The organism is Streptomyces sp. NBC_01551, from assembly GCF_026339935.1.
GTDB lineage: Bacteria > Actinomycetota > Actinomycetes > Streptomycetales > Streptomycetaceae > Streptomyces.
On record NZ_JAPEPX010000001.1, the window covers coordinates 4,113,523 to 4,226,932 of the forward strand.

Consider the following 113,410-nt stretch of genomic DNA (forward strand, 5'->3'; position numbering starts at 1 on the left):
GCGACCGCGCGGCGCCGCTTCACCCCGGCGATCGGCCACGGCCGGCACGTCGAGGTGTTCAGCTCGATGCCGGTCACCGTCCACGGCGGCATGACCCTGCGGGTCAACGACTTCTCCTGGACCCGCGCCCGGTTCGGCCCGCCCCGCCTGACCAAGGGCACCGACCTGGTCGGCACCTCCCTCGTGGAGACCGGCGTCGTGGAGCCGGCCCGCTACCTCGAAGCGGTCCGCACCCTGACCCGGACCCACGGCGCCACCCGCTACTTCGCGCACCGCCGGGAGTCCGCCGAGAAGCTCCGGGCGCTGAGCGAGGCGACGGGGCTGGAGATCGTCCGCCCGGATCTGCCGCTGGAACTGATCGCCCGGCGCGGCCCGGTCGGTCGTACGATCGTCAGCTTTCCGTCTACGGTCGTACACACGCTGCCGTACGCGCTGACCGGCACCGGGGTGACCGTCGCCGTATGCGACATCGACCCCGGCTGGCTCACGGGGACGGCTTCGCCGCGCGCCCGCAGCTTCCTGGCCGGAGTCACCGACACCGCCCGTGATGTGCGCAGACTCCCCGCCCAGGCGGCTCCGGCGGCCGGATGAGCGCGCGAGTTTACCCCCGGGTGCATCCGGTCATGCGTCCAGAGGCCGGGTTTCTTTCCCCTAACGGCATGAACTTTTCGTGATCTCCAGCCAGTTGGCGGGTAGGTGCGCCTACCCTTCAACGGGTGAACCAGTTGATGTCCCGCGAGTCCCAGACCGCCCTGCCCGGCAAGCCCGACCGGCCCGAGCTGCCCGGCAAGCTTCCGGACCACCTGCGTGCCGAACTGATCGCCTTCCGCCGGGACTTGCACATGCACCCCGAGCTAGGACACCAGGAGTTCCGCACCACGGCGGCGATCAAGGCACGGCTTGAGAAAGCCGGCCTGCGCCCACGGGTGCTGAAGTCCGGAACCGGCCTCGTCTGTGACGTCGGCACCTGGGACGGCGTCCGGCCGATTCTGGCCATGCGCGCGGACATCGACGCCCTGCCCATCCCGGACGCCAAGACCCACGTCGCCTACCGCTCGACCTTCCCGGACCGCGCCCACGCCTGCGGCCACGACGTGCACACCGCGATCGTGCTCGGCGCCGGCCTGGTGCTCGCCGAGCTCGACCGGCAGGGGCTGCTGCCCCGCGCGGTGCGGCTGCTGTTCCAGCCCGCCGAGGAGGTGCTCCCGGGCGGCGCCAGCGAGGCCATCGACTCCGGGGTGCTCGACGGCGTCGGCAAGATCATCGCCGTGCACTGCGACCCCCGGGTCGACGCCGGCCGGATCGGACTGCGCCCGGGGGCGATCACCTCGGCCTGCGACCGGCTGGAGGTCACCCTCGACGGCCCCGGCGGTCACACCGCCCGCCCGCACCTGACCACCGACCTGGTGACGGCGGCGGCCCGGGTGGCCCTGGACGTACCGGCCGTGCTGGCCCGCCGGATGGACGCCCGCTCGGGCATGTCCATCACCTGGGGCCGGATCGAGGCGGGGCACGCCTGCAACGTGATCCCCATGCACGCGGAGCTCTCCGGAACCGTGCGCTGCCTGGACATCAACGCCTGGCACGACGCCCCCGACCAGATCCACGCGGCCATCGACGAGATCGCCACCCTGCACGGGGCCAAGTCGGAGATCACCTACGTGCGCGGGGTTCCGCCCGTCGTCAACGACCCGGTGATCACCGAACTGCTCCGGGAGTCGATGGCGGCCCGGCTCGGCGCGGAGTCGGTCGAGGACACCGAGCAGAGCCTGGGCGGCGAGGACTTCTCCTGGTACCTGGAGCATGTCCCGGGAGCCATGGCCCGGCTGGGGGTGCGCAAGCCCGGCGACAGCACCAAGCACGACCTGCACCGCGGGGACTTCGACGTGGACGAGTCCGCGATCGGCGTCGGGGTGGAGTTCTTCACGGCCGCCGCGCTCCTCGACGGGCGGCGCTCCGGGCCGGTCAGGTGACGTCGGGGCAAGATTCCCTACAACATCCGCAGGTCTGCCGGTAGACGTGTCCAGCCCTTGGTACACAAGGGCTGGGCGCAAACGCAGTTACCGATCGGTCACTGTCCGGTTCGCGACGATCCGATAACGACTCATGAACGGGCCTTTAACTGACATCTACGCGCGTTACGATCGCCGCGAAACCAGCGCCGGTCGTGGCGCTTCGGTCAGGTTTTGAAGGAGCCTCCCCTTGCGCCGGATCACCAGGATCGCCACCGTGGGCATCGCGTCCGCGGCGCTGGCCCTCTCGGCCACCGCCTGTGGCGGAAAGAAGTCGTCCGACTCCTCCGCGTCCTCGTCGGAGTCGTCGTCGGGCAGCAAGTCCGCAGCCATCGCGTATGACATCGGCGGCCGCGGCGACCAGTCCTTCAACGACGCCGCGTTCGCGGGTCTGGAGAAGGCCGAGAAGGACCTGAAGATCAAGGGTGCCGAGGCCGAGCCCACCGAGGGCGAGAGCGAGGCCGACAAGGTCCAGCGCCTCACCGAGCTCGCGCGCAAGGGCAACAACCCGGTCATCGGTGTTGGCTTCGCGTACGCGCCCGCCATCAAGAAGGTCGCCGCGAAGTTCCCGAACACCACGTTCGGCCTCATCGACGACACCTCGGTGACGGACAAGAACATCGCCAACCTGGTGTTCAACGAGGAGCAGGGCTCCTACCTGGCCGGCGTCGCCGCCGCCAAGGCGTCCAAGTCCGGCAAGGTCGGCTTCATCGGCGGTGTCGAGGTTCCGCTGATCAAGAAGTTCGAGGCGGGCTTCACCCAGGGCGTCAAGGACACCAACCCGAACGCCGAAGTGCTGTCGGCCTACCTGACGCAGCCGCCGGACTTCTCCGGTTTCGCCAAGCCCGACCTCGGCAAGGCCACCGCCCAGGGCCAGCTGGCCAAGGGTGCCGACGTGATCTACGCCGCCGCCGGTCTCGCCGGTTCCGGTGCGATCGAGGCCACCGCCAACGCCGGCAAGTGGGCGATCGGTGTCGACTCCGACCAGTACAACCAGGCCGGTCTGGTCAAGTACAAGGACAAGATCCTGACCTCGGTCACCAAGGACGTCCAGGACGCGGTCTACAACCTGATCAAGTCGGTCGAGGACGGCAAGCCGCAGACCGGTGAGATCCGCTACGGCCTCGACAAGGACGGCGTCGGCCTGGCCGACTCCAACCCCGCGTACAAGCAGATGACCGACGTCACCGCCGCGGTCGAGAAGGCCAAGGCCGACATCATCGCCAAGAAGATCAACGTCAAGATCGCCCCGTAAGGCAGTCCCTGACGTGAAGTAACGGTCTCGGGGTCCGGGAACGCGGTCTCCACCGCTTCCGGGCCCCGAACCGCGTCCGTGAAACCTGTGATCTACCTGGTCACAAGTTTTCACTTTCGACAGTGCTACGCGCGTAGAGGCATCGTGGACGCGATACCTTCTCTCCCCGCCCTGTCCCCCTGCCACAAGGCTCTTTCCAGCTCCTTCCGCGCCAAGGAGAGTGCGTCATCAACGCGTCCAGCCCCCCCGCCGTAGAACTGCACGGCATCACCAAGCGTTTCCCTGGCGTCGTCGCCAACAAGGACATCGCCATCACCGTCCGCAAGGGCACGGTCCACGCCCTCATCGGTGAGAACGGTGCCGGCAAGTCGACCCTGATGAAGATCCTCTACGGCATGCAGAAGCCGGACGAGGGCACCATCGCCATCGACGGGGAGCAGGTCAGCTTCTCCAGCCCCGGCGAGGCCATCGCCCGCGGCATCGGCATGGTCCACCAGCACTTCATGCTGGCCGACAACCTCACCGTCCTGGAGAACGTGGTTCTCGGCGGCGAGAAGCTGTACGGCATCGGCGCCAAGGCCCGTAAGAAGATCATGGAGATCTCGGATGCGTACGGCCTCGGCGTACGCCCCGACGCCCTGGTCGAGGACCTCGGTGTCGCCGACCGCCAGCGTGTGGAGATCCTCAAGGTCCTCTACCGCGGCGCCAAGATCCTCATCCTCGACGAGCCGACCGCCGTGCTCGTGCCGCAGGAAGTGGACGCGCTCTTCGACAACCTGCGCGAGCTCAAGGCCGAGGGCCTGACCGTCATCTTCATCTCGCACAAGCTGGGCGAGGTGCTGAAGGTCGCCGACGACATCACCGTCATCCGCCGCGGCACCACGGTCGGCACCGCCGACCCGAAGACCGCGACGACCAAGCAGCTCGCCGAGCTGATGGTCGGCAGCGAGCTGCCCTCGCCGGAGACCCGCGAGTCGACGGTCACCGACGTCCCGATGCTCAAGGTCAACGACCTGCGCCTGACCGCCACCGACCCGGACGGCGTCGTGCGCGAGGTGCTGGCCGGCATCGACCTCACCATCCACAAGGGTGAGGTGCTCGGCATCGCCGGCGTCGAGGGCAACGGCCAGACCGAGCTCATCGAGGCCCTCATGGGCATGAGCATCCCGGACGGCGGTGTCATCACCCTCGACGGGAACGACATCTCCACCACGCCGACGCGCAAGCGCCGCGAGGGCGGCATCGGCTACATCCCCGAGGACCGCCACCGCCACGGCCTGCTGCTGGAGTCCCCGCTCTGGGAGAACCGGATCCTCGGCCACGTGACCGAGCGGCCCAACTCCAAGCGCGGCATCCTCGACCCCAAGGCCGCCCGCAAGGACACCGAGCGGATCGTGCGCGAGTACGACGTCCGCACCCCGGGCATCGAGGTGACCGCGGCCTCCCTCTCCGGCGGCAACCAGCAGAAGCTGATCGTCGGCCGCGAGATGAGCCACGCCCCGAAGTTCCTCATCGCCGCCCACCCCACCCGCGGTGTGGACGTCGGTGCGCAGGCCCAGATCTGGGACGCCATCCGCGAGGCCCGTCGCGAGGGCCTGGCCGTGCTCCTGATCTCGGCCGACCTGGACGAGCTGATCGGCCTGTCCGACACCCTGCGCGTCATCTACCGCGGCCGCCTGGTCGCGGACGCCGACCCGGCGACCATCACGGCCGAGGAACTCGGCACCGCCATGACGGGTGCCGCCCACGGCCACCTGGAAGCCACCGACACCCCTTCCGCCGCTGCCAACGGTGACACGACGGAGGACGAGGCCCGATGAAGAAATTCGACAAGGACCGGCTGCTCCTCGCGGTCGCCGGCCCGGCGCTCGCTCTGGTCAGCGCCTTCGTACTGACCATGATCGTGCTGGCGGCCTCGGGCGTCGACCCGATCGACCCGCTGCGCGTCATGATCGACCAGGCGAGCTACGAGGACGTCCAGGTCCTCATCGTCAACCAGGCCGGCATCTACTACCTGGCAGCCCTGGCCGTCGCCATCGGCTTCCGGATGAACCTCTTCAACATCGGCGTCGACGGCCAGTACCGGCTCGCGGCGATGATCTCCGCCGTGGTCGGCGCCTCGGTCTCGCTGCCCGGTCCGCTGCACATCGTGCTGATCGTGCTTGTGGCCATGGCCACCGGTGCCTTCTGGGCCGGCATCGCCGGTGTCCTCAAGGCCAGGCGCGGTGTGAGCGAGGTCGTCTCCACGATCATGCTCAACGCCATCGCCACCGCCGTGATCGCCTGGCTGATCCTGCCGAAGAACCTCGGTGTCCAGCCCCCCGGCTCGAACAACCTGACCACCGGCGACATCCCGGAGTCCGGCTGGTTCCCGGCCCTGACCATCGGTGACGGCCTGGAGGTCTACGGCTTCACCTTCGTGGCGTTCGCCCTCGGCGTCGTCTACTGGTTCGTGCTCAACCGGACCCGCTTCGGCTTCGACCTGCGCGCCACCGGCGCCAGCGAGTCCGCCGCGCAGGCCTCCGGCGTGGACGCCAAGAAGATGATCATGACCTCCATGCTCATCTCGGGTGCCGTCGCCGGTCTGGCCGGCATGCCGCTGCTGCTCGGCGAGTCCCACACGTACAACCTGTCCTTCCCCGTGGGCATCGGCTTCACCGGCATCACCATCGCCCTGCTCGGCCGCAACAGCCCGGTCGGCATCTTCTTCGCCGCCTTCCTGATCGCCTTCATCGACAAGGCCTCCGCCGGTCTCGACACCGCCGGTTACGCCAAGGAGATCGGCACGATCATGCAGGGCCTGATCGTGATCGCGGTCGTCGTCAGCTACGAGCTCGTCCGCCGCTACGGCATCCGCCGCCAGCAGCAGAAGGTGGGCCAGGAACTGGCCGCCGGGCACGCCCTCAAGACCGACAACAAGGAGGTCGCGGCGTGAGCACCAGCACCGTTTCCGCGACGAGCGCCGCGCCCAAGAAGGGCGGCGGCCGACGCAAGCTCACCCTGCCCTGGATCCTGCTGATCATCGCGGGCGGCCTCGCCCTGATCTCGCTGGTCCGGGTCATCTCCGGCGCCGAGGACCTGACCTCCGCCGGCCAGATCTCCGGCGCCCTCCAGCTCGCCGTCCCGATCGGCCTCGCCGGCCTCGGCGGTCTGTGGGCCGAGCGCGCGGGCGTCGTCAACATCGGCCTCGAAGGCATGATGATCCTCGGCACCTGGTTCGGTGCCTGGGCCGGCTACCAGTGGGGCCCGTGGAGCGGTGTCCTCATGGGCATCATCGGCGGCGCCCTCGGCGGCCTGCTGCACGCGATCATCACGGTCACGTTCAACGTCAACCACATCGTCTCCGGTGTGGCGGTCAACATCCTGGCCGTCGGCTTCACCCAGTACCTGTCGAACTTCACCTTCGACGAGGCCCCGGGCGGCTCCTCCAAGCAGTCCCCCCGCATCGACCCCATCACGGAGATCACCATTCCGGGGTTGTCGGACGGGTTGGCCACGCTCCAGGGCAAGCACTGGTTCCTGGTCTCGGACATCGCCGGCGTGCTCGGCGGCCTGGTCACCAACCTCTCGCTGCTGACCGTCGTCGCCGTCCTGCTGGTCCCGGGCACCTGGTGGGTGCTGTGGCGGACCTCGTTCGGCCTGCGCCTGCGCTCCTGCGGTGAGAACCCGGTCGCCGCCGAGTCCCTCGGCGTCAACGTCTACAAGTACAAGTACATCGCCGTGGTCGTCTCCGGCGCGCTGGCCGGCCTCGGCGGCGCGTTCCTCGCGATCGTCTCCACCGGGATCTACCAGGAGGGCCAGACCGGCGGCCGCGGCTACATCGGTCTCGCCGCGATGATCTTCGGTAACTGGATGCCGGGCGGCACGGCCCTGGGCGCCGGCCTCTTCGGCTTCACCTACAGCCTCAAGCTGCGCGGCGGCGCCGAGAACGTCCACGCGATGCTGCTGCTCCTGGCGATCCTGCTCGTCGTGGCCTTCGGCTGGTACCTGTACAAGAAGAAGCACGTCCAGGCCGGCGTCGCCGCGCTCTGCTCGGCGGGCCTCTTCCTCTGGTACGCCCTGACCGACGCCGTCCCGAGCCAGTTCGTCGAGGCCGCTCCGTACGTCACGACGCTGCTGGTGCTCGCGCTGTCCGCACAACGCCTGCGGATGCCGAAGGCGGACGGCCTTCCGTACCGCAAGGGCCAGGGCAAGTGACGCCCGCTCCGACGGTGGACTGGGAAGAACTGCGTGCGGCCGCCCGGGACGTGATGTCCCGGGCGTACGCCCCGTACTCGGGCTTCCGGGTCGGCGTCGCGGCCCTCGTGGACGACGGCCGCGTCGTGACGGGATGCAACGTCGAGAACGCCAGCTACGGACTCAGCCTGTGCGCCGAGTGCGGTCTGGTGTCCTCCCTCCAGGCCACCGGCGGCGGCCGGCTGACGCACTTCACGTGCGTGGACGGCAAGGGCGAGAGCCTCGTGCCGTGCGGTCGCTGCCGCCAGCTGCTCTTCGAGTTCGGCGGACCGGAACTGCTGGTGGACACCCCCAAGGGGATCCTCCCGCTGGCCGAGATGCTGCCGCAGGCCTTCGGGCCGGACCACCTGAGATAGCCGTGCCGACGGCCCTTCGCCCTGCCGGGCGAAGGGCCGTCGTCTTCTCCGGAACCCCTCTGTTCAACACCCTCTCTATGCGCGTAGAAGGAAGCACCACATGGACGTCATCTCCGTCATCCGTACGAAGCGGGACCGCGGCGAGCTGAGCCCCGAGCAGATCGACTGGGTCATCGACGCGTACACGCGCGGTGTCGTCGCCGACGAGCAGATGTCGGCCCTGGCGATGGCCATCCTGCTGAACGGCATGAACCGGGCCGAGATCAAGCGCTGGACCGCCGCGATGATCGCGTCCGGCGAGCGGATGAACTTCGACTCCCTCTCCCGGCCGACCGCCGACAAGCACTCCACGGGCGGCGTCGGCGACAAGATCACCCTGCCCCTGGCCCCGCTGGTGGCGGCCTGCGGCGCGGCCGTCCCGCAGCTGTCGGGCCGCGGCCTCGGCCACACCGGCGGCACCCTGGACAAGCTGGAGTCCATCCCGGGCTGGCGCGCGCTGCTCTCCAACGAGGAGATGATGCGCGTCCTCGACACCACCGGCGCGGTCATCTGCGCGGCGGGCGACGGCCTCGCCCCGGCGGACAAGAAGCTGTACGCGCTGCGCGACGTGACGGGCACCGTCGAGGCCATCCCGCTGATCGCCTCCTCGATCATGTCGAAGAAGATCGCCGAGGGCACCGGCTCGCTCGTCCTGGACGTGAAGGTCGGCACCGGCGCGTTCATGAAGAACATCGAGGACGCGCGCGAACTCGCCTCGACGATGGTCGCCCTCGGCACCGACAGCGGCGTCAAGACGATCGCCCTGCTGACCGACATGTCCACCCCGCTCGGCCTGACGGCGGGCAACGCGCTGGAGATCCGCGAGTCCGTCGAGGTCCTCGCCGGCGGCGGCCCCTCCGACGTCGTCGAGCTGACCCTGGCGCTGGCGCGCGAGATGCTGGACGCGGCGGGCATCAAGGACGCCGACCCGGCCAAGGCGCTGGCCGACGGCTCCGCCATGGACGTCTGGCGCCGGATGATCGCGGCCCAGGGCGGCGACCCGGACGCGGCCCTGCCGGTGGCCCGCGAGCAGCACGTCGTCACCGCCCCCGAGTCGGGCGTGCTGACCCGCCTGGACGCGTACGGCGTGGGCGTCGGCGCCTGGCGCCTGGGCGCGGGCCGCGCGCGCAAGGAGGACCCGGTGCAGGCGGGCGCGGGCATCGAGCTGCACGCGAAGCCGGGCGACACCGTGACCGCGGGCCAGCCGCTGATGACCCTGCACACGGACACCCCGGAGAAGTTCGAGTACGCCCTGGCCTCCCTGGAGGGCACCTTCGACATCGCCCCGGCCGGCACGGCGTACTCCGCCACGCCGATCGTGCTGGACCGCATCGCGTAGTCCCGCACGCTCACCCGTGCGGCTGAACGGGACCGGTGGACGCCCGCCGGTCCCGTTCGCCATGCTGGGATCGGTGACGAACCGAATGAGGAGCACACCATGAGCGCACTCACCGTCCAGCATGAGCCCTACCGTGGCGACAGCTGGGACGCGCTTGTCCGTCTCTGGGAGGAGATGGACTGGCCGGAGGGCTGCAAGGTGGAGATCATCGAGGGGATCGTCACCGTGTCGCCTACGCCCGCAAGCAGTCACAGCCTCATCGCCGCGAAGGTGCAGCGGCAGCTCTATGCCGCCCTGCCGGACGATTGGGAAGTCCATCAGACCCTGAGCGTGGCGATTCCCTCCCGCAAGGGCATGTCCATCCCTGACCTCTTGGTCATCGCCGACGAGGTGCTCCCGGGGAGTCGGTATTACGTTCCCGCGGCTGCGGCTGAACTCGTCGTCGAGATCACTTCTCCGTCCAATGCCCCGCACGATCGCATCGCCAAGGCGGCCGGATACGCGCAGGCCGGTGTGCCGCTGTACCTCCTCATCGACGCCTGCGCGCCCGGTGGCCCCACGGTGACGCTGTACGGCGAGCCTTCCGAGGCTGTCTACCGGGTACTGCAGGCCGGGAAGTTCGGGGACACGTTCCGGCTTCCCGCACCGTTCGACATCGACCTCGACACGTCCGTGTTCCCGACGTCCGATTGATCGCCTGCCACCGATGAGTTCGGGCGGGCCCGGCAGTCACCCCTGCGTGGAGATCACCCGACTCGCGTTGCCCGGACCCAGCCCGACCACGCAGGACGCGGACCGGCTGTGCGCGCGCCTGTCCCGGCTGTACGAGGACGGCGCGCGGACGGTGGTGTGCGACGCGGCCGCCGTCACCGCCCCGGGCCTCGGCGCCGTCGAGGTGCTGGCCCGGCTGCGGTTCGCCGCGCGGGGGCGGCCGCTCCACGTCACCGGGGCCGGCCCCGCCCTACGCGCCCTGCTGGACCTCGTAGGACTCGTCGAGCTGCTCGGGGAGCCCGAAGAGGGGGAACCACCGCGCGGTGTCCAGGAAGGCGTTGAGCCCGACGATCTTGCCGTCTGAGATCTCCAGGACCTGTAGCGCCCACGGGGTGTGGCCCGACCCGGAGGCCGCCGGCCGGTACTGGCCGAAGGCGGGCAGGCCGTTCGCCGTCGTCGCGACCAGGCGGGAGCCCCGGCAGCCGAGGCCCTGGTTCAGGTGCCAGGCGGCGATGTCCGCGTGGCCCTGGAGCCACAGGTCGAACGGCGGCATCGACAGCACCGCGTCCTCGTGCAGCAAGGTGGTCAGCCGGGCGATGTCGTACGCCTCGAAGGCGGAGAGGTACTGCTCCAGCAGTTTCACCTGCTCCGCGTCCAGCGGGTCCGCGGCCTCGCTCTCGCGGACGCGGGTCGCCGACATCGTCGCCCGGGCCCGCTGGAGGGCGCTGTTCACCGACGCCACCGTGGTGTCCAGCAGCTGCGCGACCTCGTCCGCCTTCCACGCCAGCACCTCGCGCAGGATCAGCACCGCCCGCTGCTTCGCCGGCAGGTGCTGGAGCGCCGCCACGAAGGCCAGCCGGACGGATTCCCTCGCCAGCGCCATCTCCGCCGGATCGGCGGTCTGCGGGAGCACCCGGCCGTCCGGCACCGGCTCCAGCCAGGTCACCTCGGGCCGCTCGTTGAGAATGGCGGACGCCTGGTGCTGCGGGGCGCTGAGATCCATCGGGCGGGCCCGCTTGTTCCCCGCTTTCAGCAGGTCCAGGCAGACGTTGGTGGCGATCCGGTACAGCCACGACCGCAGCGAGGACCGGCCCTCGAACGAGGCGAAGCCGCGCCAGGCGCGCACGTACGTGTCCTGCACCGCGTCCTCCGCGTCGAAGGACGAGCCGAGCATCCGGTAGCAGTAACCCGTCAGCTCGACCCGGTACCGCTCCATCGCGGTGTCCAGGTCCGGCTCCGGGCTGGTCGCGAGGTCAGTCATGGTTCGTCCCCCAGGTCGGTCCCGATACCTCGGAAGCTACCGGAGGGGTCTGACAACCGCAGCCGCAGCGGCTCCCGAGCCGCCGACGACCCGGGCCGCCCGGGCCGCGTGCGACCCGTACAGGGTGATCGCGACGACGCCGACGACCGCGAGCAGCGCGATCCCGACCGTCGCCGCCCACCCGGAGGAGTGGTAGGCCAGTGCGCCCAGCGTGCCGCCCGCGCTGGAGCCCAGGTAGTACGCCGACTGGTAGAGCGCGGAGGCCTGCGCGCGGCCCGTCTTCGCGGTCCGGCTCACGGCGGCCGAGGCCACCGCGTGCCCGGCGAAGAAGCCCGCCGTGATCAGCACCAGGCCCGCCAGGATCGCGGCCAGCGAGTCCGCCAGCGAGAGCAGCAGCCCCAGCGCGGTCGTGGTCACCGCCAGGTACAGCGCGCCGCGCCGGCCCGCCCGCGCCACCAGCTTCCCGGCGGCCGCCGAGGAGACCGTACCGACGAGGTAGACCAGGAACACCGAGCCGACGACGCCCTGCCCGAGGGAGAACGGCTCGTCCACCAGCCGGTAGCCGATCACCGTGTACACGGCGCCGAACACGGTCATGAACAGCGCGCCGATCCCGTACAGCCGCAGCAGCAGCGGGTCCCGCAGGTGACCGGCGACGGTACGGCCCACCGCGCGCGGGTTCAGCGACGCCGGGCGGAAGAACCGCGCCCGGGGCAGCAGCACCCGGAACGCCACCGCGCAGGCCAGCGCCATCAGGCCGACCGCGAGCAGACCCGCCCGCCAGCCCCACAGCTGCGCCGCCCACCCGGTGACGATGCGGCCGCTCATGCCGCCGATGGAGTTGCCCGCCACGAACAGGCCGATCGCGCCCACCAGGGCCTTCGGCTTGACCTCCTCCGCCAGGTACGCCATCGCGGAAGCCGGGACGCCGGCGATCGCCGCGCCCTGGACGGCGCGCAGCGCGACCAGCCACTCCAGGTTCGGCGCGAGGGGGACGAGGAGGCCGACGCCGACCGCGATCACCATCGACCAGGTCATCATCCGGGTCCGGCCGAAGCGCTCGGACAGCGCGCTGAGCGGCAGGACGAACAGGGCGAGCGCGCCGGTGGCCGCGGACACCGTCCAGCTGGCCTGACCCGCCGTCACGCCGAAGCCGGCGGAGATCGCGGGCAGCAGGGCCTGGGTGGAGTAGAGGAGGGCGAAGGTCGCCAGCCCGGCGGCGAAGAGCGCGAGGCTCATCCGGCGGTAGCCGGGGCGGCCGGGGGAGTGGGGCTGCGGCGCGGGGGACGACGGGGTGGAGGCACCCGGGATGACGGGTGCCCCGGTATGAACGGGAGGCATGCCTTCGACGGTAGGCGTGTCCGTTTCATGCGTCCAATGCACAAAATCGCGATAATCAATGCACTGCTGCATCAGCCCAGGTCAGGACCGTGGATGTCGACGAACCGTTACGTAGAAGACATGGCTGTGACAACTTCGCTGGCCCCTCGGCTGGCGTATTTCGTCGCGGTCGCCCGGCACGAGCACGTCACGCGCGCCGCGCACGAGCTGGGCGTTCCGCAGTCCACGCTGTCGCGTGCGATGGTGCGGCTCGAACACGACCTGGGCGTCACGCTGTTCGCCCGCAAGGGCCGTACGGTCGCCCTCACCACGGCGGGCCGTACCTTCCTGGCCTCGGCCGAGCAGGCCCTGACGGAGATCGGCCGCGCGGCGGAATCGGTGCAGCAGGACGCGGATCCGGCGGCCGGGAAGGTGGCGTTCGGCTTCCTGCACACGCTGGGCTCCGAGACGGTACCCGGCCTGATCCGGGCCTTCCGCGCGGACCATCCGGGGATCCGGTTCTCCCTGGTCCAGAACTACGGCGAGGCGATGCTGGAGAAGCTGCGGGCGGGCGAACTGGACCTGTGCCTCACCTCGCCCCTCCCGGACGCCCCCGACCTGGTGGCCCGCCGCCTGGACGAGCAGCGGCTGCGCCTGGTCGTCCCGGACGACCACCGCCTGGCGGGCCGCAAACGCGTCCGCCTCGCGGAGGCGGCCGAGGAAACGTTCGTCACGCTGGAGGCGGGCTACGGCCTGCGGCGCATCACCGACGACCTGTGCGCGGAGGCGGGGTTCACCCCGCGCGTCGCCTTCGAGGGCGAGGAAGCGGAAACCCTGCGGGGCCTGGTCGCGGCGGGGTTGGGCGTGGCCCTCCTCCCACCACCCGCCGTGGCCCGGCCGGGCGTGGTCGAGCTGACGGTCACCGCCCCGCGCGCGGTCCGCGAGATCGGCGTCGCCTGGTTGGACGGCCACCCCGACACCCCGCCGGTCGCGGAATTCAAACGCTTCCTCCTCTCCCACCGAGGCCGCCTGATCCCCAACCTGGAGTCCCCGCTGTAGCCGACGCGGCCCCCGCCGCGCACGTCAGTCCCGGCCGGGGCCGATTCCGGCCTCGCCGGCGGGGCTGGTTTGCGCCGGCGGGGCTGGGCTTGGATCCGGCTGGTTCGGCGGTGCGGCCGGGTCGTGTGTGGCGAGGCCGCCGGGTCGGGGCGGGCCGTCACGGGGCGGGCGGGACCTCCGGCGGGGTCGGGAGCGAGGACAGCAAGAACCCGGCCTGGAAACGGGACTTGGCGCCCAGGGCTCGCATGATCTCCGCGATGTGACGCTGACACGTCCGCTCGGACATGCCCAGCCGCCGCGCGATCACCTTGTCCTCCAGCCCCTCCGACAGCAGCCGTACGATCGTCTGCCGCAGCTCGTCCGAGATCGACCGCGCCGCCTCCGGGCTCACCGTCGCCGGGAACGGCTCCGCGCCCACCCAGGACCGCTCGAACGCCGTCGTCATGAAGTGCACGACGTTCGGCTCCCGCACCACCAGCGCCGCCCCGCTCCGCTCCGGCACCGGCATCAGCCCGGTGTGCTCGTCGAAGATCAGCATCCGCATCAGCCCGTCGCCCAGCGTCCGCACCTGCGCGCCCAGCGCCGTCACCCGTTCCACGTACGCCGCCGTCGGCCGCGAGTACCGCGCGGTGTGCTGGTAGATCGTCCGCATCCGGACTCCCCGCGACAGCAGCGACTCGTCCCGCCCGATCGCCTCCTGCAGCGTCTCCAGCGGTCGCCCCCCGCCCGGCTGTGAGGTCAGCAGCTCCCGCTCGCACCCCGCCGACAGCTCCGCGATGAGCCCCCGTACCGCCCCCAGGTCCGTCATCAGCTCCAGGTGCCCCGAGCCGCTCAGCTCCCGCAGCGCCGCCCCCGCCTCGTACGCCGGGACCAGCGCCTCCAGCCGCCCGCGCAGCCGGTCCATCTCGTCGTGGGTCTCCCGTACGAGCAGCGCCAGCGGCGCCAGTGCCCGGGCCGCCGCCGCCCGGGGCGCGACCGCGCTCCACCGGTCCTGCCCGCCGTCGGGCGCCCGCTGGAGCAGGTGCGCGGCCGCCAGCTCGGTGATCGCGGCGCCCGCCCGCGCGCCGAGCGCCGCCGTGGCCTCCGCCGTGTGGAAGGCGTGCCGCTCCACCGCGTACGCGTACAGGCGCCGGGCCGCGGGGCTCAGGTCCCCGTACGTCCCGTCAATGCCGTCGGCATCAGCTGACATGTGCGTATTCGTCCCGGCCTATGGCTGTTTATAAACCCCTCGGGTTCCCGCAAGGCGGCAAGACGACGCCTGCCCGGACGCTATCGGCATATGCCGAACAGGCACAGTGGAGCCACGGCGTGAAGGGGGAGCGCGGTATGGGGCAGCGGACAGCCATCGAGGGGCGGGGGCCCGTGGCGGTCCTGCTGAGCCCACACCCCGCCGTCGTCGCGGCCGCCCGCCGAGCGGGTGCCCGCACCGTGGTGGTCGCGCCGGGTCCATCGGTGCCATCCGACCGTGAGGGGGCGGAGCGGCGGGTACGGACGGACTGGCGCGACCACCACCGACTGGTCGGCGCGGTCGGCCGGCTGGAGGCCGTCCGGGACGGACGCGCCGCCGTCTTCGGCTTCGACGCGGCGGGCGCACTGGCCGCCGCCCGCGCCAACGAGGAACTCGGCCTGCCCGGCACCCCGGCCGCCGCCGTCACCGCGCTCATGGACAAGGCCGCGCTGCGCGCCCGCTCCAACACCCTGCACGCCGCCCGGCCCGTGTCCTTCGCCCGCTGCGGCCGGGCCTCGCTGATCCCGTTCATCACCACGCTCATCGGCTACCCCTGTGTCATCAAACCCCGCGCGGGCAGCGACGGGGAAGGGGTGCGACTGGTCCGCGACGCCGCCGAGGGCGAGGCCGCCGCCCGCCACTACCCCGCCGTCACGGACCTGCTCGTCGAGGAGTACCTCGAAGGCCCCGAACTCGCCGTCGAAACCCTCTCGCGCGCCGGCCGCCACCACATCCTCGGCTGGTCCCGCCGCCTACCCGCCCCAGCCGCCCCCCTCGGCCCAACCCCCCACCCCGCCCCCGCCTACGGCCCGGCCCCCGCCTACGGCTTCGGCTCGGGCCCCGGCTACGGCTTCGGCTCGGGCCCCGGCTACGGTCCTGGCCCCGGCCCCGGCGACGGTCCCGGCGCTGGCTCCGGCTACGGCCCCGAGTACGGCTCTGGTTACCGCCCAGGCCCCGGCGGCGGCCCCGGGTGCCGTCCCGGCCCCGGTTCCGCATCCGGCCAAGGCGCCCCCGTCGACCTCGGCGCGGCCCGCGGGTACGAGGTGCCCGTCGCGCTGGATCACGCGACCGCCGCGGCCGTGCGGGCGCTCGTGCGCGGTGTCCTCGACCTCGTCGGGCACCGCGACGGCGCCTCCCACACCGAAGTCGTCCTCACCGCCCACGGCCCCCGCCTGATCGAGGCCCACGCCCGGCCCGGCCCCGAGGAGCTCACGCAGTTGCTCCGGCTCGCCCACGGCACGGACGTGCTCGGCCTCGCGCTCGCCGCCGGCCTCGGGCTGCCGGCCCGATTACGCCGCCCGCACGCCACATACGCCGCACTGCGCTACGTGGACTTCCCACCCGGCACCCGCGTCGAGCGGACCGGCCCCGCGCTGGCCGCCGCCCGCGCCGTGCCCGGCGTGGTCCGGGTCCGGCTGGCGGTCCCGCCGGGCGCGACCGTACGCCGGGCCCCGACCGGATCGCTGCACCACGCGCACGTCCTCGCCACCGCCCCGACCGCGCACTCCCTGACCCGCGTACTGGACCGGGCCGCGGTCCTGCTCGGGCAGCCGGGAGGCCTCACCCCCGATTCACGCGGGATTCACGTACCGCCGTCACCGTGGAGGGATGGCCCTCACTAGGCGCGAACTCCTGGCGACCGGCGCGACCGGCGCCGCCGCGGTCGCCACCCCGCACCTGTCCGCCCCCTCGCCGGACACCCGGATCCTGCGCGGCACGATCCCCCCGGGCGCCCCCGACTTCGTGGAGGTACCGCTCGACGTGCCCTGGGGCGTACGCGAGTTACGGGTGGGCTACACCTACGGCAGGCCCCCCGTACCGCCCGGCACCCCCGGCAACGCCCTCGACATCGGCATCTTCGACCAGCACGGCACCGCCCTCGGCGGCCGCGGCTTCCGCGGCTGGTCCGGCGGCGCCCGCACCGAGTTCTTCCTGCGCGCCGACGACGCGACCCCCGGCTACGTGCCCGGCCCGATCCGCCCCGGCCGCTGGCACGTGCTGCTCGGCCCGTACACCGTCGCCCCGCAAGGACTCCCGTACGAGATCACCGCCCGCTTCGCCTTCGGCGAGCCCGGCCCCACCCCCCGCCCCGCCTACCCGCCGCAGCGCGCCCGCGGCCGGGGCCGGGCCTGGTACCGGGGCGACTGCCACATCCACTCGGTGCACTCCGACGGGCGGCGCACCCCGGCCGAGACAGCGGACCTGGCCCGGGCGGCCGGCCTGGACTTCATCAACTCCTCCGACCACAACACCCACACCGCGCACGCTGCCTGGGCCGACGCGCTCTCCCCGGACCTGCTGATCCTGACCGGCGAGGAGATCACCACCCGTACCGGCCACGTCCTCGCCGTCGGCACCGACCCGGGCACCTTCGTCGACTGGCGCTACCGGGCGCGCGAGGGCCGCTTCGGCCGGTTCGCCCGTACGATCCGGGGCGCGGGCGGTCTGGTCGTCCCCGCCCACCCGCACGCCACCTGCATCGGCTGCGCCTGGAAGTTCGGCCTCGGCGAGGCCGACGCGGTGGAGGTGTGGAACGGCCCCTGGACCCCGGACGACGAGGTCTCCCTGGCCTCCTGGGACGCCACCCTGCGCGGCGCCGACGGCGAGCGGTGGCTGCCGGCCGTGGCGCACAGCGACTACCACCGCGACCCGGACCGCGTGGGCGGCCCGCAGACCGTCGTCCTCGCCGAGGACCTGACCCGGGACGCCGTCCTGGCCGGGATCCGGGCCGGCCGCGCCTACGCCGCCGAGTCCGCGCAGGTCACGGTCGCCTTCGAGGCCGTCGGCGGGCGCGGCGAGCACGCCGGGATCGGCGAGCGCCTGCGGGTCGCCCCGGACGCCGACGTGCTGGTCCGCCTCACGGTCACGGGCGCCCCCGACTGCGAGCTGCGCCTGATCACCGACCAGGGCCCGGCCGTCACCACCCCCGGCGGCGCTCCGGGCGCAGCCGTCCTGGAGTGGCACACCACCCCCGCCCGCTCGGCGTACGTACGGGCCGAGGTCCGCCGTCCCGCCGTCGCCCCGCCGCTCCCGGGGGCCATGGCGGCCTTCACGAACCCGGTCTGGCTGCCGGTGGCCTGACGAACGTCGGCCGCCTCGGCCGCGTCAGTCGCCTCAGCCGGACCCGGGCTTGGCGTAGTCGCCGTAGCCCGTCCAGTCCAGCACCACGCACGGCTCGTTGCCGACCACCCAGGCGTCGTGCCCCGGCGCGATCTGGATGAAGTCGCCGGGGCCCACCTGCGCCCGCTCCCCGCCCTCGTCCATGACGATCTCCATCCGGCCGCTCACCACGTACCCGGTGTGGGCGGCCTGACAGGTGTCCGTGCCGGCCAGGGGCTTGATGTGCAGGGTCCAGCGCCATCCCGGCTCGAAGACCGCGCGCCCCACCTGGCCGCCGTCGGTGTTGAGCAGGTCCAGACGGCCCGTGCCGGCCTCGAACGGACGGGTTTCGTCCGCCGCGTCGAAGTTCCGGCTCACCAGTGCGCCCATGCTGATCGCCTCCGGGAGAGCAGCGCCCCGAGTCCACTCCTCACTCTACGCGCGGACGGCCCGTCCGACAGGCCGGTTCAGCCCCGCAGCGACCGCCCGAACCCGGAGGCCAGCGGCATCCGCAGCCCCAGCGGCGGCGGCGCCGCGAGCGCGTCCGTGACCGGCCGCGAGAACCGGCCGGAGAACACCGCGCCCAGCACGAAATCCACCGACAGCGCCACCACTTCGGCCTGGTGCTCGCGCAGCCCGTGCCCGTCCGAGTGGACCTCGAAGCGGCACGTGGAACGATTCGCCTTCTTCGCCCGGGCCGCGAGCCGGAACGACGATTCCGGATCGCTGCGCGCGTCGTTGGTGCCGTGCACGATCAACACCTGCCGCCCCGCGAGCTGTTTCACCGGCTCGGTGGAGTCCGCCGGGGACGCGGGCCCTAAGCAAGGGGCGAGCGCCAGCACCGAGTTGACGGCACCGTGCCCCGCCGCCCGCAGCGCCGCCAGGCCCCCCGCGTCGTAGCCGGCCAGGCACACCGGCACGTCCCCGTACCGCCGCACCGCCTCGTCCGCCGCCCACCCCGCGTCGTCTTCGCGGGAGCCCGAGCCGTACACCACCTGGTGCGTGACCAGCCCTTCCGCCCCGCCCGCCCGGCCCAGCGCCCGCGCGAGCGGACGCAGTGGACCGGGGGAGAATCTTGAGGCCCCGGGGAGCAGGAGCACCACCCCGTTGACCGTGCTGTCCGTCGAGACCGAGCCGTTCGCGCCGGCCGCCCGCCCCAGGCGGGCCCCGCGCGCCGGCGGCGCATGCTGTGCCATGGCGGAACAGTCTCAGACCGACAGGTGTACGCCACCCCTCCGTACGGTCTCTGTTACGTATCGACCGTCGCCGTCAACCCGGTGCTCTACGCGCGTAGGAGTAGAGTGCCCGGATGACGAGCGACACCCCCAACCTGCCCACCCCGGATCAGATCCGCCGCTCCCCGAAGGTGCTCCTGCACGACCACCTCGACGGTGGACTGCGGCCCGGGACCATCATCGAGCTGGCCCAGGCCGCCGGCTACGAGAACCTGCCCGAGACGGATGCCGACAAGCTCGGCATCTGGTTCCGGGAAGCCGCCGACTCCGGCTCCCTCCCGCGCTATCTGGAGACGTTCGCGCACACCTGCGCCGTCATGCAGACGAAGGAGGCCCTCTTCCGGGTCGCCGCCGAGTGCGCCGAGGACCTGGCCGAGGACGGCGTCGTGTACGCCGAGATCCGCTACGCCCCCGAGCAGCACCTGGAAGCCGGACTCACCCTCGAAGAGGTCGTCGAGGCCGTGAACGACGGCTTCCGCGAGGGCGAGCGCCGCGCCAAGGCCAACGGCCACCGCATCCGCGTCGGCGCCCTGCTGACCGCGATGCGCCACGCCGCCCGCGCGCTGGAGATCGCCGAGCTGGCGAACCGCTACCGCGACAACGGCGTGGTCGGCTTCGACATCGCCGGCGCCGAGGCCGGGTTCCCTCCCACCCGCCACCTCGACGCTTTCGAGTACCTCAAGCGCGAGAACAACCACTTCACCATCCACGCGGGCGAGGCTTTCGGCCTGCCGTCGATCTGGCAGGCCCTGCAGTGGTGCGGCGCCGACCGCCTCGGTCACGGCGTGAAGATCATCGACGACATCGAGGTCGCCGCCGACGGCTCCGTGAAGCTGGGCCGCCTGGCCTCGTACGTACGGGACAAGCGCATCCCCCTGGAGATGTGCCCGACCTCGAACCTGCAGACCGCCGCGGCCGCCTCGTACGCCGAGCACCCGATCGGCCTGCTGCGCAAGCTGCACTTCCGGCTCACCGTCAACACGGACAACCGGCTGATGAGCGGCACCAGCATGAGCCGCGAGTTCGAGCACCTCGTCGACACCTTCGGCTACACGCTCGACGACATGCAGTGGTTCACGGTCAATGCGATGAAGTCCGCGTTCATTCCTTTCGATGAACGACTCGCCATGATCAACGACGTCATCAAGCCCGGTTACGCCGAGCTGAAGTCGGAATGGCTGTTCCGTCAGACCGCTTCCACCAGCGGTTCCGTCTCCGCCTAGGCCATGGCATGACGGACTGAAAGCGCCCGGGAGGGGCAATTCCCGGGCGCTTTCTCATATCAAAGGATGTTTGCGGGCCGGGGTTTGAAGTGACTAGTTTGCGGAGCCGCTCAATTCCCCGTCGCAAGGACGAACCTTCATGAAGAAGTCAGCTGCCAAGATCCTCGGTGCCGCCGCCCTCGGCGCCGCCTTCGCCGCCGTCGCCGCCGGTTCCGCCTCGGCCGCCCCCGCCGTCGGCCTCACCGACACGCTCGGCTCCGCCACCGGCGCGCTCCAGGGACTCACCAGCCAGCAGCAGGTGGGCGAAGAGGGTGCCCAGCAGTCGAGCGACCCCACCTCGCAGGTCACCGGCGTGGTGGGCTCGCTCACCAGCGGCCTGAACGGCCTGGGCGGCTGATCCGTACCGGATCAGCGCCGCGGACTTCGCGAGCGCCCCTGCCGCCCGCCGGAATCCGTACGCACGCACGCGTGGCGCACACCCCTTCGACCAGGTGTGCGCCACGTCGCGCCGTGTGCCACGATCACCACCAACTGCCCGCCGACGCACTGGGTATGAGGTCTCGGTCATGCGCATGAAGGCACGAGCGACCACGGTCGCGCTGCTCCCCGTCCTGCTGTTCGCAGCCGTGGGGTGCAGCAGCAAGGACACCCCCGCGACGGGCAAGGCCCCGGCCCCCGGCGGGTCCGCGGCCGCCTCCGGCGCGCCCGGCACGGGCGCCACCGCCGGCGCCGCCTCCGGGGCGCCGACCGCCCCGAAGAAGGGCTCGACGCCGCTGGAGCGGGCCTCCCTGGAGCAGGGCGACCTGCCCGGCTACCAGATCTCCTCGCAGGCCAACCCGAACGCCCCCCACGGACAGCCCCAGGCCGACAAGAAGGCCTGCCAGCCGCTCGCCGACGTCATGGGCGACAAGCCCGACCCGGCCGCGCGCGAGAGCGTCAACCGGGGCATCGGCTCTCAGCGGCAGGTCGGCCTCGCCGTCTCCGCCACCGTCAGCTCCTACTCCGAGAGCGACGCCAAGCGGCTCGTCGCCCGGCTGAAGGACGCGGTCGCCGCCTGCGGTACGGGCTTCTCCGCCACCATCCAGAAGCAGACCGGCAGCTACAAGGACGTCAAGGCGGCTCCGTACAAGACCGGCGGTGACGAGAGCGTCAGCTGGACCACGACCGCCGTCGCCAATGGCGCCTCGGCGCAGGTGCACCTGGTCGTGATCCGGCAGGGGAGCACCGTCGTACGGCTCACCGCCCTCAACGTGGCCGCCGCCGACCAGAAGGCACAGGTGCCGCGGGAAGTGGCGGACAAGCAGCTGGAGAAGGTCCGGCGCGCGGGTTGACCGCCCGTCGCCGCGGTTGTTCCGGACCGGACCGCCAGGCCGGTCCGGACTACCAGGCGGCGTTCGCGGCGGACTTCTCGTTCGGCAGCAGCACCCACAGCGCCAGGTAGATCAGGAACTGCGGGCCGGGCAGCAGGCAGGAGAGGACGAAGATGATCCGCATCGTCTTCGCCGACATTCCGAAACGCCGCGCGAGACCGGCGCAGACGCCGCCGATCATCCGTCCGTCACGGGGGCGGGCAATCGCGCTCATGGGGTTTCTCCTTCGTATCGGGATCGCTTTTCCGCGATGCCTCAATACTCGCGCGGTACCGCCGACAGAACGTCGGTCCACGGGCCGAGCCCGACCCTGGTAATTCTCGGGGTGGCCCCCTGAGACCGGCGGATCCTGGCCCGCAGTGCCGGTACGACGGCCACGTGCGCCAGCACCACCCCGGCGGTGCTCAGCAGCACCGAGTCGACGTCCACCACCCGGCCCGGGATCGCGCTCTGCAGCATCTCGATGCTGACGGAGAACAGCACGGCGGCGGCCGCCGTGCGGGCCAGCGAGGACCACGCGGCCAGCGGCGACGGCGCGAGCCGCCCGCCCACCAGCGGCAGCAACACCCCGAGCGGGGCGAGCAGCGCCAGGCCCTCGCCGATCCGCCGGGCCGCGCCCAGCGGGCCGTACGCCAGATCGGCCTTGATCCCCTCCAGCGGGGTCAGATTGGCGGCCGCCGCCCAGGGAACGTCCAGGGGCCGCAGGGTCAGCCAGCCGACGAGGAGGAGATGGGCGGCGAGGAGAACCCAGCCGGCGAGCCGGAGCCGGAACCGGATCGCCTGGGCGGTGGTGGCGGTGGCGGCGTTGCCGCCGTCCTCTAGACGCTGCACACCTGCGAGGACGCGCCCGGCGGTAGCGGCGGTTCCGGACGTACGGGTGGTGCTCACCACGTGCCCCGGCCCCTCGCGCTCCGGCTCAGCCCGCCACGAGGAGGACGACCAGCGCGACCGCGCCGATCACGGCGGGCGCGATGATCTCGTAGGCCCAGCGGACCTTCACGGAGCCCTGGGCCCCGGCCCGGGAGGCCCCGCGCTCGGCCAGCTCGCGCAGCTCGTCCACGACCTTGTCCGCGCCGGCCCGCCGCGGCTCGGCGGCCGTGCCCTCGGGCTGGTCGGCCCGCAGGCCCTTGCCGGTCAGGCCGCCGCGGCGGCTGAACTGCTGCCGGTTCGCCTTCTTGCGCTCCCGCAGGGAGACGGGGACGGACCAGAGCTGGAACTTCCGGCCCTCGGCGAGCACCTCGGCGGAGTAGCCCGCCCGTACGGCGTCGACCGAGGCCCACGGCAGCTCGATGGTGCGGAACGGGTTGCGGATCCGCAGCCGGTCGTCATTGGCGAAGACCGCGGCGCGCAGCGTGAACGCCACGATCAGCGGTACGGCGCACAGGGCGACGGCCAGCGCGATCCAGCGGGTGGTCCCCGTCCCCCGCACCACGGCGTCGCCGCACAGCCACGCGGCCAGCGCGATCAGCAGCACCCCGGTGACCACGGCCATGGGGGAGCGGTAGACCCGGTCGTCGTAGACCGGCTCGTCGGTGGGCTGCTGGCTGCTCATGGGGCCGATTGTGCCTCACGCACCCTCACCCCACGAGATCGGCATACAAGATGATGTTGTCCGGACGGTGACCCGCGGTGATCTCGCCGCCGCAGGTGATCACGCGGAGTTCCGGGCGGGTGGTGTCCCCGTAGACCTTGGCGGTGGGGAAGTCCGACTTGTCGACCTGCTCCAGCTCGCGCACCCGGAAGACGGCGGAGCTGCCGTCCGCGCGGGAGACGGTGATCTCGTCGCCGGTGTGGACCTTGGAGGCGTCCTTGAGTACGGCCGGGCCGCGCGCGGTGTCGAAGTGCCCGATCAGCACGGCGGGGCCGGTCTGGCCGCCGCCGCATCCGGTGAGGGCGACGAGGGCGAGCGGGGCGAGCACGGCGAGCGCGCGGACACGGGCGCGGACAGGGGCGCGGGGCATGGGGGAGCTCCTGAACGGGGACCGGCGGGCCGCCACGAGGGCGGCCCGCCGAAGGGTGGGAAAGGGGGTGTGGCCCGCCGGGCGTCAGCCGTTGACGCGGCGACGGCGCAGGGCGGCCCTGCCGAGCGCGGCGGCGATCGCGAAGAGGCCGGCGCCCGCCGCCAGGGTGGTGCCGTTGTCGGTGTCCGCGACGGTCTCGACCGGGAGCTCGGCGCCCGCCGCGACCGCGCCCTCGGGCACCACGGCCGTCTGGGTCTGGACCGGGGTCTGCGCCTGGGTCTGCGGTTTGGTCCCGGCCGGGGTGGTGGAGCCCGGCTTGCTGCCGCTCTCCTGCTCCGTGACCTTGTAGTTCAGCTTGCAGCCCTGGGGGAGCGCCGGGAAGGTGGTCCGCCCGAGCGGGGTGGCACCGCCCTGGGTCCTCCACTCGAAGACGGGCTTGGCGCCGCTCGGGTTCACGATGCGGGCGACGATGCCGTCCGACTTGTTCAGGGCGGGGAAGCCGCGGTCGAGGATCCGCCAGGCGGTGGCCTCCCCGGCCGTGCGCAGGGCGACCTTCGGGCCCTCGGGGGACATGTACAGCTCGGCGGTCGTGCCGGCGCCGATGTCCTGGATCTTGGACTCGGCCGAGCAGTTCTGCCCCGCCTTGCCCCGGGGCAGCGCGTACGACTTGGAGGCGCCGTTGATGGTGACGACGAGCACCGGGGCGGCCGTCTCCGCCTTGGTGAGCTTGAAGGAGGCGCCGTACGCCGAGTCGGTGGTCTGCCGGCGGTCGAGCACGGCCAGGACGCGGGACATGTAGGAGTCGCCCGGCTTCCACTGCGCACCGACGTAGCGGATCCAGGCCTCCGGGCCCTCGCTCTTGTTGCGCAGCACCGCGACCATGCCGTTGCCGATGTAGACGGCCTGTCCCGCGTAGCGGGCGGGGGCAGGGGCGGGGGAGGGGGCGGGGTTCGCCGCCGTGCCCTTCGGCAGCGGGAAGGACGTGGTGACGCCGCCCTCGAACACGGTGAGGACCGGCTCGGCCGTCTCCGCCTCGGTGAGGGTGAAGACCGTTCCCTGGGCCGCCTGCTTGGTGTGCTTGCGGTCGAGGGTCGCCAGCGCCTTCGGGCGGACCGTGCCGTCCTCGTTCGTGATGTGGATCTGGATCGAGGGCCCGCTGGTCGGCGAGTTGCTCATGTTCGCGATCAGGTGCTTGTTGATGGCGACCTTCTTGACCTGCGGCGCGGCCGCCTTCGTCGTCGAGGTCACTGCCTGCGGGGCGGGCGCGGCGAAGGCGGCGCCGGCGGCGGGCGCGAGCATCGCGCCGGCGAGGGCGGCGGTGACGATCGAGGTACGAAGGACGGTACGCATAACGACTCCTGAAGCGAGTGTGACGTAGGTGGAGGAGAGCCGCATGCCTCGTTGAGTCTGTTCGGCCGGAGCCGGGATCAGGTGTGGCGGGTTGCTGAAGAAGAATTTACGGATCCTGTGCGAGCGGACGATCTTCCTCCCGTCATCGCCGCGCAACAGCAAACGGCCGGGCCGATTCCGAATGGATTCGGGGGAGGGGGTGACAGGCCGCTACGCGCGTAGATATGCTCATGTGGTGACCATGCCCACCACCCTCCCCGCATTCGCTGACGTGACGACGTCCGACAGCGCACTGCGCCGCTTCCTCCACGGGCTTCCCGGCGTCGACGCCGTCGGCCTGGAGGCGCGCGCGGCCGCGCTCGGCACTCGCTCGATCAAGACCACGGCCAAGGCGTACGCCATCGACCTGGCCATCTCGATGATCGACCTGACGACGCTGGAAGGCGCGGACACCCCGGGCAAGGTCCGGGCACTCGCCGCCAAGGCCGTCAACCCCGATCCGACCGACCGTACGACGCCCATGACCGCCGCGGTCTGCGTCTACCCCGACATGGTGGCCACCGCCAAGGCGGCCCTGAACGGGGCGGACGTCAAGATCGCCTCCGTCGCCACCGCCTTCCCGGCGGGCCGCGCCGCCCTGCCGGTCAAGCTGGCCGACACCCGTGACGCCGTCGCCGCCGGCGCCGACGAGATCGACATGGTCATCGACCGTGGCGCCTTCCTCGCCGGCCGCTACCTCGACACGTACGAGCTGATCAAGGCCGTCAAGGAGGCGTGCGTCCGCCCCGACGGCACCGCCGCCCGCCTCAAGGTCATCTTCGAGACCGGCGAGCTGTCGACCTACGACAACATCCGCCGCGCCTCCTGGATCGGCATGCTCGCGGGCGCCGACTTCATCAAGACGTCCACGGGCAAGGTCGGGGTCAACGCCACCCCCGCCAACACCCTGCTGATGCTCGAAGCCGTCCGCGACTTCAAGGCGCAGACTGGAATCCAGATCGGTGTGAAGCCGGCCGGCGGGATCCGGACCACCAAGGACGCGATCAAGTTCCTGGTCCTGGTCAACGAGACCGTGGGCGAGGACTGGCTGACCAACCACTGGTTCCGTTTCGGCGCCTCCAGCCTGCTCAACGACCTGCTGATGCAGCGCCAGAAGCTGAGCACCGGCCGTTACTCCGGTCCCGACTACGTGACGGTGGACTGATCACCATGGCATCTGTATTCGAGTACGCACCCGCCCCCGAGTCGCGGTCCGTCGTGGACATCGCGCCCTCCTACGGGCTGTTCATCGACGGCGAGTTCACCGACGCCGCCGACGGCAAGGTCTTCAAGACCGTCTCGCCGTCGTCCGAGGAGGTCCTCGCCGAGGTCGCCCAGGCCGGTGCCGCCGACGTCGACCGCGCCGTCAAGGCCGCCCGCAAGGCCTTCGAGAAGTGGTCCGCGCTGCCCGGCTCCGAGCGCGCCAAGTACCTCTTCCGCATCGCCCGGATCATCCAGGAGCGCAGCCGCGAGCTCGCAGTCCTGGAGACCCTGGACAACGGCAAGCCGATCAAGGAGACCCGCGACGCGGACCTCCCGCTGGTCGCCGCGCACTTCTTCTACTACGCGGGCTGGGCCGACAAGCTCGACCACGCCGGCTACGGCGCGAACCCGCGCCCGCTGGGCGTGGCCGGCCAGGTCATCCCGTGGAACTTCCCGCTGCTGATGCTCGCGTGGAAGATCGCCCCGGCGCTCGCCACCGGCAACACGGTCGTCCTGAAGCCCGCCGAGACCACCCCGCTCTCGGCGCTGTTCTTCGCGGACATCTGCCGCCAGGCCGGCCTGCCCAAGGGCGTCGTCAACATCATCCCCGGGTACGGGGGCGCGGGCGCCGAGCTGGTCGCCCACCCGGACGTCAACAAGGTCGCCTTCACCGGCTCGACCGCGGTCGGCAAGGCCATCGCCCGCCAGATCGCCGGTACGGACAAGAAGGTCACCCTGGAGCTGGGCGGCAAGGGCGCCAACATCGTCTTCGACGACGCCCCCATCGACCAGGCCGTCGAGGGCATCGTCAACGGCATCTTCTTCAACCAGGGCCAGGTCTGCTGCGCGGGCTCGCGCCTGCTGGTCCAGGAGTCGATCCACGACGAGCTGCTGGACTCCCTCAAGCGCCGCCTGAGCACCCTGCGCCTGGGCGACCCGCTCGACAAGAACACCGACATCGGCGCGATCAACTCCGCCGAGCAGCTCGCCCGGATCACCGCCCTCGCGGAGACCGGCGAGGCCGAGGGCGCCGAGCGCTGGTCCCCGGCGTGCGAGCTGCCGTCCTCCGGCTACTGGTTCGCCCCGACGCTGTTCACGAACGTCACCCAGGCGCACACCGTCGCCCGCGACGAGATCTTCGGCCCGGTGCTGTCCGTGCTGACCTTCCGTACGCCCGACGAGGCCGTCGCCAAGGCCAACAACAGCCAGTACGGCCTGTCCGCCGGCATCTGGACGGAGAAGGGCAGCCGCATCCTCGCGGTCGCGAACAAGCTCCGCGCGGGCGTCGTCTGGGCCAACACGTTCAACAAGTTCGACCCGACCTCGCCCTTCGGCGGCTACAAGGAGTCGGGCTTCGGGCGCGAAGGCGGCCGTCACGGCCTGGAGGGCTACCTCGATGTCTGAGTCTTCGACGCGTCTGAGCGTCTTCAAGACCTACAAGCTGTACGTCGGGGGCAAGTTCCCCCGCTCCGAGAGCGGCCGGGTGTACGAGGTGAGCGACTCCAAGGGCAACTGGCTGGCCAACGCTCCGCTGTCCTCCCGCAAGGACGCCCGTGACGCGGTCGTCGCCGCCCGCAAGGCGTTCGGCGGCTGGTCGGGCGCGACCGCGTACAACCGCGGGCAGATCCTCTACCGCGTCGCCGAGATGCTGGAGGGCCGCCGCGAGCAGTTCGTCCGCGAGGTCGGCGAGGCCGAGGGGCTGTCCAAGTCCAAGGCCGCGGCGGTCGTGGACGCGGCCATCGACCGCTGGGTCTGGTACGCGGGCTGGACCGACAAGATCGGCCAGCTCGTGGGCGGGGCCAACCCGGTCGCGGGCCCGTTCTTCAACCTCTCCACCCCGGAGCCGACCGGTGTCGTGACCGTGATCGCCCCCCAGGACTCGTCCTTCCTGGGCCTGATCTCGGTGATCGCCCCGGTCATCGCGACCGGCAACACGGCGGTCGTGATCACCTCCGAGAAGTCCCCGCTGCCGGCCCTCTCCCTGGGCGAGGTGCTCGCCACCTCCGACCTGCCCGGCGGCGTGGTCAACATCCTGTCCGGCAAGGCCGGCGAGATGGGCCCGCACCTGGCGTCGCACCAGGACGTCAACGCGATCGACCTGGCGGGTGCCGACGCGGCGCTGGCCAAGGAGCTGGAGATCGCGGCGGCCGACAACCTCAAGCGCGTGCTGCGTCCACAGGGTGTGGACGACTGGAGCGCGGACCCGGGCACGGCGCGCCTGACGGCGTTCCTGGAGACCAAGACGGTCTGGCACCCGACGGGTTCGCTGGGCTCGGGCGGGTCTTCGTACTAGACCCGGATCCGGACCTGGTTACGGTCACGGAAAAGCCGGCCCCGGTGGCGTCCCCCGCGCCGCCGGGGCCTTTCCGCGCCCGCACCCGGGGCTAGCCGGCAGCGCCCGGCAGCAGCGGGCCGAGCAGCGAGGACGCGGCGGCCGTGGGCAGCTCCCCGACGGAGGGACCGCTGGTGAGGGTGCCGGTCACCATGCCGGTGCCGACGGCGGGGAAGTCCGCGACCTTGGTGCCGATGCCGTTGTCCAGGGGATCCACGCCCGTGTGGGCGAGGGGGTTCACCTTGAGGTTCGCGATCGGATCGGTGACCCCCGCGAGCGCCGCCGGGACCGAGAGCTCACCGGCCTGGGCACCCCCCGCGGCCATCGCGAGCGCGGCGCCCGCCATGGAGAGGGTGAGGCCTGCGGAGCGCAGCGCGGAGGCGTGCGGAGCTGCGTGACGTGCCATGGGTTTCCCGCCTGTGGTCGTAGTCGCGTGCGCACGCAGCGTAGTTGAGGTGTGATCCTCGATACCAACCGGCCGCAGGAGGCATCCCCTGTGCGGGGGAATGGTTCACACTGGTGTCCCGTGAGCTCCTCCTCTCCTTTGCCTACGCGTGTCGTTCTTCTGACCGGTCCCTCGGGGTCCGGCAAGTCCTCGCTGGCGGCCCGCTCGGGTCTGCCCGTGCTGCGCCTGGACGACTTCTACAAGGAGGGTGACGACCCGACCCTCCCGCTGGTCGAGGGCAGTTCGGACATCGACTGGGACTCCCCGCTGTCCTGGGACGCGGACACCGCCGTCGCGGCGATCGAGGAGCTGTGCGCGGCCGGGCGTACGCAGGTCCCGGTGTACGACATCGCGACCTCCTCGCGGACCGGTGCGGAGGCGCTGGACATCTCGCGGACGCCGCTGTTCATCGCCGAGGGGATCTTCGCGGCGGACATCGCCGGGCGGTGCCAGGAGCTGGGGCTGCTCGCGGACGCGATCTGCCTGCGGGGGCGGCCGTCGACGACGTTCCGCCGCCGCCTCGCGCGGGACCTGCGCGAGGGCCGCAAGTCGGTGCTGTTCCTGCTGCGGCGCGGCCTGCGGCTGATGCGGGCGGAGCGCGGCATCGTGGCCCGCCACGCGGCCCTGGGTGCGCACCCGTGCGGCCGCGACGAGGCCCTCGGCCGCCTCGCCGCCGCGGCCGCCGGCCGCCACCGCACCACCCCGGCCCCGGCCTAGCCCCGGGCCCGGCCCCGGCTCAGGCCTCGGGGTCGGGGTCGGCGGCCAGGCGGGCGAGGAGGGTCACGGCGTCCCCGACCGGGACCGGCCGGAAGAACCGGGCGTCGACCTCCTCCACGGCGGCGATCGCGCGCGGGGCCAGTTCGGCGCCGAGCGCCGTCACGCGCAGCCGCTTGGCGCGGGTGTCGGCCGGGTCCACCTCGCGCTCGATCAGGCCCTTCTTCTCCAGGGTGCGCAGCACCTGGGAGGTCATCTTCACGTCCGTGCCCGCCTGGCGGGCCACGGCCAGCTGGTTGGGCCGCTCGCCCTGGCCGTTCAGCCACCAGGTGCAGGCCAGCAGCACGAACTGCACGTGCGTCAGGTCGAGCGGCGTCAGGGCCGCGGCGATGTCGCGCTGCCAGCGCAGCGTGACGTGCCAGAGCAGGAAACCGGGGCTCTCGCCGGGCCGCACCGCGCTCAGCCCCGCGCCGCGAGGTCCACGAGCGCGGCCATCGTCTCGGGCCAGTCCGCGGTGATGCCGGGGCCGATCTGCGGCCCGGCCTCGGCGGCGCCCGCGCCGGTGATCTCCATCCGGTACAGCACCCGCGTACGGCCCGGCCCGAGCGGGACGAGGCGGTGGGTGGTGCGCAGGACGAGGTCGCCGAAGCGGGCCTCGTCGGTGAAGTGCTCGCCCTCGCCGAATTCGGTGACCCGCAGCTCCACCGGCTCGTCCCCGGGCGGGGTCATCGTGATCCCGGCGCCTTCGGCGAACGGCCCCCGGAGCTCGATCTTCTCGATCCCGCCGTTCCAGGCGCCCCAGTTCTCCACGTCGCTCCAGAGCCGCCACAGCGCCTCGGGCGCGGCGTCGGTCTCCACGGCGTGCTCGTACTCCCACATGGTGGCCTCCTCGATCCGAACAGAATGTCTGTGGAGAGATTATCTCTGCGAAGACTATCTGTCCACAGGTGTCCGCCACAGGCGACCGCCCAGGTGACCGCCGCACACGACCGCCGCGCGCGACCGCCCCGGCCCCGGACATGCGAAAAGGCGGGATCGTGCGGACCCCCGGCCGCATGATCCCGCCTCTTCTCCCCCCATGTGACCCCCGCCCCACCCCCGTAGGACGGGCCCCCTGGCCACGTGGTCTTCCGGTTACGCGACGAGCTCCTCGAAGGACTCCGCCTCGTCACGCCCGAAGCTCAGCGCCTCGTCCTCGCGCAGCCGGCGCAGCGACCGCCAGATGCTCGACTTCACGGTGCCGACGCTGATGCCCAGGATCTCCGCGATCTCCGGGTCCGTCCGGCCCTCGTAGTACCGCAGCACCAGCATCGTCCGCTGCGGCTCCGGGATCCGGGTCAGCGCCTGCCACAGCACCGCGCGCAGTTCCGTGCCCCGCATCGCGTCCGTGTCGGAGGCCGTCTCCGGCAGCTCCTCCGTCGGGTACTCGTTCAGCTTCCGCCGGCGCCACGCGCTGATGTGCAGGTTCGTCATCGTCCGCCGCAGGTAACCGCCCACGGCCGCCTTGTCGCTGATCCGGTCCCACGCCCGGTACGTCGAGAACAGCGCGCTCTGGAGCAGGTCCTCGGCCTCGTAACGGTCACCGGTCAGGTGGAACGCCGTCGCGTACAGGGCGGCCCGCCGCTCCTGGACGTACGCCGTGAACTCGGCCTCCGAGCTCGACGCCGGGGCCGGCGCGGGCCGCGCCGCGACGGAGGAGGACTGGTACGTGTTCGCGTCGATGGCCACTACGTGTGCCGGCCGGGGACGGGTGACCGTCGCCGTACGGACACCTGCCCGGCGGTTCACATCGTGCAGCCGCGTGACAACCGCGCTGGTGGTGGTGCTGTGCAGCGTGTTCATCTCGCGCCCCCCGTCGTGGAGTCTGCTTCGGTTCTGAGGTGGTTCCTTGGTGCGTTGGTAGAAGCCTGCCCCCGGGACATAACCGGGGTGTCCGCCGACTGTCACAGCACTGTCACAGGCGCTGCGGAACCGGGATCGCGCACGCGGGTACAAGTCCCAACGGGCGATGGGACAGAATGAGCCCGTGCCCTTCCTGTTGCTGATCGAGGACGACGACGCCATCCGCACGGCCCTCGAACTCTCCCTGTCTCGCCAGGGCCACCGAGTGGCCACCGCGGCGACGGGCGAGGACGGCCTGAAACTGCTGCGCGAGCAGCGGCCGGACCTGATCGTGCTGGACGTCATGCTGCCCGGGATCGACGGCTTCGAGGTGTGCCGGCGGATCCGTCGCACCGACCAGCTGCCGATCATCCTGCTCACCGCGCGCAGCGATGACATCGACGTGGTCGTCGGCCTCGAATCGGGCGCCGACGACTACGTGGTCAAGCCCGTCCAGGGGCGTGTGCTCGACGCCCGGATCCGGGCCGTGCTGCGCCGCGGCGAGCGCGAGGCGAGCGACTCCGCCACCTTCGGGTCCCTCGTCATCGACCGCGCCGCGATGACCGTGACGAAGAACGGCGAGGACCTCCAGCTCACCCCGACCGAGCTGCGGCTGCTCCTCGAACTGAGCCGCCGGCCCGGCCAGGCGCTCTCCCGGCAGCAGCTGCTGCGGCTGGTCTGGGAGCACGACTACCTCGGCGACTCCCGGCTCGTGGACGCGTGCGTGCAGCGGCTGCGCGCCAAGGTGGAGGAGATCCCGTCCTCACCGACCCTCATCCGTACCGTGCGCGGAGTCGGCTACCGGCTGGACTCCCCGCAGTGATCCGAGCCCTGTTCGCGGGCCGGCGCTGGACCAGCCTGCGGCTGCGGCTCCTCGTCGTGTTCGCCCTGGTCGCGCTGACGGCCGCCGTCTCCGCTTCCGGCATCGCCTACTGGCTCAACCGCGAGGCGGTCCTCACGCGCGTCCAGGAGGCCGCCCTCGGCGACTTCCGGCAGGAGATGCAGAACCGGGCCGCCGCGCTGCCCGGCGACCCGACACCCGAGGAGATGCAGCGCACCGCCGAGCTGATGGCGGGCAGCAGCCCCGGGTACAGCGTGCTGCTGGTCGACGAGCGGGAGGACGGCCGCAAGGTGTTCGGCGCGGCCGGTCCCGACTCCTTCGGGCTGGACGACGTACCCAAGTCGCTCCAGAGCGCCGTGAACGACCGGCAGAAGACGACGTCGGCCAACGACGCCGAGTACCACGTGTACTGGCAGCGGACGAAGCCGCAGGGCAATCCGTACCTGGTCGGCGGGACGCGGATCGTGGGCGGCGGGCCGACCGGCTACATGTACAAGTCCCTCGCGCAGGAGCGGGACGACCTGAACGCGCTGGGCTGGTCGCTGACCATCGCGACGGGCCTCGCACTGCTCGGGTCCGCGCTGCTCGCGCAGGCCGCGGCCCGGACCGTGCTGAGGCCCGTACAGCGCCTCGGCGACGCGGCGCGGCGGCTCGGCGAGGGCGAGCTGGACCACCGGCTCGACGTGTCGGGGACCGACGAACTCGCCGACCTGTCCCGGACCTTCAACAAGACGGCGGAGGCGCTGGAGAAGAAGGTCGCCGACATGAGCGCGCGGGAGGAGTCCAGTCGGCGGTTCGTCGCGGACATGTCCCATGAACTGCGCACGCCGCTGACGGCGTTGACGGCGGTGGCCGAAGTGCTGGAGGAGGAGGTCGACGACCTCGATCCGATGATCGCACCGGCGGTGGCGCTGGTCGTGAGCGAGACGCGGCGCCTGAACGACCTGGTGGAGAACCTGATGGAAGTCACCCGCTTCGACGCGGGGACGGCGCGGCTGGTGCTGGACGACGTGGACGTCGCCGACCAGGTGACGGCCTGCATCGACGCGCGGGCGTGGCTCGACGCCGTCGAACTCGACGCGGAGCGGGGCATCATGGCCCGGCTCGACCCGCGCCGGCTCGACGTCATCCTGGCCAACCTGATCGGCAACGCGCTCAAGCACGGCGGTTCGCCGGTGCGGGTGTCGGTGACGGTCGAGGAGGAGTGGCTGGTCATCGCGGTCAAGGACAACGGCCCGGGCATCCCGCAGGAGGTCCTGCCGCACGTCTTCGACCGGTTCTACAAGGCGAGCGCGTCGCGGCCGAAGTCGGACGGCAGCGGGCTGGGCCTGTCGATCGCCGTGGAGAACGCGCACATCCACGGCGGCGACATCACGGCCGCCAACGCGGCGGAGGGCGGGGCGCTGTTCACGCTGCGGCTGCCGGTGGACGTGGGGAAGGTGATCGCCGGTGACGCGGACGCGTAGGGCGCTGTCCGGGGTCGTGCTCGCGACGCTGGTGTACGGGACGTTCGGCTGCGGCATCCGGGCGACGACCGTCCCGGTGGACGTGGGCGCGGCTCCGTCGCGGGTGTCGTGCGAGACGCCGGAGGCGCCGGCCGCCGGGCAGGGCGGGGTCCAGGGGTTCCGGGCCACGGTGGAGCTGATCTGCGGCTCCCAGCTGGTCGGCGTGGAGCGGGTGGTGCCGGTGCCGGAGAAGCGGACGGCGCGCGAGCCCGTGGTGCTGGCGACGCAGGCGCTGCTGGAGGCGCTGGAGCGGACCCCGTCCGCGCAGGAGCGGGACGCGGGGTTCACGACCGGGGTCCCGGGCGGGCTGACGGCCGAGCCGTCGCGGGCGGGCGACCCGGCGGGGACGCTGCGGCTGAGCCGGCGGCCGGAGGACCTGCCGCCGGTGGCGCTGTCGCAGATCGTGTGCACGCTGGCCGGCAGCGATGCCGTGTCGGCGGGGCCCGGGGCGGTGGTCCTGGGCGGCCCGGACGCGGACCCGCCGCGGGCGTGGGAGTGCACGGACGCCGTCCGCTCCCGCCCGGAATCGGTCCCGACCCTGGGCGACGTGGTCCGCCCGAAGCCGACGGCTTCCTGACGGGGTCCCGATCGCCCGGCGTCCCTCGCGCCGCCGGGCCGGGGACGGCCACCGGGCCGGGCGTGAGCCGCCCGACCGCGGCGCCGTTGCGGGGGCGCTTCCCCCGGACCCCCGCGCCTCAAATGCCGGCGGGGCTGGATAAGGGCGGGCCCGGGAATGGGGACGGCCCCCTGAGGCGGGCTCAGGGGGCCGGTGGGGCCCGGTCGGCGGACGGGCCGGGCCGGGCGCCCGGGTACGGCCCCGGCGGACGGGCCGGGGCCGGGCAGACGCCCACAGGCGCCCGGTCACGCACCGCCGGACGGAGTTCGGCGGTGCGGCCCGGATCCGGGGAGGACCGCCAGGGCCGGGCCGTGCGAGGGGCGCGTGGGGAAATCAGATCCCGGCCGCGGCGGCCAGGTCCTTCTTGACGGCGTCCAGGACGTCCTGGCCCCGGGTGCGGGCCGCGGTGAGGTCGGCGGCGTCCGCGACCGGGACCACGACCTCCAGGTAGCACTTCAACTTCGGCTCCGTGCCCGACGGGCGGACGATCACCCGGGCCTTGTAGTCGCCGTCCAGGTAGTAGCGCAGGCCGTCCGTCGGGGGCAGCGTCGCCGTGCCCTCGCCCAGGTCCTCCGCCGAGACGACCCGCAGCCCCGCCAGGACGGTCGGCGGCTGCGCGCGCAGCGCCGCCATCGCGTCGGCGATGACCGACAGGTCCGAGACGCGGACCGACAGCTGGTCGGTGGCGTGCAGCCCGTGGGCCATCGCCAGGTCGTCCAGCAGGTCGGTCAGGGTGCGGCCCTGCTCCTTGAGCTCCGACGCCAGCTCCGCCACCAGCAGGGCGGCGGTGATGCCGTCCTTGTCGCGGACGCCCTCGGGGTCCACGCAGTAGCCGAGCGCCTCCTCGTAGCCGTAGCGCAGGCCCTCGACGCGCGAGATCCACTTGAAGCCCGTGAGGGTCTCCTCGTAGCCCACGCCCGCCGCGTCCGCGATCCGGCCGAGGAGGGACGACGAGACGATCGACTCGGCGAAGACACCGCGCGCGCCCTTGTGGACCAGGTGGGCCGCCAGCAGCGCGCCGACCTCGTCGCCCCGGAGCATGCGCCAGCCGCCGTCGGCGGTCGGCACCGCCACCGCGCAGCGGTCCGCGTCCGGGTCGTTCGCGATCACGATGTCCGGCCCGGCCTCGGCGGCCTTCGCGAAGGACAGGTCCATCGCGCCCGGCTCCTCCGGGTTGGGGAAGGCGACCGTCGGGAACGCCGGGTCCGGCTCCGCCTGCTCGGCCACCAGGACCGGGGTCGGGAAGCCGGCGCGGGCGAAGGCCGCCATGACGACGTCCTTGCCGACGCCGTGCATGGCCGTGTAGACGGTTCGGACGCCCCGGGGGGAGCCGGGGGTCAGGACCGCGTCCGTACGCGCCAGGTAGGCCTCCAGGACCTCGTCACCGAGGTCTTCCCAGCCGGACTCCGGACGGGGGACCGAGGCGAGCGTGTCCACGCGGGCGATCTCCGCCGCGATCTCGGCGTCCGCCGGGGAGACGATCTGGGAGCCGTCGCCGAGGTAGACCTTGTAGCCGTTGTCCCGGGGCGGGTTGTGGCTCGCGGTCACCTCGACGCCGGCGACGGCACCCAGGTGCCGTATGGCGTACGCGAGGACGGGCGTCGGCAGCGGTCGGGGCAGGACGGCCGCGCGCAGCCCGGCGCCGGTCATGACGGCCGCGGTGTCGCGGGCGAAGTCCGCGGACTTGTAGCGCGCGTCGTAGCCGACGACGACCAGGCCGCCGGCGTGTCCCTGGGCCAGTAGGTAGGCCGCCAGGCCCGCCGCCGCGCGGATGACCACGGAGCGGTTCATCCGCATCGGGCCGGCGCCGATCTCGCCGCGCAGTCCGGCCGTGCCGAACTGCAGGGTGCCGGAGAAGCGCTCCGCGAGTTCGGCGGTGTCGCCGGACCCGATGAGCTCGGCGAGCTCCGCCGCCGTCTGCGGGTCCGGGTCCTCGGCCAGCCAGGCCTGGGCCCGGGTGATCAGGTCGTCCTGTTCCTGCACTACTTCCGCCTCGTCTCTCGTACGGTGCCGGTGCGTGTCTCGCCTCAGATGCGGGCGAGGACCTGGGTGAGCAGCTTGCCCATGCGCGCGGCCGAGTCGCGGCCGGCCTGGAGCACCTCTTCGTGGTTCAGCGGCTCGCCGGAGATGCCCGCCGCCAGGTTGGTGACCAGCGAGATGCCGAGCACCTCGGCGCCGGCCTCACGGGCGGCGATGGCCTCCAGCACGGTGGACATGCCGACCAGGTCGGCGCCCATGACGCGGATCATGTTGATCTCGGCCGGGGTCTCGTAGTGCGGGCCGGGGAACTGGACGTAGACGCCCTCTTCGAGGGTCTCGTCGATCTCCTTGCACATCGCGCGCAGGCGCGGCGAGTAGAGGTCGGTGAGGTCCACGAAGTTGGCGCCGACGATCGGCGAGGTCGCGGTCAGGTTGAGGTGGTCGCTGATCAGGACCGGCTGGCCGGGCTTCATGCCCTCGCGCAGACCGCCGCAGCCGTTGGTCAGCACGACGGTCTTGCAGCCGGCGGCGACGGCGGTGCGGACACCGTGGGCGACGGCGGCGACGCCGCGGCCCTCGTAGAAGTGGGTCCGGCCGAGGAAGAGCAGCGCGCGCTTGTCGCCGATCTTGTACGAGCGGATCTTGCCGCCGTGGCCCTCGACGGCCGGGGGCGGGAAGCCGGGCAGCTCGGTGACCGGGAACTCCGCCTCGGGCGCGCCCAGCGCCTCTGCGGCGGGGGCCCAGCCGGAGCCCATGACGAGGGCGACATCGTGGGTTTCGGCGCCGGTCAGCTCACGCAGGCGGGCGGCTGCGGCGGTGGCGTCGGCGAAGGGGTCGGTAACAGATGCGTTCACGCAGACGAGCGTAGCCGAGCATTGCCTACGCGCGTAGATGGCACAGCTCACGGTGTTCGGATCGTTGCTTTGTCGTATCCGCCGAATCGTCCCCCGGGGGTGGTGCGGAACCGGGGGCCCGGTGGCGAGACCGGGTCCGGCCTCAGCAGGGGCGCTTGCGCAGTTCCATCACGTAGTCGTGCGGCGCGCCCGCGGATTCGGCCGCGTCGGCGATCTCGCCGAGGTAGCGGGCCGAGGGGAGGCCGCCCTCGTAGCCGTTGAGGACGTAGCACCAGGCCGCCTCCTCGCCGTCCAGGGTGTGGACGCGGATGCGCATGCGGCGGTAGATGTCGAGCCCGACGCCCTCCCACCGGTCCATGGAGTCCTCGTCCAGCGGCGCGATGTCGTACAGGGCGACGAAGACCTGGTGGCGCGGCGCTTCGACGATCGTCGCGAGCGCGCCCTCCCAGCCCATCTGCTCGCCGCCGAAGGTCAGCCGCCAGTCGTTGATCCAGCCCGTGCCGCGCAGCGGCGAATGGGGTGCGCGGCGCGTCATCAGCCGCGGGTCGAGGTTGCCGGCGTACGCGGCGTAGAGCGACATGAGGTCGAGGGTACGGGAGGGGCGGGGCAGGCCGCGTGCCCGGCCGTCCGCACGGATGGCCGGACCGGGGGAGAAGCACCTTGAAGCGTGCGGGACAATGGGGCACGGAATGCATCCCCCGGGGAGACCCCCGGAAGCCCCGGCCGGGGCGGCAGCCGGCCGGGTAGACGTGAGGCGGAGTTTTCGTGACCCGGATCGTGATCATCGGCGGCGGACCCGGCGGGTATGAGGCGGCCCTCGTGGGGGCCCAGCTCGGCGCGGAGGTGACCGTCGTCGACTGCGACGGTCTGGGCGGGGCGTCGGTGCTCACCGACTGCGTGCCCTCCAAGACCCTCATCGCGACCGCCGAGGTGATGACCACCTTCGACTCCTCGTACGAGGAGCTGGGCATCGTCGTCGCCGACGACACCCCGCACATCGAGCAGGCCGCGCGCGTCGTCGGCGTGGACCTCGGCAAGGTCAACCGCCGCGTCAAGCGCCTCGCGCTCGCCCAGTCGCACGACATCACCGCCTCCGTCACCCGGGCCGGCGCCCGCGTCATGCGCGGCCGCGGCAAGCTCGGCGGCCCGCAGGGCATCGACGGCACCCGGGACGTGATCGTCACCGCCGCGGACGGCACGGAGACGATCCTGACGGCCGACGCCGTGCTGATCGCGACCGGCGGCCACCCCCGCGAGATCCCGGACGCGATGCCCGACGGCGAGCGCATCCTGAACTGGACCCAGGTCTACGACCTCGACGAGCTCCCGGAGGAGCTCATCGTCGTCGGCTCCGGCGTCACCGGCGCCGAGTTCGCCGGCGCGTACCAGGCCCTCGGCTCCCGGGTGACCCTGGTGTCCTCCCGCGACCGCGTGCTGCCCGGCGAGGACCCGGACGCCGCCGCCGTCCTGGAGGACGTCTTCCGGCGCCGCGGCATGAACGTCATCGGACGCTCGCGTGCCGAATCCGCCAAGCGGGTGGGCGACCGGGTCGAGGTCACCCTCTCCGACGGCCGCGTCATCACCGGCACCCACTGCCTGATGGCGGTCGGCGCGATCCCGAACACCGGGAACATGAACCTGGAGGAGTCCGGGGTCCGGCTCAAGGAGTCCGGCCACATCTGGACCGACAAGGTCTCCCGCACCTCCGCCCCCGGCGTGTACGCGGCCGGAGACGTGACCGGCGTGTTCGCGCTGGCCTCCGTCGCCGCCATGCAGGGGCGCATCGCGATGTACCACTTCCTCGGCGACGCGGTGGCCCCGCTGAACCTGAAGACGGTCTCGTCGAACGTGTTCACCGACCCGGAGATCGCCACTGTCGGTTACACGCAGGCCGACGTGGACTCAGGGAAGATCGACGCCCGTGTCGTGAAGCTGCCGCTGCTGCGCAACCCGCGCGCCAAGATGCAGGGCATCCGGGACGGCTTCGTGAAGATGTTCTGCCGCCCGGGAACCGGGATCGTGGTGGGCGGCGTCGTCGTCTCGCCGCGCGCGAGCGAGCTGATCCACCCCATCTCGATCGCGGTCGACAACAACCTGACGGTCGAGCAGATCGCAAACGCGTTCACCGTGTACCCCTCCCTCTCGGGCTCGATCGCCGAGGTGGCGCGCCAGTTGCACACGCGGAAGGCCGCCGGGGAGGCCTGATCCCGGGCAACCTCCTTGCTCCGTACGGAGTTTGAGGCGGGGTCGGCTCGAATCGTGGGACGTTCACGCAGTCGTAGGACTGCGTATACCACTAGTCACCCCGCCTTATGAACAACTTCGGTATTCCGGCGTAAAGAGCTGAAAGCAGACGGTCGTTGGGGTTACTGTCAGTTTCGTGTTCGCTGCAGAACGTCGCCAATTGATCCTCGAAATGGTGCGGGCCAACGGAGCGGTATCGCTCCGGGAGCTCGCCCGCGTCGTCCAGACCTCCGAAGTGACCGTACGGCGGGACGTGCGGGCACTGGAGGCAGAAGGACTCCTCGACCGCCGGCACGGCGGTGCGGTATTGCCGGGCGGTTTCACGCGGGAGTCCGGCTTTCCGCAAAAGTCCCATCTCGCGACGGCGGAGAAGACCGCCATTGCCGATGTCGCGGCAAGTCTCGTCGAAGAGGGCGAGGCCGTGGTCGTCGGCGCCGGTACCACCACGCAGGAGCTGGCCCGCCGGCTCGCGCGGGTGCCCGGCCTGACCGTCGTCACCAACTCCCTGCTGGTCGCGCAGGCCCTGGCCCACGCCAACCGGGTGGAAGTGGTGATGACCGGCGGCACCCTGCGCGGGTCCAACTACGCGCTCGTCGGCAGCGGGGCCGAGCAGTCCCTCCAGGGGCTGCGGGTCTCGCGGGCCTTCCTGTCGGGGAGCGGTCTGACCGCCGAGCGCGGGCTGTCCACCTCGAACATGCTCTCCGCGAGCGTGGACCGGGCACTGGTGCAGGCGGCGGCGGAGGTGGTGGTGCTCGCCGATCACACGAAGCTCGGGACGGACACCATGTTCCAGACCGTGCCGACGGACGTGATGACGCGGCTGGTGACGGACGAGCCGCCGCCGCACGACGACCGGGCCGGTACGGAGTTGCAGGCGCTGGCGGACCAGGGCGTGCAGATCACCGTGGCCGGGGCCGCGGTCGCCCCTGGCGGGGACGGGCCGATGGTGGGGCGGCGGCCGCGGCGGGAGTCGCCGTTGCCGGTCCAGCGGCGGGGCGGGCCGACGGCCCAGTTGCGCAGTGCGCCCGCCGCTGCCGCTGCCGCTGCCATGCTGGAGCAGCAGGGCGCCGGTGAGCGGGCGCGCGTCGCGGACATGCGGCGCCGCTAGCCCCGCGGGGCCGGCCCCCTCCCGGGCGCTGCCCGGCCCCGCGCCTCAAACGCCGGCGGGGCTGAAAGACCTGGGGCTCCGCCCCAGACCCCGCGCCTCAAACGCCGGCGGGGCTGGGTGGTCCGGCGGGGCTGGGAGGCCTGGGGCTCCGCCCCCGCCCCCCGCTTCGAACGCCCGCGGGGCTGGGTGGTCCGGCGAGGTTGGGTGCACATGAAAAAACGGGGTTCCCGGGGCGGTGGCCCCGGGAACCCCGTTTTCAGGGTGTCAGTCCTTGATCTCGCAGATCGTGGCGCCGGACGTGAGGCTCGCGCCGACCTCGGCGGTGAGGCCCACGATGGTGCCCGCGCGGTGCGCGTTCAGGGGCTGTTCCATCTTCATGGCCTCCAGGACCACGACCAGGTCGCCCTCGGCGACCTGCTGGCCCTCCTCGACCGCGACCTTGACGATCGTGCCCTGCATCGGCGACGCCAGCGTGTCGCCCGACGCGGCCGGGCCCGACTTCTTCGCCGCGCGGCGCTTCGGCTTGGCGCCACCCGCGGCGGCCGTACGGGCCAGGGTCATGCCGAGCGAGGACGGCAGGGAGACTTCGAGGCGCTTGCCGCCGACCTCGACGACGACCGTCTCGCGGCCCGGCTCGTCCTCCGCCTCGTCCGCGGCCGGAGCCGTGAACGCCGGGATCTCGTTGACGAACTCGGTCTCGATCCACCGGGTGTGGACCGTGAACGGGTTCCCGCCCGCGGGGGCGAACGCCGGGTCGACGACGACCGCGCGGTGGAAGGGAACGGCCGTGGCCATGCCCTCGATCTCGAACTCGCCCAGCGCACGCGCGGCGCGCTGCAGGGCCTGCTCGCGGGTGGCGCCGGTGACGATCAGCTTGGCGAGCAGGGAGTCCCACGCCGGGCCGATGACCGAGCCGGACTCGACGCCCGCGTCGAGGCGGACGCCCGGACCCGACGGCGGGGCGAACCGGGTGACGGTGCCGGGGGCGGGCAGGAAGCCGCGGCCCGGGTCCTCGCCGTTGATGCGGAACTCGAAGGAGTGACCGCGCAGCACGGGGTCCCCGTAGCCGAGCTCCTCGCCGTCGGCGATGCGGAACATCTCGCGGACCAGGTCGATGCCGGTGACCTCTTCGGTGACCGGGTGCTCGACCTGGAGGCGGGTGTTGACCTCCAGGAAGGAGATCGTGCCGTCGGTGCCGACGAGGAACTCGACGGTGCCGGCGCCGACGTAGCCGGCTTCCTTCAGGATCGCCTTCGACGCGGCGTACAGCTCCGCGTTCTGCTCCTTCGTCAGGAACGGCGCGGGGGCCTCCTCCACCAGCTTCTGGTGGCGGCGCTGCAGCGAGCAGTCACGCGTGGAGACGACGACCACGTTGCCGTGGGAGTCGGCCAGGCACTGGGTCTCGACGTGCCGCGGCTTGTCGAGGTAGCGCTCGACGAAGCACTCGCCGCGGCCGAACGCGGCCACGGCCTCGCGGACGGCGGAGTCGTAGAGCTCGGGCACCTCTTCGAGGGTGCGGGCGACCTTGAGGCCGCGACCGCCACCGCCGAAGGCGGCCTTGATCGCGATGGGCAGGCCGTGCTCCTTCGCGAAGGCCACGACCTCCTCCGCACCCGAGACCGGGTCCGGGGTGCCGGCGACCAGCGGCGCGCCGGCGCGCTGCGCGATGTGACGGGCGGCGACCTTGTCGCCGAGGTCCCGGATGGCCTGCGGCGGCGGGCCGATCCAGGTCAGACCGGCGTCGAGGACGGCCTGCGCGAACTCGGCGTTCTCCGACAGGAACCCGTACCCGGGGTGGATGGCGTCGGCACCGGAATCGGCCGCGGCCTGAAGGACCTTCGCGATGTCCAGGTAACTCGCGGCCGGGGTGTCACCGCCCAACGCGAAAGCTTCGTCGGCCGCGCGGACGTGCAGAGCGTCCCGGTCCGGATCGGCGTAGACGGCTACGCTGGCGATCCCGGCGTCCCGGCAGGCCCGGGCAACGCGGACAGCGATTTCGCCACGGTTGGCGATGAGCACCTTGCGCACGATGGCTCCCTCCTTGGAACAAGCTGAGTTTAGGGACAGCCCACACGGCCTTTCGACCCTTCCCCATAGGTGAGCTTGCCCACACGGAGTGTGATTCGAGAACACCTTGAGTCCGGAAAAGCCTTGTGGCGCCCCAGGTCAGGGGGATCCCCGACTGCACAGTAACCCCGTGGCCCATACGAGGTCTCTGTCCACCAGGCCAGCGGGCCGCGCCGATTCTTTGTGGAGTCCCTACGAACGGCCCAATGATTCTTTGCCGCCGGGCCCGGGCGCGCCGTTCCCGGGGGGCGGCGCGCCGGGCGGTGCGGCGCGTCGTCCGGTAACGAAGAGGCGCCGACCCCTTGTCCACCGGATTACCGGTTAGTAGCCTCCAGGCGTCGACCGGGCTTGTGCCGTGCTTGTGCCGTGTGGGGGTGGGGGCGTCGTGCTGCTGCGCAGACTCGTGGCCGGAGTGGCCGCGATCGTGCTCGTCCTGGAAGCGGCCGTGCTCGTCTTCGTCCACATCGTCCTGGGCAGGACCACGGCGAACCAGTCGATGTCCATCGCCGGCAGTGATCCGGATGTCATGTCCAAGGCAACCTACGCGCTGGGCGCGGGCATGGGGGCCTTCCTGCTGCTGTGCGCCGTCCTGCTCGCCGTGGCCGCCGTACGGGACCTCGCGCCCGGGCGGCCCGCCCGCGTCGTGCTCATCGTCGCCACGGTCACCCACGGCGTGCTGGGCGCCCTCGCGGTCGGACCCGCCGGCTGGGGCGTCTTCGCCGCGGTGATGCTGATCTTCTGCCTGCTCGCCCTGTCCCTGACGCTCTACGCGGTCAGGGACGAGGGCCGGGGCGCGGGCGAGGGCAAGGGCGAGGGCCCGGTCGTGGAGTTCAGGCCCACAGGTCCGTGATGGACACGCCCAGTTCGCCCAGCAGGGAGCGCAGCAGCGGCAGCGACAGCCCGATGACGTTGCCGGGGTCGCCGTCGATGCCGTCGATGAACGGGGCCGACAGGCCGTCCAGGGTGAACGCGCCCGCCACGTGCAGCGGCTCGCCGCTCGCCACGTAGGCCGCCACCTCGGCGTCCGTCGGCTCGCCGAAGCGGACCGTCGTCGACGCCGTGGCCGAGACCTGACGCCCGCTCGCCGTGTCGATCACGCAGTGCCCGGTGCGCAGTACGCCGGCCCGCCCCCGCATCGACTTCCAGCGGGCCGTGGCCTCCTCGGCGTCGGCCGGCTTGCCGAGCGCCTCGCCGTCCAGCTCCAGCACCGAGTCGCAGCCGATCACCAGGGCGCCCGAGGCCTCGTCCAGGGCCGCCACGACGGCCGCCTTGGCCTCGGCCAGCGCCAGCGCGAGTTCGGCCGGGCTGTCCGCGTTCAGGGTGTCCTCGTCGAAGTTGCTGACGATGACGTGCGGGGCCAGCCCGGCCTGCCGCAGCAGGTTCAGCCGGGCGGGGGAGGCGGAGGCGAGGACGAGGGCGCGGGGTTCGGCAGTCATGGCAGTCATCGTAGGGGCGGCCGGGAAGCCGCCCGGCCGGGGCTAGAAGGGGCCCACGCCGAGGACGTACACCACCACGAGCATGGCGAGCGCGAGCACCACGATCAGCCGCCGGAGCATGGCCTGTACGTCGCGCATGTCCTTCGGCGGCTCGTCCTTGGGGTCTGACCAGAGCATGCTCCGATCCTGGCCCCGGCGCGGCCGTGGCGCCTGAGTACTCGTACTCAGGCGCCACGGTGCGTTCACGCCATATTTGCCGCGCCGCCGGACCGGACCGGGCCGGGCCGACCCGACCCGGCTACGCGGGCCAGTACGTACGCCCCCACGCGCGCGGCCCCGGCTGCGGCAGGTGCCGCCGGGCCACCCGGGAGGGCGCCGCCCACTCGTCCGCGACCGCGGGCGCGCCCGACGGCGCCGAGGCCAGCACCGCCGCGCGCGCTTGGACCACCGCCAGTGCGGCGGCCAGCTCCTCCGGGGTCGGGTTTCCCTTGACGACCTTGATCACCACAGGACTGACCTCCTACAGGGGGATGTTGCCGTGCTTCTTCGGGGGCAGGGACTCCCGCTTGGTGCGGAGCTGGCGCAGCCCCTTCACCACGTGCGCGCGGGTCTCGGACGGCATGGTCACCGCGTCGATGTAACCGCGCTCGGCGGCCGTGTACGGGTTGAGCAGCGCGTCCTCGTACTCGGTGATGAGCCGGGCCCGGGTCTCCTCGGCGTTGCCCGCCTCCTCCGCCTCGGCGATCGCGCGGCGGTGCAGGATGTTGACCGCGCCCTGCGCGCCCATGACGGCGATCTGCGCGGTCGGCCAGGCCAGGTTCAGGTCCGCGCCGAGGTGCTTGGAGCCCATGACGTCGTACGCGCCGCCGAAGGCCTTGCGGGTGATGACGGTGATCAGGGGGACGGTGGCCTCGGCGTAGGCGTAGATCAGCTTCGCGCCGCGCCGGATGATTCCGTTGTACTCCTGGTCGGTGCCCGGCAGGAAGCCCGGGACGTCCACGAAGGTCAGCACCGGGATGTTGAAGGCGTCGCACGTCCGGACGAACCGGGCCGCCTTCTCGGAGGCGTTGATGTCCAGGCAGCCGGCGAACTGCATCGGCTGGTTGGCGACGATGCCCACCGGGTGGCCCTCGACGCGGCCGAAGCCGGTGAGGATGTTCGGGGCGAACAGCGCCTGCGTCTCCAGGAACTCCGCGTCGTCGAGCACGTGCTCGATCACGGTGTGCATGTCGTACGGCTGGTTCGCGCTGTCCGGGATCAGGACGTCGAGCTCGCGGTCGGTGTCGGTGACCTCGGTGTCCGCCTCCTCCGGGAAGGCGGGCGGCTCGGAGAGGTTGTTCGACGGCAGGTACGCCAGCAGGGACTTGACGTACTCGATGGCGTCCTTCTCGTCGCCGGCCATGTGGTGGGCGACGCCGGAGGTGGAGTTGTGGGTGCGGGCGCCGCCCAGCTCCTCGAAGCCCACGTCCTCGCCGGTGACCGTCTTGATGACGTCCGGGCCGGTGATGAACATGTGCGAGGTCTGGTCGACCATCACGGTGAAGTCGGTGATCGCGGGGGAGTACACCGCGCCGCCCGCGCAGGGACCCACGATCAGGCTGATCTGCGGGATGACGCCGGAGGCGTGGACGTTGCGGCGGAAGATCTCGCCGTACATGCCCAGCGCGCTGACGCCCTCCTGGATGCGGGCGCCGCCGGAGTCGTTGATGCCGACGAGGGGGCAGCCGGTCTTCAGCGCGAAGTCCATGACCTTCATGATCTTCTGGCCGTAGACCTCGCCGAGGGCGCCGCCGAAGACGGTGAAGTCCTGCGAGAACACCGCGACCGGGCGGCCGTCGACCGTGCCGTAGCCGGTGACGACGCCGTCGCCGTAGGGGCGGGTCTTCTCCAGCCCGAAGCTGGTGGAACGGTGCCGGGCGAACTCGTCCAGCTCGACGAACGATCCCTCGTCCAGCAGCAGGGCCACCCGCTCACGCGCCGTCAGCTTGCCCTTGGCGTGCTGCTTCTCCACCGCCCGTGCGGAGCCGGCGTGGGTGGCTTCGTCGATGCGGCGCTGCAGGTCCGCGATCTTGCCCGCGGTCGTATGCATGTCGATCGGCTCTGAGGGTTGTGACATCGGGGTCGCGGCTCCCTGCGTGGTGTCGTCAACTGCCTGGTCAATTGGATGACTACTGCTGGCTACTGGTGCGTAGCGTATCGGCGGGCACGTCCCTCGACAGTGCGGCGTTTGACACACCGGAAGTGGCTTGCTTGGCCCCGCCACCTTCCCTAGGGGGTGCGTAGGGGGTGCGCCGGCCGGCGGCCGCGCCGCGCCGCGTCCACGAGGGCCGCGCGGCCCGCGCGTCGGTAGGGTTTGACGTGGACTTCAATGCCCGCTTCGCCGGAGAAGACGCGCTTGCCTCGCTTCCGTCCCGGCCCGGGGCCGGGCTTCCAGGCAAGGGGAACTTTGATGCCGTCAGACGCTTCCGCAGGCCACTGGTCGAGCCTCGACCGGCCGCCGCTGAACGCCGCCGCGCTGCGGCGGGCCATGGTCACCGACGGGGGGCTGTGGACCTCCCTGGAGGTACTGCCCTCGACCGGGTCCACCAACAGCGATCTCGCCTCCCGGGCCGGGGACCTCCCCGGGGGAGCCGTGCTCGTCGCCGAGGAGCAGACCGCCGGGCGCGGGCGGCTGGACCGCAGCTGGGTCGCGCCGGCCCGGTCGGGGCTGTTCTTCTCCGTCCTGCTCAAGCCGGGGCCGGAGGTCCCGCAGGAGCGGTGGGGCTGGCTGACCCTGCTCGCCGGGGTCGCCACCGCGACCGGGCTCTCCCGGGCGGCGGGCGTGGACACCGCGCTCAAGTGGCCCAACGACCTGCTGGTCAGCGTGGACGGCGAGGAGCGCAAGACCGGGGGGATCCTCGCCGAGCGGGTGGGCGACGGGGTCGTCATCGGGATCGGGCTCAACGTGACGCTGAACGACGCCGAGCTGCCGGTGCCGGAAGCCGGGTCGCTGGCCCTGGCGAAGGCCACCGTCACGGACCGGGAGCCGCTGCTGAAGGCCGTACTGCGGTCCCTGGAGCAGTGGTACGGCGACTGGCGCGCGGCCGGCGGCGACCCGGCCGCCAGCGGCCTCCAGGAGACCTACGCGGCGGGCTGCGCGACCCTCGGCCGGCACGTCCGGGCGGAGCTGCCGGGCGGGCGTCAGCTCACCGGAACGGCCGAGGCGGTCGACGCGGACGGGCGGCTCGTCATCAGGACGGCGGACGGGGAGCGGGAGGCCGTGGGCGCCGGGGACGTGGTCCACCTGCGGTCGGTGCGCTAGCGCGGGCCCGGTGGCGGACTGGGGAGTGAGCTACGGCACACCTGCCGTATGGTTTAGGCGATCCCGGCCTTCCCGGTGATCACCCGGTTCGGCAGTGCGCACGGAATGGACAGGAGGCGGCCCTTGACCGTCGACGACCCTACGTCCAGCGCGTCCGCCGGCGGGGGCTCCGGGGCCACGGGGCCCGCCGGGCCCAGCGGCCCCACCGGCTCCGGCTCCGGTTCGGGCGGGGGCACGAGTGCCGGGACGCCGATCGGGCGGGACCAGCACACTCCCCACCACGAGGTGGACCACACCGTCCAGCCGACGGCCGACCCGCTCGCCATCCGCCTGGAGCAGCTCATCCTGGGCGCCGAGCGCCGCTACACGCCGTTCCAGGCGGCCCGCAGCGCCGGGGTCTCGATGGAGCTCGCCTCGCGCTTCTGGCGGGCGATGGGCTTCGCGGACATCGGGCAGGCCAAGGCCCTGACGGAGGCGGACGTACTGGCGCTGCGCCGCCTCGCCGGCCTGGTCGAGGCGGGGCTGCTGAGCGAACCGATGGCGGTGCAGGTGGCGCGCTCCACGGGGCAGACCACCGCCCGGTTGGCGGAATGGCAGATCGACTCCTTCCTGGAGGGCCTGACGGAGCCGCCGGAGCCGGGAATGACCCGTACGGAGGTCACGTACCCGCTCGTCGAGCTGCTGCTGCCGGAGCTGGAGGAGTTCCTCGTCTACGTGTGGCGGCGGCAGCTGGCGGCCGCCACCGGGCGGGTGGTGCAGGTCGCGGACGACGAGGAGATGGTCGACCGGCGGCTCGCGGTCGGCTTCGCGGACCTGGTGGGCTTCACCCGGCTGACGCGGCGGCTGGAGGAGGAGGAGCTCGGCGAGCTCGTCGAGGCCTTCGAGACGACGGCGGCGGACCTGGTGGCGGCGCACGGCGGCCGGCTGATCAAGACGCTCGGCGACGAGGTCCTCTACTGCGCCGACGACGCGGGCACGGCGGCGGAGATCGCGCTGCGGCTGATCGAGACCATGGAGGCCGATCCGCAGATGCCGGAGCTGCGCGTCGGGATCGCGTTCGGGACGGTGACGACCCGGATGGGCGACGTCTTCGGGACCACGGTGAACCTGGCCTCGCGGCTGACGTCGATAGCGCCGAAGGACGCGGTGCTGGTGGACGGGGCGATGGCGGAGGAACTGGGCCGCACGGGCGCCGCGCCGGTGTCGGAGAAGGAAGCCGAGTCGGAGGAGGGCGGCGGCGCGTACCGCTTCGCGCTCCAGCCGATGTGGCAGCGGCCGGTGCGCGGGCTGGGCGTCGTGGAGCCCTGGTCGCTGACGCGGCGGAAGCCTAAGATCCCCGGGTAACGTTCGTTAACCGGGAGGGCCGCGTGGTGTCGGTGTCGGAGTCGGAGTTCGTATCGGTACGTCGGCACGGTGACGACGGGGTGGCCGAGCTGGTCCTGGACCGCCCCAAGGCGATGAACGCCGTGTCGACGGAGATGGCGAGGGCCATCGGGGCGACGTGTGCCGCGCTCGCGGCGGACGCGTCGGTACGGGTGGTCGTGGTCTCGTCGACCGCCGAGCGGGCGTTCTGCGTCGGGGCGGACCTCAAGGAGCGCAACTCCCTGTCGGACGCGGAGCTGGTGGCTCAGCGGCCGACCACGCGCGGTGCGTACGGGGGCGTGCTGGAGCTGCCGATGCCGACGATCGCGGCGGTGCACGGGTTCGCGCTGGGCGGCGGCTTCGAGCTGGCGCTGGCGTGTGACGTGATCGTGGCGGACGAGACGGCGGTGGTCGGCCTGCCGGAGGTCTCGGTCGGGGTGATCCCGGGCGGCGGCGGTACGCAGCTGCTGCCGCGACGGGTGGGCGCGGCGCGGGCGGCGGAGCTGATCTTCACGGCGCGGCGAGTCGAGGCGGCCGAGGCGCTGGCGCTGGGCCTGGTGGACTCGGTCGTCCCGCCGGGCACGGACCGCGAGGAGGCCCTCGCTCTGGCGTCCCGCATGGCGGCGAACTCCCCGGTGGGCCTTCGCGCCGCCAAGCGGGCGCTGCGCCTGGGCCACGGCATGGACCTGACGGCCGGCCTGGAGATCGAGGACGCGGCCTGGCGCACGGTCGCCTTCTCCGCCGACCGCGCGGAGGGCGTGGCCGCCTTCAACGAGAAGCGCCGCCCGCAGTGGCCGGTCGCCTGACCGCTGCCCTGGCACCGGGCGGGTGAGGTGGCGGGGTGTGCCTCCGGGGAGCGGAGCCACGGACGCGGCCCCAGGGGCAAAACCGGCAAAACTCCCTAACCTGGGGTGATGGGAGTTGACGGGCGGCTGCGAGCCGTCGTGGGGCTCGCGCAGGCCATGGCGGCCGCCTGCGCGCCGAGGGACAGCGTCCGGGCGGCCGCGCGCGGGGCGCGGCTGGCCATGGACGGCTCGTTCGCCGCGATCTCCGCCTGGGAGCGCGAACGCGGCCGGCTCCGGGTGCTCGTCAACGAGGGGGAGCGGCGCATCGGGGAGGAGGAGTTCCCCGAGGACGAGTCGTACCCCGTGCACGACTTTCCCGAGATCACCGAGTTCCTGCACGAGCGCTGGGCCGGCGGCGGGGGCCCCCACGCGTGGGTGGAGAGCGCGGGTGGCGGGCGGCCCGGGCGGCGTGGTGAGGCGCTGCGCAGACGTGGGCGGGGGACCTGCGTGGTCGCGCCCATCGTGCTCAGCGGGCGGGCCTGGGGCGAGCTGTACGTCGCGCGTGACGACGGGCTGCCCGACTTCGACGAGGACGACGCCGAATTCGCCACCGTGCTGGCCGCCGTGGTCGCCGCCGGGCTCGCGCAGAACGAGCGGCTGGAGGAGGCCCGGCGGCTGGCCTTCACCGACCCGCTGACCGGGCTCGCCAACCGCCGCGCCGTTGACATGCGGCTCGACGAGGCCCTGGAGGAGCACCGGCGCGGCGGGGTCGTGGTGAGCCTCGTCGTCTGTGACCTGAACGGCCTCAAGAAGGTCAACGACACCCTCGGCCACGCCATGGGCGACCGGCTCCTGGAGCGGTTCGGGTCCGTGCTGAGCCTGTGCGGCGCCATGCTGCCCGGCGCGCTCGTGGCCCGGCTCGGCGGGGACGAGTTCTGCCTGGTGAGCGTCGGGCCGCCCGCCGACGAGGTGGTGCGCGTCACCGAGGAGGTGTGCCTGCGCGCCGCCGAGCTGGAGTTGGGCGAGGGTGTGGCCTGCGGGGTGGCCTCCACCGGGGACCCGATCGGACTGGTGAAGTCCTCCCGGCGGCTGTTCCGGCTGGCCGACGCCGCCCAGTACAAGGCCAAGGCCGCCCGCAGCGCGCAGCCCGTGGTCGCGGGCCGGGACACCGCCGTCGTCCGCCTGGCCGACGCCGCCCAGGAGGGGGTCGGCGAGCGGCGCCGCTTCCGCGGCCGCGCCTGAGCTTGCTAGTGACATGAAGCGATTCAGTCCGTAGGGTGCTGAATATGGATATGCACACTGTCGTGGTGGGGACGTCCGGGACCACCGCCGAGGATGTCATCGCCGTCGCCCGCGGCAACGCGCGCGTCGAGCTGTCCGGCGAGGCGCTCGACGCCCTGGCCCGCGCCCGCGAGATCGTCGACGCACTGGCCGCCAAGCCCGAGCCCGTCTACGGGGTGTCCACCGGGTTCGGCGCCCTCGCCTCCCGGCACATCAGCCCCGAGCTGCGCGCGCAGCTCCAGCGCAACATCGTCCGCTCGCACGCCGCCGGCATGGGCCCGCGCGTCGAGCGGGAGGTCGTGCGCGCCCTGATGTTCCTGCGGCTCAAGACGGTCGCCTCCGGCCACACCGGCGTCCGGCCGTCCGTCGCCCAGACGATGGCCGCCGTACTGAACGCCGGCATCACCCCGGTCGTGCACGAGTACGGTTCGCTCGGTTGCTCCGGCGACCTCGCGCCGCTCTCCCACTGCGCGCTCGCGCTGATGGGCGAGGGCGACGCCGAGGGCCCGGACGGCGTCGTCCGCCCCGCCGGCGAGCTGCTCGCCGAGGCCGGCATCGAGCCCGTCGAGCTGCGCGAGAAGGAGGGCCTCGCCCTCCTCAACGGCACCGACGGCATGCTCGGCATGCTGGTCATGGCCCTCGCCGACCTCGACAAGCTCTACAAGTCCGCCGACATCACCGCCGCGCTGACCCTGGAGGCGCTGCTCGGGACCGAGAAGGTCCTCGCCCCCGAGCTGCACGCCATCCGCCCGCACCCCGGCCAGGGGGCCTCGGCCGCCAACATGGCCGCCGTGCTCAAGGGCTCCGGGCTCACCGGGCACTTCCAGGAGGAGTCCGCGCCGCGCGTGCAGGACGCCTACTCGGTGCGCTGCGCCCCGCAGGTCGCCGGCGCCGGTCGCGACACCATGGCGCACGCCGCCCTGGTCGCCTCGCGCGAGCTGGCCTCCGCCGTCGACAACCCGGTCGTGCTGCCGGACGGGCGCGTGGAGTCCAACGGAAACTTCCACGGCGCGCCGGTCGCGTACGTACTGGACTTCCTGGCCATCGCGGCCGCCGACCTCGGCTCGATCGCCGAGCGGCGCACCGACCGCCTGCTCGACAAGAACCGCTCGCACGGCCTGCCGCCGTTCCTCGCGGACGACGCCGGCGTGGACTCCGGTCTGATGATCGCCCAGTACACGCAGGCCGCCCTGGTCAGCGAGATGAAGCGGCTCGCGGTGCCGGCCTCCGCTGACTCGATCCCCTCCTCCGCCATGCAGGAGGACCACGTCTCCATGGGGTGGTCGGCCGCGCGCAAGCTCCGTACCGCCATCGACAACCTGACGCGGATCATCGCCATCGAGCTGTACGCGGCCACCCGCGCCATCGAGCTGCGCCACGGGCTGACGGCGGCCCCGGCCAGCCTGGCGGCCATCGCGGCGGCCCGTGCGGCCGGTGTCGAGGGTCCCGGGCCGGATCGTTTCCTCGCCCCCGACCTGGCCGCCGCCGACGCGTTCGTCCGCTCCGGCGGCCTCGTCGCCGCGGTGGAGCCGGTGACGGGCCCGCTCGCCTAGTCGTACCGCTGCCGCGAAGGGGCCGCCCCCGGGAGGAGATCCCGGGAGCGGCCCCTTCGTCGTGTACGGGTGTCAGCCGGCCTGGGAGCGGCGGCGTACCGAGAACGCCACGAACCCGGCCCCGAGTCCCAGGCAGAGCGTGCCGCCCAGCAGGTACGGGGTGGTGTCCACCCCGCCGGTGTCGGCGAGCGCGAGCGCGGGGGCGTCAGGTGTCCCGGCGTCGGAGGCCGGGGTGTCCAACGCCTGGATGATCTGGGTGGTTTGCGAGGTCTGGGCGGTTTGTGTGGTGTTCGTGTCGTCGCCGGGAGAGGTGGCGTTCGCCGAGGGGACGAACGAGAGGGCGGCGAGGAGGGTGGTCGCTCCGAGAGCGGTGAGCAGCGGTCGACGTGCGGACACGGTGCGATCCCCCTTGGTGCAGCAGCGAATTGGCCGTGTGCGGTGATGCTAAGCAAAGGGGCGGGTCGCGGGAAAGCCGGGGGTCCCGCGGGCTTACGCTCCGTCGTATGAACCCTTCTGAGACATCACGATTTGTACGACTCCAGGTGGATTTGGTGCTTGAGGTGCCTGACGCGGCGGCACTCACCGGAGCCGCGCTGGAGCACATCAAGGGCGACGAGTTCATGCCGGACGACGAGCGCGGGCACGCCGAGTCGGCCGTTCGGCAGGACGAATCGGAGGCCCTGGCCTACCTCATCGACCCCACTGACCTGGTCGCGGGCATCCCCGGAGTGGAGCTCGTACAGGCCTCCTGGAGCAGCGAGCCCGTCGAATACGACCCCGAGTCCATGGAGTGGGACATGGACGAGGAAGATGGGGAAGAAGAGAAGACCGACAACGCCTGACCGTGGGGTGGCCCACATTCCAAGAGGATGTGGAACCGACCCGGGTCGATCTTGCGTTGTCGAACGAGGCAGGGGGGTGTTCCCCCCTGCCGGTGGGGGTGTCCCGCGGCGCGAGTCGGGGGATCTCGGGGTTCCGGCAACGATGGAGTGGCGTGTGAAGGCGGACAGCAAGCGACGGAGAAGGTCCCTGGTGGCCATATCCGCCGTGCTCGGTGGCGTACTGGTGCTCTCGGCGTGCAACGACGGGGGAGACAAGCCCGAGGGGAAGGGCGAGGCGACCGCCAAGGCCCAGGCGGAGGCCGACGCGGCGGCCGCCAAGGACGCGTCCAAGGCGAAGATAGTCATCACGCCCAAGGACGGTGCGACCAACGTCGCGCTGAACGACGGCGCCACCGTGGCCGTCACCGACGGCACGCTCACCCAGGTCGAGCTCAAGAGCTCCGAGGGCGCGGCCGTGACCGGCAAGATAGCCGCCGACGGCAAGAGCTGGAAGCCGAGCGCCGCGCTGAAGCGCTCCACGAAGTACGCCCTCTCGGCGACCGCCAAGGACGCCGAGGGCAAGGAAGCGCACGAGAACGCCTCCTTCACCACGCTCTCCCCGGAGAACACCTTCGTCGGCTCGTTCGTGCCGGAGGCCGATCAGACCGTCGGCGTGGGCATGCCGGTCTCGATCACCTTCAACAAGCCGATCAAGGACAAGAAGGCCGTCCAGGCCGCCATCAACGTCTCCTCCAGCAGCGGCCAGGAGGTCGTGGGCCACTGGTTCGGCGAGCAGCGCCTGGACTTCCGTCCGGAGGAGTACTGGAAGGCGCAGTCCACCGTCACGCTGAAGATGGAGCTCCAGGGCGTCCAGGGCGCTCCGGGCATCGCGGGCGTCCAGAACAAGACCGTCACATTCAAGATCGGCCGGAGCCAGGTCTCCACGGTCGACGCGAAGACGAAGAAGATGACCGTCACCCGGGACGGCTCGGTCCTCAAGACCATCCCGATCTCGGCGGGCTCCCCGGCGAACCCGACGTACAACGGCCAGATGGTGATCTCCGAGAAGTTCAAGGAGACCCGGATGAACGGCGCCACCGTCGGCTTCACGGACGGTGACGGCAAGGGCGAGTACGACATCAAGGACGTCCCGCACGCGATGCGGCTGTCGAACTCCGGCACCTTCATCCACGGCAACTACTGGGGCGCCGACTCGGTGTTCGGCTCGGCCAACACCAGCCACGGCTGCGTCGGCCTGAACGACAAGCAGGGCGCGAACGACCCGAACCAGCCGGCGGCGTGGTTCTTCGACAACTCGCTCATCGGCGACGTGGTCACCGTGGTGAACTCCCCGGACAAGACCATCAAGCCGGAGAACGGCCTCAACGGCTGGAACATGAGCTGGGCGGACTGGAAGGCCGGCTCGGCCGCCTGACGCCTGACGCCTTCCGTGAGCAGCGACGGCGGGGACCCCTCGGGGGTCCCCGCCGTCCGTCGTCGGGGCCGGGGCCTCGGGCGGGCGCTGAAGCTGCGGATGCCGGCACAGGCGCGGCTGCGCCACCCCGGGCTGCGGCACGTCGACACGACGGTGGCGGGCGAGAACACCCCGATGCGGGCGCTCAACGAGGCCCTCGGCTACCGGCGCGAGCGCGGGGCGGCGGTGTTCCAGCTCAGGCTGTGACGAGGCCGGGTCAGCCGGCGGGCTGTTCCGCGGCGGCCGCAGACGCGGGACCTGCCGCCGGCGCGGAACCCGCCGTGGACGCGGGACCTGCCGTCGGCGCGGACCAGGACGCCAGCAGGCGCAGCGCATCGGCCGAGGGGGAGCCCGGCGGCGCGTGGAAGGCGACCAGGGACTGCGCCGAGCTGTCGGGCAGCGCCAGCGTCTCGAAGTCCAGGTTCAGCTCGCCCACCAGCGGGTGCCGCAGCCGCATCACCCCGCGCGTCTTGTTGTCCGCCAGCGTGTGCGCCGCCCACAGCTGCCGGAACTCCTGGCTCTTCACCGACAGTTCCCCGACCAGCGCGGACAGCTGCTCGTCCTCCGCGTTCTGACCGGCGTAGATCCGCAGGTTGCTGACCACCTGGCAGGCCCGGCACGACCAGTCCGTGTACAGCTCGACCGTCGCCGGGTCCAGGAACACCTGCCGTACGAGGTTGCGCTCCTGCGGCGGCAGCGCGCCGAAGTCCCCGAAGACCGCCGCCCCCAGCCGGTTCCAGGCGACGACGTCCTGACGCCGCCCCACCAGGTACGCCGGCACGCCGTCCATCGCGTCCAGCAGCGCCCGCAGCTCCGGGCGGACCTGCTCCTGCGGGGCGCACGGGCGGCGCCTGCGGGTGCGCGGGCTCGCCAGGTGGGTCAGGTGCGCGGACTCGGTGCCGTCCAGGCGCAGCGCCCGGGCGATCGCGTCCAGGACCTCCGCCGACACGTTCTGGCCGTGGCCCTGTTCCAGCCGCGTGTAGTACGCGACGGAGACCCCCGCCAGCTGCGCCAGCTCCTCCCGGCGCAGCCCGGGCACCCGGCGGTGGCGGCCGTAGTCCGGCAGCCCCACGTCCTCGGGGCGCAGTCGGGCGCGGCGGGTGCGGAGGAACTCGCCCAGTTCGGCTCGCTGATCACGCTGGTCCATGGCCCGATTATCCCCGGCCGCAGCGGGGCGGCGGTGGCTTGTTCCTGACCCCGCCAGTGGTAGGAACGCCGGTCGTAGGCAGGACAGGGGGCTGGGTGCGCCGGCCCGGCTCGGGCAACGTTCAGTGCGGCACCACCGGACCGCACCAACACCGGACCGCACCAACACCGGACCACGGCACCACCGGACCACGGCGCCACCGCACGATCGAACGTCACACCCCGAGGAGTTCCCATGTCCGTCACCCAGGTCGCCGCCTACGCCGCCCCGGCCGCGAAGGCCCCGCTGGAGCGCGTCACCGTGCCGCGCCGGCCGGTCGGCGCGCACGACGTCCTCATCGACATCAAGTACGCCGGCATCTGCCACTCCGACATCCACCAGGTCCGCGACGGCTGGGGCGAGGGCCTGTACCCGATGGTCCCGGGCCACGAGATCGCCGGTGTCGTCGCCGAAGTCGGCCCCGAGGTAACGAGGTTCGCGGTCGGCGACCGGGTGGGCGTCGGCTGCTTCGTCGACACCTGCCGGGAGTGCGAGTACTGCCTGGCCGGGCAGGAGCAGCACTGCGTCAAGGGCATCACCGGCACGTACAACGCGATCGACAGGAACGGCGAGCGCACGTACGGCGGTTACTCGTCGCACATCGTCGTCGACGAGAACTACACCGTCCGGATCCCCGACGGCCTCGCCCTCGACGTCGCCGCCCCGCTGCTGTGCGCGGGCATCACCCTCTACTCGCCGCTGAAGCACTGGCAGGCGGGCCCGGGCAAGAAGGTCGCGATCGTCGGCCTCGGCGGCCTCGGCCACATGGGCGTGAAGATCGCGCACGCGCTGGGCGCGGAGGTCACCGTCCTGTCGCAGACCCTGCGCAAGCGGGAGGACGGCCTGAAGCTGGGCGCCGCGCACTACTACGCCACGAACGACGAGACCACCTTCGAGAAGCTCGCCGGCAGCTTCGACCTGATCCTGTCGACGGTCTCCGCACCGCTGGACCTGGGCGCGTACCTCGGCCTGCTGCGGGTGGACGGCGCGCTCGTCAACGTCGGCGCCCCGGAGGAGCCGGTCGCGCTGAACCTGTTCTCCGTCATCACCGGCCGCAAGACCCTGGCCGGCTCGATGATCGGCGGCATCGCCGAAACCCAGGAGATGCTCGACTTCTGCGCCGAGCACGCCTTGGGCTCGGAGATCGAACTGATCACCGCCGCCGAGATCAACACGGCCTACGACCGCGTCCTCGCCAGCGACGTCCGCTACCGCTTCGTCATCGACACCTCGACGATCTGAGCCCCCGGGCCCACGGCCCCCGGACCCCCGCCGCCCCGTAGAGGACGGCGGTGGCCCCGGTGTCACCGGAGGCGGGTCAGTCGGCCTGCGCGACGCCGATGGGGCAGGAGACGCCCGTGCCGCCGATGCCGCAGTAGCCCGCGGGGTTCTTGTCGAGGTACTGCTGGTGGTAAGTCTCCGCGGGCCAGAAGGGGCGGTCGGCGGCCGGGAGGATCGCCGTGGTGATCTCCCCGTGGCCCGCGGCGGTCAGGACGCGCTGGTACGCCGCGCGGGAGGCCTCCGCCTCCGCCTGGTCGGCGGCGGAGTGGGTGTAGAGCGCCGAGCGGTACTGGGTGCCGACGTCGTTGCCCTGGCGGAAGCCCTGGGTCGGGTCGTGAGACTCCCAGAACAGCTTCAGGAGCGTGGCGTACGAGACCTGCGACGGGTCGAAGACCACGCGGACGACCTCCGTGTGGCCGGTCATGCCGGAGCAGACCTCCTCGTAGGTCGGGTTCTCGGTGAAGCCGCCCTGGTAGCCGGCCAGCGTCGTCCACACCCCGGGGGTCTGCCAGAACTTGCGCTCCGCGCCCCAGAAACAGCCCAGGCCGAAGTCCGCGACCTGGAGGTGCGCGGGGTACGGGCCGGCGAGGGGGTTCCCCAGGACCGTGTGCGTGGCGGGCAGGTCGAACAGGGGGGTCGCGCGGCCCGTGAGGGCCTCCTCGCGGGTGGGGAGCTCGGGCGTGCGGCGGTACGAGAACATGATTCCCTCCTAGTGGTACCCCGATCAACGGGAGACGGCGGCCCGGGATTCCCGAGGCCGCCGCACCGCTGGTCAGGCCCGCGCCGTGACCCGTACCGCCCAGTCGCGCGCGTACACGTACCGGGACTTCGGATTGCCCGCGTACGACCACGGCTGCGCCCCGATGTACCCGTCGATCCGGCGGAACTGCTCGACCGCCTCCGCGTCCCGGTCCTGCCAGAACAGCAGGTACGCCAGCATGTGCCGCACCCACACGGCCCGCGGGTCGTCCGGGTCGGCCGCCGCCAGGTCGGCGAGCGCCGCGTCCACGGCCCCGCGGATCTCCGGCGCCTTGTAGAACACCTCCGCCGCCAGCTCCGGGTCGTGCGTGTCCTGCTCGAAGTACGCGAGCAGCGGGAGCAGCGACAGCAGCTCACCCGGATCGCCGGCCGCCGCCGACTCCCGCGCGAAGGACAGCGCCAGCTCGTGCGAGCCCTGCCACTTCGCGCACCAGTACTGGAGCGCGTTCGTGTGCGCCGTCAGCACCTTCGGGCCGCGTGCGACGATCTCCGCCCACAGCTTCTCGTACTCCTCGTGCGGGTACCCCAGCGCCATCCCGATCGACTGCTCGACCATGTACGGAACCGGGTCCGCCGGGTCCGCGATCCGCTGGGCCTGCCGCGCGGCCGTCTTCGCCTTGCCCAGCAGGTCGTGGAAGATCCGGAACTGCTCGTCGGTGGTGTGCCGGGCCGCCTTGTTGCCGCGGACGTTCCACGCCACCATCACCGCCGTGTCGGCGGCGACCAGCGCCACCGACGGGTGCGAGGGCTTGGCCTCGCGCCAGGCCAGCAGCCAGCCGTCGTCCTCGGCGGCCGCCTCGGCCAGCACGCGTACGCGCTGCCAGCGCTCCTCCCAGTCCCGGCCGGCCGCCTTGAGGTAGGCCGCGCCGACCTCCCAGTCCCCGTCGGCGAGCGCCGCGAGGACGGCGGTGCGCTCCGCCGGCACGGCCGCCGGGTGGTCGGTGTCGAGCTCTGCTTCCGGTACGAAGCCCAGCGCGACCACCTCCGCCGCCCGGCGGGCCTTCTCGTCGGCCTCGACGGCGTCGGTCGCGGCCTGCGAGTCCGCGGTCCGCGCCCGCAGGTCCGCCACCTCGGCGGTCAGCCGCCGGGCCTTGCGGATGTAGTAGACGCCGCGCAGCACGTAGACGGCGCCGGCGAGCAGCAGCACGCCGAGGATGATCAGGATGATCACGGGGCAAGCACCAGCTTCCGCAGGGGTTCGGTGTCGGACTGGTCCGCGACGGCCGCGTCCAGGGCCTCGTCCAGCCGGTCGGTGAAATCGCCGGCCGGATAGCCCAGGGTGGCGGATCGCGACCAGGACAGCTGCCAGCGGGCGACGCCGCGCTCGATCAGTTCGCCCTCGACGAGCCGGCCCAGGGCCCTCCGTACGACCGGGCGGGCGAACTCGCGCGCCACCCGCCCGGTGGCGGCGGCGGCCTCCTCGGACTTCGGGAAGCGGTCGGCGAGCCGCCAGCGCAGGGTCGGGTCGGCGTCGATCGCGTCGAGCGCGGCGGCCAGCCCCGGGTCGGCGACGCCTTCGGCGGCGAGGGCCTCCTGGACGGCGGACGCGCGCCGGCCGGAGTGGCCGAGCATCGCCGCGTGGACCAGCTCCTCCCACGACACCCGCTCCATCGTGAGCAGCGTCGGGTTCAGCACGGCCGGCTCCAGGGCGGCCACCGAGGCGTCGGCGTCGGCGAGCAGCTCCAGCGACGGCCGGGCGGTCCCGGGCTGCCCGGCGCGGCCGTCGTCGGGCAGGGCCTCGATGCGGGCGACGCGTTCGGCGAGCGCGGGGTGCGAGTCGTAGGGCGAGGCGGGCTCGTCCGACAGTTCGGTACGCGCCCCGTCGAGCTCGTCGTGGCGCGCGGCCAGCATCGTCCGGAAGCCCCCGAAGAACTGCCCGGCGGGCGGCATCAGTGAGGAGCCGAGCCCGATGGTGGCGTAGCAGCGCAGGTAGAAGTCGTGCGCCGCGTCGAGGGCGTTGAGCTCGCGCAGCGCGGAGGCGGTGGCGTCCCGGCCGGCGATCCGGACGGCGGCCAGGTCGGCGGCGAGCTCCTGGCGGCGGGCGCCGGAGAGGGAGGCGCGCAGGTAGAACTTGCCGTACGCCGTGTAGATCGCGGCCATGGCGCGGTACATCGCGCCCTCGCCGGTCGTGTCGATCTCCTTGGCCTTCTTGCCCTGGGCGAGGCGCTTGCCGGCCTTCTTCTCCTGCTTGGCGCGTTCCTTGGCGACCTTGTCGTCGGCGCGCTCGTGGAAGTGCGCGACGGTGCGGATCAGCTGGGCGCGGCCGCGGGCGATCAGGGGGGTGAGGCGGGTGTCGAGGTTGGCGTAGTGGCCCATCTCGTGCGCGAGCACGGCGCGCAGCTGCATCTCGTCCAGGCCGGCCATCAGGGGGAGCCCGACGTAGAGGCGGCGGGTGCCGGGCCGCAGGCCCAGCAGCCGGGCGTCCTCGCTGACGGCGGCGTTGACCTCGTCGATCAGCAGGATCTCGTCGGGGGCGCGGGTGCCGACCTGCTCGGCGATCTCGCGCACGGCCGCCCAGAGGGCGGGCTCGTGCTCGTCGGTGACGGCGATGCCCGGCAGCGGGTCGGGGTCGGGGGTGCGGAGCATGAACATGCCGCGCACGATCGGTATCGCGAGGACCACCGTGACGATGAGGACCTTGGCGGCGACGGGGCCGTGCAGCCAGGTGAAGCCGGCCCAGTCGGCGGCCGCGAGCGCCGCGAGCAGGACGAGGCCGAGCAGGTAGAAGCCGGCGAGCAGGACGAGAGCGCGCAAGGCGCGCAGGGATGCGCCCATAAGTGAAGATCCCCCCACGGGATGGTGCGGTCTTTACGCGCACCTTATGACCTGCGGTTTTGCCCCGCACGAGCGGGTCGGCGCGGGCCCCCGCCCCAGCCCCGCCGCTGTCGCGGGGGCGGCGCGGGGTCGCCGTCCGAGGCGCCGGCCGCCGCGGGCCCGACCGGCGCCACTTCGACGACAGGACCTAGTGGGGCAGCGTCGCCGGGGAGCCGCCGTTGGCCTCGTAGCCCGCCACCGCGAGGGCGCGGTGGACCGCGTACATCTCCGCCGGGTCGTCGGAGAACGACCACGGCAGCGCGCCCACGTAGCCGTCCACGTGGCGCACCTGCTCCATCGCCTCCGCCCAGCGCAGCATCGGCACCAGGGCCCACAGCAGCATGTGGCGCACGTGCGCCAGCATCGGGTCGTCCGGGCGCGCGGTGTGCACCGCGTACATCGCGCCCTCGACCGCCCGCGTCACGACCGCGCTGCCCCAGAAGTTCGTCAGGACCACCTCCGGGACGTGCTCGTACACCGCGAACAGCGGCAGCGCCGCCAGCAGCGAGCCCTGCGGGGCGCGGGCCGCGGCCGACTGCGCGAACGCGTCGGCCTTCTCCCGCGAGCCGTGCCACTTCTCGCACCAGTAGTGCAGGGCCGCCAGGTGCGCCCCCATGTGCTGCGGCGCCCGGTCGATGATCTTCGCCCAGAGCTCGTCGAACTCCGCCTCCGAGTACCCCAGCGCCCGCGCGACCGCCAGCTCCGTGATGTACGGGACCGGGTCGCCCGGCGCCAGCAGCGCCGCCTTGCGGCAGGCCTCCCGGGCCTCCTCCAGGATGATCCGGTGGTCCGCCGAACCGACGCCGCCCGAATGCCGCCAGGCCTGCTGCACCAGCAGCTCCGCGTGCACCTGCGCGCCGCCCGGGTCCTTCTCCGCCTCCAGCCGCCACGCCTTCAGCCACGGCGCGCCCGTACCCGGCTGCTCCACCAGCTCCAGCGCGGCCGCGCCGCCGAACGCCTGTACCCGCTGCCAGCGCAGCTCGCCCTGCTTCGGGGTCGCGGCCAGCAGCTGCGAGGCCGCCTGCCACTGGCCGGTCAGCCGTACGTTCTCCAAGGCGTCCATCAGGTCCTCGTCGGGCCCGGGGACCCGGACGTCGAGGTGCTCCTGGCGGACGAAACCGTAGTTCTCCGGGTCCGCCGCGTCGGCGCTGCCGGGCACGGCGAGGCGGATGCCGCCGCGTCTGCGCCGCAGAAACGGCCCGATGATGACCACGAGCATGGCCATCGCGATCAGGAACCAGAGAATCTCCATGGCGCCAAGCGAACCAGACGCACCCGGTCAAAGGCCAATGCCTCACTGACGGGGCATAGCATCACCCCATGAGCGACGACAGCCACGAGCACCAGAGCTTCGAGACCCGCGCGATCCACGCGGGCAATACGGCGGACCCGCTGACCGGCGCGGTCGTACCCCCGATCTACCAGGTGTCCACGTACAAGCAGGACGGCGTCGGCGGCCTGCGCGGCGGTTACGAGTACAGCCGCAGCGGCAACCCGACCCGGACCGCGCTGGAGGAGAACCTCGCGGCGCTGGAGGGCGGCCGGCGCGGCCTGGCCTTCGCGTCCGGGCTCGCCGCCGAGGACTGCCTGCTGCGTACGCTGCTCTCCCCGGGCGACCACGTGGTCATCCCGAACGACGCGTACGGCGGCACCTTCCGACTCTTCGCCAAGGTCGTCTCGCGCTGGGGCGTCGAGTGGTCGGTCGCCGACACCTCCGACCCGGCGTCCGTGCGGGCGGCCCTCACCCCGAAGACGAAGGTCATCTGGGTCGAGACCCCGTCCAACCCGCTGCTCGGCATCACCGACATCGCCGTCGTCGCCGACATCGCGCGGTCGGCCGGCGCCAAGCTGGTCGTGGACAACACCTTCGCCTCCCCCTACCTCCAGCAGCCCCTCGCGCTCGGCGCGGACGTGGTCGTGCACTCGCTGACCAAGTACATGGGCGGCCACTCCGACGTGGTCGGCGGCGCGCTGATCGCCGCTGACGCGGCGGTGGGCGAGGAACTGGCCTACCACCAGAACGCGATGGGCGCGGTGGCCGGGCCGTTCGACTCCTGGATCGTGCTGCGCGGCATCAAGACGCTGGCCGTGCGCATGGACCGGCACTCGGAGAACGCGACGAAGGTCGCCGACATGCTGACGCGGCACCCGAAGGTCACGAAGGTCCTCTACCCGGGCCTGCCCGACCACCCGGGCCACGAGGTCGCCGCCAAGCAGATGCGTTCCTTCGGCGGCATGATCTCCTTCCAGGTCACCGGCGGCGAGGAGGCGGCGGTCGAGGTCTGCAACCGCGCCAAGCTGTTCACCCTGGGCGAGTCCCTCGGCGGCGTCGAGTCCCTCATCGAGCACCCGGGCCGCATGACCCACGCCTCGGTGGCCGGCTCGGCCCTGGAGGTCCCGGGCGACCTGGTCCGCATCTCGGTCGGCATCGAAAACGCCGATGACCTCCTCGCGGACCTCACCCAGGCCCTGGGCTAACCGGCCCCCGGCTCGGCTCGGCTCGGCTCGGCCCGGTCCCGGTCCAGGCCCCGCCCCGGCTCGGGGCGGCGCCGCGGCCCGCGCCGGGACCAGGTGTGCCCGGCTTCGCCCGGTCCGGTTCCGCTGGGCCGACCCCGCCCGCCTCGGGCGGGGCTACCAGCCCTCCAGCGGCGGCGAGATGCCGCTCGGGGGGACGGTCCAGGGGTGGGTCAGCAAGGCCCATGCCGTGAAGGCGGCGACCGCCGCGAACAGCACCGCCCAGCCGAAGCGGCCCGCCGCCCGGCGGCGGCGCAGCAGGCGGTCGCCGCGCTCGGCGGCGCTCGCCGCCAGCCCGGCCGGGACCACCGGGTGCGGGCCCTCCAGCAGCTCCCTGACCTGGGTTTCCTTCCGGTCCGGCAGGCTCATGCCGCACCCCGGCCCAAGGCGCCCCGCATGGTCGACACCGCCCGGTTGCACAGCACCCGCACCCGCTCGGGCGTCAGCCCCAGCTGCGCCGCGGCGACTTCCTCCGCGACCCCCTCGTACAGCCGCAGCACCAGCACGAGCCGCTCCGGCGGGCTCAGCCGGGCGAGGACGCCCGTCCCGGCGGGGAGCCTGCGGGCGGTGCGGGCGTACGCGGCGCACAGTTCCCGGCGGGTGTCGTCGTACGGGTCGTCGCCGCGCACCCGGCCCCAGTGCGCGTACGTACGGGCCAGCGCCCCCGCCAGGAGCCGGCGCGCGACGGGGCACTCGGCGCCCGACGCGGGGTCCGCCTCGGCGGTCAGCAGGATCGCGACGTGCAGCAGCCGCCCCGCCGCGCCCGCGACGAAGGCCTCGAACTCCGCGTAGGGCCCGGCTCGGTGGTCCACAGCCTCATACTGCGGCCGGTGGGACCACCCGGGTCAAGAGGTCGGACGCACCCGCCTCACGACGGGTTTCAGGAGGCGGGCCCGGCGTCGGCGACGGCGGACATCAGCTCGGACAGCGACACGTTGAAACGGGTGAGGAGCCCGGTGAAGGACTCGCGCTCCTCCTCGCTCCAGCCGTCCGTCACACGCGCCATCAGCTCGCGCCGCGAGGACCGCACTTCCTCCAGCCGCGCCAGCCCGCGCGGCGACAGCGCAAGCACGACGGCCCGGCCGTCCTCCGGATGCGAGGTGCGCTTGACCAGGCCGCTGTCGACCAGCGGAGCGACCTGCCGCGTCACGGTGGACGAGTCGATGCCCATCCCGCACGCGAGCGCCTTGACGCCCATCGGACCTTCCAGGTCGAGCCGGTTGAGCAGCAGGTACGCGGCGCGGTCCATCGAGTTGCGGGCCTGGCCGACCCCGCCCAGGCGGGTCTGCTCGGCCCGGCGGGCGAAGACCGCCACCTGGTGCTGGAGCGCGTCGAGGAGACCGGCTCCGGCGGGTGCTTCGGTCCGCGCGGGCAGATCGGAATTGGCCGGGTTGGAGGACATGGCCGTGGGCTCTCTTCGCGTGGGTCGGACAGGGATGGGGGACAGAGTACGCGGCCGTACGGCGGGCCGTATGCCTCGTACGAGAACTGGTACGGGCCCTTCAGAACCGACCGGAGGGGCGGTTCCGGCTGGCGGGATTTCGCCCCTGCCGGACCTGTCCGGACACGTCCCGCCGGGGTCCGCGCGGGCTGCGAGACTGGCCGTATGAACTACCGCGTGCCCACGCCCGTCCCCCAGGTCATCCTCGACGACGTCCGGGGAGCCCAGAAGATGCTCTCGGGCGTCTCCCGGGTCACCCCGATGGAAGGCAGCCGGCACCTCTCCGCACTCACCGGCTCCCCGGTGCACTTCAAGTGCGAGAACCTCCAGCGGACGGGTTCGTTCAAGCTGCGCGGCGCGTACGTGCGGATCGCGGGCCTGCGCCCCGAGCAGCGCGCCGCCGGCGTCGTCGCGGCCAGCGCGGGCAACCACGCGCAGGGCGTCGCTCTGGCCTCCTCGCTGCTGGGCGTGCGCTCGACGGTGTTCATGCCCGTCGGGGCGCCGCTGCCGAAGGTGGCGGCCACGCAGGAGTACGGCGCCGAGGTCGTCATGCACGGGCAGGTCGTCGACGAGACCCTCGCGGCCGCCCAGGACTACGCCGACCGCACCGGGGCGGTGTTCATCCACCCGTTCGACCATCGCGACATCATCGCGGGCCAGGGCACCGTGGGCCTGGAGATCCTGGAGCAGTGCCCGGAGGTACGGACGATCCTGGTCGGCATCGGCGGCGGCGGGCTCGCCGCGGGAGTGGCGATCGCGGTGAAGGCGCTGCGGCCGGACGTGAAGGTCATCGGCGTCCAGGCGGCGGGCGCGGCCGCCTACCCGCCCTCGCTCAAGGTCGGGCATCCGGTCTCGATCGACAACCCGGTGACGATGGCCGACGGCATCAAGGTCGGCCGCCCCGGCGACATCCCCTTCCAGATCATCGGCGAGCTCGTCGACGACGTCCGCACGGTCTCCGAGGACGCCCTCTCCAGCGCGCTCCTGCTCTGCCTGGAGCGGGCCAAGCTGGTCGTCGAGCCGGCCGGCTGCAGTACGGTCGCGGCCCTGCTCAGCGACCCCGGCCTGTACGGCGCCGGCCCGGTCGTCGCGGTGCTCTCCGGCGGGAACATCGACCCGCTGCTCCTCCAGCGGATCCTGCGGCACGGCATGGTGGCGGCGGGCCGCTACCTGTCGCTGCGGCTGCGCGTCGCCGACCGGCCGGGGGCCCTGGCCGGGCTGCTGGGCGTGTTGTCAGTGGTGGATGCGAACGTGTTGGACGTGAGTCACGTACGGACCGACCCGCGGCTCGGGCTCACCGAGGTGGAGGTGGAGCTGCACCTGGAGACCAAGGGCCCGGAGCACTGCGCCGAGGTCGCGCGGTCGCTGCACGGCGCGGGGTACACGGTGATGAGCTGACGTCGCCGTTTCCGTGGTGAGACGCGACATAACGCGATACGGTTTCCCCTGGCCACGGTGTCACCCGTTCGGCCGGGCGAGTTCTGCCCGGCAATCCTAGGATTTGCGTAGCCAGCACCCGAAAAACGCGGAAACACACGGAAACACCCGATTTGCTTTGGGAGAATCCCTATGCCAGGCGCCATCTACGCCGAGGGTCTGGTCAAGACCTTCGGCGACGTCAGGGCTCTGGACGGCGTGGACCTCGATGTCCCCGAAGGCACCGTGCTGGGCCTGCTCGGCCCCAACGGCGCCGGCAAGACCACCGCCGTGCGTGTCCTGACCACCCTGCTCCAGCCCGACAGCGGCAAGGCCGTCGTCGCCGGGATAGACGTCCTCAAGCACCCCAACGAAGTCCGCCGCGCCATCGGCCTCTCGGGCCAGTTCGCCGCCGTGGACGAATACCTGACCGGCCGGGAGAACCTCCAGATGGTCGGCCAGCTCTACCAGATGGGCGCCAAGGCGGCGAAGGCCCGGGCCGTCGAACTGCTGGACCGCTTCAACCTCGCGGACGCCGCCGACCGCACCGCGAAGACGTACTCCGGCGGCATGCGCCGCCGCCTCGACCTCGCGGCGGCCCTCGTCGTCCGCCCGCCCGTGATGTTCATGGACGAGCCGACCACCGGCCTCGACCCCCGCAACCGCCAGCAACTGTGGGACGTCATCAAGGAACTCGTCGCCGGCGGCACCACCCTGCTGCTCACCACCCAGTACCTGGAAGAGGCCGACCACCTCGCGGACGACATCTGCGTGGTCGACCACGGCAAGGTCATCGCCCGCGGCACCTCCGACCAGCTCAAGGCCCGCACCGGCGGCGAGCGCGTCGAGGTCGTCGTGCACGAGCGGGAGCGGATGACCGAGGCGCGCGCCGTCCTCGCCGGCTTCGGCAAGGGCGAGACCTCGGTCGACGAACACACCCGCAAGCTGACCGTGCTGGTCTCGGGCGGCGCCAAGCTGCTCGCCGAGGTCATCCGCGAGCTGGACGGCCGGGGCATCGAGATCGACGACATCGGCCTGCGCCGCCCCACCCTCGACGACGTGTTCATCTCGCTCACCGGCCACGTGGCCGCGCTGACCGAGGAGGAGAACGGCGCGCCCCCGGCGGACGGCAAGGGCCGCCGGTCCCACAAGGCGGCGAAGGAGGCGGTCAAGTGACCACCACGTCCCCGACCCCGGAGCTCGCCGCGCCGCGCCCGCGCGGGGGCGTCGTGCAGAGCGTCAACGACTCCCTGGTCATGGCCAAGCGGAACCTGATCCGCATGTCCAGGATTCCCGAAATGATCATTTTCGGGGTCATTCAGCCAGTCATGTTCGTGGTGCTCTTCAGCTACGTCTTCGGCGGCTCGATCAGCGTCGACGGCAGCACCTCGCCCGCCGCCTACCGAGAGTTCCTGATGGCCGGCATCTTCGCCCAGACCGTCACCTTCGCCACGGCCGGCGCGGGCGCGGGCATCGCGGACGACATGCACAAGGGCCTGATCGACCGGTTCCGCTCGCTGCCCATGGCCCGGGGCGCGGTCCTGACCGGCCGCACCCTCGCCGACCTCGTCCAGACCACCCTCACGCTGGTCGTCCTGGCCGTGGTCGCGCTGCTCGTCGGCTGGCGCACCCACACGAGCCCCGGCGAGGTGCTGGCCGGCTTCGCCCTGCTGCTCCTGCTCGGGTACGCCTTCTCGTGGATCGGCGCACTGATCGGCCTGTCGGTGCGCACCCCGGAGGCGGCCACCTCGGGCGGGCTGATCTGGCTGTTCCCGCTGACGTTCATCTCGAACGCCTTCGTCCCCTCCGACAACATGCCGCCGTTCCTGCGCACCATCGCCGAGTGGAACCCCTTCAGCGCGACCGTCCAGGCGGCGCGGGAGCTGTTCGGCAACCTGCCGCCGGGGTACGAGGCGCCGCAGGCCTGGCCGATGCAGCACCCGATCATCGCGTCGGTGGCCTGGTCGGTGCTGATCGTCGTGGTCTTCCGGACCCTCGCGGTCCGCAAGTACCGCTCGGCGACGGCCTGAGCCCCTCCCGCAGGCGTCGTACGCACACGCGAGCCCCCGCCCGGATCGCTCCGGACGGGGGCTCGCGTACGTCCACTCGTACGTCTTCTCGTACGTTCTCGTGCGTCTTGTCGCGCGAGGGTGATCAGCCGGTGAAGGGCTTGACGTCGAGGATCTTGACGGTGGCCTTCTTGCCGTTCGGCAGTTCGTACTCGGCGTCCTCGCCGATCTTCTTGTTCAGCACCCCGACGCCCAGCGGGGACTGGGGGGAGTACGTCTCGAAGTCCGAGGACGCGTACTCGCGGGAGGCCAGCAGGAACTCCATGGTGTCGTCCTCGTCGCCGTCGAAGGCGATCTTGACGAGCGTGCCCGGAGCCACCACGCCGTCGGAGGCGGGCGCCGTCCCGACCTTGGCGTTCTCCAGGAGCTGCGTCAGCTGCCGGACCCGGAGCTCCTGCTTGCCCTGCTCCTCCTTGGCCGCGTGGTACCCGCCGTTCTCGCGCAGGTCGCCCTCCTCGCGGGCGGCCGCGATCTTGGCGGCGATCTCCGTGCGTGCGGGACCAGAGAGGTAGTCCAGCTCGGCCTTCAGCTGGTCGTACGCCGCCTGGGTCAGCCAGGTGACGCTCTCGCTCGTCTGGGTCACGGGTGCTCCTCGTCGGTACAGGGGACTACAAAGCCGCCAGCGGCGGGCGAAACCACGAGCCTAACAATTCGGGAAGAAAAGGGGGAGGACACCATGTGTATGAAGTGTGTCATTGCGCCCCGTGCGGCCTTGTGGGGTCGATGGGGCTCCGGGATGGCGGCGGTGCGGCGCCCGGCGTGGCGGCCGGGGTGCGGGGTCGCTCCGCGGGGTCAGCCCGTGCCGTCAGCCCGTGGAGGTCGTGGCCGCCGGCTGGCAGCCGACCAGTTCGATCATCGTGGCGCGGCCGGTGGTCTTCAGCGTGACCATCTCGTCGACGCGGCTCTCGCGCTGGGCGAAGGTGTAGTCCGCGCGGCCCACCTCGCCGTGGCCCTTGTCCTGGGAGATCAGGGTGCAGACACCGGTGACCGAGGCTTCCTTGCGGACCTCCAGGTGCACCTTCACCTCGGAGTCCGAGACGACCTGAAACTTGATCACCTCGGCGCTGACGCTCTGGCCGCCGACGTAGTCCCAGCCGATCCAGCCGACCATGCCCAGCAGGCCCACGCCCAGCACCGAGCCGACGACCTTGAGCTTGCGGTCGGCGCGTTCGTCCGCCGACCGGCCGTAGCGGCCCTCGGGGAGTCCCTCGCGCACCGAGCTCATGATCGTTCCTTCCATGGAATTTTCCGTCCCCCGATTCGGTCAGTATAGAAACCGCCCACGCTGACGAATCACAGAGGATCCTGTCTTGACCGAGCAGCTTCGACTGATGGCCGTCCACGCCCACCCCGACGACGAGTCGAGCAAGGGCGCGGCCACCATGGCCAAGTACGTGTCCGAGGGGATGCCCGTGCTGGTGGTGACCTGCACCGGCGGCGAGCGCGGCTCGATCCTCAACCCCAAGCTCCAGGGTGACAAGTACATCGAGGAGAACATCCACGAGGTGCGCGCCAAGGAGATGGACGAGGCGCGCGAGATCCTCGGCATCGAGCAGGAATGGCTCGGCTACGTCGACTCGGGCCTCCCCGAGGGCGACCCGCTGCCCCCGCTGCCCGACGGCTGCTTCGCCCTCGCCGACGTGGACGAGGCCGCGGGCCGGCTGGTGAAGAAGATCCGCGCGTTCAAGCCGCAGGTCATCACCACGTACGACGAGAACGGCGGGTACCCGCACCCCGACCACATCATGACCCACAAGATCTCGATGGTGGCGTTCGACGGGGCGGCCGACACCGAGAAGTACCCGGAGGCCGAGTTCGGCCCGGCGCACCAGCCGCAGAAGCTGTACTACAACCAGGGCTTCAACAAGCCGCGCACCGTCGCCCTGCACGAGGCGCTGCTCGCCCGCGGCATGGAGTCCCCCTACGGGGAGTGGCTGGAGCGCTGGAAGGAGTTCGAGCGCACCGAGCGGAACCTGACCACGCACGTGCCCTGCGCCGACTTCTTCGAGATCCGTGACAAGGCGCTCATCGCGCACGCCACGCAGATCGACCCGGACGGCGGCTGGTTCCGCGTTCCCATGGAGATCCAGAAGGAGGTCTGGCCGACGGAGGAGTACGAGCTGGCGAAGTCGCTCGTCGACACTTCCCTCCCCGAGTCCGACCTCTTCGAGGGCATCCGGGAGAATGCGGAAGCATGAGCGCTACGCAGGCAGCACTGAACGAGCTCCTTCCGCTGGCGGGTGACACCTTCGACAAGAACAAGGTGACCCCCGGAATCCTGGGGTTCCTCGTGTTCGCGGCCCTCGCCCTCGGGGTGTGGGGCCTGATGAAGTCGATGAGCCGGCACATGGGGCGGGTCGACTTCCAGGAGGCCCCGGAGCCGGGCACCGCCGGCCCCACGCCCGACCGGGCCCCGTAGGACCGCCCCACACGCGACCGCCGCCCGTCCCTCCGGGGGCGGGGCGGCCGCTTCCGCGCGCGACCGGTCGCGTGCGCGGCCGGGACGGAACCCACTCGGCCCGGCAGCGTCTGCGCCGCGCGGCGGAGGCTCTGGTGTGCCCGGCAGCGCGGGCGCGCGCGGAGGCGCCTCAGGTCGGGTGCCCGGGGTACCCGTATGTCCTCGGGGGCCTCAGGTCGGGGTGCCCATGGTTTCTCGTGCGCGCAGGTCCGGGACCATGCCCAGGCGCCATGCCTGCCAGGTCTCCGCCGGGTCCACGCCCCGGGCCAGGATCACCGCGTACGCCTCCAGGCAGTCCTCCAGCCGCGCGTCCCGCGCCGGGTGCGGGGCCGCCGCCAGCCGGGCCATCTCCGCCCGCGCCTCCTCCGGCGCCGCCGGCAGCGTGTACGGCAGCAGCGTGCAGCGCAGGAAGCGCGCCCAGTCCTCCCCGCGCCGGTCCCCGTACGAGATGAACAGCCGCACCGCCTCCTCGCACAGGTCCAGCGCCTGCGGCACCCGGCTGTTGCCCGCGTCCACCACCGCCAGCTCCAGGCAGGTCCACGCCTCGCCGTGCGCCAGCCCGATCCGCCGGAAGTCGGCCCGGGCGTCCACCAGCAGCTGCCGCGCGAACCCCGAGTTCTTCAGGTTGCCCGTCTGAGCCGCCCGCTGGTCACGGGTCACCCGGCCCGAGTGGTGGCGGGCGTGCGCCAGCCCGTACACGTCCCGCATCCGCGAGAACATCGTCCGCGCCCGCTCCAGCTCCCGCACCGCCGGATCCAGCTCGCCGCCCTCCTCCAGCGCCTGCCCGAGGTAGTACAGCGTCCACGCCTCCCCGCGCGCGTCCTCCGCCTCCCGGTGCCGGGCCAGCGCCTCCCGGAGCCGCTCCACCGCGAGACCCGGCTCCCCGTCCAGTACCCGGGCCCGGCCCAGCTGCGTCAGCGCCCACGCCTCGCCTCGGTCGTCGCGCGTGCGCCCGTACAGCTCCAGGGCGAGCCGCAGCCCCGCCTCCGCCCGCTCCACGTCGCCCGTGCGCAGGTACACCTGGCCGAGCTGGAAATGCGCCCAGGCCTCGCCGTGCACGCTCTCGCTCTCCCGGTGCAGCGCCAGCGACCGCTCCAGCAGCGTGACCGCCTCCCCGAGCCGCCCCCGGTCCCGCTCCACCGCCCCGAGCGCGTGCAACCCCCACGCCCGGTCGCCCGCCAGCTCCTCCGGCTCCTGCAGGACCAGGGCCTCGCGGATCCGGGACGCCGCCTCCGCCAGCTGCCCCTGGTGGTGCAGCGTGATCCCGAGCGAGATCAGCGCCATGCCCGCGCCCGCGTCCTGGTGCGCCTCGCGGTACTGGTCCACCACCGAGGTCAGCGTGGTGCGGGCCTTGTCCAGCTCGCCCAGCTGGCGCGCCGCGATGCCGGTGCGCCACTGCACCGAGCGCGCCAGCCGGCCCTGGTCCACCGCCCGCGTCAGCTCGTTGATCTCGCCGAGCCGGTACAGGTCCCCGCGCAGCAGGCAGAAGTCGCAGAGCGCGCCCAGCAGGTCCAGCACCGCCTGCTGGTCGACGCCCTCCGAGTGCCGCAGGGCCGCCGTGATGAAGCTGGACTCGTCGTCCAGCCAGCGCAACGCCGCGTCCAGGGAGGCGAAGCCGTGGCCCCCGAACTGATTCGACCGGGTCGACATCTTCCCGTCGACCATCCGGATCACCGAGTCCGCGAGCTGCGCGTAGTTCCGTATCAGCCGCTCGTGCGCGGCCGCGGCCTGCGCCCGGTCCTCGTCGGCCGCGAGCCGCGCCGCCGCGTACGCGCGCACCGCGTCGTGCATCCGGAACCGCTCCCCGCGTACGTGGTCCAGCAGGCCCGCCTGTGCCAGCTCGCGCAGCAGCCGCCCGGCCTCCACCCGGTCCGCGTCGATCAGCGCCGCCGCCGCCGACGGACCGAGCGAGGCCCGGCCGGCCAGGGTGAGCCGGCGCAGCAGACGGCGCCGCTCCTCGGGCAGGTGCGCGTACGCCAGGGCGAGCGCCCGCCGCACGGGGTCGCCGGTCGTGTCCCCGGCCTCGGCTCGGGCCGCTTCCCCCGCGTGAGCCGCTTCCCCCGCGTGAGCCGCTTGCGCCGCGTGCGCCGCTTCCTCCGCTTCCGCCTCTTCGCCCGCGCCCTTCGCGCCGAGCGGCGCCAGCACGCGCAGGGCCAGCGGGAGCCCGGCGCCCAGCGCGAGGAGCCGGTCGAGGGTGCGGTCCTCGTCCTCGTACGGGGCCAGGCCCGCCTCCTGCGCCACCGACAGCACCAGCTCAGCCGCCTCCGCCTCGGCCAGCCGCGGCACCGGCAACTGGTGCACCCAGGCCGACAGTCCCGCCGGGAGCTCCAGCGGCTCCCGCGCCGTCACCAGCACCAGGCTGTCCGAGCGCTCCGGCACGAGGATCCGTAGCTGCGCCGCGTCGACCGCGTCCTCCACCACCACCGTCACCGGCTGGCCCTGGAGGTGCTGGTGGTACAGCTCGGCCAGCCGCCGGACCTGCTGCTCCGCCGAGGCCCCCTCGCGGAACAGCAGCTGCTCGCGCGGCGCCCCCAGCCGGTTCAGCAGGTGCAGCAGTGCCTCCCGCGTCGACAACGGGGCCTCCCCGCCCGGGGAGCCGCCGCGCAGGTCCACCACGCAGGCGCCCCGGAACTGGTCCCGCAGGCCGTGCGCCGCCCGCAGCGCGAGCGCGGTGCGGCCCACCCCGGGCTCGCCGTGCAGCACCACCACGACCGGCCGGGTCTCGGTACTGGCCCGGGCCGCCCGCACCCACTGCTCGATCCGGGTCAGCTCGCTGCGGCGCCCGGTGAACGTGCTCTCCGTGAGCGGGAGTTGCCCGAAGGACTGCTCCAGCGTGCCGCGCCGGCGCGCCTGAGCGCTGCGGTCGGTGCGGCGGGGTTGCGCAGCCGCCGGGCGCGGCGCCCGCGCGGCCGCCGTCACGGCGCGCTGCTGCTCCAGGAACGGCCGGATGCCGCGCACCTCCAGCGCCGTCAGCCACTGGAGCCTCAACTGCTCCGGGCCGCCCGGCCGGCCGAGGGCTCCGGCCCGCCGGTTCGCGGCCGGCAGGTGCAGGGCCGTCACCTTCGCCACCGTCGTGGCCGCCCCCGCGACGCCCACGACGGCTCCGGTGGCCAGCGCCGCGCCCGCCGCCACGCCGAACGCGAGGTCGGCGCCGAGGGCGGTGGCCGCCGCGACGGCCGTCACCAGCAGGGCCGTGGACGTGTTGCCGCGCCGGAACGCCTCGCCGAGGGACTCGTCACCGGCGCCCGCCTCGTCGAGGGCCCGTACGTAGGCCTCGTACTCGGCGGCGGCGCTCGTCGCCAGCCCGTCCAGCGCCTCCCGGCCCCGCGCCAGCAGCGCCGCTCTGTCGAGCGGCGTCCCCGCTCCCGCCGCCCGCCGCGCCTCTTCCTCCACGGCCCGCTCCAACAGCCGCTCGGCCTCACCGCGATGGCTGTCCCGCATCGGCATCCTCCTGAGAGAGCTCCGGCAACGTGCGCCAAGTGTCCGCCGGGACGTGCGCGAAGGCGAGAGAATCTGAGGTAGTTCAGAGGGAGCGCTCCAAATCTGCCAAGTTTCGCCGCTCGAACAGGAGTTGTGCCGTTCTAGGCTGAGCCGATGAGCCGACGACGGGGAACCCTGGCACTGTGCGCGGCGGCACTGTGCGCGGCGGCGCTGCTGCCGGTGACGGGCTGCGAACGGCAGCCGCCCGCACGGGGCTTCACCGTGGCGTACGAGGAACCGGCCGCCGCCGACCGCGGCAGCGCCCGCGCGCTGCGGGAACGGCGTGTCGTGGAGTCCGCCGCCACCGAGCTGAACGGGTACCTCGACCTGCCGTACGAGGTCACCCTCCTCGGCCGCTCCTGCGCGGGCGAGGGCTCCGGGTACGACCCCGGGGCCCGGCTGATCGAGCTCTGCTACGAGGACCTCACCGAGCAGCGGGAGCTGTTCGAGACGGCCGGCCGCCGCCCGGCCGAGGAGGAGGCGGCCGCGGTGATGACCGAGACCGTCTTCCACGAGGCCGGCCACGCGCTGGCCGACGCGCTGGACCTGCGCTTCGACGCCGACCGCGCCGAGGAGGACGCCGCCGACGCGTTCGCCGCCCTGATGCTGATCCGCGAAGGCCCGCCCGGCGAGCGCACCCTCCTCACCGCCGCCCGGGCGTACGAACTCGCGGCCGCGCGCCCCGACCCGGACCCCGGCCCCGACGAACACGCCCCGCCCGCCGCCCGCGCCGCCGCCCACCTGTGCCGCCTCCACGCGGCATCCCCCGCCCGCCACCCGGCCGCCCCCACCGCCCAGCCCTGCCCCGACACCTGGACCCGAGCCCTGACGCCGCTCCTCCGGCGCCCGCACCGGGGGAGCGCATAGATTGGCACCATGCCGAACCGCCTCGCGAACGAGACCTCGCCGTATCTGCTCCAGCACGCCGACAATCCGGTCGACTGGTGGCCCTGGTCGCCCGAGGCGTTCGCGGAGGCACGGGAGCGGGGCGTCCCCGTCCTGCTCAGCGTGGGCTACAGCAGCTGCCACTGGTGCCACGTCATGGCGCACGAGTCCTTCGAGGACGAGCCGGCCGCCGCGTACATGAACGAGCACTTCGTCAACATCAAGGTGGACCGCGAAGAGCGACCCGACGTGGACGCGGTCTACATGGAGGCCGTGCAAGCGGCGACCGGTCAGGGCGGCTGGCCCATGACCGTGTTCCTCACCGCCGACGCCGAGCCCTTCTACTTCGGCACCTACTTCCCGCCCGAGCCCCGGCACGGGATGCCCTCCTTCACGCAGGTCCTCGAAGGCGTGCGCACCGCCTGGGAGGGCCGCCCCGAGGAGGTCGCGGAGGTCGCGCAGCGGATCACGAGGGACCTGGCCGGGCGTCAGCTGGACTACGGCAAGGCCGGCACCCCCGGCCCGGAGGAGCTCGCGCGGGCGCTGCTCGGGCTGACCCGCGATTACGACGCCACGCGCGGCGGATTCGGCGGCGCGCCCAAGTTCCCGCCGTCCATGGTGCTGGAGTTCCTGCTGCGCCACCACGCCCGGACCGGGGCCGAGGGCGCGCTCCAGATGGCCGCCGACACCTGTGAGGCCATGGCCCGGGGCGGGATCTACGACCAGCTCGGCGGCGGCTTCGCCCGGTACGCGGTCGACCGGGAGTGGGTCGTGCCCCACTTCGAGAAGATGCTCTACGACAACGCCCTGCTCTGCCGCGTCTACGCGCACCTGTGGCGGGCCACCGGGTCGGAGATGGCGCGGCGGGTCGCGTTGGAGACCGCCGATTTCATGGTGCGGGAACTGCGCACCCGGGAGGGCGGGTTCGCGTCCGCGCTCGATGCGGACAGCGAGGACCCGGAGACCGGGAAGCACGTCGAGGGGGCGTACTACGCCTGGACGCCCGCCCAGCTGCGCGAGGTGCTCGGGGAGGCGGACGGGGAGCTGGCCGTCGCCTGTTTCGGGGTCACCGAGGAGGGCACCTTCGAGCACGGCACCTCCGTACTCCAGCTGCCCCAGGACGGGCCGGCGGCGGACGCGGAGCGGATGGCGTCCATCCGGGCGCGGCTGCTCGCGGAGCGGGACCGGCGGCCCGCGCCCGGGCGGGACGACAAGGTCGTGGCCGCCTGGAACGGGCTGGCCGTCGCGGCGCTCGCGGAGTGCGGGGCGTACTTCGAGCGCCCGGATCTGATCGAGCGGGCGACCGAGGCGGCGGACCTGCTGGTCCGGGTGCACATGGACGGGCGGGCGCGGCTGGCGCGGACCAGCAAGGACGGCCAGGCCGGCGCCAACGCCGGGGTGCTGGAGGACTACGGCGACGTCGCCGACGGGTTCCTCGCGCTGGCGGCCGTCACGGGCGAGGGGGTCTGGCTGGAGTTCGCCGGGTTCCTCGTGGACCTGGTGCTGGACCAGTTCCGGGCCGAGGACGGCTCCCTCTACGACACCGCGCACGACGCGGAGCGGCTCATCCGGCGCCCCCAGGACCCCACCGACACGGCGGCGCCCTCCGGCTGGACGGCCGCCGCCGGGGCGTTGCTCTCGTACGCCGCGCACACCGGCTCGGAGGCGCACCGTACGGCGGCCGAGCAGGCGCTCGGGGTGGTGCACGCGCTCGGGCCGCGTGCCCCGCGCTTCATCGGGCACGGGCTGGCGGTGGCGGAGGCGCTGCTGGACGGTCCGCGCGAGGTGGCGGTCGTCGGCCACCCGGACGACCCGGCGCGGGCGGCGCTGCACCGCACGGCGTTGCTGGGGACGGCTCCTGGGGCGGTTGTGGCGGCCGGACTGCCGCGTGCGGCGGACGGGAGCGGTGGGGAGTTCCCCCTCCTGGCCGAGCGCACACTCGTACGCGACCTTCCTACGGCGTATGTGTGTCGACATTTCGTCTGCGCGCGGCCTACGACAGATCCGGTCGAGCTCGCGGATCAGTTGGGTACGGTTCGTCCCTGAAGGGACGGGAGTACCGTCAATTCCGTTTCTTCCCAAGGGCGTTAAGAAACGCGATTTTTATCCAGTCAGTGTCCCACCGTCACCTTCCCTGCCTAGTCTCGTGGCTTCGGGAGACACCGAGATCGCGCACTGGGGGGTGCGCGCGTACGGCAATCGGGGGCGGCGGGCCGGGGGGCCCGTGATCCGTCTCCGGGGGGATTGACGATCGCCGCCTGGGGTTGCGGCATGTCTGTGGGGGACAGTTTGTACACATCTGTGTTCATTTCTGCCGTTTCGCTGGCACTTTTCTGGATGGCCGCGTTCACCCTCTGGTGGCAGATGCACGCGTGGCGCACACCCGAGACGCTCGCCTCGACCCGGTTCGACCACCCCGACGGGGAAGGCCGCCTGGCGTTCTCCCTGCTCCTGCCGGCCCGCCACGAACAGGCGGTCCTGGAGCACACCATCGACCGGCTGCTCGAATCGAGCCACACCGACTACGAGATCATCGTCATCGTCGGCCACGACGACCCCGAGACGGCCGCCGTCGCCGAGCGCGCCGCCGCCCGGGCACCGCACCGGGTGCGGGTCGTCACCGACCACCACGAGACGAAGAACAAGCCGAAGGCCCTCAACACCGCCCTCCCGCATTGCCGGGGCGACATCGTCGGCGTCTTCGACGCCGAGGACCAGGTCCACCCCGAGCTGCTCACCCACGTCGACCACGCCTTCCGCGCCACCGGAGCCGACGTGGTCCAGGGCGGCGTCCAGCTCATCAACTTCCACTCCAGCTGGTACAGCCTGCGCAACTGCCTGGAGTACTTCTTCTGGTTCCGCTCCCGGCTGCACCTGCACGCCGAGAAGGGGTTCATCCCGCTCGGCGGCAACACCGTCTTCGTCCGCACCGACGTGCTGCGCGAGGCCGACGGCTGGGACCCGAACTGCCTCGCCGAGGACTGCGACCTCGGGGTGCGGCTGTCGTCCGTCGGCAAGAAGGTGGTCGTCGCCTACGACTCCGACATGGTCACCCGCGAGGAGACGCCGGGCTCGCTGATGAGCCTGCTCAAGCAGCGCACCCGGTGGAACCAGGGCTTCCTACAGGTCTACCGCAAGAAGGACTGGCAGCAGCTGCCCGGCCGCGGCCAGCGCTGGCTGGCCCGCTACACGCTGATGACGCCGTTCATGCAGGCGGCCTCCGGCGTGATCATCCCGCTGAACTTCGCCATCGCGCTCCTCCTCGACGTCCCCGTCGGGATCGCGATCATCACCTTCCTGCCCATGATCACGGCGCTGGTGACCTTCGTCTTCGAGATCGTCGGCCTGCACGACTTCGGCCGCCAGTACGGCCTGCGCGTGCGGTTCGTCCACTACGTCAAGCTGGTCGTCGGCGGCCCGTTCTACCAGGTGATGCTCGCGGGCGCCGCCATCCGCGCGGTCTGGCGCGAGCAGCGCGGCCAGAGCGAGTGGGAACTCACCAGCCACACCGGAGCCCACCTCACCCACGCGGAGCCGGCTCCCGCCCTCGCCGGGGCCGCCACCGCCGCCGCCCACACCCGAGCCGGAGCCGGCGCCACCGCCCTCGCCACCGACACCACGATCCGAGAGGACCGACACCAGTGACCGCCACCCTGCCCACGGCCACTGATCCCCAGTCCGGTGCGACCGTCAACCTGCTCCCCGTCCGGCGCGCCCCCGGCGGACTCGGCGTCCGTCCGCCCGCCCCGGCCCGCCCGCTCGTGCGCTTCCGCTCCTCCCGCCCCGACCTGCTGCTGTGCGGCGTCCTGCTGCTCGCGATCGTCCTCGTCCAGGGCTGGAACATCACCAACTTCCCGACCCTGAGCGACGACGAGGGTACGTACCTCGCCCAGGCCTGGGCCGTCCAGCAGGGCGACGGCCTCGCCCACTACACGTACTGGTACGACCACCCGCCGCTCGGCTGGATACAGATAGCCGGCCTCACCTACCTGCCGTCCCTCTTCGTGCCCGAGTCGATGACCGTCGCGCCGATGCGGTTCTCGATGCTCGCCGTCTCCGCCGCGAGCGCCGTGCTGATCTACGTACTCGCGCGCCGGCTGTGGCTGCCGCGCTGGGCCGCCGGGCTCGCGATGGCGCTGTTCGGGCTCTCGCCGCTCTCCGTCGTCCTCCAGCGGGAGATCTTCCTCGACAACCTCGCCGTGATGTGGATGCTGCTGGCCTTCTGCTGGGCCGCGTCCCCGAGCCGGCACCTGTGGCACCTCTTCGCCTCGGGACTGGCGGCCGCCACCGCCGTCCTGACCAAGGAGACGATGCTGGTGGTGCTCCCGGCGCTGCTGGTGACGATGTGGCGTCACAGTCACCGCGACACCCGGAAGTTCGCCATCACCGGAGCCGTCACCGCCTGCGCGCTCATCGGCCTGTCGTACCCGCTCTACGCCCTGCTCAACAGCGAGCTGCTGCCCGGCGCCGGACACGTCTCGCTGATCGACGGCATCACCTACCAGATGAGCCGCCCCGGCTCCGGCTTCATCCTCACCCCCGGCACCGGCTCCCACGGCGTCTTCACCTCCTGGCTCTACTACGACACCGTCCTGCCGCTCGGCGGGCTGGCCGGCGCCGTCCTGCTGCTGGTCACGCACCGCTGGTCCGTCACCGCCCGCGCGCTCGCCGGACCCGCGCTCGCCGCCGTGATCCTCGCCCTCGTGGCGATGCGGCCCTCCGGCTACCTCCCGGCGATGTACGTGATCCAGGCCCTGCCCTTCCTCGCCCTCGTCCTCGCCGGCGGAGCCGCCAGCGTCACGCACGCCGTGCTGCGCCGCCGCCGGCGGCCCGGGGAGGGCAAGGCGCTCGTCGCCGGCCGCTGGGCGCTGATCGGCCTCCTCGCCGCGAGCGCCGCGCTGTACGTCCTCCCGCGCTGGTACGAGGGCAACCGCACCGCGCTCACCGTCGACGCCAACGCCCCCTACCGGCAGGCCGCGGCCTGGCTCGGCAGCGAGGTCGACGACCCGGCCCGCACCCGTGTCCTCGTCGACGACGCGCTCTGGCTGGACGCCGTCCACCACGGCTTCGAGCCCGGCCCCGGCGCCATCTGGTTCTACAAGGCCGACCTCGACCCGGCCGTCACGCAGACCCTGCCGCGCGGCTGGCGGGACATCGACTACGTCGTCTCCTCGCCCACCGTGCGCCGCGACGCGGTGGACCTGCCCAACGTGAAGGCCGCGCTGGAGCACTCGACCGTCGTCGCCGTCTTCGGCACCGGCGAGGACCGCATCGAGATACGCCGGACCGACCGCGAGAGTGGGAGCTGAGCCAGCGTGAGCGAAGACCTGTGGACCCCGCATGCCCCGGTGGATCCGGAGCTGACCGCTCCGGCCCGGCTGGGATCGACCGGCCTGGACGCGACGGAGGTTCCCGCCCCGGGCAGCGTCACCCTCATCATCCCCACCTTCAACGAGGCCGCCAACGTGGGGGAGTTGCTGCGCCGGCTGGCCGGCTCGCTCCCCGCTCACCTGCCCTGCGAGGTGCTGTTCGTCGACGACTCCACCGACGACACCCCGGCCGTCATCGAGAAGGCGGCCTCCGCGTGCCCCTTCCCGGTCGCGGTCCTGCACCGCGACACCCCCGAGGGCGGCCTCGGCGGAGCCGTCGTCGAGGGGATCCGCCGGGCGGCCGGCGACTGGATCGTCGTCATGGACGCCGACCTCCAGCACCCGCCCCACCTGGTCCCCGAACTCGTCGGCGAGGGCGAGCGCACCGGCGCCGACCTCGTCGTCGCCTCCCGCTACATCCCCGGCGGCAGCCGCGCCGGACTCGCCGGGAGCTACCGCGTCGCCGTCTCGCGCGGCGCGACCTGGCTCACCAAGGGGCTCTTCCCGCGCGCCCTGCGCGGCATCAGCGACCCGATGAGCGGCTTCTTCGCGATGCGCCGCTCCGTCGTCACCGCCGACGCCCTCAAACCCCTCGGCTACAAGATCCTGCTGGAGCTGGCGGTGCGCTGCCGCCCCGCCGAGGTCGCCGAGGTCCCGTTCGTCTTCCAGGACCGGTACGCGGGCGAGTCCAAGTCCACCGCCCGCGAAGGGCTGCGCTTCCTGACCCACCTCGCGGCGCTGCGCTCCGCGTCCCCGGTCGCCCGGATGATCGGCTTCGGGCTGATCGGGCTCTCCGGCTTCGTCCCCAACCTGGCCGGGCTGTGGCTGCTCACGCACGCCGGGATGCACTACCTGCCGGCCGAGATCGTCGCCAACCAGGCCGGGGTGCTCTGGAACTTCGTCCTCATCGAGACGCTCCTGTTCCGCGACCGCCGCCGGCACCGCCACTGGGCCGACCGGATCGGCCGCTTCGTGCTGCTCGCCAATGCCGACCTGCTGCTGCGGATCCCGCTGATCGCGGTGTTCGTCGCCGAGTTCGGCATGGCGGTGCTGCCCGCCACCGCCCTCGCGCTCGTCACCACCTTCGTCCTGCGGTTCGCGGCCACCGAGGCGCTCGTCTACCTCCCGCGCTCGCCGCGCCGGACGTCACGGCGTACGGCCGGGAGCTGAACCCGGGCCGTACCGGCACCACAGAAGGGAACATGTCCATGCGCCTGAACGAACGGCGACCGGCGGGGCGGCGGGCCGCCCTGCTGGCCGTCGGGGCGATGACCGCGGGCCTGCTGCTCACCGCACCGCAGCAGGCCACGGCCGGACCGCCCAATCTGCTCAGCAACCCCGGCTTCGAGACCGCCGGCGCGGCCGGCTCCGACATGCCGTCCTGCTGGTCCAAATCCGGCTGGGGCGACAACGACTTCACCTTCGCCACCGTCGCCGACGCCCACACCGGCACCAAGGCCATGAAGGTCTCGCTGACGCGCCGCGTCGACGGCGACCGCAAGGCCCTCGTCACCGAGAACACCGCCTGCGCGCCGACCGTGGTGCCGGGCAAGCAGTACGACCTGTCCGCCTGGTACAAGTCGAACACCCCGGACGTGTCGGTGACCGTCTTCCGCCACGACACCGCGGCGGGCTGGCAGTACTGGACCGACCTGCAGAACCCGCCGGTCAGCGCGGCCTGGGCGCGCACGGAGGTCCGTACGCCCGCCGTGCCGCCCAACACCGACAAGATCGCGTGGGGGCTGTCGGTCTACGGCGTGGGAACGCTCACCACCGACGACTACGCGCTGGAGGAGGTCGGGGCGGTTCCGCCGCAGCCCGGCTGCACCGGCACGCCACAGGAGTGCGCCACGGGCAAGTGGGAGGTGATCCCCGCCAAGAACCCGGTGCGCTCGATGCACGCCGTCGTGCTCAAGAACGGCAAGGTGCTGCTGATCGCCGGCTCGGGCAACGACATCGCCCAGTTCAACGCGGGCACCTTCACCTCCGCCGTGTACGACCCGGCGAACGGCTCGTTCAAGACGATCCCGACGCCCGTCGACATGTTCTGCTCGGGCCACGTGCAGCTGGCCGACGGCCGGGTGCTCGTGATGAGCGGCAACAAGGGCTATCCGTCCGCCGACGGGAAGATCGGCTACCAGGGCCTGAAGGACAGTTACGTCTTCGACCCGGCGACCGAGAAGTACACCAGGACGAACGACATGAACGGCGGGCACTGGTACCCGTCCGCGACGGTCCTCGGCAACGGCGACGTGATCTCCTTCGGCGGCCTGAAGGAGGACTCGACCGGCAATGTGACCGCGGAGAAGTTCTCGGCGGCGCAGGGCAAGTGGCTGCCGATGAACGAGGTCAACCAGACCTGGTCGTACTGGGGCCTGTACCCCTCGATGATCCTGATGCAGGACGGCCGGCTGTTCTACTCGGGCAGCCACACCTTCGGCAACGGGACGCAGGGCAGCGGCGCGTCGATCTACGACTACGGCGCCAACACCATCACGGACGTGCCCGGGCTGCGCAAGAAGGACGAGCGCGACGAGTCCGCCAGCGTGCTGCTGCCCCCGGCACAGGACCAGCGGGTCCTGACCATCGGCGGCGGCAACAACGAGACCAACCCGGCGGCGAACCGGCTCACCGAGCTGATCGACCTGAAGGCGCCCAGCCCCGCCTACACCGCCGGACCCGACCTCCCGCAGGGCCTGGTCGACGTCGGCGGCGTCAAGCGGCCGCAGACCGGCGCCGAGGGCAAGATGTACGTGTCCGCCGTCCTGCTCCCGGACGGCAAGGTGCTGGAGACCGGCGGCGGGCTGCACGACCGGGCCGACCCGGTGTACGAGGCCTCGTTCTTCGACCCGGTGACCAACACGTACAAGGCCGGGCTGCCGGCGGACCCGATCCCGCGGACGTACCACTCGGGCGCGTTCCTGCTGCCCGACGGCCGGGTCATGACGGTCGGCGACAACCCGGGCAACGGCACGTACAACCACAACGTGTCGATCTACACCCCGCCGTACCTGTTCAAGGGCGCCCGCCCGAAGCTCACCTCGGTGATCGACACGGAGTGGGTCTACGGAGACACCCAGCGGATCACCGTCGACCGCCCGATCGTCAAGGCGGAGCTGATCCGGCCGGCGGCGGTCACGCACTCCTCGGACCCGAACCAGCGGTTCGTGGACCTTCCGATGACGGTCGTCAACAACACCACCATCGACCTCAACGTCACCAGCAACCCCAACCTGGCCCCGCCCGGCTGGTACATGCTCTTCGGCGTCGACGCGAACGGCATCCCGTCCGTCGCGACCTGGGTCCACCTCGGCGGGCCGGCGGCGCTGGCGAAGACCGCCGCCGGCGGCGAGCAGCCCTCGCCGCACGTCCACGACTTCGCGGACGCCCTGAAGGCGGCCCCGAAGACCAACCCGGCGAAGCGGGACTCCGTGCCCGTCGCGCCCAGCGTGGCCGGCTGCGACCGCCACTACGGCTCGGTCAACCTCTGCGTCCCGACGAACTTCCCGGCGGAGGTGAAGAACACGACCAGGGCCCGCTGCGACTGGCTGGCCTCCCACAAGTACCCGAAGCGCATGAAGGTCAACGGAAGCGACCCGCTGCGCCTCGACCCGGACCGCGACGGGTACGCCTGCTGACGGGCGTACGCACCTGACGGCCGTCGCAGGACGGTGCCCCGGCGGTGGGCGTCCCCCACCGCCGGGGCACCGTCATGCCCGGCCGCCGTCGGCCGCTAGTGCTGGTACGCGGCGAGCGAGATGCCGACGTAGTGCGCGACGAAGGCGGCGAGGGTCAGCGAGTGGAACACCTCGTGGAAGCCGAAGAAGCGCGGGGAGGGGTTCGGGCGCTTCATCCCGTAGATGACGCCGCCCACGCTGTAGAGCAGACCGCCGACGACCACCAGCACCAGCACCGCGATCCCGCCGGTCCGCAGGAAGTCGGGCAGGAAGAAGACGGCCGCCCAGCCCATCGCTATGTAGCACGGGGTGTACAGCCAGCGCGGGGCGCCGACCCAGAAGACGCGGAACGCTATGCCGGCCGCGGCCGCGATCCACACCGCCCACAGCAGCGTCCGCCCGGTGGACGGCGGCAGCAGCAGGACGGTCAGCGGGGTGTACGTCCCCGCGATGATCAGGAAGATGTTGGCGTGGTCGAGGCGGCGCAGGATCGCCTCGCCGCGCGGCCCCCAGGTCCCCCGGTGGTACACCGCGCTGACGCCGAAGAGCAGGCAGGCCGTGAGGATGTAGACCCCGCAGGCCACCCGGGCGCGGGTCGAGTCGGTGAACGCCATCAGCACCAGGCCCGCGACCACCACGGCGGGAAACATCCCCGTGTGCAGCCAGCCGCGCATCAACGGCTTGGTCTCCGGTCCCGGCACGGCCAACGCGGCGGCATCAGAAGTCATGGCCGCCATGCTACCTACGGGTCCGTAGGTTTCCGTTAGTCCTCTTTACGGAAGATTGACGGGAGTGGCGATGCTCACGTGAGAGGCCCTCTGGACATATGCGCACATGCACCGGATGATCAGATGAGTGCGGTCGGCACCGGATGAGCGGAGCGCGAAGCGTCCGGGTCGCAGCCCCCACGGGGCAAACACCAAACAAACCCCTCAACAAGGAGCAATCGTGGCGCGCGACAACGCGGCTCCCACCACCGTCCCGACGAGCCACCAGGAGCTGGTCTCCTGGGTCGACGAGATCGCAGCCCTCACCCAGCCGGACCGCGTCGTCTGGTGCGACGGCTCGGAAGCCGAGTACGAGGCCCTGTGCGAGGAGCTCGTCTCGAAGGGCACGTTCAAGAAGCTCGACCCGGCGAAGCGCCCCAACTCGTACTACGCCGCCTCCGACCCGTCCGACGTCGCGCGCGTCGAGGACCGGACCTTCATCTGCTCCGAGAAGGAGGAGGACGCGGGCCCGACCAACCACTGGAAGGCCCCTTCCGAGATGAAGGAGCTCTTCGCGGGCGAGCAGGGCATCTTCCGCGGCTCCATGAAGGGCCGGACGATGTACGTCGTCCCGTTCTGCATGGGCCCCCTCGGCTCCGAGCTCTCCGCGATCGGCGTCGAGATCACCGACTCCGCCTACGTCGCGGTCGCCATGCGCACCATGACCCGCATGGGCAAGCCCGTCCTCGACGAGCTCGGCACCGACGGGTTCTTCGTCAAGGCCGTCCACACCCTCGGCGCTCCGCTCGCCGAGGGCCAGGCCGACGTGCCGTGGCCCTGCAACACCACCAAGTACATCTCGCACTTCCCCGAGACCCGCGAGATCTGGTCCTACGGATCCGGCTACGGCGGCAACGCCCTCCTCGGCAAGAAGTGCTACGCGCTGCGCATCGCCTCCGTCATGGCGCGCGACGAGGGCTGGCTCGCCGAGCACATGCTGATCCTCAAGCTCACCCCGCCGCAGGGTGAGGCCGAGGCCCCCAAGTACATCGCCGCCGCGTTCCCGAGCGCCTGCGGCAAGACGAACCTGGCCATGCTGGAGCCCACGATCCCCGGCTGGACGGTCGAGACCATCGGCGACGACATCGCCTGGATGCGCTTCGGCGAGGACGGTCGCCTGTACGCGATCAACCCCGAGGCCGGCTTCTTCGGCGTGGCCCCCGGCACCGGCGAGCACACCAACGCCAACGCCATGAAGACCATGTACGCGAACACCGTCTTCACCAACGTCGCGCTCACCCCGGACGGCTCCGACGTCTGGTGGGAGGGCATGACCGAGGAGCCCCCGGCCGAGCTCATCGACTGGAAGGGCAACCGCTGGACCCCGGAGTCCGAGACCCCGGCGGCCCACCCCAACGCCCGCTTCGCCGTCCCGGCGTCCCAGTGCCCGACGATCGCCCCCGAGTGGGAGGACCCCAAGGGCGTCCCGGTCTCCGCGATCCTCTTCGGCGGCCGCCGCGCCTCCGCCGTCCCGCTGGTCACCGAGTCCTTCGACTGGAACCACGGCGTCTTCATCGGCTCGAACATCGCCTCCGAGAAGACCGCCGCCGCCGAGGGCAAGGTCGGCGAGCTGCGCCGCGACCCGTTCGCCATGCTGCCGTTCTGCGGCTACAACATGGGCGACTACATGGGCCACTGGATCGACGTCGCCAAGGGCAAGGACCAGGCCAAGCTCCCGAAGATCTACTACGTGAACTGGTTCCGCAAGAACGACGCGGGCAAGTTCGTGTGGCCCGGCTTCGGCGAGAACAGCCGCGTCCTGAAGTGGATCGTCGAGCGCCTCGACGGCACCGCCGAGGGCGTCGAGACCCCCATCGGCATCCTCCCGACCGTCGCGTCCCTGGACACCGACGGCCTGGACCTGCCGGCCGAGGACCTCGACTTCCTGCTCACCGTCGACAAGGAGATCTGGCGCGACGAGGCCGCCCTGGTCCCCGAGCACCTGAACACCTACGGCGACCACACTCCCAAGGAGCTGTGGGACCAGTACCACGCGCTCGTCGAGCGCCTGGGCTGAGCCCGACGCCCGGACTCCGCTCCGGGCCCCTGAACGTGGGAGCCCCCGACCAAGCGGTTCCCACCGCAGCACCGGCCAAAGTCAATACCTGTCAGGAGTGTTGTCCGCGCTCCTCCAGGTAGGTCGTGTGCGTCTGCTGACGGCGGGCCTCTGCTTCGCGGAGGTCCGCCGTCAGGCGTTCCGCCTCCTCGTACAGCACGTCCAGCTGCCGCTCCAGATGCCGCTCGGGCGACTCCCCGCCCGGCGTGATCCGGTTCCACCAGCGCGCCCGGTTGTACGTGTCCGCGCACTCCGGCACGTCCAGCCGGATCGCCCGAGACAGCGCGTACACCGTCTCCGGCTCGGTGGCCAGCACCTCCGCCACCCAGCCCGGCTCCAGCAGTGCCCCGTACAGCTCCAGCAGCTCCGCCAGCCGCCCCGCGGCCGCCGTCGGCAGCTCCACCTCCGCCAGGTACTCCCGGAGCTGCCCGAACTGCTCCCGCACCCGGCCCAGTTGCGTCTGCGGATCGTCGAAGTCCGGCGGGGCCACCCGCTCCGGCGGAGCGATCAGCGCGCCCGCGCCGTACAGGCCCGCCACCACGACCGGCCAGTACGTGCCGGCCACCCCGGTGACGGTCAGGCCCAGCCCGGCCACGCCACAGGCGCAGCCGGCCAGGTTCTTCTTCGATTCCAGATAGCCGAGCAGCCTGTTGGCTCTACTGGTAGCCACGGATCTCCTCGAAGGCTCCGTCCAGCGAACCGTTGCCGTCCGTCGCGTCGAACAGGCGCCCGCCGGTCAGATCGGTGATGTGCGTGAGCTCCTTGCGGTCCGAATCCCCGAACAGCACCGCGAAGACCGGGGTGTGCTTCTGCCCCTGCGGCAGCGAGGCGTAGAAGGAGTCGAAGTCCTTCACCTTGTCGCCGCTCTGCCCGTCCGTCATCAGCACGATCGAGGTGAACGCGTCCGCGTCGCCCTTGCCCAGGTGCTCGTACGCCGCCTTCAGGCTGCCGTACACGGCCGTACCGCCCTCCGGCCGCAGCGACTTCACGTCACCGCGGATCGCTTCCAGCGCCGGCCCCGGATCGCCGGGCTCGACGACGTGCGTCAGCACCTTCTTCACCTGGTCGCCGAAGGGCAGCAGCGTCACCTCCTCGCGGTCCCGGAACCGCTGCCCGGTGCCCGAACCATCCGTGCCCGTCAGCTCCGTGAGCGCCGACTTCAGCCGCCCGATGCGGTTCTCCTCCGCCATCGAGCCCGAGGTGTCCAGCACGTACACCGTGCGCGAGGGCCGCCGCAGCTCGTTCTCGTACGAGGCCAGCAGCCCGTCCGCGACCGACCGGGTGCCGGGGAACGGCAGCTCGCGCCGCTTCTGCGCGTCCAGCCCGGCCGCCGGCATGACCCCGGCCGCCACCGGCCGCCGCAGGGTCTGCTCCGTGATCGCCTTCTGCGCGTCCGCGCCGCGCAGGTACTCCGTCAGCGCCCGGCCCGACTCGCGCGCCCCGGCCGGGGCCGAGGTCAGCAGCGTCAGCGGATAGTGCGCCGTGACCACGCCGTCCTTCGGGCGGACCACCGTCAAGTCCGTCTTCGCGTCCCGGTTCAAGGACAGCAGTACCGACTCGTAGTTCACCAGCGCGTCCACGTCCCCGCGCTTGGTGTACGCCGTCGCCAGCCAGCCCGAGGAACCCGAGGTCAGCTTCTGGCCGGCGAAGAACTCCTTCAGCTTGGGCTGCGCGGTCTTCACGTCCGCCTGCGTCAGCGCCGCCTGCGCGCCCGACAGTCCCGAGGCCACCGAGACCAGCGCCGAGAAACCGGAGTTGGAGCGCACCGGATCCGTCATCCCGTACGTCAGCTTCCCGGCGGCGACCGCCTCGTGCACCGCTGACCAGGTCACCTCCCCGGGCGTCCAGCCCAGCCGCGCCAGCGCCTGCGGCTTCACGCCGATCGCCACCGGCGAGGACATCACCGGGGTCTCCGAGCTCAGCTTCCCGGCCGCCTCGGGCCGCAGCCGCAAGTAGTCGTTGGAGGACAGCCAGATCGCGTCGTACTTCCCGTCGGCCTTCCCCGAGGCGACCTGCTCGACCGCGTCCAGCGTCCCCGACGAGGTCAGCTCCACCGTCACCCCGGTGGCCGCCTTCGCCGCCTTCAGCACCGGCTCCATGTCCGAGAGCTCGCTGGAGGCCAGCACCCGCAGCTTGCCCTCCTGGTACTTCGACTCCGCGGGCTTCGCCTTCCCGCCGTCGGCGTCGGAGGTACAGGCCGTGGCCCCCAGCAAGGTCGCGGCCAGCGTGAGCGCCACCGCGAGTCGTCCGCGCACCAGCGCGCCACGGATGCTCATCGCTCGCCGCCTTCCAGGGCGCCGGCCGTACGGGTCCGGGCCAGGTACGCCGAGGCGCTGCGCAGCTCCCCGGTCAAGGACTCCACCGTCGCGGCCATGTTCTCGGTGGCCTGCACCTTGAACGTGTCGATCGCGTCCAGCGTCTCGTAGATCTGTGCGAAAGCCGTCCGCAGCGTCTCCGCGCCCACCGCCGGATCGGCGGCGATCCGCTGGATCTCCCCGCTCTGCGTGGACAGCATCTGCGCGTTGCCCCGGATCAGGTCCTCGGTGGTGCCCTTCAAGGCGTTGACCTGCTCGACCACCTTGCGCTGACTGTCGAGCGCCGAGGCCAGCATCACCGCGATCCGCAGCGCCGACACCGTCGTGGTGGCGGCCCGCTCCACGCCCTTGATCAGCTCGTCGTTGTTGCGCCGGACCACGTCCATCGCCAGGTAGCCCTGCGCGCACACGGCCAGCTGAGTCAGCAGGTCCTGGTGCTTCTGGCGGACCGGGAACAGCACGTCCGCCCGCAGCGCGTCCGCCTGCTGCGGATCGGAGCGCTCCGCCTCGGCGACGCGCTGCTCGACGGCCCCGTCCAGGGCCTCCGTGAGCACCGCGTACTCCTGGAGCTTGCCCATGGTCTCCCACAGCCGCGCCCGCTCGGTGTGCAGCGCCGCGTTGTCGCGGCGCAGCTCGTCCTGGCCGCCGCGCAGCGCGCCGACGATCCGGTTGAGGGTGGCCTGCGAGGAGGCGTACTTGGCCACGTGGTCGCGGAACTTGTTGCCGCCGGGCAGCTTCGCCAGCAGCCTGCGCGCCCCCTTCGCGGGCGTGTCCCGCGGATCGAGGTCCTCGACGGTGCGGCGCAGCTCCACCAGCGAACCCGCGACGCGGGCCTGCGCGTCGCCGCCGCCGTCCGAGCCCAGGGAGCGCACGGCCCGCTCCAGCATCCGGTTGGACTGCTGCGCGGCGCCCCGGATGTCCGCCGAGCCGAGCCCGGTGATCTCGCCGATGCGGGTGGCGAACTCGGGCGAGCGGGCGTCGATCCCGGCGAGCGAGCCGACGTACTCCCCGGCCCGGCGGGCCATCTCCTCGCGCACGCCGTCCTGCAGCGGGACCAGACCCGAGGCCTGCTCCCGCTTGACGGGGGCGACGGGCTCGGGAGCGGTGAGGACGAGCGGGGTGTCTTCGGGTGGTGTCAGTGACATGGTGTGGTCCCCCTACTCCTTGGCGCGCGCTGCCAGCGCCATCAGGATCTTGACGGTGGGAGCGCCGACCTGGCGGATGCCGGTCAGCCCCGGGTTGAGGTAGGCGGCGTGCGGGGCGGTCGCCGCGGTGAACTCCGCGACGCCCTCCTGCGGGCGGAACCCGTGACGGATCGCCAGCTCGCGCAGCTTCGGGTCGGTGGCCAGCAGGCTGCCGAGCTCCTTGGCGTCGTCGCTGATCGGCACGAAGGTGTGCGGGGAGTTCACGGTGGTGTCGGGGTAGAGCACCACCATGTTCTCGGCGTCCCCGTGTCCTTGCTTCTGCAGCAGCAGCGAGGCCACCTGGGACTCGTAGGCCAGGATGAGCGGTTCGCCGCTGCCGCTGATGAAGGCCCGGAAGGGGTCGTCGGTGCTCGGCTCCAGGGCGCCCTGCACGGAGATCAGCTTGCGCATCAGGGGCAGCGTGCGGTCGATGCCGGCGTCGTCGGAGACGACGTTCAGGTTGTTGGCCACGTTGGAGGTCGCGGCGAGGAACAGCGCGCCCGAGTTCGAGGTCGCCGGGTCGGTGGTCTTGATGAACATCCGGCCCGTCAGCTCGGGGAAGGGCTCGCTGCCCCTCAGCTGCTGCCAGTTGCGGTCCTCGCCGGCGGCCTTCAGGTACGGGTCCATCAGGAGGGTGCCGGAGTTCTTGCCGGTCATCCGGGCGAGACCGTTGTCGGTCAGCACCTTGGCCGCGTTCGGCCGGGCGATCACGACGAGCGGCGAGAAGAAGGGCTTCGCGACCTGCGCGCCCTTGACCCCGGCCGCCGCCTCGATCTCCTTGGCGGGCTCACTGCTGCTGGGGAAGGCGAAGTCGAACTCCTTGAGGGCGAGCTGGTCCATCGCCCAGGAGCCCGAGGTCTCCGTCTTCACGGTGTAGCCCTTGTCCGCAAGGGCCTTGACCACGTCGGGATCGCGGAAGTACTCCGACTTCTCCGATCCGATGACGCCGCGCACGGTCTTCGTTGCCGTGCCCTCTGAGCCTTCGCCCCCCATGACGATGACGGCGATCACGCCGCCGATCAGGAGGACCGCCAGAGCGATTCCTAGGATGCGTCTCACGGGTGCAGCGTGCTCGCGGAAACCCACATTCCGCGATGAGTTGAATGAACGTCAGGTGTCCAGGCGGTCCCACTTCGAAATGCTGTGTGAGTCCGTGGGTGCTGGTGGGCGGGGCGGGAGGCCGGGAGGATCGTCGCCATGGGCGTGAGCGCGTTGAAATGGCAGGGCTGGCTGGTCGGGCTGGTGGTCCTGGCCGGGCTGCTGGTGTTCGCCCCGCTGGGGCTGTACGTGTGGGCCAGCGGCGATCCGGCGTCGCCGCCGGCCCCGGCGGTGGCGGAATCGGTACGGGTCACCGGGTGCCGAATCGATCCCGCAAGCCGCCGCGTGGTGGCCGGGGTCGAGGCGACGGGCCGGGGCTCCTACGTCGTCACGGTGGAATTCCGCGACCGGGCGGAGGCGACACCGGGAAGCCGGTCGGCGCAGTCCCTGGTGAAGATCCCGGGCGTCACCCCGCACAACCCGGAACACGCGGAAGCCATCGGCCCGGTCTGGCCCCCGGCCACGACCCCGTGGTGCGGGGTGGCCCATGTCGGCGTGGCCGACGACGCCCCGGAGCCGGGCGGGGGGTGAGGGCGCGGGGCCGGTGCCGCGGAGCACAGGGGCGCTGGGGCGCAGCCCCGCGGGCGGGTCGCGTTCAGCGTCCCCGCAGGGGTAATGGCACCCGGTCCGGAGCCTCCGCGGCCCCGGACCGGGGCCGTCAGTGGGCGCCTGCCAGGCCGACGGAGTCGAGGGCGGCGGCGTGCGCGTCCATCCGCTCGGCGGCGAGGATCGCGGCGGTGGTGTCGGCCCGGGACGCGGCGACGAGCAGCGCGCGGGCGGCGAGGTCGTGCGCCCGCTGGTGCAGGGCGGCGGTGTCCCCGGTGGGGGCGTGCGGAACCCGGACGGGCTGCGCCCCGCGCAGCCGCGCCACCTGGCCGGCGATCCGCTCGGCGCTCTCGTCGAGCCCGAGCTCGTCGGTGACGGCGAGGAGGGCCGCCAGGTGCCCGGCGAGCTGGATGTCCAGCGCTTCGCCGCGGCTGCGGTGGGGGTAGTCGTCGTGGCGGTCGCCGTGGCCGGTGCCCATACGGTGGACGACCGACTTGGTGCGGATCGGCTCGTACATGAGGGGGCCTCCTGCGTGGTCAGGAGGCCATCCTACATTGGATCCGTTCTAAAGTTGAGTTCCATCCGGATGTGAGACGACAGCTGCCTCACTGTGGCCGAGTGGCTACGGGTAACCGTGCGTAACCGGTTTACATCTGGCCGTAGCCGTCGAGGAAGTTGCCGATCCGCGTCACCGCGTCGGCCAGGTCCTTGGCGTTCGGCAGCGTCACGATCCGGAAGTGGTCGGGGTCGGGCCAGTTGAAGCCCGTACCGTGCACGACCATGATCTTCTCTTCCCGCAGCAGGTCGAGGACCATCTGCCGGTCGTCCTTGATCTTGTAGACGGACGGGTCCAGCTTCGGGAACAGGTACAGCGCGCCCTTCGGCTTCACGCAGGTGATGCCGGGGATCTGCGTCAGCAGGTCGTACGCCGTGTCGCGCTGCTCCATCAGCCGCCCGCCCGGGAGCACCAGGTCGTTGATCGACTGCCGGCCGCCGAGGGCGGTGGCGACGGCGTGCTGCGAGGGCATGTTGGCGCACAGCCGCATGTTCGCCAGGATCGTCAGGCCCTCGATGTACGACGAGGCGTGCTTCTTGGGGCCGCAGACCGCCATCCAGCCGGCCCGGTAGCCGGCGACGCGGTAGTTCTTGGAGAGCCCGTTGAAGGTGAGCGTCAGCAGGTCCGGCGCGATCGCGGCGGTGTTCGTGTGCGTGGCGCCGTCGTAGAGGATCCGGTCGTAGATCTCGTCCGAGCAGACGATCAGGTTGTGGCGGCGCGCGATGTCGGTCAGCCCGCGCAGCATCTCGTCGTCGTAGACGGCGCCGGTCGGGTTGTTCGGGTTGATGATCACGATCGCGCGCGTGCGGTCGGTGACCTTGCGCTCGATGTCGGCGAGGTCCGGCATCCAGTCGGACTGCTCGTCGCACCGGTAGTGCACGGCGGTCCCGCCGGCGAGGCTGACGGAGGCGGTCCACAGGGGGTAGTCCGGCGCGGGGACGAGCACCTCGTCGCCGTCGTCGAGCAGCGCCTGCATCGACATCTGGATCAGCTCGGAGACTCCGTTGCCGAGGTAGATGTCCTCGACGTCCAGCTCGATGCCCTTGGTCTGGTAGTGCTGCATGACCGCGCGGCGCGCGGAGAGCAGCCCCTTCGCGTCCCCGTAGCCGTGGGCGTTGCCCAGGTTGCGGAGCATGTCCTCAAGGATCTCCGGCGGGCACTCGAAGCCGAAGGCCGCGGGGTTGCCGGTGTTGAGCTTGAGGATGCGATGACCTGCCGCTTCGAGCCGCATCGCCTCTTCGAGGACGGGTCCGCGGATCTCGTAGCAGACATTGGCGAGTTTCGTTGACTGGATCACCTGCATGACGGGAGCTTACGGGCCCTGCCGGGGCCCCGCAGCGAATTCCGGGCCGCAGACCAAGGCCGGTATGCCCCATTTCGCGCGATGCGGAGGCGGCGGGCTGGCGGGCCCTTGGAAAAGACGGCCGGGGCGGTGTGTGGGCCTGCGGAATGGGTGGGTCGGGAACTGAAAGGGCGGCCGTGTTGCGCTCGTCACCTTGGGTGCCGCGCCTGCCCGAGTGCGCCGCGTGCCGCTTGAGTACGCCGCATGAGTACGGGCACTCATGCGCCCGGGCGCCTCCCCGGCGAGGCTTGCCCACATGAGCCAGGACCAATGGAAGCCGACTGGCTACCGCCGCCGTACCGAGCGGGTGGGAACGGTGATCGTGGCGGTCGCGGGCGCGCTCCTCGCGGCGGGCGGACTGCTGATGGGGTCCGTGCTGGTGGCGCTGGCGTCGGCCAACTAAGGGGTAGGCAGTGAAGTTCGTAGTCGGTGACATGGCGATCACCACGGTGGGCATGGACGGCGACGACCGGGCGATCGAATTCCGGGTGACGGCGGAGTCCGAGCCGGAGGGTATGACCCGCCCGGCCCACTTCGCGATCCACCGCGACCACGAGGCGGGCTGGGAGGCGGCCCGCCTGACGGTAGACCCCGACTCGGGCGGCATTCCGGTGGCGGCGGTGGAGTGGGCGGTGGAATTCGCGCGGGAGTATTTGTAGGGGGCGGGGGGCGGGTCGGGGTTTTCGCGGGTCGGGAGCGGGCGGTCGGGCGGGGTCGGCTTGTCCGGTATCCACGTCGGACGGGATGGAACAGGGTTGGGGACTTCCCGCCAGTCTCACTGTCCTTCCGGTTCGGTCCGGCCCGTCAAGGGCGCTCACTGCGTTCGCGTCGCTTCGCGATGGCCTTCGGCCACCCTTGACCGACCGGCCCGAACCGGAATGCCAAAGACTGTCGGGAACCCCCCAAAGAAACGGTCAGGGGGACCATGCCCACCTCTCGGGAGCGAGGCGCCTGAACGGGGGCCCTGCCTCCCGGCAACGCCGCCCTCCGGGCGGAACCCCCTCCGGACCCGCCCCCAGCCGCATCCAAGTACCAAAGGGGGGCCAGGCGCGTCGGATCGCTACGCGCTCCGCTCGGCTTGGCGTCTGCGGCCCGCCTGTGGCTGTTCATAAGCCGCCCCAGATCGCTACGTGCTCCTCGCCTCACGCGTGTGCGGCCCGTCTGTGGTCGGACATAGGCCGCCCGAGATGTGAATGGGCGGTCGCGGTGGGCGTCTGCGGTTTGACGGTGCTCGATATGGCCTGCTGGTGGCCGATGGGGCTGTCGGCGGGGTGTGGTGGGGTGCCAGGAGCACGATTTCGTCTTTTCGTGCAGGTTGGAGGGCATCGAGCCTTCGGAAGGCCAGAAAGTGTCCGTATTGAGGCGGTTTGGGGGCTGTCTGTGGTGTGGAATTGGTCCTGACTGCAATGCAGGTTGATTTCCTCGCCTTTTCGCTCCGAAAGGCCTCCATCTCCGCCCATCAGCCCACGACGACCTGCGGTCGCGGGCCGGTCCGCGCTGTGTAGCGATCGTGGGCGGCTTATGTCCGGCCACAGACGGGCCGCAGACGCGTGAGGCGAGGAGCGCGTAGCGATCTGACGCGCCCTGCCCTTCCTTGTCATTTGGGTGCGGCTGGGGGTGGGTTCGGAGGGGGTTCCGCCCGGAGGGCGGCGTTGCCGGGAGGCAGGGCTCCCGGCCAGGCGCCTCGCTCCCGAGAGGTGGGCATGGTCCCCCCTGACCGTTTCTTTGGGGGGTTCCCGACAGTCTTTGGCATTCCGGTTCGGGCCGGTCGGTCAAGGGTGGCCGAAGGCCATCGCGGAGCGACGCGAACGCAGTGAGCGCCCTTGACGGGCCGGACCGAACCGGAAGGACAGTGAGACTGGCGGGAAGTCCCCAACCCTGTTCCATCCCGCCCGACCTGGATACCGGACAAGCCGACCCCGCCCGACCGCCCGCTCCCGACCCGCGAAAACCCCGCCCCCACCACCCCCCGCCCCCTTCCCCCGCTACCTGGCCGGAAAAGCGCAAGACCGCACCCCCGGGGCCGGTCAGAATGGGGCGGGTGAAGCCACTCAAGATCATCGCGGGGGATGCGACCTGTCCCCAGGCCAAGGGGCCGAAGATCATCGCTCATGTCTGCAACGACATCGGCGGCTGGGGCAAGGGCTTCGTTCTGGCGGTCTCGAAGCGTTGGCCCGAGCCCGAGGCGCGGTACCGGGAGTGGCATCGGGGGCGCAGCGGCAACGACTTCGGGCTGGGCGCGGTCCAGCTGGTGCAGGTCAAGCCGGACGTGTGGGTGGCCAACATGGTCGGCCAGCGTGGCACCCGTACCGGCAGCAGCGGGCCGCCGATCCGCTACGACGCGATCGAGCGCTGCCTGGCGGCCCTCGCCGAGCACGCCGTCGAGCTGGGCGCGTCGGTCCACATGCCGCGCATCGGCTGCGGGCTCGCCGGGGGCAAGTGGTCTCGTGTCGAACCGTTGATCACCGCCGCGCTGTGCGCGCGGGACGTGGATGTCACGGTCTACGAGGTCACGTGAGCCGCCCCAGGCGGGCCGCGCCGTGCCGCCACAGGCGCAGCAGGTACGGGGCCTGCGGCGGCGCGCCCAGCGGGCACACGGCGAAGTGGGTGATCCGGCAGGTGTCGTCGGGGGCGGCGCGGCCGAGGTTCACGGCGGTGCCGTCGCCGGCGATGTGCCAGCGCTGACCGGCCGGGACCAGGTGGTGCGGCACGTCGCCGGGCTGTATCAGGACCCACCTTCCCTGCGTCGTCCGGTGCCAGTGCGCGGGATCGCCGCAGGCCCGGCAGGTGGCCGGGCGGCCCGCGCGGACGTCGGCCTTGCCGATGCCCGCGAGGGCGTCGGCAAGCACGTGCCCCAGCAGCACCGGTCCTTCCGGCTGCGCCGGGCTTCGAACCGCTGACATCGCCGACATCGCCGACATGGTCGGGCTCCCCCCTGGTTCCCCTGATCCCCCGATCCCCTGCCCAAGGGGGATACTTGCGGATGCTCCTACCCATTCGGCCGGTTGGCGGAACATCCGTCACACCGGGGGGTGATGGCCCGGGGCCCGCCCGGCGCCGCGTCAGGGGGCGAGCAGGCCCACCGCGAGGGCGCCGCCGAGCAGCACGCCGATGTGGGTGCCGAGCCGATCGGAGCCGGCCGAGCCCGAGTCGGTCCGGCCCGGTCCCCGTGGGGGCCGGGCCGGCAGCAGGTTCCGGTCGGTGCTACGGGAGGTAGCGCTCGATGACCTCCGGGCCCTCCTTCTCGATCAGCTGGCGTGCCTTCTGGATCCGCTCCGGAGTCGGGTCCGCGCCGGTCGCCATCACGAGGTCCTCGGGGTCGTACGGCCGCTCGCCGCCCGTGAAGAGCTTCGCCGGCCGGCTGGGCTGCTGGTCCGATTCAGTGTCCATCGCGTACTCCCTCCAGTTGCCCCCTGGCCCCCATCCTCCGGCGGCATCGCCATGAACGCACGCCGGTCCGCCGTCGGCTGCGCTCCGTTCGGCCGCCGTCACCTTGCGTATCCGTCACCGCCTCAGGTGGCGACGGCCACCAGCGCCGTCAGGGCCGCGATCGCCGCGCAGATGCTCAGGTTGACCGCCCGGTGCTCCCAGAACACCGCGACGAACTCGCGGATCGTGGCGCTCGGCCAGAAGTACGTCGCCGTCGGCGAGCCCAGCACCTGGCCGTTGACCCCGGCCTTGCGGGCCGTCATCGCCGCCCGGAAGGCGTGGAAGTTGTTGGTGACGACCACGCAGCGGTACCCGGGGTTCTCCTGCTCCATGAGCGCCCGGCTGAAGCGGAGGTTCTCCTCCGTGGTGCGGGAGCGGTCCTCCAGTCGTACGTGATCCCGCGGAACGCCCTGCGCCAGCAGCCAGTCGGCCATCGCCCGGGCCTCGGGGACCCGCTCGTCCGCCCCCTGCCCGCCCGAGGCCAGCAGCAGCGGCGCCGGGCCGCCGCGGGCCAGCTGGGCGGCGTGGATCCGGCGGCCCTTGTCCAGTCGGGAGGCCAGCAGCGGCGGCACCCGCTCGCCGCCGATGAGGCCGGAGCCGAGCATCACCACGTAGTCGACGTTCCCGCGCACCTTGATCCGGCCGTAGAGGTAGGCGTAGGCGAGGAAGCAGACGAAGAGGAAGGACACGTATCCGGCGAGCAGCACCAGGCCCACCACCAGCGAGTCCACGAGGTGCGAGCCCCGGTCGGTGACCGTGACGACCAGCGCGGTCAGCGCGAGGATCGCCACTCCTGCCGCGAGGGACAGCAGGTTGGCCGGGCTGCGGCCCTCCTTGCGGACCATCGTCAGGCCGTTGCCGATCAGGAAGACGCCGAGCGCGAGGGTGCCGAGCGTCGGCACGAGGAACACCAGCAGGATCGCGATCGTGTCGAGCGGCCACGGCAGTGCGGGGAGCAGGAACAGCACGCCTGCCGAGGCGAATATGAGCGTCAGCCCGAGGAGGACGGCGTTCTGGAAGCGCCTGCGGTCCGCCCGCGCGCTCACACAGAAGAGGAAGAAGAAGAGCGCTGCGGGGACGAAGGCGATCATGGCGCCCATGGTAGGCGGGCCGGGTGCTCCCTCAGCGGCCGTCGTGCGGCGTGCGCCGGACGGAGCGGCCGGCCAGGACGTCGGTGCGGCGGCCGTCGCGCATGACGAAGCGGCCGTCGATCAGGACGTACGGGATGCCGGCCGGGAGCACGCGCGGGTTCTCGTACGTGGCGCCGGCGGCGACGGTCTGCGGGTCGAAGAGGACGAGGTCGGCGCGGTGGCCCTCGCGGACCAGGCCCCGGTCGGGCAGCCGCAGCCGGGCCGCCGGGCGGCCGGAGAGGTGGGCCACGCACTCCTCCAGGGACAGCACGCCCAGTTCGCGGACGTAGTGGCCGAGGTAGTGCGGGAAGGTGCCGTACGCGCGCGGGTGCGGCTTCGCGCCGCGCAGGATGCCGTCCGAGCCGCCGGTGTGGACGGGGTGGCGCATGATCGCCCGGACGTTCTCCTCGTGGCCGACGTGCTGGAGGACCGTCGGGCCCAGCCGGTCCCCGAGCAGCAGCCGCCGGGCGCTCTCCCAGCCGTCGAGGCGGGTGCCGACGTACGCCCCGTACGCGGGGTCCGTGGTCCCCGAGACTTCGATGGCCGACCAGTCGACCGGCACCCCGTGGCAGCCGTCGGCGCCGGTGACCTCCAGGGCGTGCCGGATCCGCTCGGCCTCGGCGTCGTCGCGCAGCCGGGCCAGGACGGCGTCCGGCCCGCCCTCGTTCGCCCAGCTGGGCAGCAGTGCGACGAGGGTGGTGCACCCCGGGGTGTACGGGTAGGAGTCGAGGCTGATGTCGGCGCCGGCGGCGAGGGCGTCGTCGAGGAGGGCGAGGAGCTCGCCCGCGCGGCCCTGGTTCTCGCCGAAGTTCATCGTGGCGTGCGCGAGGTGGAGCGCGCAGCCGGCCTCGCGGGCCAGGGCGACCATCTCGGCGTAGGCGCCGAGCGCGCCGCGCCCGTACGAGCGGTGGTGCGGGCAGTAGTAGCCGCCGTACCGCGCCACCACCCGGCACAGCTCGGTCAGTTCGGCCCCGGAGGCGTACATGCCGGGGGTGTAGGTGAGCCCCGAGGACATGCCGACGGCGCCCTGCGCGAGTCCGTCGGCGACCAGCCGCCGCATCCGGTCGAGCTCGGCCGGGGTCACGGGGCGGTCGTCCCAGCCGAGGGCGTACGCGCGGACGGTGCCCTGGGGGACGAGGTACGCGGCGTTGACGGCGATGCCGGTGCGGTCGAGCCGGTCCAGGTAGCCGGCCACGTCCCGCCAGGTGAACTCCACGTCGTCGCCGGGGCCGTTCCAGCCGGCGATGGCGGCCCGCACCTCGGTGAGCGTGCGGTCGTCGACGGGGGCGTACGAGAGCCCGTCCTGGCCGAGGACTTCCAGGGTCACGCCCTGGGCGGCCTTCGCGCTGTGGTCCGGGTCGCGGAGCAGCGCGAGGTCGCTGTGGGCGTGCATGTCGATGAACCCGGGCGCCAGTACGAGCCCGTGGGCGTCGAGGGTGCGCCGGCCGCCCGCGCGGATGCGGCCGATCTCGGTGACGCGGCCCGCGTGGACGCCGACGTCGGCGGTGTACGAGGGCCCGCCCGTGCCGTCGACGACGCGGGCCCCGCGGATGACCAGGTCCACCGGCGCCTCTAGAAGAAGGTGCGGACGTAGTCGGTGACGGTGCCGTCGGCCTCCACGACCGGGATCAGCGGCCACTTCTCGAAGATGGTGCAGGGGTGCGACATGCCTAGGGCCACCCAGTCGCCGACGTCGACGGAGTCGGCGGAGTCGGTCTCCAGCCAGGCGTGCTGGTCGGACAGCTTGACGACGCGGACGCCGGTGGCGGGGCGTTCCTCGCCGGTGACGGCGTCGCGGACCAGCTCGGCCTCGGGCAGGCCGAGGTCGTAGGCGATGTCGCGCTTGCCGGCGTTGACGAAGGCCTGGGTGGGGGAGGGGCGGGAGACGACCTGGGTCCAGAGGCGGAACGCGGGGCGCAGCCCGCCCTCTTCGGGGACGCGGTTGAAGGGGGTGAGGCGGGTGTACCAGCCGTGGTCGTGGGAGACGTACGCGCCGGAGCGCAGCAGCCGCAGGGTGGGCCGGGTCAGCTCGGGCAGCTCGGCGAAGACGTCGGCGACGGCGTCGAACCAGGCGGAGCCGCCGGCGCTGACGATGATCTCGTCGAGGTCGGCGGGGAAGCGGCCGGCCTTGTCGAACTCGACGACGAGGCCGGTGAGGCGGCGCAGGTAGGCGTGGACGGATTCCGGGTCGGCGCCGGGGACCTCGGCCTCGTATCCGGCGATGCCGGTGAGGCGCAGGGTGGTGGTCGCGGCGACGGCGTCGGCGACGGCGCGGACGTCGTCGTCGCTGCGGGCGCCGGTACGGGCGCCCTCGCCGGCGCCGAGCTCCACGACGACGTCGACGGTGGCGGGCTGCTCCTGAAGGGCCTGGTCCATGAGCTGGACGCCGCGCACGGAGTCGACGTAGCAGACGAAGCGGAAGCCGGGGTCGGCGGCGAGTTCGGCGGCGACCCAGCGCAGGGCGGCGGGGTCGACGAGCTCGTTGGCGAGGAAGATCCGCTGGATGCCGAAGGCGCGGTAGACGCGGGCCTGGTGGGGGACGGCGGCGGTGATGCCCCAGGCGCCGTGGTCGAGTTGGCGGCGGAAGAGCTGCGGGGCCATGCAGGTCTTGCCGTGGGGCGCGAAGGCGAGGCCGTGGCGGGTGGCGTACTCGCCGAGGGCGGCGAGGTTGTGTTCCAGGGCCTCGGCGTCGAGGGTGAGCACCGGCGTGGTGAACCCGCCGGTGTACAGGTCGCGACGCTGGGCGGCGAGGTCGCCGACGGTGAGGCCGAGCGGCTCGGCGTCCGGGGGCAGGCCCTTGAAGCGGTGGTCTACCGGTTCGGCCGCGAGGGCCTGGACGGGGTCGCTGGGCATGTGCGGTGCCTCCCGGGGTGTTGCGTGCGGTGCAACGGTCGTTGCGTGTGGCGCTGCCTGCTGTCTAACATCCCGGATGACGACGGGTCAACGCCGGCCCTGCCGCGCGCCGGACCGGAACGAGAGGACACGGCGTGAGCCAGTCGGTGGAGCGGGCGCTGGGGATCCTGCCGTTGCTCGCGCGCGGGCCGGCCGCGCTCGGGGCTGTGGCCGAGGAGCTCGGCGTGCACAAGAGCACCGCGCTGCGCCTCCTGCGCACCCTCGGCGAACACGGGTTCGCGTACAAGCAGCCCGACGGCCGGTACCGCCTCGGGTCCCGCCTCTTCGCCCTGGCCGCCGAGGCCGTCGAGAACCTCGACGTCCGCGCCATCGCCCACCCCCACCTCGTCGAGCTCAACCGGCTCACCGGCCACACCGTCCACCTCGCCCTCCACCAGGACGACGAGGTCGTCTACATCGACAAGGTCGAGAGCCGCTACCCCGTCCGCATGTACTCCCGCATCGGCAAGCCCGTCCCCCTCACCGTCGCCGCCGTCGCGAAGCTGCTCCTCGCCGACCTCCCGGAGGAAGACCGCGAGGCGCTGGCGGGGCGGATCGAGTACCCCCGCTACACCGCCCGCTCGACCCCCGGCCCGCAGGCCTTCCTCCGCGAGCTGGCTCTCGTGCGGGAGCAGGGCTGGGCCACCGACCTCGGTGGTCACGAGGAGGCCGTCAACTGCGTCGGCGCCCCCGTCCGAGGGCCCGACGGGCGGGTCGTCGCCGCGATGTCCGTCTCCGCGCCGACCGTGGTGGTGACCGCCGAGGAGCTGCTCGAACTGCTGCCCCTGGTACGCCGTACCGCCGACTCCATCAGCCGGGAGTACTCCGGCTCCGCACAGAGGGACCCGTCATCGCCATGACCGAGAAGACCGCCGTCACCCCCGCCACCCACACCGCTCCGCCCGCGAAGTTCTCGCACGGCGTGCGCAAGGGGAACATCCTCCAGGTCGCCGGCCAGGTCGGCTTCCTCCCGCACGTCGAGGGCCAGGCCCCCACCCCCGCCGGGCCGACGCTGCGCGCGCAGACCCTCCAGACGCTGGAGAACGTCCGCTCCGTCCTGGAGGCAGGCGGCGCGGGCTGGGACGACGTGATGATGATCCGCGTCTACCTCACCGACACCGGCCACTTCGCCGAGATGAACGACATCTACAACGCGTACTTCGAGGAGCAGGGACTGAAGGAGGCCCCCGCCGCCCGGACGACCGTGTACGTCGGCCTGCCCGCCGGGCTGCTGATCGAGATCGACGCGCTCGCCGTCCTGTCGTAAGAGGCGCGAAGGGGACGCGCGAAGGGGGCGCCCCCCTGGCGGTGGGGCGCCCCGGCTCACGTCCGTACCGCGCGGCGCGGTGCTACGCGGCGCAGTACTGCGCTTCCTTGCCGATCGAGCGGTACATGCAGTCCGCGTTCTCCAGCAGCTGGAGCACCGCCTCCTTGTTGCGGGCGGTCTCGCGGTCGATCACCTCGTCCGGCGGGTAGAAGCCGCCGCCGCCCGAGGACGGGTACATCTCGAAGGTGTAGGAGAAGATCTTCTGGTTGCCCCACAGCCAGTCGTCGATCGTCCCGTCCGTGATGTACAGGTCGCTCGACTGCTCCGGCGTGTAGCCGTTGCTGGCCGCCATGCTCGTGCCGATCTTCTTGTACACCGCGAGGTCGTCGGCGGTCATGCCCGGCGCCGTGTCGTTGTACGTCCACCCGAACGGCCACAGCACGAGCTCGCTGTACGTGTGGAAGTCGATGGCGGCCGTGATCTGCTGCTTGCCGCCGATCACCCGGCTGCGCACGAAGTCCGCGACCACCTTCACCTCGGGCGCCGACTCGGCGGCCGCGCCCCGGTAGGTCTCGGAGCTCTTGCTGCTGCTGGAGCCGCCGCAGCAGCCCCACTTGTAGTTCCAGTTCCGGTTCTCGTCCGTGCCCACGTACGAGGAACCGGAGTTCGGCTGCCGGTTCTTGCGCCACGAGCGGTACGAGCCGGTCGCGATGTCGTACTCGCCGCCGTCCGGGTTGAGGTCCGGGACGATCCAGATCTCGCGGCCGTTGATCATGTTGGTGACGCGGCTCTCGGTCCCGTACTTGGAGCCGAGCTCCTTGAGCAGGTACAGGGCCATTTCGACGGTCAGGTGCTCGCGAGCGTGCTGGTGCGCGGTGAAGAGCACCTCGGGCTCGTTCTCGTCGGTCGCGACGTTGTCGCTGATCTTGATCGCGACGAGATCGCGGCCCTGGTACGACTTCCCGATGACCCGCTTGCTCATGATCCCGGGGTACTGCGCGATGCGCTGGTCGATCTCCGCGCTCGCCTCGGCGTAGTTGTGGTATTTCGAGTCCGCGGACGGGAAGTCCATCGGGCTCGCCGCGATGCCGGGCTCGGAGCGGTCCGGCGGGCCGGGCAGGGCGGTCATCTTGTAGCCGAGCGCCTTCAGGTTCTTGGCCTGCATGGTGTCGGCGGTGACGACGACGGTGTGGTCGTCCACCTCGTCGATCGAGACACCGGTACGGAGCAGGGCCGTACGGTCGAGGACCGTCGACGGGCCGTGGATCCGGTACTGGACGACGGCCTCGTCCTGGGTGGCGGTGGAGGGGGTGGGCGGTGGTGACGCCGTGGCGCTCATTCCGTAGGCGGGTGCGCCGAGTGCGAGCGCCAGCAGGGCGGCCGTGACGGCTGCCCTCCGGCGGGTGTGGAGCCGCATGCGATCTCCTGGGTGGGGAGTGTGGGGGTAGCCGTGCGGACGTGGGCACAGCGTGCTCTCGTGGCATGTCACGGTCAAGGTCCCGCTGTGTGCGCCGGACCGGTTCAGGCCACCCCCACACGTACCGCCTACGGGAGCCCGTGGACCTTGGGACCCACCGCGTTCGACCAAGCATTACCCGCCTTGGCGTCCCAGTTGGTCGACCAGGTCATCGCGCCGCGCAGCCCCGGGTAGGTCTTCGACGGCTTGAACGTCCCGCAGTTCGTGCCGCGCGCCAGGCAGTCCAGGGCGTTGTTCACGACGGTCGGCGAGACGTAGCCGCTGCCCGCGCCGCTCGGCGAGGCCGGGACGCCGATCCCCACCTGCGAGGGGTCGAGGCCGCCCTCCAGCTGGATGCAGGCCAGCGCGGTGAGGAAGTCCACCGAGCCCTGGGAGTAGACCTTGCCGTCGCAGCCGTTCATGGACCCGCTGTTGTAGTACTGCATGTTGACGACGGTGAGGATGTCCTTGATGTTCAGCGCCGTCTTGAAGTAGCCGCCCTGGGTGGACTGCATGTCGATGGTCTGCGGGGCCATCGTGATGACGAGCGAGGGGCCCGCCTTCGAGGACAGCGAGCGCAGCGCCTGCGTCATGTAGGTCGGGTTCAGGCCGTTCTCCAGGTCGATGTCGATGCCGGAGAACCCGTACTCCTGCATCAGCGCGTACGCCGAGTTCGCCAGGTTGTTCGCGGAGGCCGAGTCGCCCACCGAGATGGTGCCCTTCTCGCCGCCGATCGAGAGGATGACCGACTTGCCGGCCGCCTTCTTCGCCGCGATGTCGGCCTTGAACTGGGCGACCGTGTAGCCGCCGAGGCCCGCCGAGTCGAGGTTGAAGGTGATGGCGCCGGGCGTGGTGGTGGCGTCGGCGAAGGAGACGGCGATGATGTCGTACTGCGCCGAGACGTCGGAGAGCTTCTGGACGGTCGCGCCGTTGTTGAAGTTCTGCCAGTAGCCGGTCAGGGCGTGCTTGGGGACCGACGGGTTGGGGTTCGGGTTGCCGCCGCCGGTGGTGGTGCCGGTGACCGGCGCCGACTTGGGGCCCTCGCCCGCCGCGTTGTACGCGCTCACCTGGAACGAGTACGAGGTGGCCGGCGCGAGTCCGGTGACGGGGGTGGTGGCCGCGGACACGGTCCGCACGCGCGCGCCGTCCTGATAGACGTAGTACCCGGTGGCCCCGCTGACCGCGTTCCACGAAAGGGTGAGCCCGTTCGCGCTCTGGCCGGAAACGGCGGTCCCGCCCGGGGCGCCGGGAACCGACGGGCCGGGGTCGGTGCCGCCGCCCCCGTCCGGGCCGAAGACGCTGAACTCGTCCACGGTGTAGGCCGGCTGGCCGTACCAGCCGTGCGTGTAGACGGTGACCTGGGTGGTGCTGGGGCCGGTGGTGAAGGTGGTGGACAGCTTCTGCCAGCCGGAACCCGAGCCGGGGGTCCAGGTGGAGACGTCCTGGGTGCCGGTCCCGCTCGCGCCGAGGTAGACGTACGAGCCCTGCACCTGGGCGCTGAGCGTGTACGTGGAGTTCGGCTTGACCGTGACGGTCTGACTACAGCGGGCGTTGTCCGAGCCCGCCGGGGTGCCCTTGAGGGCGCCGGCCCCCGCGTAGACGGGGGAGGAGACGACGGCGCCGCTGCCGGCCGAGCACGACCAGTCGGAGAGGCCGGACTCGAAGCCCGCGTTGCGGGCGACGTTGACGTCCGCGGCCTGCGCGGTGCCGGTGGCGAGGGCGGTCAGGCCTCCGGCGGCCAGGGTGGCGGCGCCCAGCAGGGCGAGGGAGCGTATGCGGTTCACGTGGTCTCCGGTGGGGGGGAGAAGGGGATGTGACGTACGCGTCGGGGGCAAGTGGGGTGCCCCGCAGCCAAGTTGGTCTAGTCCAATCACCCTGTCAAGAGTCTTTGCGAAGTGGCTTGAAACGACCGACTCGCCGATCCCTGTTGTCCGGATTTCCCGCCACCTGTGACATGTGCTCGTGGCACGGGAATTCCCAAGGCCCTGCCCTGCCAGGGACGACGCGGATATGGTGCTGGGGCAAGGGGGAAGGGCGCCGATCGTTTGCGGTCGCGCAGCACGTGCGCGTACGCGCCGGTCCATGGGAAGGCCTGGGGCGTACAGGGTGAACGGGGGGATCCGCGTGCCGACCGCCATCGCTGTCACCAGCGCCGACCTGGTACTGCCGGCCCCTGACCGGCACACGCCGTCAGCCGCCGTGCTGCAGCCGCCGGACCGGCTCGACCTGGAGGGCTCCCTCGCCGAGGCCGCCGCCCTGCTGGAGCGGTACGGGCACCTCGTGGTCGTCTTACCCCCCTGGCTGCCGCCCGCGACGGCCCGCCGGCTCCACACCGTACGGGCGATCCTGGAAACCGACCGGATCGCACTGCTCGACATCGATCTGCCGCCGCTGGGCACCGCCCTGCTGGTACGTCAGCTGCGCCAGCTCAGCGCCTGCGACTTCAGCCCCGGAGTCGTCGCCTCCGCCGCCCGGCTGCTCTCCCACTACATCTACGCCGGCGCCCTGCTGGGCTCGGTCGCCAAGCTGGACCGGGTCCCCGTCGGGCTGGGGGCGCACGCCCGGTCCTGGTCCCCGAGCGCACAGTTCGCCGTCCTGGCCAACCCGGCGCCGCACCTGGTCAAGCTGGGCGCCGCCGCCGGTGCGCACGCCGGGGGCGGCGCCCTGCCGCCCGGGCCCGAGTTCGTCACCCACCTCACCTTCGCCCGGGGCCAGCTCGCCTCCGACTGGGTGACGGCCGAACTCGCCCCCGCCTGGCAGGTCCAGGGCGTCATGGAGAACCCGCTGCCCGCCGACTCGCCCGCCTGGTGGGCCACCGGCAAGCTCGTCGAGTTCGCCGCCGCCATCCCGGACCCCGCCGTGCTCTACCAGCTCGTCGCCTCGGTCCGCCGCGAGGAGTGCCGCTGGTGCGGCTTCGAGCTGATCGGCGACCGCTGCGGGTTCTGCGCCGCCCCGCTCACGGCACCGCCGCCGGCCGCCACCGGCGCCGCCCACCCGTACAGAGCCAGATCCTGACCGCCCGAACGATCGAAGAACGGCGAGGTAGTACGGCCCATGAACTCACGCCAGCGCCGCGGCGTCATCCTTCTGCTCCTCTCGGTCCTGTGCGCCCTCGCGGCGTTCACCGGGGTCCTCGTGGTGATCGGCGACGTCAACTCCAAGGTCGGGTCCGAGGTCGTGGCGTACCGCGTGAAGGGTGACATCGCGCCGTACAGCCCGCTCACGGCCGGGCAGTTCGAAGAGGTCACGGTCCCCAAACGCTGGCTGTCGAGTACCGCGGTCTCCGACCTCGGCGCGCTCAAGGACAAGATCGCGCTCACCACCCTCAAGAAGGGCTCGCTGCTCCAGGCGGACATGTTCGTCGACCGGCCGCAGCTCCGGTCGGGGGAGCAGGAGATCGCCATCATGATCGACGCGTCCACGGGCGTGGCGGGCAAGATCACCCCCGGGTCCAGGGTCAACATCCTGGGCACCTTCAAGGGCAAGAAGCCGACCGACCCCGACCAGTCCGTCGTCATGGTCGCCAATGCCCGGGTCATCAACGTCGGCAAGCTCACCCCCCTCGACAAGAGCAGCGACAAGAAGGGCCCGAGCGAGGCCGTTCCGATCACCTTCGCCCTGAACACCAAGGACACCCAGCGCGTCGCGTACGCCGAGTCCTTCGCGGAGCACGTACGCCTGGCCCTGGTGGCCTCCGGCACCGAATCGCCGGTGAGCCCGGGCGACCGTTGGTACACCCTCGAAGGGGACAAGTGAGGCCCGGATGACGACCCGAATCCTCCCCGCGGTCGGCGACCCGGACGCCGCCCGCGCCATCTCGACCCTCCTCAGCCAGCTCCCGGCCGCCGAACCGGCCGGGCCCGTCCCCGACTCGACCTCGCTGCTCGACGTGCTGGGCCGACTGGCCACCGAGTCGATCGACGAGCTGCCCGAGGTGGTCCTCGTCCACGAGCGGATCGGCCCGGTGCCGGCCCTGGAGCTCATCCGCGAGGTCGCCCTGCGCTTCCCGGCGGTGGGCGTCGTCCTGCTGTCCTCCGACGCCGGCCCCGCCCTGTTCTCCGCCGCCATGGACTCGGGCGCGCGGGGCCTGGTCGGCCTGCCGGTCGCCTACGAGGAACTCGCGGCCCGCGTCCAGGCCGCCGCCCAGTGGTCCGTGGGCGTACGGCGCCACCTGGGGCGCGGCGCCGACGTGTTCACGGGCCCCGGCGGCCGGGTGGTCACGGTGACCGGGGCCAAGGGCGGCGTCGGCACCACCTTCACCGCGGTGCAGTTCGCGCTGGCCGCGGCCGCCGCCGGGCGGCGCACCGCGCTGGTGGACATGGACCTCCAGGCCGGGGACGTGGGCTCCTACCTCGACGTGCGGTTCCGGCGCTCGATCGCCGACCTCGCCGGGATCCAGGACATCTCGCCGCGCGTCCTCCAGGACGCGGTGTACGACGACCGGACCGGCCTCGCGCTGCTGCTGGCCCCGGGCGACGGGGAGCGCGGCGAGGAGGTCGACGACCGGGCCGCCCGGCACATCGTCAGCGCCCTGCGCAGCCGCTACGAGCTCGTCGTCATCGACTGCGGCACCCAGGTCACCGGCGCCAACGCGGCCGCGGTGGAGATGGCGGACGTCGCGGTCCTGGTGACCACCCCGGACGTGGTCGCGGTCCGGGCGGCGAAGCGGATGGTCCGGATGTGGGAGCGGCTCCAGGTGCGCAAGGCGGAGGACACCTCGATGGTCGTCAACCGCTGGACCAAGCACACGGAGATCCAGCCCTCGCTGATCCAGAAGATCACCAAGACCCGGGCCACCCGGACCCCGGTGCCCGCGGCGTTCAAGGAGCTCCAGGCGGTCGTGGACGCGGGACGGGTGCAGGACCTGGACAACCGGTCGAGCGTGAAGCAGGCGCTGTGGACGCTGGCCGGGGAGCTGGGGCTGCTCTCGGAGCCGCAGGACGCGGCAGCGGCGTCCGCTGCCGCGCCCGGTGCTGCCGGTGCTGCCGGTGCTCCCGCGCCGGGCGCCGCGCTGGCGGTACGGGCCGGCGGGCCCGTGGCGCGGCTCGGCCGCGGCGCCCGGGGGGAGCGCGGCGAGCGGGGCGCACTCGGCGTGTGGTCGCGGCGCGGGCGGGAGGGCTGAGGCATGCCCGCGCGCGGACGGGTACGGGAGGACGGCGGGCAGGTGGCGATCGAGTTCGTCGGCATGCTCCCGCTGATCCTGCTCCTCGTGGCGGCGGTGTGGGAGTGCGTACTGATCGGGTACGCGTTCTCGCTGGCGGGCAACGCGGCGGACGAGGCGGCGCGGGCCGGCGCCGTGAAGGGCGCGGCGGCGTGCGAGGCGGCGGCGGGGCGGCACATCGGCGGCGCCTGGGGGGCCGAGGCGGCCTGCGGGACCTCGGGCGAGCTCTACACGGCCACGGTCACGCTGCAGGTCCCCGTGCTCGTCCCGGGTCTCAACACCGGGCTGACCATCACGGGCCACGGCGGCTCCCCGAACGAGGAGAAGGAGGAGTGACGTGACGAGGGGGAGTGACGTGACACCGAACCCGCGCTCCACCCGTCGCCGGGGCGGTGGCGGTGGCGACCGGGGCCAAGTCGCCCTGGAGTACATCGGCTTCATCCCCATCCTGCTGCTCGTCGCCCTGTGCGGCATCCAGCTCGGCTGGGCCGCGTACGTCGTCCAGCAGGCGGACACGGCCGCCCGTACCGCAGCCCGCGCGGAGGCCCGCAGCCCCGGTACCGGGGCTGCGGCCGGATCCCAGGCGATCCGGCCGAGCCTCGCCGCCGCCGCGACCGTGGACGTCGCGAAGACGCCCGACGCCGTGACCGTGACGGTGACCATCCCGATCACGTCGATCGTGCCCGGCGTGGGCGCGAACAGCGCCGTGCGCACCGCCGTCATGCCCAACGACGACCCGGAGGTGACCGGACCATGAGCCTGCGCTCCCGGGTCAGCACGCCCGACGACCGGCACGGCCCGCGCGAGGACGGCCGGCTGGTCTCCTCGTACCGCGCCAAGCTGCTGGAGGAGATCGACCTCGCCGAGATGTCCGCACTCGCGCCCGCCGAACGCCGGGCGCGGCTGGAGCGGGTCCTGGGGCACATCATCAGCCGCGAGGGCCCGGTGCTCTCCACCGTCGAACGCGCGCAGCTGATCCGCCGGGTCGTGGACGAGGCCCTCGGCCTGGGCGTGCTCGAACCGCTCCTCGAAGACGCCTCGATCTCCGAGATCATGGTCAACGGCCCGGACCAGATCTTCGTGGAGCGCTCGGGGCGGGTGGAGCAGCTGCCGCTGCGCTTCGCCTCCCACGAGCAGCTGATGCAGACCATCGAGCGCATCGTCTCCACCGTCAACCGCCGGGTGGACGAGGCCAATCCGATGGTCGACGCCCGGCTGCCCAGCGGTGAGCGCGTCAACGTCATCATCCCGCCGCTCTCCCTGACCGGCGCCACCCTCACCATCCGCCGCTTCCCGCGCGCCTTCACGCTGCACGAGATGATCGGGCTCGGCTCGCTGGACGAGCAGATGCTCCTGCTGCTGTCCGGGCTGGTCCAGGCGCGGATGAACCTGATCGTCTCCGGTGCCACCGGCACGGGGAAGACCACCCTCCTCAACGCCCTGTCCGGGCTGATCCCGGAGGGCGAGCGGGTCATCACCATCGAGGACTCCGCCGAGCTCCAGCTCCAGCAGGCGCACGTCATCCGGCTCGAATCCCGGCCGGCGAACGTGGAGGGCAAGGGCCAGATCACCATCCGGGACCTGGTGCGCAACTCCCTGCGGATGCGGCCCGACCGCATCATCGTGGGCGAGGTGCGCGGCGGCGAGACGCTCGACATGCTCCAGGCGATGTCCACCGGCCACGACGGCTCACTGGCGACCGTCCACGCCAACAGCTCGCAGGACGCCCTGATGCGCCTCCAGACCCTCGCCTCCATGTCGGAGGTGGAGATTCCGTTCGCGGCGCTCCAGGACCAGATCAACAGCGCCGTGAACGTGGTCGTCCAGCTCACCCGCTTCGGCGACGGCTCGCGCCGGATCACGGAGATCTCCGTCCTGGAGTCGCACGGGCGCGAGCCGTTCCGTATGACCACGGTCTGCCGGTACGTGGCCCAGCCGATGGGCGCCGACGGGCGCGTCCACGGCCGCTTCGAGTACTACCCGCTGCCGCGCCGGATCGCGGACCGGCTGTACATGAACAACCAGCCGATCCCGCAGGCCTTCGGGGTCGCCCCGCCGGACGCCTTGCACGACGCGTACGAGCCGTACGGGGCGCAACCGCCGTACGGCGCGCAGGCGCAGCAGGCTCCGTACGCCCCGCAGGCCTCGTACGGCGCGCAGCCCTCGTACGGCGCGCAAGCCCCGCATGTACCGCAGCCCCCGCATGTCTCGCAGCCCCCGCAAGCCCCTTATGCCCCGCACGACCCGCTAGCTCTTCCCCCGAACCCCCGGAACCCCCGGACTGCCCTGTGAACCCACTGATCCTCCTCACCCTCGGCGCCACGGTGCTCGCCTGCCTGCTCGTGGTGCTGGGTCTGCACACGTACGCCGCCGGCCGCGCCCAGCGCGCGGCGCTGATCGAGCGGCTGTCGTCGAGCGGGGCACCGCCGCCGCTGGGGCGCAGGCGGCGCTTCCAGGGCGTCGACCGCCGCCTGCGCACGACGAAGCTGGGCCGGCGGATCGAGCTGAAGCTCGGGGTGACCGGTCTGGACCTGACCCCGGGGGAGTTCTTCGTCTACATGCTGGCGGCCGTCGCCGGCGTCTGGCTGGTCGCGGCCTCCTTCCTGGCCCCCTTCTTCGGCCCGGTCGCCGGCCTGATCGGCCTGTGGGCGGCCAACGCCTTCCTCAACTGGCAGCGGGCGCGCCGCAACGAGCGGTTCATCAACCAGCTCCCGGAGCTGGCGCGGATCCTGGCCAACGCGACCCAGGCCGGGCTGGCCCTGCGTACGGCCATAGGGATGGCGGCCGACGAACTGGAGGCCCCGGCGGGCGAGGAACTGGCCCGGGTCGCCGACCGGCTGGCCATCGGGCACTCCATCGAGGAGTCCCTGGGCGAGATCACCGAGCGGCTGCCCTCGCGCGAGCTGGTCGTGCTGGTCTCCACCCTGGTGCTGTCCGCGCGGGCGGGCGGCACGATCGTGGGGAGCCTGCGCAACCTCACGGTGACGCTGGAACAGCGCAAGGAGACCCGCCGCGAGATCCGTACGCAGCTCTCGCAGGTGACGGCGACGGCCTATCTGGTGCCGGTCATGGGCCTGGGCTCGCTGCTGCTGGTGGACGCGATGATGCCGGGCGCCCTGGACCGCATGACGGGCGCCGTCATCGGACAGACCGCCGTCCTGGTCGCCATCGGGCTCTTCACGCTCGGCTTCGTCTTCATCCGCCGCCTGTCAAAGATCGACGTATGAGGAGGCCGGCATGATCGCCCTGCTCCTGGCCTTGGCCGTGGCCCTCTCGGTCCTCGGCGCGTTCCACGGTGTCCGGCTCTACCGGGCCGACGTCAAACTCCCCACGGACCTGGAGCTGGCCCTCGAAGTCGGCGCCACCCGCACGACGGTGGTCGGCTCGATCGTCGACCGCGCGGGCATCCGCTACGCGCCGCTGATACTGCGCCTGATGGGGCCGGACCGGGTGGCCCGCAAACGCCGCCAGATCGACAGCGCCGGCAACCCGTCCGGCCTGACGATCGACCGCTACGCGGCGCGGCGCGCCGTCTACGCCTTCCTCGGCGCGCTGGGCGCCTTCGCGATGCTGCTCAACGGGCAGCTGATCCTCGCGCTGCTGATGGTCGCCTTCGGCCTGTTCTGGATCGAGGTCGGCCTGTGGTCGGCGATCCGGATCCGGCGCGACCACATCGAGCGGACACTGCCGGACTTCCTGGACGTGCTGGCGGTCGTCGTCAGTGCCGGCCTCGGCTTCCGGCCGGCGCTGGAGCGGGTGGCGGACAAGTACGAGGGCCCCTGGTCCGACGAGATCCGGATCACCCTCCAGCAGATGACCATGGGCGTCAGCCGCCGCCAGGCCTTCGACGAACTGCGCCGCCGCAACGACTCCGAGCAGGTGGCGCAGTTCGTCACCGCGCTCCAGCAGGGCGAGGAGCTGGGCTCCCCGATCGTGGACACGCTGATCGCGATCGCGGAGGACATG

110 protein-coding genes (2 of these 110 running past the window's edge) are annotated in these 113,410 nt (G+C 72.1%); 62 read left to right on the top strand and 48 right to left on the bottom strand.

The features are described from left to right. The 10 genes from OG982_RS18660 to OG982_RS18705 all read left to right on the top strand — a co-directional run. Positions 1–591: the 3' portion of a hypothetical protein gene (locus OG982_RS18660; RefSeq protein ID WP_266785328.1), read on the top strand. It extends 564 nt beyond the left edge of the window; 591 of the gene's 1,155 nt are visible here — the last part of the coding sequence; the start codon falls outside the window, past its left edge; the stop codon is at positions 589–591. A gap of 137 nt (positions 592–728) precedes the next feature. Further along, positions 729–1,973 (top strand): amidohydrolase, encoded by a 1,245-nt coding sequence (locus OG982_RS18665; RefSeq protein WP_266791875.1) that lies wholly within the window; start codon positions 729–731, stop codon positions 1,971–1,973. A 229-nt stretch (positions 1,974–2,202) separates the two neighbouring features. Then, on the top strand, positions 2,203–3,267 hold the full coding sequence (locus OG982_RS18670) for a BMP family protein (protein WP_266785326.1): 1,065 nt from the start codon (positions 2,203–2,205) through the stop codon (positions 3,265–3,267). 257 nt (positions 3,268–3,524) lie between these two features. Further along, complete coding sequence (locus OG982_RS18675) at positions 3,525–5,087, top strand: ABC transporter ATP-binding protein (protein WP_266791873.1); 1,563 nt, start codon at positions 3,525–3,527, stop codon at positions 5,085–5,087. Then, on the top strand, positions 5,084–6,202 hold the full coding sequence (locus OG982_RS18680; RefSeq protein ID WP_266785324.1) for an ABC transporter permease: 1,119 nt from the start codon (positions 5,084–5,086) through the stop codon (positions 6,200–6,202). The genes OG982_RS18675 and OG982_RS18680 overlap by 4 nt, the downstream gene beginning before the upstream one ends. Beyond that, positions 6,199–7,464 (top strand): ABC transporter permease, encoded by a 1,266-nt coding sequence (locus tag OG982_RS18685; protein ID WP_266785322.1) that lies wholly within the window; start codon positions 6,199–6,201, stop codon positions 7,462–7,464. Before OG982_RS18680 ends, OG982_RS18685 begins: the two co-directional genes overlap by 4 nt. Then, positions 7,461–7,859 (top strand): cytidine deaminase, encoded by a 399-nt coding sequence (locus OG982_RS18690; protein WP_266785320.1) that lies wholly within the window; start codon positions 7,461–7,463, stop codon positions 7,857–7,859. Before OG982_RS18685 ends, OG982_RS18690 begins: the two co-directional genes overlap by 4 nt. 100 nt (positions 7,860–7,959) lie before the next feature. After that, positions 7,960–9,237, top strand: coding sequence for a thymidine phosphorylase (locus tag OG982_RS18695; protein WP_266785318.1), 1,278 nt, complete (start codon positions 7,960–7,962; stop codon positions 9,235–9,237). A gap of 99 nt (positions 9,238–9,336) precedes the next feature. Further along, positions 9,337–9,930 (top strand): Uma2 family endonuclease, encoded by a 594-nt coding sequence (locus OG982_RS18700; RefSeq protein ID WP_266785316.1) that lies wholly within the window; start codon positions 9,337–9,339, stop codon positions 9,928–9,930. 46 nt (positions 9,931–9,976) lie between these two features. Further along, a complete protein-coding gene (locus OG982_RS18705; protein ID WP_266785314.1) occupies positions 9,977–10,312 on the top strand; it encodes an STAS domain-containing protein in 336 nt (111 codons plus the stop codon). Here the strand turns inward: OG982_RS18705 and OG982_RS18710 are convergent. Together OG982_RS18710 and OG982_RS18715 are read right to left on the bottom strand one after the other, a co-directional pair. Next, positions 10,199–11,209 carry a sigma-70 family RNA polymerase sigma factor gene (locus OG982_RS18710; protein WP_266785312.1) on the bottom strand — a complete coding sequence of 337 codons (1,011 nt, stop codon included), beginning with the start codon at positions 11,207–11,209 and terminating at the stop codon, positions 10,199–10,201. The genes OG982_RS18705 and OG982_RS18710 overlap by 114 nt on opposite strands. Positions 11,210–11,245: 36 nt before the next feature. After that, entirely contained in the window at positions 11,246–12,550 is a 1,305-nt protein-coding gene (locus tag OG982_RS18715) for an MFS transporter (protein ID WP_266785310.1), read from the bottom strand. Positions 12,551–12,613: 63 nt separating this feature from the next. Here OG982_RS18715 and OG982_RS18720 point away from each other — a divergent pair, with 63 nt between their 5' ends. Beyond that, on the top strand, positions 12,614–13,588 hold the full coding sequence (locus OG982_RS18720) for a LysR family transcriptional regulator (protein WP_266949946.1): 975 nt from the start codon (positions 12,614–12,616) through the stop codon (positions 13,586–13,588). 157 nt (positions 13,589–13,745) lie between these two features. Here the strand turns inward: OG982_RS18720 and OG982_RS18725 are convergent, their stop codons facing one another. Continuing rightward, the gene (locus OG982_RS18725; protein WP_266785308.1) at positions 13,746–14,777 is read right to left on the bottom strand and encodes a helix-turn-helix transcriptional regulator; all 1,032 of its coding nucleotides are present in this window, start codon (positions 14,775–14,777) and stop codon (positions 13,746–13,748) included. A gap of 137 nt (positions 14,778–14,914) precedes the next feature. Here OG982_RS18725 and OG982_RS18730 point away from each other — a divergent pair, with 137 nt between their 5' ends. Together OG982_RS18730 and OG982_RS18735 are read left to right on the top strand one after the other, a co-directional pair. After that, complete coding sequence (locus tag OG982_RS18730) at positions 14,915–16,438, top strand: ATP-grasp domain-containing protein (protein ID WP_266948936.1); 1,524 nt, start codon at positions 14,915–14,917, stop codon at positions 16,436–16,438. Further along, positions 16,425–17,897: a CehA/McbA family metallohydrolase gene (locus tag OG982_RS18735; RefSeq protein ID WP_266948937.1), complete on the top strand. Its 1,473-nt coding sequence runs from the start codon at positions 16,425–16,427 to the stop codon at positions 17,895–17,897. The genes OG982_RS18730 and OG982_RS18735 overlap by 14 nt, the downstream gene beginning before the upstream one ends. A 33-nt stretch (positions 17,898–17,930) precedes the next feature. Here the strand turns inward: OG982_RS18735 and OG982_RS18740 are convergent, their stop codons facing one another. Continuing rightward, positions 17,931–18,305 (bottom strand): cupin domain-containing protein, encoded by a 375-nt coding sequence (locus OG982_RS18740; RefSeq protein ID WP_266785302.1) that lies wholly within the window; start codon positions 18,303–18,305, stop codon positions 17,931–17,933. 77 nt (positions 18,306–18,382) lie between these two features. Next, the gene (locus OG982_RS18745) at positions 18,383–19,111 is read right to left on the bottom strand and encodes an alpha/beta hydrolase (RefSeq protein WP_266785300.1); all 729 of its coding nucleotides are present in this window, start codon (positions 19,109–19,111) and stop codon (positions 18,383–18,385) included. A 113-nt stretch (positions 19,112–19,224) separates the two neighbouring features. On the opposite strand from OG982_RS18745, the gene OG982_RS18750 reads away from it, so the two are divergent. From OG982_RS18750 to OG982_RS18760, 3 genes are all read left to right on the top strand, one after another. Then, positions 19,225–20,373 carry an adenosine deaminase gene (locus tag OG982_RS18750; RefSeq protein ID WP_266785298.1) on the top strand — a complete coding sequence of 383 codons (1,149 nt, stop codon included), beginning with the start codon at positions 19,225–19,227 and terminating at the stop codon, positions 20,371–20,373. Positions 20,374–20,512: 139 nt separating this feature from the next. Further along, the gene (locus OG982_RS18755) at positions 20,513–20,770 is read left to right on the top strand and encodes a hypothetical protein (RefSeq protein WP_266785296.1); all 258 of its coding nucleotides are present in this window, start codon (positions 20,513–20,515) and stop codon (positions 20,768–20,770) included. Positions 20,771–20,939: 169 nt separating this feature from the next. Further along, a complete protein-coding gene (locus OG982_RS18760) occupies positions 20,940–21,704 on the top strand; it encodes a hypothetical protein (RefSeq protein WP_266948938.1) in 765 nt (254 codons plus the stop codon). 49 nt (positions 21,705–21,753) lie between these two features. Here the strand turns inward: OG982_RS18760 and OG982_RS18765 are convergent, their stop codons facing one another. The 5 genes from OG982_RS18765 to OG982_RS18785 all read right to left on the bottom strand — a co-directional run bounded on the left by OG982_RS18765 (position 21,754) and on the right by OG982_RS18785 (position 25,054). Continuing rightward, positions 21,754–21,957, bottom strand: coding sequence for a PspC domain-containing protein (locus tag OG982_RS18765; protein WP_266785292.1), 204 nt, complete (start codon positions 21,955–21,957; stop codon positions 21,754–21,756). 41 nt (positions 21,958–21,998) lie between these two features. Then, a complete protein-coding gene (locus OG982_RS18770) occupies positions 21,999–22,520 on the bottom strand; it encodes a VanZ family protein (RefSeq protein WP_266791869.1) in 522 nt (173 codons plus the stop codon). A 139-nt stretch (positions 22,521–22,659) separates the two neighbouring features. Next, a complete protein-coding gene (locus tag OG982_RS18775) occupies positions 22,660–23,295 on the bottom strand; it encodes a PH domain-containing protein (RefSeq protein ID WP_266785290.1) in 636 nt (211 codons plus the stop codon). Between the two features lie 25 nt (positions 23,296–23,320). Next, positions 23,321–23,704, bottom strand: coding sequence for a sortase (locus OG982_RS18780; protein ID WP_323139265.1), 384 nt, complete (start codon positions 23,702–23,704; stop codon positions 23,321–23,323). 84 nt (positions 23,705–23,788) lie between these two features. Further along, complete coding sequence (locus OG982_RS18785; protein WP_266948939.1) at positions 23,789–25,054, bottom strand: hypothetical protein; 1,266 nt, start codon at positions 25,052–25,054, stop codon at positions 23,789–23,791. Positions 25,055–25,295: 241 nt separating this feature from the next. Here OG982_RS18785 and deoC point away from each other — a divergent pair, with 241 nt between their 5' ends. The 3 genes from deoC to OG982_RS18800 are packed head-to-tail and all read left to right on the top strand — an operon-like array spanning position 25,296 to position 28,589. Further along, on the top strand, positions 25,296–26,258 hold the full coding sequence (deoC, locus tag OG982_RS18790) for a deoxyribose-phosphate aldolase (RefSeq protein WP_266791867.1): 963 nt from the start codon (positions 25,296–25,298) through the stop codon (positions 26,256–26,258). A gap of 5 nt (positions 26,259–26,263) precedes the next feature. After that, a complete protein-coding gene (locus OG982_RS18795; protein WP_266948940.1) occupies positions 26,264–27,700 on the top strand; it encodes an aldehyde dehydrogenase family protein in 1,437 nt (478 codons plus the stop codon). Continuing rightward, positions 27,693–28,589 carry an aldehyde dehydrogenase family protein gene (locus OG982_RS18800; RefSeq protein ID WP_266948942.1) on the top strand — a complete coding sequence of 299 codons (897 nt, stop codon included), beginning with the start codon at positions 27,693–27,695 and terminating at the stop codon, positions 28,587–28,589. The genes OG982_RS18795 and OG982_RS18800 overlap by 8 nt, the downstream gene beginning before the upstream one ends. Before the next feature lie 91 nt (positions 28,590–28,680). On the opposite strand, the gene OG982_RS18805 is transcribed toward OG982_RS18800, so the two are convergent. Continuing rightward, positions 28,681–29,034, bottom strand: a complete 354-nt coding sequence (locus OG982_RS18805) for a hypothetical protein (protein WP_266785282.1) — start codon at positions 29,032–29,034, stop codon at positions 28,681–28,683. 54 nt (positions 29,035–29,088) lie between these two features. Here OG982_RS18805 and OG982_RS18810 point away from each other — a divergent pair, with 54 nt between their 5' ends. Beyond that, positions 29,089–29,790, top strand: a complete 702-nt coding sequence (locus OG982_RS18810; protein ID WP_266791865.1) for a uridine kinase — start codon at positions 29,089–29,091, stop codon at positions 29,788–29,790. A gap of 19 nt (positions 29,791–29,809) precedes the next feature. Here OG982_RS18810 and OG982_RS18815 read toward each other — a convergent pair whose 3' ends face one another. The 3 genes from OG982_RS18815 to OG982_RS18825 form a co-directional block, all read right to left on the bottom strand. After that, complete coding sequence (locus tag OG982_RS18815; protein WP_266785280.1) at positions 29,810–30,241, bottom strand: MarR family winged helix-turn-helix transcriptional regulator; 432 nt, start codon at positions 30,239–30,241, stop codon at positions 29,810–29,812. A gap of 5 nt (positions 30,242–30,246) precedes the next feature. Further along, the gene (locus OG982_RS18820) at positions 30,247–30,666 is read right to left on the bottom strand and encodes an SRPBCC family protein (RefSeq protein ID WP_266785278.1); all 420 of its coding nucleotides are present in this window, start codon (positions 30,664–30,666) and stop codon (positions 30,247–30,249) included. Positions 30,667–30,921: 255 nt separating this feature from the next. Then, positions 30,922–31,629 carry a SigE family RNA polymerase sigma factor gene (locus OG982_RS18825; protein ID WP_266785276.1) on the bottom strand — a complete coding sequence of 236 codons (708 nt, stop codon included), beginning with the start codon at positions 31,627–31,629 and terminating at the stop codon, positions 30,922–30,924. Positions 31,630–31,813: 184 nt separating this feature from the next. Between OG982_RS18825 and afsQ1 the strand changes: the two genes are divergently transcribed. The 3 genes from afsQ1 to OG982_RS18840 are packed head-to-tail and all read left to right on the top strand — an operon-like array spanning position 31,814 to position 34,591. Then, positions 31,814–32,491, top strand: coding sequence for a response regulator transcription factor (gene afsQ1, locus OG982_RS18830; protein WP_214933990.1), 678 nt, complete (start codon positions 31,814–31,816; stop codon positions 32,489–32,491). Then, complete coding sequence (locus tag OG982_RS18835) at positions 32,488–33,975, top strand: cell wall metabolism sensor histidine kinase WalK (protein ID WP_266785272.1); 1,488 nt, start codon at positions 32,488–32,490, stop codon at positions 33,973–33,975. Before afsQ1 ends, OG982_RS18835 begins: the two co-directional genes overlap by 4 nt. Continuing rightward, complete coding sequence (locus tag OG982_RS18840) at positions 33,959–34,591, top strand: hypothetical protein (RefSeq protein WP_266785270.1); 633 nt, start codon at positions 33,959–33,961, stop codon at positions 34,589–34,591. The genes OG982_RS18835 and OG982_RS18840 overlap by 17 nt, the downstream gene beginning before the upstream one ends. Before the next feature lie 372 nt (positions 34,592–34,963). Here OG982_RS18840 and OG982_RS18845 read toward each other — a convergent pair whose 3' ends face one another. From OG982_RS18845 to OG982_RS18855, 3 genes are all read right to left on the bottom strand, one after another. Then, on the bottom strand, positions 34,964–36,613 hold the full coding sequence (locus OG982_RS18845; RefSeq protein WP_266785268.1) for a phospho-sugar mutase: 1,650 nt from the start codon (positions 36,611–36,613) through the stop codon (positions 34,964–34,966). Between the two features lie 44 nt (positions 36,614–36,657). Next, complete coding sequence (locus OG982_RS18850) at positions 36,658–37,464, bottom strand: purine-nucleoside phosphorylase (protein ID WP_266785266.1); 807 nt, start codon at positions 37,462–37,464, stop codon at positions 36,658–36,660. A gap of 142 nt (positions 37,465–37,606) precedes the next feature. Then, positions 37,607–38,044, bottom strand: a complete 438-nt coding sequence (locus tag OG982_RS18855) for a gamma-glutamylcyclotransferase (RefSeq protein WP_053786320.1) — start codon at positions 38,042–38,044, stop codon at positions 37,607–37,609. Between the two features lie 185 nt (positions 38,045–38,229). Here OG982_RS18855 and OG982_RS18860 point away from each other — a divergent pair, with 185 nt between their 5' ends. Next, positions 38,230–39,669, top strand: coding sequence for an NAD(P)H-quinone dehydrogenase (locus tag OG982_RS18860; protein WP_266785264.1), 1,440 nt, complete (start codon positions 38,230–38,232; stop codon positions 39,667–39,669). Between the two features lie 175 nt (positions 39,670–39,844). Continuing rightward, entirely contained in the window at positions 39,845–40,816 is a 972-nt protein-coding gene (locus OG982_RS18865) for a DeoR/GlpR family DNA-binding transcription regulator (protein WP_266785262.1), read from the top strand. A 264-nt stretch (positions 40,817–41,080) separates the two neighbouring features. Here the strand turns inward: OG982_RS18865 and OG982_RS18870 are convergent, their stop codons facing one another. Further along, a complete protein-coding gene (locus tag OG982_RS18870; RefSeq protein ID WP_266785260.1) occupies positions 41,081–42,844 on the bottom strand; it encodes a biotin carboxylase N-terminal domain-containing protein in 1,764 nt (587 codons plus the stop codon). Between the two features lie 424 nt (positions 42,845–43,268). Here OG982_RS18870 and OG982_RS18875 point away from each other — a divergent pair, with 424 nt between their 5' ends. Then, positions 43,269–43,733 (top strand): hypothetical protein, encoded by a 465-nt coding sequence (locus tag OG982_RS18875; protein WP_266785258.1) that lies wholly within the window; start codon positions 43,269–43,271, stop codon positions 43,731–43,733. On the opposite strand, the gene OG982_RS18880 is transcribed toward OG982_RS18875, so the two are convergent. The 4 genes from OG982_RS18880 to OG982_RS18895 form a co-directional block, all read right to left on the bottom strand. After that, complete coding sequence (locus tag OG982_RS18880) at positions 43,714–44,319, bottom strand: nucleoside triphosphate pyrophosphatase (RefSeq protein ID WP_266785256.1); 606 nt, start codon at positions 44,317–44,319, stop codon at positions 43,714–43,716. The genes OG982_RS18875 and OG982_RS18880 overlap by 20 nt on opposite strands. 42 nt (positions 44,320–44,361) lie before the next feature. Continuing rightward, positions 44,362–44,496: a morphogenic membrane protein MmpB gene (gene mmpB, locus OG982_RS18885; protein WP_266785254.1), complete on the bottom strand. Its 135-nt coding sequence runs from the start codon at positions 44,494–44,496 to the stop codon at positions 44,362–44,364. 121 nt (positions 44,497–44,617) lie between these two features. Then, entirely contained in the window at positions 44,618–44,827 is a 210-nt protein-coding gene (locus OG982_RS18890; protein WP_266785252.1) for an acyl-CoA carboxylase epsilon subunit, read from the bottom strand. A 12-nt stretch (positions 44,828–44,839) separates the two neighbouring features. Next, entirely contained in the window at positions 44,840–46,435 is a 1,596-nt protein-coding gene (locus tag OG982_RS18895) for an acyl-CoA carboxylase subunit beta (protein WP_266785250.1), read from the bottom strand. Positions 46,436–46,768: 333 nt separating this feature from the next. On the opposite strand from OG982_RS18895, the gene OG982_RS18900 reads away from it, so the two are divergent. The 5 genes from OG982_RS18900 to hutH all read left to right on the top strand — a co-directional run bounded on the left by OG982_RS18900 (position 46,769) and on the right by hutH (position 52,601). Then, positions 46,769–47,620, top strand: coding sequence for a biotin--[acetyl-CoA-carboxylase] ligase (locus OG982_RS18900; protein WP_266785248.1), 852 nt, complete (start codon positions 46,769–46,771; stop codon positions 47,618–47,620). A gap of 123 nt (positions 47,621–47,743) precedes the next feature. After that, the gene (locus tag OG982_RS18905; protein WP_266785246.1) at positions 47,744–48,964 is read left to right on the top strand and encodes an adenylate/guanylate cyclase domain-containing protein; all 1,221 of its coding nucleotides are present in this window, start codon (positions 47,744–47,746) and stop codon (positions 48,962–48,964) included. A gap of 23 nt (positions 48,965–48,987) precedes the next feature. Further along, positions 48,988–49,788 (top strand): enoyl-CoA hydratase/isomerase family protein, encoded by an 801-nt coding sequence (locus OG982_RS18910; RefSeq protein WP_266785244.1) that lies wholly within the window; start codon positions 48,988–48,990, stop codon positions 49,786–49,788. Between the two features lie 108 nt (positions 49,789–49,896). Next, entirely contained in the window at positions 49,897–51,009 is a 1,113-nt protein-coding gene (locus OG982_RS18915) for a GGDEF domain-containing protein (protein WP_266785242.1), read from the top strand. A gap of 50 nt (positions 51,010–51,059) precedes the next feature. Continuing rightward, positions 51,060–52,601 (top strand): histidine ammonia-lyase, encoded by a 1,542-nt coding sequence (hutH, locus tag OG982_RS18920; RefSeq protein WP_266949947.1) that lies wholly within the window; start codon positions 51,060–51,062, stop codon positions 52,599–52,601. A 72-nt stretch (positions 52,602–52,673) separates the two neighbouring features. On the opposite strand, the gene OG982_RS18925 is transcribed toward hutH, so the two are convergent. Further along, the gene (locus OG982_RS18925) at positions 52,674–52,997 is read right to left on the bottom strand and encodes a hypothetical protein (RefSeq protein WP_266785240.1); all 324 of its coding nucleotides are present in this window, start codon (positions 52,995–52,997) and stop codon (positions 52,674–52,676) included. A gap of 155 nt (positions 52,998–53,152) precedes the next feature. Here OG982_RS18925 and OG982_RS18930 point away from each other — a divergent pair, with 155 nt between their 5' ends. The 3 genes from OG982_RS18930 (at position 53,153) to OG982_RS18940 (ending at position 55,103) form a co-directional block, all read left to right on the top strand. Then, on the top strand, positions 53,153–53,443 hold the full coding sequence (locus OG982_RS18930; protein WP_266785238.1) for a hypothetical protein: 291 nt from the start codon (positions 53,153–53,155) through the stop codon (positions 53,441–53,443). A 142-nt stretch (positions 53,444–53,585) separates the two neighbouring features. Continuing rightward, positions 53,586–54,857 carry an Ig-like domain-containing protein gene (locus tag OG982_RS18935; RefSeq protein WP_266785236.1) on the top strand — a complete coding sequence of 424 codons (1,272 nt, stop codon included), beginning with the start codon at positions 53,586–53,588 and terminating at the stop codon, positions 54,855–54,857. 15 nt (positions 54,858–54,872) lie between these two features. Next, entirely contained in the window at positions 54,873–55,103 is a 231-nt protein-coding gene (locus OG982_RS18940; RefSeq protein ID WP_266785234.1) for a hypothetical protein, read from the top strand. A gap of 10 nt (positions 55,104–55,113) precedes the next feature. Here the strand turns inward: OG982_RS18940 and OG982_RS18945 are convergent, their stop codons facing one another. Continuing rightward, complete coding sequence (locus OG982_RS18945; RefSeq protein WP_266948943.1) at positions 55,114–56,043, bottom strand: helix-turn-helix domain-containing protein; 930 nt, start codon at positions 56,041–56,043, stop codon at positions 55,114–55,116. A gap of 234 nt (positions 56,044–56,277) precedes the next feature. Here OG982_RS18945 and OG982_RS18950 point away from each other — a divergent pair, with 234 nt between their 5' ends. After that, the gene (locus OG982_RS18950) at positions 56,278–57,324 is read left to right on the top strand and encodes an NAD(P)-dependent alcohol dehydrogenase (protein ID WP_266785230.1); all 1,047 of its coding nucleotides are present in this window, start codon (positions 56,278–56,280) and stop codon (positions 57,322–57,324) included. A gap of 76 nt (positions 57,325–57,400) precedes the next feature. Here the strand turns inward: OG982_RS18950 and msrA are convergent, their stop codons facing one another. The 4 genes from msrA to OG982_RS18970 form a co-directional block, all read right to left on the bottom strand. Beyond that, positions 57,401–58,063 (bottom strand): peptide-methionine (S)-S-oxide reductase MsrA, encoded by a 663-nt coding sequence (gene msrA / locus OG982_RS18955; protein WP_266785228.1) that lies wholly within the window; start codon positions 58,061–58,063, stop codon positions 57,401–57,403. 72 nt (positions 58,064–58,135) lie between these two features. After that, entirely contained in the window at positions 58,136–59,293 is a 1,158-nt protein-coding gene (locus tag OG982_RS18960) for a hypothetical protein (protein ID WP_266785226.1), read from the bottom strand. Continuing rightward, positions 59,290–60,897 (bottom strand): M48 family metalloprotease, encoded by a 1,608-nt coding sequence (locus OG982_RS18965; protein ID WP_266948944.1) that lies wholly within the window; start codon positions 60,895–60,897, stop codon positions 59,290–59,292. The genes OG982_RS18960 and OG982_RS18965 overlap by 4 nt, the downstream gene beginning before the upstream one ends. Before the next feature lie 187 nt (positions 60,898–61,084). Then, positions 61,085–62,188, bottom strand: coding sequence for a hypothetical protein (locus OG982_RS18970; RefSeq protein ID WP_266785222.1), 1,104 nt, complete (start codon positions 62,186–62,188; stop codon positions 61,085–61,087). Between the two features lie 68 nt (positions 62,189–62,256). Here OG982_RS18970 and OG982_RS18975 point away from each other — a divergent pair, with 68 nt between their 5' ends. Next, positions 62,257–63,414: a cystathionine gamma-synthase gene (locus OG982_RS18975; protein WP_266948946.1), complete on the top strand. Its 1,158-nt coding sequence runs from the start codon at positions 62,257–62,259 to the stop codon at positions 63,412–63,414. Between the two features lie 153 nt (positions 63,415–63,567). Here OG982_RS18975 and OG982_RS18980 read toward each other — a convergent pair whose 3' ends face one another. The 3 genes from OG982_RS18980 to OG982_RS18990 form a co-directional block, all read right to left on the bottom strand. Continuing rightward, on the bottom strand, positions 63,568–63,819 hold the full coding sequence (locus tag OG982_RS18980; protein WP_266785221.1) for a hypothetical protein: 252 nt from the start codon (positions 63,817–63,819) through the stop codon (positions 63,568–63,570). Then, positions 63,816–64,262: a sigma factor-like helix-turn-helix DNA-binding protein gene (locus OG982_RS18985; RefSeq protein ID WP_266785219.1), complete on the bottom strand. Its 447-nt coding sequence runs from the start codon at positions 64,260–64,262 to the stop codon at positions 63,816–63,818. Before OG982_RS18985 ends, OG982_RS18980 begins: the two co-directional genes overlap by 4 nt. 68 nt (positions 64,263–64,330) lie before the next feature. Next, entirely contained in the window at positions 64,331–64,852 is a 522-nt protein-coding gene (locus OG982_RS18990) for a MarR family winged helix-turn-helix transcriptional regulator (protein WP_266785217.1), read from the bottom strand. A gap of 204 nt (positions 64,853–65,056) precedes the next feature. On the opposite strand from OG982_RS18990, the gene ilvA reads away from it, so the two are divergent. The 3 genes from ilvA to OG982_RS19005 all read left to right on the top strand — a co-directional run bounded on the left by ilvA (position 65,057) and on the right by OG982_RS19005 (position 68,337). After that, a complete protein-coding gene (gene ilvA / locus OG982_RS18995; protein ID WP_266785215.1) occupies positions 65,057–66,289 on the top strand; it encodes a threonine ammonia-lyase in 1,233 nt (410 codons plus the stop codon). A 171-nt stretch (positions 66,290–66,460) separates the two neighbouring features. Further along, positions 66,461–67,483, top strand: a complete 1,023-nt coding sequence (locus OG982_RS19000) for an ATP-binding cassette domain-containing protein (RefSeq protein ID WP_266785213.1) — start codon at positions 66,461–66,463, stop codon at positions 67,481–67,483. Then, a complete protein-coding gene (locus OG982_RS19005; protein ID WP_266785211.1) occupies positions 67,480–68,337 on the top strand; it encodes an ABC transporter permease in 858 nt (285 codons plus the stop codon). The genes OG982_RS19000 and OG982_RS19005 overlap by 4 nt, the downstream gene beginning before the upstream one ends. A 124-nt stretch (positions 68,338–68,461) precedes the next feature. Here OG982_RS19005 and greA read toward each other — a convergent pair whose 3' ends face one another. After that, positions 68,462–68,959: a transcription elongation factor GreA gene (gene greA, locus OG982_RS19010; RefSeq protein ID WP_266785209.1), complete on the bottom strand. Its 498-nt coding sequence runs from the start codon at positions 68,957–68,959 to the stop codon at positions 68,462–68,464. A 222-nt stretch (positions 68,960–69,181) separates the two neighbouring features. Beyond that, complete coding sequence (locus OG982_RS19015) at positions 69,182–69,601, bottom strand: DUF4307 domain-containing protein (RefSeq protein WP_266791861.1); 420 nt, start codon at positions 69,599–69,601, stop codon at positions 69,182–69,184. Between the two features lie 85 nt (positions 69,602–69,686). Between OG982_RS19015 and mca the strand changes: the two genes are divergently transcribed. Then, positions 69,687–70,574: a mycothiol conjugate amidase Mca gene (gene mca / locus OG982_RS19020; protein ID WP_266785207.1), complete on the top strand. Its 888-nt coding sequence runs from the start codon at positions 69,687–69,689 to the stop codon at positions 70,572–70,574. Then, positions 70,571–70,795 (top strand): hypothetical protein, encoded by a 225-nt coding sequence (locus OG982_RS19025; protein WP_266785205.1) that lies wholly within the window; start codon positions 70,571–70,573, stop codon positions 70,793–70,795. Before mca ends, OG982_RS19025 begins: the two co-directional genes overlap by 4 nt. 210 nt (positions 70,796–71,005) lie before the next feature. Here OG982_RS19025 and OG982_RS19030 read toward each other — a convergent pair whose 3' ends face one another. Then, complete coding sequence (locus OG982_RS19030) at positions 71,006–74,275, bottom strand: tetratricopeptide repeat protein (protein ID WP_266948947.1); 3,270 nt, start codon at positions 74,273–74,275, stop codon at positions 71,006–71,008. 153 nt (positions 74,276–74,428) lie between these two features. Between OG982_RS19030 and OG982_RS19035 the strand changes: the two genes are divergently transcribed. From OG982_RS19035 to OG982_RS19060, 6 genes are all read left to right on the top strand, one after another. Then, positions 74,429–75,181 (top strand): DUF4344 domain-containing metallopeptidase, encoded by a 753-nt coding sequence (locus OG982_RS19035; protein WP_266948949.1) that lies wholly within the window; start codon positions 74,429–74,431, stop codon positions 75,179–75,181. 9 nt (positions 75,182–75,190) lie between these two features. After that, positions 75,191–77,245 carry a thioredoxin domain-containing protein gene (locus tag OG982_RS19040; protein WP_266785199.1) on the top strand — a complete coding sequence of 685 codons (2,055 nt, stop codon included), beginning with the start codon at positions 75,191–75,193 and terminating at the stop codon, positions 77,243–77,245. Between the two features lie 243 nt (positions 77,246–77,488). After that, a complete protein-coding gene (locus OG982_RS19045; protein ID WP_266785197.1) occupies positions 77,489–78,844 on the top strand; it encodes a glycosyltransferase in 1,356 nt (451 codons plus the stop codon). A 116-nt stretch (positions 78,845–78,960) separates the two neighbouring features. Continuing rightward, positions 78,961–80,508 carry a glycosyltransferase family 39 protein gene (locus OG982_RS19050; protein WP_266949949.1) on the top strand — a complete coding sequence of 516 codons (1,548 nt, stop codon included), beginning with the start codon at positions 78,961–78,963 and terminating at the stop codon, positions 80,506–80,508. 51 nt (positions 80,509–80,559) lie between these two features. Next, positions 80,560–81,738 carry a glycosyltransferase family 2 protein gene (locus tag OG982_RS19055; protein WP_266791858.1) on the top strand — a complete coding sequence of 393 codons (1,179 nt, stop codon included), beginning with the start codon at positions 80,560–80,562 and terminating at the stop codon, positions 81,736–81,738. Positions 81,739–81,776: 38 nt separating this feature from the next. Continuing rightward, positions 81,777–84,206, top strand: coding sequence for a galactose oxidase-like domain-containing protein (locus OG982_RS19060; protein WP_266791856.1), 2,430 nt, complete (start codon positions 81,777–81,779; stop codon positions 84,204–84,206). 95 nt (positions 84,207–84,301) lie between these two features. Here OG982_RS19060 and OG982_RS19065 read toward each other — a convergent pair whose 3' ends face one another. After that, on the bottom strand, positions 84,302–84,973 hold the full coding sequence (locus OG982_RS19065; RefSeq protein WP_266785195.1) for a hemolysin III family protein: 672 nt from the start codon (positions 84,971–84,973) through the stop codon (positions 84,302–84,304). Between the two features lie 220 nt (positions 84,974–85,193). On the opposite strand from OG982_RS19065, the gene OG982_RS19070 reads away from it, so the two are divergent. Next, positions 85,194–87,029, top strand: a complete 1,836-nt coding sequence (locus OG982_RS19070; RefSeq protein ID WP_266785193.1) for a phosphoenolpyruvate carboxykinase (GTP) — start codon at positions 85,194–85,196, stop codon at positions 87,027–87,029. A gap of 91 nt (positions 87,030–87,120) precedes the next feature. Here the strand turns inward: OG982_RS19070 and OG982_RS19075 are convergent, their stop codons facing one another. From OG982_RS19075 to OG982_RS19090, 4 genes are read right to left on the bottom strand one after another with little or no spacing between them, the layout of a single operon-like run. After that, on the bottom strand, positions 87,121–87,738 hold the full coding sequence (locus OG982_RS19075; RefSeq protein ID WP_266785191.1) for a hypothetical protein: 618 nt from the start codon (positions 87,736–87,738) through the stop codon (positions 87,121–87,123). Continuing rightward, the gene (locus OG982_RS19080) at positions 87,725–89,344 is read right to left on the bottom strand and encodes a VWA domain-containing protein (RefSeq protein WP_266785189.1); all 1,620 of its coding nucleotides are present in this window, start codon (positions 89,342–89,344) and stop codon (positions 87,725–87,727) included. The genes OG982_RS19075 and OG982_RS19080 overlap by 14 nt, the downstream gene beginning before the upstream one ends. Continuing rightward, positions 89,341–90,528: a toxic anion resistance protein gene (locus OG982_RS19085; RefSeq protein WP_266785187.1), complete on the bottom strand. Its 1,188-nt coding sequence runs from the start codon at positions 90,526–90,528 to the stop codon at positions 89,341–89,343. Before OG982_RS19085 ends, OG982_RS19080 begins: the two co-directional genes overlap by 4 nt. Positions 90,529–90,540: 12 nt before the next feature. Further along, positions 90,541–91,626 carry a substrate-binding domain-containing protein gene (locus OG982_RS19090; RefSeq protein WP_266785185.1) on the bottom strand — a complete coding sequence of 362 codons (1,086 nt, stop codon included), beginning with the start codon at positions 91,624–91,626 and terminating at the stop codon, positions 90,541–90,543. 138 nt (positions 91,627–91,764) lie between these two features. Here OG982_RS19090 and OG982_RS19095 point away from each other — a divergent pair, with 138 nt between their 5' ends. Continuing rightward, on the top strand, positions 91,765–92,196 hold the full coding sequence (locus OG982_RS19095; protein ID WP_266948951.1) for a hypothetical protein: 432 nt from the start codon (positions 91,765–91,767) through the stop codon (positions 92,194–92,196). Between the two features lie 127 nt (positions 92,197–92,323). Here OG982_RS19095 and OG982_RS19100 read toward each other — a convergent pair whose 3' ends face one another. Together OG982_RS19100 and OG982_RS19105 are read right to left on the bottom strand one after the other, a co-directional pair. After that, entirely contained in the window at positions 92,324–92,728 is a 405-nt protein-coding gene (locus tag OG982_RS19100; protein WP_266785181.1) for a hypothetical protein, read from the bottom strand. 130 nt (positions 92,729–92,858) lie between these two features. Then, on the bottom strand, positions 92,859–94,070 hold the full coding sequence (locus OG982_RS19105; RefSeq protein WP_266785179.1) for a pyridoxal phosphate-dependent aminotransferase: 1,212 nt from the start codon (positions 94,068–94,070) through the stop codon (positions 92,859–92,861). A 295-nt stretch (positions 94,071–94,365) separates the two neighbouring features. Here OG982_RS19105 and OG982_RS19110 point away from each other — a divergent pair, with 295 nt between their 5' ends. From OG982_RS19110 to OG982_RS19120, 3 genes are all read left to right on the top strand, one after another. After that, positions 94,366–94,512, top strand: a complete 147-nt coding sequence (locus OG982_RS19110; RefSeq protein WP_266948953.1) for a hypothetical protein — start codon at positions 94,366–94,368, stop codon at positions 94,510–94,512. Positions 94,513–94,522: 10 nt separating this feature from the next. After that, positions 94,523–94,768, top strand: a complete 246-nt coding sequence (locus tag OG982_RS19115) for a hypothetical protein (protein WP_266785175.1) — start codon at positions 94,523–94,525, stop codon at positions 94,766–94,768. Positions 94,769–96,141: 1,373 nt separating this feature from the next. Continuing rightward, the gene (locus tag OG982_RS19120) at positions 96,142–96,627 is read left to right on the top strand and encodes a macro domain-containing protein (RefSeq protein ID WP_266785173.1); all 486 of its coding nucleotides are present in this window, start codon (positions 96,142–96,144) and stop codon (positions 96,625–96,627) included. On the opposite strand, the gene OG982_RS19125 is transcribed toward OG982_RS19120, so the two are convergent. The 5 genes from OG982_RS19125 to OG982_RS19145 form a co-directional block, all read right to left on the bottom strand. Continuing rightward, positions 96,620–97,021: a DUF6083 domain-containing protein gene (locus OG982_RS19125; RefSeq protein ID WP_266948954.1), complete on the bottom strand. Its 402-nt coding sequence runs from the start codon at positions 97,019–97,021 to the stop codon at positions 96,620–96,622. The genes OG982_RS19120 and OG982_RS19125 overlap by 8 nt on opposite strands. Before the next feature lie 292 nt (positions 97,022–97,313). Then, the gene (locus OG982_RS19130) at positions 97,314–97,499 is read right to left on the bottom strand and encodes a hypothetical protein (RefSeq protein ID WP_266785169.1); all 186 of its coding nucleotides are present in this window, start codon (positions 97,497–97,499) and stop codon (positions 97,314–97,316) included. Between the two features lie 122 nt (positions 97,500–97,621). Next, positions 97,622–98,629 (bottom strand): YdcF family protein, encoded by a 1,008-nt coding sequence (locus OG982_RS19135; protein ID WP_266785167.1) that lies wholly within the window; start codon positions 98,627–98,629, stop codon positions 97,622–97,624. A gap of 31 nt (positions 98,630–98,660) precedes the next feature. Then, the gene (locus tag OG982_RS19140; RefSeq protein WP_266948955.1) at positions 98,661–100,232 is read right to left on the bottom strand and encodes an amidohydrolase family protein; all 1,572 of its coding nucleotides are present in this window, start codon (positions 100,230–100,232) and stop codon (positions 98,661–98,663) included. An 8-nt stretch (positions 100,233–100,240) separates the two neighbouring features. Beyond that, entirely contained in the window at positions 100,241–101,521 is a 1,281-nt protein-coding gene (locus OG982_RS19145) for an alanine racemase (RefSeq protein WP_266785163.1), read from the bottom strand. 134 nt (positions 101,522–101,655) lie between these two features. On the opposite strand from OG982_RS19145, the gene OG982_RS19150 reads away from it, so the two are divergent. Together OG982_RS19150 and OG982_RS19155 are read left to right on the top strand one after the other, a co-directional pair. Next, complete coding sequence (locus tag OG982_RS19150) at positions 101,656–102,420, top strand: IclR family transcriptional regulator (RefSeq protein ID WP_266785161.1); 765 nt, start codon at positions 101,656–101,658, stop codon at positions 102,418–102,420. Beyond that, on the top strand, positions 102,417–102,827 hold the full coding sequence (locus OG982_RS19155; RefSeq protein WP_266785159.1) for a RidA family protein: 411 nt from the start codon (positions 102,417–102,419) through the stop codon (positions 102,825–102,827). Before OG982_RS19150 ends, OG982_RS19155 begins: the two co-directional genes overlap by 4 nt. A gap of 82 nt (positions 102,828–102,909) precedes the next feature. Here the strand turns inward: OG982_RS19155 and OG982_RS19160 are convergent, their stop codons facing one another. Together OG982_RS19160 and OG982_RS19165 are read right to left on the bottom strand one after the other, a co-directional pair. After that, on the bottom strand, positions 102,910–104,244 hold the full coding sequence (locus tag OG982_RS19160; protein ID WP_266785157.1) for a M14 family metallopeptidase: 1,335 nt from the start codon (positions 104,242–104,244) through the stop codon (positions 102,910–102,912). 128 nt (positions 104,245–104,372) lie between these two features. Beyond that, complete coding sequence (locus OG982_RS19165; protein WP_266791855.1) at positions 104,373–106,040, bottom strand: chitinase; 1,668 nt, start codon at positions 106,038–106,040, stop codon at positions 104,373–104,375. Positions 106,041–106,407: 367 nt separating this feature from the next. Between OG982_RS19165 and OG982_RS19170 the strand changes: the two genes are divergently transcribed. The 8 genes in view from OG982_RS19170 to OG982_RS19205 are tightly spaced (at most 39 nt apart) and all read left to right on the top strand, a layout consistent with a single transcriptional unit that may run on beyond the window. Further along, positions 106,408–107,298 (top strand): hypothetical protein, encoded by an 891-nt coding sequence (locus OG982_RS19170; protein WP_266785155.1) that lies wholly within the window; start codon positions 106,408–106,410, stop codon positions 107,296–107,298. Positions 107,299–107,337: 39 nt separating this feature from the next. Next, positions 107,338–108,039: a Flp pilus assembly protein CpaB gene (gene cpaB / locus OG982_RS19175; RefSeq protein WP_266785153.1), complete on the top strand. Its 702-nt coding sequence runs from the start codon at positions 107,338–107,340 to the stop codon at positions 108,037–108,039. A 7-nt stretch (positions 108,040–108,046) separates the two neighbouring features. After that, positions 108,047–109,405, top strand: a complete 1,359-nt coding sequence (locus tag OG982_RS19180) for an AAA family ATPase (RefSeq protein ID WP_266785151.1) — start codon at positions 108,047–108,049, stop codon at positions 109,403–109,405. A 3-nt stretch (positions 109,406–109,408) separates the two neighbouring features. After that, positions 109,409–109,780, top strand: a complete 372-nt coding sequence (locus OG982_RS19185) for a TadE/TadG family type IV pilus assembly protein (protein WP_266785149.1) — start codon at positions 109,409–109,411, stop codon at positions 109,778–109,780. Positions 109,781–109,799: 19 nt separating this feature from the next. Then, a complete protein-coding gene (locus tag OG982_RS19190) occupies positions 109,800–110,201 on the top strand; it encodes a TadE/TadG family type IV pilus assembly protein (protein ID WP_266948957.1) in 402 nt (133 codons plus the stop codon). Further along, a complete protein-coding gene (locus OG982_RS19195) occupies positions 110,198–111,736 on the top strand; it encodes a CpaF family protein (protein ID WP_266785145.1) in 1,539 nt (512 codons plus the stop codon). Before OG982_RS19190 ends, OG982_RS19195 begins: the two co-directional genes overlap by 4 nt. Next, a complete protein-coding gene (locus OG982_RS19200; protein ID WP_266785143.1) occupies positions 111,733–112,671 on the top strand; it encodes a type II secretion system F family protein in 939 nt (312 codons plus the stop codon). The genes OG982_RS19195 and OG982_RS19200 overlap by 4 nt, the downstream gene beginning before the upstream one ends. A 13-nt stretch (positions 112,672–112,684) precedes the next feature. Further along, positions 112,685–113,410, top strand: partial view of a DUF5936 domain-containing protein gene (locus tag OG982_RS19205; protein ID WP_266791853.1) — the 5' portion only. It continues 165 nt past the right edge of the window; 726 of the gene's 891 nt are visible here — the first part of the coding sequence; the start codon lies at positions 112,685–112,687; its stop codon lies off the right edge, out of view.

Coding starts and splice junctions, on each gene's coding strand:
- OG982_RS19000 (WP_266785213.1), top strand. CDS start 66,461: ATGCCAGGCGCCATCTACGCCGAGGGTCTGGTCAAGACCTTCGGCGAC.
- OG982_RS19130 (WP_266785169.1), bottom strand. CDS start 97,499: ATGGACACTGAATCGGACCAGCAGCCCAGCCGGCCGGCGAAGCTCTTC.
- deoC (WP_266791867.1), top strand. CDS start 25,296: ATGCCCACCACCCTCCCCGCATTCGCTGACGTGACGACGTCCGACAGC.
- OG982_RS18855 (WP_053786320.1), bottom strand. CDS start 38,044: ATGTCGCTCTACGCCGCGTACGCCGGCAACCTCGACCCGCGGCTGATG.
- OG982_RS18695 (WP_266785318.1), top strand. CDS start 7,960: ATGGACGTCATCTCCGTCATCCGTACGAAGCGGGACCGCGGCGAGCTG.
- OG982_RS18945 (WP_266948943.1), bottom strand. CDS start 56,043: ATGGACCAGCGTGATCAGCGAGCCGAACTGGGCGAGTTCCTCCGCACC.
- OG982_RS19105 (WP_266785179.1), bottom strand. CDS start 94,070: ATGCAGGTGATCCAGTCAACGAAACTCGCCAATGTCTGCTACGAGATC.
- OG982_RS19035 (WP_266948949.1), top strand. CDS start 74,429: ATGAGCCGACGACGGGGAACCCTGGCACTGTGCGCGGCGGCACTGTGC.
- OG982_RS19120 (WP_266785173.1), top strand. CDS start 96,142: ATGGGGCGGGTGAAGCCACTCAAGATCATCGCGGGGGATGCGACCTGT.
- OG982_RS18735 (WP_266948937.1), top strand. CDS start 16,425: ATGGCCCTCACTAGGCGCGAACTCCTGGCGACCGGCGCGACCGGCGCC.
- OG982_RS18725 (WP_266785308.1), bottom strand. CDS start 14,777: ATGTCAGCTGATGCCGACGGCATTGACGGGACGTACGGGGACCTGAGC.
- OG982_RS19185 (WP_266785149.1), top strand. CDS start 109,409: ATGCCCGCGCGCGGACGGGTACGGGAGGACGGCGGGCAGGTGGCGATC.
- OG982_RS18965 (WP_266948944.1), bottom strand. CDS start 60,897: ATGGGCGCATCCCTGCGCGCCTTGCGCGCTCTCGTCCTGCTCGCCGGC.
- OG982_RS19030 (WP_266948947.1), bottom strand. CDS start 74,275: ATGCGGGACAGCCATCGCGGTGAGGCCGAGCGGCTGTTGGAGCGGGCC.
- OG982_RS19125 (WP_266948954.1), bottom strand. CDS start 97,021: ATGTCGGCGATGTCAGCGGTTCGAAGCCCGGCGCAGCCGGAAGGACCG.
- OG982_RS19180 (WP_266785151.1), top strand. CDS start 108,047: ATGACGACCCGAATCCTCCCCGCGGTCGGCGACCCGGACGCCGCCCGC.
- OG982_RS18990 (WP_266785217.1), bottom strand. CDS start 64,852: ATGTCCTCCAACCCGGCCAATTCCGATCTGCCCGCGCGGACCGAAGCA.
- OG982_RS19100 (WP_266785181.1), bottom strand. CDS start 92,728: ATGTACGAGCCGATCCGCACCAAGTCGGTCGTCCACCGTATGGGCACC.
- msrA (WP_266785228.1), bottom strand. CDS start 58,063: ATGTTCTCGTACCGCCGCACGCCCGAGCTCCCCACCCGCGAGGAGGCC.
- OG982_RS18765 (WP_266785292.1), bottom strand. CDS start 21,957: ATGAGCGCGATTGCCCGCCCCCGTGACGGACGGATGATCGGCGGCGTC.
- OG982_RS18760 (WP_266948938.1), top strand. CDS start 20,940: ATGCGCATGAAGGCACGAGCGACCACGGTCGCGCTGCTCCCCGTCCTG.
- OG982_RS18975 (WP_266948946.1), top strand. CDS start 62,257: ATGAGCGACGACAGCCACGAGCACCAGAGCTTCGAGACCCGCGCGATC.
- OG982_RS18825 (WP_266785276.1), bottom strand. CDS start 31,629: ATGAACACGCTGCACAGCACCACCACCAGCGCGGTTGTCACGCGGCTG.
- OG982_RS18800 (WP_266948942.1), top strand. CDS start 27,693: ATGTCTGAGTCTTCGACGCGTCTGAGCGTCTTCAAGACCTACAAGCTG.
- OG982_RS18665 (WP_266791875.1), top strand. CDS start 729: ATGTCCCGCGAGTCCCAGACCGCCCTGCCCGGCAAGCCCGACCGGCCC.
- OG982_RS18895 (WP_266785250.1), bottom strand. CDS start 46,435: ATGTCACAACCCTCAGAGCCGATCGACATGCATACGACCGCGGGCAAG.
- OG982_RS18795 (WP_266948940.1), top strand. CDS start 26,264: ATGGCATCTGTATTCGAGTACGCACCCGCCCCCGAGTCGCGGTCCGTC.
- OG982_RS18680 (WP_266785324.1), top strand. CDS start 5,084: ATGAAGAAATTCGACAAGGACCGGCTGCTCCTCGCGGTCGCCGGCCCG.
- cpaB (WP_266785153.1), top strand. CDS start 107,338: ATGAACTCACGCCAGCGCCGCGGCGTCATCCTTCTGCTCCTCTCGGTC.
- OG982_RS19195 (WP_266785145.1), top strand. CDS start 110,198: ATGAGCCTGCGCTCCCGGGTCAGCACGCCCGACGACCGGCACGGCCCG.
- OG982_RS19135 (WP_266785167.1), bottom strand. CDS start 98,629: ATGATCGCCTTCGTCCCCGCAGCGCTCTTCTTCTTCCTCTTCTGTGTG.
- OG982_RS18950 (WP_266785230.1), top strand. CDS start 56,278: ATGTCCGTCACCCAGGTCGCCGCCTACGCCGCCCCGGCCGCGAAGGCC.
- ilvA (WP_266785215.1), top strand. CDS start 65,057: ATGAACTACCGCGTGCCCACGCCCGTCCCCCAGGTCATCCTCGACGAC.
- mmpB (WP_266785254.1), bottom strand. CDS start 44,496: ATGCTCTGGTCAGACCCCAAGGACGAGCCGCCGAAGGACATGCGCGAC.
- OG982_RS18805 (WP_266785282.1), bottom strand. CDS start 29,034: ATGGCACGTCACGCAGCTCCGCACGCCTCCGCGCTGCGCTCCGCAGGC.
- OG982_RS18785 (WP_266948939.1), bottom strand. CDS start 25,054: ATGCGTACCGTCCTTCGTACCTCGATCGTCACCGCCGCCCTCGCCGGC.
- OG982_RS18935 (WP_266785236.1), top strand. CDS start 53,586: ATGGAGTGGCGTGTGAAGGCGGACAGCAAGCGACGGAGAAGGTCCCTG.
- OG982_RS19145 (WP_266785163.1), bottom strand. CDS start 101,521: ATGCCCAGCGACCCCGTCCAGGCCCTCGCGGCCGAACCGGTAGACCAC.
- OG982_RS19060 (WP_266791856.1), top strand. CDS start 81,777: ATGCGCCTGAACGAACGGCGACCGGCGGGGCGGCGGGCCGCCCTGCTG.
- OG982_RS18820 (WP_266785278.1), bottom strand. CDS start 30,666: ATGTGGGAGTACGAGCACGCCGTGGAGACCGACGCCGCGCCCGAGGCG.
- OG982_RS18700 (WP_266785316.1), top strand. CDS start 9,337: ATGAGCGCACTCACCGTCCAGCATGAGCCCTACCGTGGCGACAGCTGG.
- OG982_RS19110 (WP_266948953.1), top strand. CDS start 94,366: ATGAGCCAGGACCAATGGAAGCCGACTGGCTACCGCCGCCGTACCGAG.
- OG982_RS19025 (WP_266785205.1), top strand. CDS start 70,571: ATGAGCGCTACGCAGGCAGCACTGAACGAGCTCCTTCCGCTGGCGGGT.
- OG982_RS19095 (WP_266948951.1), top strand. CDS start 91,765: ATGGGCGTGAGCGCGTTGAAATGGCAGGGCTGGCTGGTCGGGCTGGTG.
- OG982_RS18915 (WP_266785242.1), top strand. CDS start 49,897: ATGGGAGTTGACGGGCGGCTGCGAGCCGTCGTGGGGCTCGCGCAGGCC.
- OG982_RS18730 (WP_266948936.1), top strand. CDS start 14,915: ATGGGGCAGCGGACAGCCATCGAGGGGCGGGGGCCCGTGGCGGTCCTG.
- OG982_RS18980 (WP_266785221.1), bottom strand. CDS start 63,819: ATGAGCCTGCCGGACCGGAAGGAAACCCAGGTCAGGGAGCTGCTGGAG.
- OG982_RS18715 (WP_266785310.1), bottom strand. CDS start 12,550: ATGCCTCCCGTTCATACCGGGGCACCCGTCATCCCGGGTGCCTCCACC.
- OG982_RS19040 (WP_266785199.1), top strand. CDS start 75,191: ATGCCGAACCGCCTCGCGAACGAGACCTCGCCGTATCTGCTCCAGCAC.
- OG982_RS19015 (WP_266791861.1), bottom strand. CDS start 69,601: ATGAGCTCGGTGCGCGAGGGACTCCCCGAGGGCCGCTACGGCCGGTCG.
- OG982_RS18970 (WP_266785222.1), bottom strand. CDS start 62,188: ATGGAGATTCTCTGGTTCCTGATCGCGATGGCCATGCTCGTGGTCATC.
- OG982_RS19080 (WP_266785189.1), bottom strand. CDS start 89,344: ATGAGCATCCGTGGCGCGCTGGTGCGCGGACGACTCGCGGTGGCGCTC.
- OG982_RS18740 (WP_266785302.1), bottom strand. CDS start 18,305: ATGGGCGCACTGGTGAGCCGGAACTTCGACGCGGCGGACGAAACCCGT.
- OG982_RS18780 (WP_323139265.1), bottom strand. CDS start 23,704: ATGCCCCGCGCCCCTGTCCGCGCCCGTGTCCGCGCGCTCGCCGTGCTC.
- OG982_RS18880 (WP_266785256.1), bottom strand. CDS start 44,319: ATGACTGCCGAACCCCGCGCCCTCGTCCTCGCCTCCGCCTCCCCCGCC.
- OG982_RS18755 (WP_266785296.1), top strand. CDS start 20,513: ATGAAGAAGTCAGCTGCCAAGATCCTCGGTGCCGCCGCCCTCGGCGCC.
- OG982_RS18710 (WP_266785312.1), bottom strand. CDS start 11,209: ATGACTGACCTCGCGACCAGCCCGGAGCCGGACCTGGACACCGCGATG.
- OG982_RS19155 (WP_266785159.1), top strand. CDS start 102,417: ATGACCGAGAAGACCGCCGTCACCCCCGCCACCCACACCGCTCCGCCC.
- OG982_RS19085 (WP_266785187.1), bottom strand. CDS start 90,528: ATGTCACTGACACCACCCGAAGACACCCCGCTCGTCCTCACCGCTCCC.
- OG982_RS18775 (WP_266785290.1), bottom strand. CDS start 23,295: ATGAGCAGCCAGCAGCCCACCGACGAGCCGGTCTACGACGACCGGGTC.
- OG982_RS18900 (WP_266785248.1), top strand. CDS start 46,769: ATGCCGTCAGACGCTTCCGCAGGCCACTGGTCGAGCCTCGACCGGCCG.
- OG982_RS19065 (WP_266785195.1), bottom strand. CDS start 84,973: ATGACTTCTGATGCCGCCGCGTTGGCCGTGCCGGGACCGGAGACCAAG.
- OG982_RS19160 (WP_266785157.1), bottom strand. CDS start 104,244: ATGCGGCTCCACACCCGCCGGAGGGCAGCCGTCACGGCCGCCCTGCTG.
- OG982_RS18750 (WP_266785298.1), top strand. CDS start 19,225: ATGACGAGCGACACCCCCAACCTGCCCACCCCGGATCAGATCCGCCGC.
- hutH (WP_266949947.1), top strand. CDS start 51,060: ATGCACACTGTCGTGGTGGGGACGTCCGGGACCACCGCCGAGGATGTC.
- OG982_RS18745 (WP_266785300.1), bottom strand. CDS start 19,111: ATGGCACAGCATGCGCCGCCGGCGCGCGGGGCCCGCCTGGGGCGGGCG.